Below are 81,634 nucleotides of genomic sequence, written 5' to 3' on the forward strand. Positions count from 1 at the left end.
CCGCGGCGGGCGCACATCTGCGGCGTTGTCGTCGGTTGCCGACTCCCCCAAGTTCTCGGCTTCGCTCGAACAGGGGGGACCCCCATCGCGTCGCCGCCCTCCTCCGCCTTGCAGCTGCACGCACCACACCCCGCTCACCGGCATCGGACAGGCACCGCTGCTTTCCTCCACCGTGATCGACCGGACAGGTCCTAGTCCCCCGTCCTCATCAGGGGCGGCTCAGCACAGGCTTGTCCGCCCCCTCACTCGGCCGACGGCCGCATCCGGAAGTCGTACCGCTCCGGCAACGGCTCGTCGGTCAGCCGAGCCCACAACTCACCGATCCCCTCTGCCCCCTCCCGGAGATCGGCCACCTCGAACCCCGCGTCGAAGACGGCCCGCGCGCCTTCCCGGTCCCCCTCCGCAAGGAGCAACTCCGCCTCGATCAGGCGGAATCGACCGTGTGAACGCGTAGCGGGCCGCAACCGCTCCCAGACCCCCCGCGCATCCGCCGTACGCCGCACCGCGAGCAGCGCACCGACGGCCTCCCGGCCGAGCGCGGCCGTAGCCGCGGTCCAGGCCTCACCGTCATCACGCCGCTCCTGACACAGATCGTCGAAGGCCTCGGCGTATCGATCGGCGGCCCGTTCCCGGTTGCCGGCCTGCTGATCCGCGACGGCCAGACAGCGCAGCAACGGCCAGAGCGACGGGGCGAGTTCCAGCGCGCGCTCCCAGCTGCGCACCGCCTGCGCCAGATCACCGGCGTGCCACTGGGCCACGCCGAGGTGGTACTCGGTGAGCGGCTGCGCAGGCGCCGTCTCCAGCATGTCCCGCCAGTGCGGGGCGACCAGGGTCTCACCAGGCGGCGCGGCACGCCGCGGCTCGGGAAAGGCACCGGACATCAGCAACTCCGCCCACGGCGCCTGCGCCTCACCGAGCGTGGACTCGTCGAACGGCGTACCCGGCACCTTGTAGGAGCCGCGCAGCACTTCGAGCGCACCCCAGCCGGAACCGACGGCCAGCACCTCGCCGGGTTCGGCGTCGGCGTGCGGCAGCCAGGCCTCGTACGCGGCGTCGACGTCACCGCGAGGCAGGACGGCGCGCAGCCGGTCCTCCACCTCGGCCCGGGCCGCGCCCCAGTCCGCCCCGTTCACCGCCGACGCGCTCGCCGCCAGCGGCCCGTACGCCTCCAGCCACGACACCTCGCTCTCCGCGTCGAGCCGCACATGCTCCAGTTGGGTGCGGGCGAGCCCGGCCTGGATCTCGCAGTAGCCGTCGGTGCCGGGCTCGGTGAGCCACTCCTGCCAACGCCGTCCTCCCGCACCGGCGCCCCAGACGAACAGCTTGCGACCGCGCAGCGCGTCGGTGGACGTCTGGACGAGCCCGTCGCCCGCGTCGTCGAGCGCGGCGATCCAGCGGCGCTGCCCGTCGGGCACCTCGTAGAAGTAGTCGGCGGGGAAGGTGCTGCTCAGCGGGTACGTTCGGTCGGCGCCGTCGTACTCGGGCACCGGTACGAGCCGCAGCCGACGCGCGTAGCCGAAGTACCAGGCCTCCTCCGCCGGAGCCAGCACCCGGCGCTCCTCGGGGACCGCGATGTTGGACCACCAGTACACGGGCGCGGGCTTCTCGTGGGGATTGCGGACACGGGCGCCGACGTACAGGAAGTCGGAGCCGTCCGGCAGCCACAGGTCGACCTGGAAGGGCAGGTCGCGCAGGCGTTCCCACTCCCACAGGCGCAGCATCTCGCCACCGTCGGGGGCGGGGACGCGGGCGGCGTGGACGGGCGAGCAGGACAGGGTCGTGTGCCCGGTCGCGCCGATGTTCCACTCGATGCCGCCGGAGAACCAGGCTCCGTTGAGAGCGAAGGAGGCAGGCTGCAACACCGGGTTGCGGTAGAGGAGTTCACGTGCGGACGGCTTGTGGAACAGTGAGACGACACGGCCCCCGAAGCCGGGGAGCACGATGGCCCGCAGGCGGTCGTTCTCGATCACGATCGTGTCGAGTCCGCGCGGTGTCCGCTGTCTGTCGTACCCGTCGCGGATGCGCTCCGGCAGGACGCTGTGCAGCGGCTCGTAGCCGATCTGCCGGGCCATGTCCCGCGGCAGGCCGTCCCGTTCCCGGTCGTCGATGCGGTGCGTCTCGTCGAGCGTGCGCAGCGGTGGCAACGGGTTGTTCGGGCCCAACTCCGCTACCGGCAGCGTCAGTACGTCACGTCGGATGGTCGTCACGACGACCATGGAACAGCGTCATCGAGAAGCTGGCCAGGGCCTGAGACCGTCAGGATCCGGTCAGGACTCCGCAAAGGGATACGTGCCGTCGGGACGGTCAGCGGGAGCGGGTCATCTCCGCGGTGATCGCCCACCGCTCGTGGTCCCGCCAGGCCCCGTCCATGTAGATGAAGTCCGGGGAGAACCCCTCCCGCCGGAAACCGCACCGTCGGGCGAGCGCGATGGAGGCGGCGTTCCCCGGCTGGACATTGATTTCGAGCCGGTGCAGACCCATCGTCCCGAAGGCGTACTGGACGACCAGCCCGAGCCCTTCGCCCATGAGCCCCTGCCCCGCGGCGTGCGCGAAGGCGCCGTACCCCAGCGCCCCGCACAGGAAGCCGCCCTCGACGATGTTGTTGATGTTGATGAAGCCCGCGATGGCTCCACCATCCCGTTCGCAGACCAGGAACCCGGCCTTCGTCGGGTCCTCGATGAGCCTGCGCGCGTACACGGCATAGGCATCCGGGCTGCCGGGCGGGAAGAGCCAGGGCTGGTGCAGCGCCTTGCTCTCCCGGGCCCGGGCGGTGAACTCGGCACCGTCCTCGTACGTGAAGCGCCGAATGCCCACGCGGGGGCCCACGGCGAGATACTCGGAGGCGTTCTCAGGCATCCCGACACAGTACGCGAACAGGCGTGGCCCGCTCGTGGCCATTACGCGAGCGCCGGCTCATCCAGGGTCAACGTCCCCGCGTCCGCGTCGAGTTCGGCCTCGACTCCGAACGGAATGGTGAGTGCCCCCTCACAGTGCCCGAACCCGAAGTTCTCGACGACGGGTACTCCGAGCCCGACCAGGCGGTCGGCGAACACCGTGCGGAGCTTCTCGTACGGGCCGCAGTCCACCCACGAACCGAGCGCGATCCCGGCGACCGCGTCGAGCCATCCGGCGCGCAGCAGCTGGGTGAGGATCCGGTCCAGCCGGTAGGCCTCCTCGCCGATGTCCTCGATCAGGAGCAACCCGCCGCGGGCGGAGGTACGCGCGTGCGGGGTGCCGAGGTCGGCGGCCAGCAGGCTCACACAGCCGCCGAGGGTGACTCCCCGCGCCCGGCCCGGGACCAGAGGGGTGCCCGACCCCGACGCGAGGACGCGGACCGTCTCCGGCTCGAAGAGCGTCGCCCGTAGCTGCTCCTGCGCCCGCGCGTTCTTGAGGAAGTCGAGGGCAGCCACCATCGGACCGTGCAGGGTCACCAGACCCGCCCGGTTCGCGAACGCCTCGTGCAGCGCCGTGATGTCGCTGAAGCCGAGGAACACCTTGGGCCCCGCGGCGCGTATGGCGTCCCAGTCGAGGAGGTCGACCATGCGCTGGGCGCCGTATCCGCCGCGGGCGCAGAGCACGGCGGCCACGTCCGGGTCGCACCACGCGGCCTGGAAGTCGGCGGCCCGGTCGGCGTCGGTGCCCGCGAGGTAGTTGAACTCGGGGTGCCGGTCCAGGACATGGGGGGCCACGACGGGCTCGAGGTCCCAGCCGCGCAGAATGTCGAGGCCCGCCTCCAGCCGCTCCTCGGGTACGGGACCGCTGGGCGCGACGACTGCGACGCGTGCCCCGGGGGCGAGACGGGCGGGACGGGTCAAGGGCTTCACTGAGCGGACTCCACAGGTGGTACGACGGGCTTCACAGGAGCGGACTCCACAGGTGGTACGACGGGCTTCACAGCGGCGGACTCCACAGTCGGCGAGGCGGGCTTCACTTGAGCAGCTCCAGGTTCGGAACACCGGGCGGGTTCACTCCGAAGACCTGTGCGTACAGCGCGAGTTCGGACTCCAGGACCCGCACCATCGTGTCGGCCCGCCGGAACCCATGCCCCTCGCCCTCGAAGGCGATGTAGGCATGCGGCACCCGCCGGCCGGCCGACCCCGCCAGCCTGGCCAGGAACCGTTCGCACTGCACCGGCGGACAGATGACGTCGTCGAGGCCCTGGAGCAGCAGAAAGGGCGCGGTGATGCGGTCGGCGTGCTCGGCGGGCGACCGCTCCGCGTACCGGCCCGGCACCTCGGCGAGCGGCCCGATGAGCGTCTCCAGGTACTGCGACTCGAAGTCGTGGGTCTCCCCCGAGCCCCAGCCGGCGAGGTCGAGGATCGGATAGAGGATGGTGCCGCAGGCGTAGACATCGGTGGCCGTCAGGGAAGCCGCCGCCGTCCAGCCGCCCGCGCTGCCCCCGCGAACGGCGAGCCGCCGCCGGTCGGCGGTGCCCTCCTTGGCCAGGGCGAGCGCGACGGCCGCGCAGTCCTCGACATCGACGACGCCCCACTGCTCGCGCAGCCGGTTGCGGTACTCCCGCCCGTACCCCGCCGACCCTCCGTAGTCGACCTCGGCGACGCCGATGCCGCGCGAGGTGAAGTAGGCGATCTCCAGGTCGAGGACGAGGGGCGCCCGTCCGGTGGGTCCGCCGTGCGCCCGGACGACGTACGGCGGCAGCTCGTCGCCGGGGGCGACATGGCCGGGGTGGTGCGGAGGGTAGATGTGCGCGTGGATCTCGCGTCCGGCGGGGCCGGTGAAGGTGCGGATCTGCGGTTCCGGGTAGTACGCGGGGTCGACCGGGTCGTCGTGGGCGGCGCCGATCACCCGGGCGTGCCCGGTGCGGGTGTCCAGTTCGACGACCTCGTACGCGCTGCGGGGGCTGGCCGCGACGCCGACGACCCGGCTGCCGTGGACGGCGAGCGTCGGGGCGAACTCGGTCCAGGGGCCGGCCGCGTCGACGACTTCGCCGGTCTCCGGGTCCAGTATCCCGAGCGCCGTGGCACCCCGCCCGTGCACGACGGCGACGAGCCCGTTCTCCAGCGGAGCGAACCAGCGCTGCCCGATCTTCCACAGCGGCCCGCCGAACTCCTCCTCGCGCGGACACAGGGCGCTCTCCTCGCCGAGCCGGTACAGATTCCACCAGCCGGTGCGGTCACTGGCGTACAGCAGGGTGCCGTCGGCGGCCCAGTCCGCCTGGGCGATCGACTCCTCGGGGCCACCCGCGACGGGCCGCGCCGCGTGCAGTGTGCCGTACTCGGTCACGTCCGCCAGGATCAGTTCCGTACCGTCCCACGGCATCCGCGGATGATCCCAGGCGAGCCAGGCCGCTTGGGAACCGTCCGGTGAAAGCCGGGGGCCGGTGACGAACCGGTGGCGTCCGTCGGTGAGTTCACGTACGGCGTCCTCGTCCTGCGCCGCCGAGCCGTCGAGCGGCACCGCCGCGACGACCCGTCGTACCTCGGTGGGTCCCTGCCCGGTGAACTCCTCGAGTACGCACCACACTTCACCCAGCTCGGGACGCAACTGCGGGTCCACCCAGCGCAGTCCGCCGCCCACGGGTGAGACCGGCGTCAACGGGCGTGGCTCGCCGCCGACTTCGTACCCGTACAGCCGCTGGTCGGCGAAGTTGACGAACACCACGAACGGCCCCTCGGGGCGCATCTGCCCGGCCCAGGCCCGGCCGCCGTACTCGATGACCCGGCTGCGGACGTTCCACGGCGCGGGCAGCACCGACTCCTCCGTGCCGTCGGTCCTGCGCCTGACCAGCGTGCGCCGGCCGCCCTCCGTCGGGCGGGGTTCGGTCCACCAGGCCTCCTCGCCGACGAAGCCCACGAATTCGGGGAACCCGTCGTGCGCGGCGGCAAGTGCCGCGTCGATGGGCGAGGGCCACGATCCGTACGCCACAGTCCGCATCCGGTCCCCCTAGGCCGTGCGCAGAAAGCGGTCGAGGACGCGGACACCGAAGTGCAGCGCCTCGACGGGTACGCGTTCGTCGACGCCGTGGAAGAGGGCCTGATAGTCGAAGCCCTCGGGCAGTTTCAGCGGCGCGAAGCCGTAGCCGGTGATGCCGAGGCGCGAGAACTGTTTGGCGTCCGTGCCGCCCGACATGCAGTACGGCACCACATGCCCCTCGGGGGCGAACTCCTCGACGGCTGCCCGCATGCGGGCGTACGTCACCGAGTCCAGCGGCGCCTGGAGGGCCACCTCGCGATGGTGGAACTCCCACTCCACGTCCGGTCCGGTGAGTTGATCGAGAGTATCGCGGAACTCGTCCTCGCCGCCCGGAAGACAGCGGCCGTCCACGTACGCCACGGCCTCCCCCGGGATCACGTTGACCTTGTAACCGGCGTTCAGCATGGTCGGGTTGGCGCTGTTGCGCACGGTCGCCTCGACGAGGGCGGCAGCGGGGCCGAGCTTCTCCAGGAGGCCGTCCACGTCGTCGAGGTCACTGTCGATGCCGTACAGGGCGGCGAGTTCGGTGAGGGCCGCGCGCACGGTCGGGGTGAGCCTGAGCGGCCACTCGTACGCCCCGATCCGCGCGATCGCGCCGGCGAGACGGACCACCGCGTTGGCGTGGTTCACCTTGGAGCCGTGCCCCGCCCGCCCGCGTGCGGTGAGCTTGAGCCAGCCCGTGCCGCGCTCCCCCGCCGCGATCGGGTACAGCTCCCGGCCGCCGCCGTCGTGGAAGGTGAACGCCCCGGACTCGCTGACGCCCTCGGTGCAGCCCTCGAAGAGCTCCGGATGATGGTCGGCGAGGAAGCCGGAGCCGTCCTCCGCACTCGCCTCCTCGTCCGCGGTGAAGGCGATCACGAGGTCGCGCCGGGGCCGTACGCCCGCGCGCGCCCAGGCGCGGACGACCGCGAGAATCATCGCGTCCATGTTCTTCATGTCGACCGCGCCACGCCCCCAGACGACCCCGTCGCGGATCTCCCCGGAGAACGGGTGCACACTCCAGTCCTCGGCCTGCGCGGGCACCACGTCGAGGTGACCGTGGACGAGCAGCGCATCGGCGGACGGGTCGGTGCCTTCGATGCGGGCGACGACGTTCGTACGGCCCCGGGTGCGCTCCAGCAGCATGGGGTCGAGCCCCGCCTCGGCGAGCCGCGCGGCGGCGTACTCGGCGGCCGGGCGCTCCTGGCAGTCCCCGCCGCCCCGGTTGGTGGTGTCGATGCGGATGAGCTCGGACGTGAATCTGACGACCTCGTCCAGTGCCTGCTGGTCAGCCATACTGCTCCTCCACCGCGGCCGAGACGATCGTGGTGACCGCCTTGAAGGTACGGATCCCCTCGTACATGGTGTCGCTGGTGTACGCCACTTTCCGCTCCCCGACACGCCGCACGCCCGGCACGACGGTGGCCGCCATCGACAGGTGCTCGGCATCGAACTCCAGTGCCACGGTGAACGGCCCGCCCTCGACCGGTGCGTGGCGCACCGCCAGGGGCGTCGCCTCCTTGGCTGCGGCGCGGATGTCGGCGGCGGTCCTCGCGGGCGTACGGCACACCGCCGCGTACCGCGACACATGGTCCTTCACGGCGACCTTCAGTGCCTCCGGCGCGTACCCGAGCGCGTCCTCACAGGCCAGGTCGTCGCCGGTGACCAGGATCACCGGTACCCCGTACTCGGCGACCACATGCGCGTTCAGCAGGCCCTCGCTCGCCCGTACGTCGTTCACCCACACGCCGGTGATGGAGTTGGCGAGGTAGGTGTGCGCGAGGACGCCCTCCATGCCGGCGCCCGTGTGATAGCCGACGAACGCGATCCCGTCCACATCGCCGTGCTGCACGCCTTCCACCAGGGACAGCGACTTGTGCCGCCCGGTCAGCATCTCCGCCCTGTCGTCCAACTGTTCGAGCAGCAGATTCCGCATGGACCAGTGCGCGTCGTTGATCAGTACATCGTCGGCGCCACCGTCGAAGAAGCCGAGCACGGCAGCGTTGACGTCCGAGGTGAACATCGAACGGCAACGCTCCCACTGCGGCGTACCCGGCAGCACGTCGGCCGGCCAGGTCACACCCGTGGCGCCCTCCATGTCAGCACTGATGAGGATCTTCATACTGCCCCACGCTACTCGGCACTCAATGCCCAGGCCAGGAGGCATGTGCCCGACAGAGGTACACACCAGTGCCTACGCCTCGGGGGAGATCGACGGCGACGACGAGGTGGCGGTCGGACAGGCCCCGGACGGAGAGTGGGACCCACTGACCTGGCCGGTCAACCTCCGGCACGTCCTTCAGCTGGCCCGGTCGGCCGCGGTGCTCGCCGGCGAGCGGGCCGCCCATCTACTGACGGCGCTGCGCGCGGTCTATCGCCGATCACCCCGACCACTTGTGCCGGGTCCGCTACAGCTACTTCACCCACAGGACCATGCAGCGTTTGAGGACATCACGCCCCATGGCCAGTTCCTTGTTGTCCCGCTTGAGCTGGGCGTTCTCCCGCCGCAAACGCTCCAGCTCATCACTGGCACCGGCCGATGCGGGCCGCCCAGCTCGAACGCCTCAAGCGGGAGAACACCGAACTCAAGAAACGCGTCGCCGCCCACGACCAGAAGCTGGCGGAGGCGGCCGAGTTCAAGACGCTGGCGATCTCCTGGCTGACTGCCCAGTACGACTGGGCCTCCGCCCCTATCAGCAGACGACGCTGCCTCTCGTCGAGGTGCGGCAAGATCGCCCCGAACTTGGCTGCCAACACGGCCCGTTGCGCTTCCAACCCGCTCGTTTCAGAATGAAGTGCTTGGCCAGACGACGGTGCACTGCGAAGGTGCGATCTCGACTCGGCGGTTGACAGCGGGGGGCAAGCCGTGACGCAGTGGCAGCTCTTGCAGGGGGATGAGGGCACCGCCCCCTCGGGCATCAGCATGGTGACTGCGCCTGCGGCGGAGACTAGAGCCATCCGCCGGCGATGAACTGGACCGGGTCTTCTGCGGGGTTCTCGCGCATGCCGTACACGGCCTGGGCTGTCGCCCACAGGACCGTGCGTCCCAACCGGTCGGGGTAGCGTTCGACCATCGCGTTGAAGTAGTCGACGGCGGTCTTCTGGGCGTCGAACAGCTCTTCGGCGACGTCGAGGTACTCGCGCGTCTCGGCGATGGTGCGTGCGGCTGCGTCGTCGAGGTCGGAGTTCTGGTGGCCGGCCACGATGGAGCGGGCGCCCAGCGACGCGACCCGGTCGATCGCTTGCCGCCAGGCGTCGAGGCCCGCGAGCGAGGTCTCGCTGAGGTAGAGGTGGGCGCCGTTGTAGATAACGTCGCCGGCGACGACCAGTCCGAGGTCGGGGACGTGCAGGACGCTGGAGGCGTCGGTGTCGGTGTACCCGGCCTCCACGATGACGAGGTCTTTGCCTTCGAGGGTGAACCGGTTGTCCGGCACTGTCACCGCGGTCACCGGGGACGCCGGAATGCCGGGGTAGACCTTGTCCCAGACGAACGGCCGCGCGGCGACGTTGGCGTGCATCTGGCCGATCGTTCCCTCGGTCGCCACGACACGTGCGCCGAACCTCTCCGCCAGCACGTTGGTGTTGAACCCGTGGTCGCCGTGGCCGTGGGTGATGAAGATGTCCGTCAGGTTCCGGTTCTTGCCGGCGACCCAGTCGCCCAGCGCGCGCCTGGTCGGTCGTGAAGCCGGGGTCGACGAGCACGGCGTCCTCGGCGCCGTAGATCAGGGTGCTGGCCAGCGGCGGGAACAGCCTCGCTTCTCCGTTCGGAAGCGCGCCGTTGTCCTGCTGCGGCGGGTCGTTGATGAACACGTCGTAGGCGAGTTCGGTCGAGCTCATGTGCTGCAGCAGGACCAGCGGGCGTCGGCCCCTGGGCCCGAGACGCCGGTATGCGTAGCTGATTCCGTTCGTTCCTGCGACCGTCGAGGTCTGGACCTCCAGGTACTTCACGCTGTCCTCCATTGCCGGTCCAATCTGTGCGATGAGTGGCAGGGCGGGAGGCGGCGGTGACAGGCCTTCGGGCTACGTACGCTGCCCGTTGCGGCGCAGGTATCTTTCTCAGTCACCCGAAATGCGCCGAGGGGGCACGCCTCGATTGGTCCGGAAGCAGGATGGATCAGCAACGGGGTGCTCCTCCCTCACCTATAGAGGTGAGGGAGGACAGGCTGGCGGACGGATCCGGGGTTGCGCTGTTCACGGCCCGCGCCACGGAGGATCGTCCCGGCTGCGGTGTTGAATCCTGGCGTGCCACCGCCGGTGAGTGGACCGTCCCATGATGGGACGGTCGAGACCCAGTCCTATGTTCAGGTCAGGGTCCGTAGCGGAGAGCCTGTGGCCCAGGCTGCGATGTCTTCGACTGCGTCCTGGTAGAACACCTCGTACAGGTCCCGGCTGACGTATCCGATGTGCGGGGTCACCACTGCGTTGTGAAGGGAGCGCAGAGGATGGTCGGCAGGCAGCGGTTCGCGATCGAAGACGTCCAGTGCCGCGCCCGCGATCCTCTTCTCGTTCAGCGCGTCCAGGAGGGCGGCTTCGTCGATCACGGGCCCGCGTGATGTGTTGACCAGGATCGCGGTGGGCTTCATCAGGCGCAGTTCACGTTCGCCGACGAGCCCGCGGGTGCGCTGGCTGAGCGCGACGTGGATGCTCAGCACGTCTGAGCGGGCGAACAACTCGTCGCGTGGAACGTAGGTCACGCCCTTGGTCTGAGCGTCTTCCGGCCGGAGATTCTGGCTCCAGGCGATGGTCTGCATGCCGAAGGCTTTGCCGATCTCTGCCACACGGGTGCCCAGCCGTCCCAGGCCCAGGACTCCCAAAGTGGCGTTGTGCAGGCTCGTTCCCAGGCCCACCTGCCAGCCGCCGCGACGTACCGACTCGACGTTCTGGGGGATCAGGCGGGCTGCTGAGAGGATCAGTCCCCATGTCAGTTCGGCCGTGGGGTGGGGGAAGTACCTCGTGCCGCTGACGGTGATGTTCAGTCGCCGGGCGGCATCGACATCGATCGCGGCGTTGCCGGGGCCCGTGGTGACGAGGAGGGCGAGTTTGGGCAGCCGGCCCAGTGTCGAACTCGGAAACGGCGTCCGCTCGCGCATCGCCACGATGACGTCGTGGTCGGCCAGCGCCGCGATGACTTCCGCCTCGTCGCTGAACGGCTCGTTGAAGACGTCTACTTGAGCGTGCAGGGAATCCCAGTCCGCCAGGCTCAGGGCGACGTTCTGATAGTCGTCGAGTACTGCGACCTTCATGTTCGGTCACCGGCTCTCATGATCGGCACGCTTTCATGGATACCAGGCGGAATCGTGCTGGCGGCCCGTTTGCGCCGTGGGCCCGCCAGTTTCCTCCCAGCGGCTTCCGTCTCAACCGCGGGGCAGGCCACTGGCAGGTTCACCTTTCCAGTTGCGGGTAGTCGGTGTAGCCGGAGGCGTCCGGGCCGTAGAAGAAGTCCGGCTTCGGTTCGTTGAGGGGCGCGCGGTTGGCGAACCGGGCGGGCAGGTCCGGGTTGGCGATGAACGCCTGTCCGTAGGCGACCAGGTCCACCAGGTCGTCGGCCAGAATCGCGTTTCCCCGGTGCTGGTCGAATCCGACGTTCGCGATGACAGTGCCCTGGTAGACCTTGCGGAAGTGCCGGAACATCTCGTCGCCGGCCAGGGCCTCCAGCGGTCCCCCGGCGGGGTCGGCCATCATCCCCATGAGCAGCAAGTGCGACAGGTCGTAGTCGTTGAGCTGCCCGAGAACGTACTCGTTGTCGGCCAGGGCCTCGCTTCCGGAGACGAATGCCCCCGTCTCCGCCCAGGCCGGTCCGGCCTTCACACCGACACGGCGCAGGTCGAGGTGCTCACCGATGGCCTCGATGATCTCGAAGAGGAAGCGGGCCCGGTTCTCGATCGAGCCGCCGTAGCGGTCCGTGCGCGCATTGGTGCGAGGGTTCAGGAACTGGCTGATCAGATAGTTGAATCCCGCCTGGAGCTGGACCCCGTCGAACCCGGCACGCACGGCGTTGCGGGCAGCCGTCGCGAAGTCGGCGACCGTCTGCCGGATGCCGTCCTCCGACATCGCCAAGGGCTCCACGGTGGGCTTACGGCCCGTCGATGTCGGCGCCAGCAGCCCCGGGTTGACCGCCGAGGGCGCGAGAGGCGGCCGGCCGTCGAAGAAGTCGGGGTGCGAGGCGGACCCGGTGTGCCAGAGCTGGGCGAAGATGACGCCTCCCTCGCGATGAACCGCGTCCGTCACCTGCTTCCAGTGAGCGACCTGCTCGTCGGTGAACAGCCCCGGAACGTCGTGCCAGCCGATCGCGTCACGGCTGATCCACACGCCCTCCGAGATGATCAGGCCGGCCGATGCGCGTTGAGCGTAGTACTGGGCGTGAAGGCCGCCGGGCAGCAGGTCGCGGTTGCGTGCGCGGGCCCGCGTCAACGGGGCCATGACCATGCGGTTCGCCAGCGGGAGGTCCCGCATCTGGTACGGCTGGAGCAGAGGCTGCGTCGAACTCGTCATGTGAGTCTCCTGAAGAAGGGCGAAGCCCAGCAGGCCCAGGGAAGGGTGCCGGGTCACTTCCGGGCGGCATGAGCCGCCCCTGACGCACAGATCCACTAATGCACAAATGTGCGCCTTAGGGTGAGCTTAGCAGTCATCCGCCTTAACGCAAACTTCCGTGCATCAAGCGGGGGCGAAGGGAGGGAGCGGGAGCTCAGCCGCTCCGGCCTCAGAGTCCATCGACGTACGCCTGCGCGTCGATCTCGGACTGGGTCCAGGGCAGGAAAATGACGCGGTAGATGATCGGGGCCACCACCCGGTCGATGACATCGTCACCACTGAAGGCGCCGCCGGACCGGGCAGCGAAGGCGGCCGCCTCCGCCCGCCGGTCGCGCAGGCAGTCCGACTCGCTCTCACCCGCCGCGGCGGCCCCGCCACGAAGGATGGCGGCGTTCACCGAGACGCTGTAGTGACTGATCAGCTCCCGCGCCCATGCGGCCAGGTCGATCCGGACGTCCCCGGTGTCGGGAAGGCCGCGCTCAGGGTCCAGCCGGTAGGTCGCCAAGTCGTTGATCATGCTCCTGGCGTCGCCTCATCGCCGGTAGATGCTGGAGTGATTCACTCCGGCGCGCTCCGCGACCATCGGGACGGTGATGGCGTCGCCGCCCCGTTCGGCGACCAGTTCCTCAACAGCTTTCCTGATGGACGCGAGCACGGTGGCACTGCGGCCGCCGGTGCGGCGCCGTGGGGTCGATTCTGCAGTCATAAACACCACAGTAATGCACAGGGTTTGGCAATAACCGTCTCCTGGGCCTAGGCTGCCCGTAACGCACAGATCCTGGCCTTAGGGGGCTTCGAGGTGTTCCGCGTCATCGAATCAACGCTGGGAACTGCAGTTCGCGTCCAACCATCTCGGCCACTTCGCGCTCGCCGTCGGCCTGCACGACGCGCTCGCGGCGGCCGGCAACGCGCGGATCGTGTCGCTGAGCTCCCGAGGCCACCACGCCTCGCCCGTGGAGTTCGACGACATCAACTTCACCTCCCGCGCCTACGACCCGTGGCTCGCCTACGGGCAGTCCAAGACCGCCAACGTTCTCTTCGCGGTCGGAGCGACGAACCGCTGGGCCACCGACGGGATCACCGCCAACGCCGTCCACCCCGGCGTGATCATGTCCACGAACCTGTCGCGTTACATGGATCCGGACCAGGCCGCACAGCTGCGCGCCGCCGAGGCGGCCGGGGAACTGGGCTCGATCCAGGGCGCGCCGTTCCGGTTCAAGACGATCGCCCAGGGCGCCGCGACGAGCGTGCTGGTCGCGACCTCTCCCCAGCTGGAGGGCATCGGCGGTCGCTACTTCGAGGACAACAACGAGGCGGAGAAGCTGACGCCCGCGGCCGTGGGATCCTCCCCCGGCGGCGTAGCCCCGTACGCGCTCGACCCGGACGCCGCCGAGCGCCTGTGGGAACTGTCGCTCGCCACAGTGCGCGCGTGACCACGGTCGTCAGACACCACACCACATCTCTGATTCGGCAGCCGCAGCCGTCGTGCTCATCAGCCGGGTGCGAAGAGCGCGACGGCTGAGGACCGGGGGGCCGCGGACTCCGGAGTCCGGCTGTAGAAACCGCGTCGGCTGCGCCGCGGAGGCGGGCGTGTCCATGTCCCCGCCCGGAGTCGCACGTCTCGGGAAGGAAAACCGTATGAGTGCTCTGCTCGATCTTGTTCTCGACGCCCACGGCGGCCTCCAACGATGGCAGGACGCACGGACCATCCACGCCGAAGGTTCCATCGGTGGGCTCCTGTGGAGCCTTCGGGGTCAGGAGGGAATCCTCGCCACGACCGACGCGACCATCGACGTACAGCAGCAGCGTCTGGTGTTCGACGGCTTCACCGGCCCCGGACTGCGAGGTCTGTTCACGCCCGATCGCGTGGCGATCGAACGGCAGGACGGCGAGATCGTCGCCGAGCGAAATGCTCCGCGCGATGCCTTCGCCGGCCATGGACCAGACACCCCGTGGGACCAGCTCCACGCGCTGTACTTCGCGGCCTACGCCCTGTGGAACTACCTCACTGCCCCCTACCTGCTGACACGTCCCGGTGTCGTGGTGGAGGAGCTGGAGCCCTGGCGGGAGGCCGACGAAGACTGGCGACGGCTGCGAGCCAGATTTCCCGAGGCCCTGGCCACGCATTCCACGGAACAGGTCTTCTACTACAACGCGGCCGGCCTGCTGCGCCGCCATGACTACGCGCCCGACGTGCTCGGCGGCACACCAGCCGCGCACTTCTGCGAACACCATGTGCGCGCATCGGGATTGGTCTTCCCGACTCACAGGTTCGTCGTGCCCGTTCAGGAAGACGGGCACGCTGCGTCCGAACCGATCCTCATCACCATCGATCTGACCGACATCTCCGTCACCTGACGACAGGCCGCCGGCATCCCGCGAGGAAGCACGAGGTCGCAAAGAGCCCCAGGCCAGCTGAGGAGCAGCGGCGGCGCTGGTGCGCGTCATGCGCGGTATCGCGGGGCGTCCGGGCTGTCACGCAGCCGCCTCACCCTGCTGAGCCGCGTCGGTCGCTCGTGGGCGCTGGTTCCGTGCCGCGCAGCGTGTTGGCCAGCTGGACGCGGGATTGGACGTCGAGCTTGGCGAACACGGCACGCAGGTGGGTGCCGACGGTGTTGACGGATACCCCGAGTTCGGCGGCGGAGCGGTTGGAGTGCCCGTCGGCGATCAGCAGTGCCACGCGCCGCTCGGCCTCCGTCAGGGCGGTCCAACCGGTGTCCGGGCGAGTGCGGGCCACTGCCCACTTCACCCGGCGGGCGCCGGCCTGGCGCATGATGCGCTCGACTTCTGCGCGGTAGACACGGGCGTCCATGCGGTGGTAGTCGTCCCAGGCCCGATCGAGCTGCTCCAGAGCCGCAGCAGGCGACGAAGTCGGCGTGTTCCTGCCACTGCTCGCACCACGGGGCGGCGGTGGTGACCTCCGCCCGTAGACCCGGACGATCCACTGACCGTGTGACGGACCGTGCGCCGCTTCGTGTTCGGCGCCTCCAGGTGTTCCAGCAGGCCGTGGTGGCGCCCCGTGCCGTCGACGCGGACAAGGATCTTCGACTGGGAAGAGTGCGGTATCTGATCCAGCGCGGAGGCAAGGACGCGGACGTGGTCGCCCGCGGGCGCCGACCCGCCGTGCCGGGCGTTCGCCTCGGCCAGGATGGGGACGACGCCGTGAGCGTGCCAGTCGTGCACCACAGCGAGGGGCACCTGGCCACCGAGGCGTTCCAGTTCGCCATGTAGGCGCACAGCCCAGCCATTCACGGCGGCGGCAACCTGGCCGTCGTACAGCACGGCGATCAACTGTCGGAGCCAGGACGGCAGGTCGGGGCTGGTCGCCGAGTCGTTGTCGGGGCGGGAGCCGGCCATGCCGACGTCCAGTTACGCAAGGAACTGGTCGAACGGCACAGCGGCGGCTGGGGGACTGCTCATACGTTTCTCCTGTCTCGGCCACATCGGGCACCTCACCGTAACGGGCGACCGCCGACGACGGAGGGAGGGGATATCTCCCTGCGCAGCGTCACATGTGTGCGGGTCATGCTGTTTCAGCCGTTGTTACGAGGGCGGGTCTTCTGCCGCCTGTGTGGCTGCCGTGTCGAGGTCCAGCCATGCTTCCTCGGTCAGATCGGTGGCGGCCCAGCGGGCAGCGGACACGACCTCCTCAGGGGTGCGGAAACCTGCGACCACGCAGGCCACGCAGGGGTCGCGCAGCGGAAACCGCAGGGCGGCGTGGGGGAGTTCGGTGCCGTGTCGACCGGACACCCCGGCAAGGAGCCGAGCACGACGCAGTGCCGATTCCGAGGCGGGGCCGTAGTCGAAGGTGGCGTCACTCGCGGGGTGAGGACGGCTGAGCAGACCGGAGTTGAACGGGGCGGCGGCCACCACCGCGACCCCACGTTCGGCGCACGCGTCCAGCAAGGGGCGAGCGGTGCGATCGAGAAGGGTCCACCGCCCGGCCACCATCACGGCGTCGACCTCCGCCTCTGCGACGATGCGCAGCAGCGGGGCGACCGCGTTCGTGCCGACACCGACGGCACCGATGACACCTTGGTCGCGCAGAGCCATCAACGTGGGCAGGGCATGGTCGAGGGCAGCGTCCAGGTGATCGTCGGGATCATGGACGTAGACGATGTCCACATGGTCCAGTCGCAGGCGATTCAGGCTGCCTTCCAGACTTCGCAGTACACCGTCCCGTGAGTAGTCGGAGCGGCGGACCAGCGTGTCGGGTACGGCGAAGCCTCCTGCCGTCAGGTCGGATCCGGTGGGTGCCGGGTGGGGTTCCAGCAGTCGGCCGACCTTGGTAGAGATGGTGAACTCCGTCCGTGGACGGTGAGCGAGGGCATCGCCGAGCCGCCGTTCGGACAGTCCGAGGCCGTAGTGCGGGGCGGTGTCGTAGTAGCGCACTCCCACGTCCCAGGCGACCTCGAGGGTGGCCTGTGCCTGGCAGTCGTCGATCGGGCTGTAGAGATTGCCGATAGGGGCGGCACCGAATCCCAGCGTGCTGACACGGACGCTCGTACGAACGAGTGTGCGGGCCTTCATGAGGGGATTCCATACCAGCGCGCGGCCGTTGTCCCGAAGACCGCTTCCCGTTCGTCGGCGCTGAGCTCCTCGGTGAGTGATTCGGCGACGGCCACAACCTCGTCGTACTCGGCGGCGAGCAGGCAGACCGGCCAGTCCGAACCGTACATGAGGCGGTCCGGTCCCATCGTCGCGAACAGTACGTCCGCGTAGGGGCGCAGAGCCGCGGCGGGGGCTCGGCCGGTCCGGGTGACCAGGCCGGACAGCTTCACCGTCACATTCGGGCACTCGGCCAGATCGGTCAGCAGCGCGGTCCAGGAGACGAGGCCGTCCGGACTCACGACAGGATTGCCGGCGTGATCCAGCACGAACCGGACGTCGGGCAACTCGCGCGCGGCCCGCACCGCGGAGGGCAATTGGTCGGGGCGGACGAGAAGGTCGTAGACGAGGCCCGCCGCCGCGACCGAGGTGATGCCGCGGCGGACCTCGGGGCGCGCCGGCCACTGCGGGTCGGTCTCGTCCTGGATGCCGTGCCGGATACCGACGAGCGCGGATCCTCCGGGTTGCTCCCGCAGTTCCGCGAGGCGGTCGGCGATGCCGGGTTCGGTCAGGTCGGTCCAGCCCACGACCGCCCGCACATGCGGGTCCGTACACGTCAGAGCCAGCAGTTCCGGTGTCTCCTCCGGCACGGCGATGGTCTGTACGACGACGGTGGCGTCGATCGCGTTCCGCTCGAGCGCCGGCCTCAGTTCAGCGGCGGTGAAGGTCCGGCGCAGCGCAGGCACGTCGCTGGTCCACGGCTGATCGCGAACTGACAGATCCCACAGGTGGTGATGAGCATCGATACGCACGGTTCGGTCCTTGAGCGTCGAGAAGGACTGGCGAGGGAACGGCGCACGCACCCGCTGCGAGGAGCGCGGCGTGGGAGCGCCCTCCTCGCAGCGGCCGGCGCGTGAGGTGCGGCCCGCGGACGGCTCCGGCGTACGTGAGCTCTCAGTCAAGGTGGAAGATCTCCTCCGCGGGGGCCCACCACTGTTCCTCGGCCGCGGTGTCCAGGGGCCGCTGGCACGGGTCCGTCAGCGCCCACCACTCGCGCGAGATCGGGTCGGCGGCGATCGCCGCGGTGTCAGCGGCGTAGTTGGTGCCCGTGTACTCGAGGTAGCTGAACAGCAGGCCGTCCCGCAGGAAAATGGAGTAGTTACCGATGTTGGCACGCCTGAGGGCTGCCAGGACGTCCGGCCACACGGCGGAGTGGAGTGCGCGGTACTCCGCCTCCTTCTCCGGACGCAGCCGAATCACGGTAGCGAAGCGCTGTACTTTCATCAGCCCTCCTTCCGCAGCCGCAGCCCGTCCATACCGCCGTCCACGGCCAGGGCGGTGCCCGTGGTGGATGCGGCGCCGGGCGAAGCCAGATAGGCGACCGCTGCGGCGACCTCGTCAGCACTGACCAGACGGCCGTGCGGCTGCCGGGCGGCCAGCGCCGCGTGCTCCGCCGCCGGGTCATCCGCCCGGTCGAGGAGCCGGTTGACCCACGGTGTGTCGGCGGTGCCGGGACTGACGGCGTTGACCCGGATTCTCTCGGGCAGCAGGTCGGCGGCCATCGCCCGGGTCAGGGAGAGCACCGCGCCCTTGCTGGCCGAGTACAGCGCCCGCTGCGGCAGGCCGGCTGCCGCAGCGATCGAGCTGATGTTGACGATCGCCGCGTGGGCCGATGCGCGCAGTGACGGCAGTGCGGCCCGGGTGACACGCACAAGCCCGAGGACGTTGATGTCCAGAACCCGGTGCCACTCGTCGTCGGTGTTGTCCTCGATACCGCCCTGCGCACCGATCCCGGCATTGTTGACCAGGACGTCCAGCCCACCGAGGGCTGAGACGGCTTGCTCCACGGCTGTCACGACCGAGGGATCGTCGCCGATGTCGGCCCGGACGTGGACGGCGAAGCCCTCAGGCTGCGCTTCGGACCGATCGAGCACGGCGACGCGCGCTCCCTGCGCGGCGAGCAGCCGGGCGCTGGCCAGGCCGATGCCCGAGGCACCGCCGGTGACCAGGGCACTGAGTCCGTCGAACGTACCCATGTCAGGCCTGCCCGGATGTCTGGCGCTGGTGGCCGCCGCCGATTCCCACTTCCACGATGTCTCCTTCGTGCAGGTAGCGTTCACCGGTCAGCCAAGTACCGGATCAGTCGTGCACCCCGAACATCCGGTCAGAGGTGCCCTTGTCCCACTGGGCGTCGCGTGCAGGGGCCGCCCGGCATCGCGTACCGCATGAGGAAGGATCTGCTTCATCTGGCAGGCAGGACCTTAAGGATGGGATCCATTCCGCGCAACACCCTGACGGGCATGCGCAGTTTCTTCGGTTCTGACGCGGGCTTCGCAGGGCTTCGCAGGGCTTCTGCCTGAGATCTGTCTGATCTCTTCCCAACGCGCAGCGGCAGTGCCATATTGGCCGCCACCAATGAATCAGATTAATCCGTGGTGCAAGAGGGGGTTCGTCTTGGGCGACTCAACACAGGTTCCTGGCAAGGCAGATGATGCGACGTCACGTCCCTACCGTCCGGGGTATGAACTGGTTGCGGAACAACTGCTGAACTACATCGCCCAGGAGAACCTGCGGCCCGGCGACCGCCTCCCCACCGAACAGGGCCTGGCCCAGATCCTGGGAGCATCCCGCAACGTCACCCGGGAGGCCGTGAAGGTCTTGGCCGCCATCGGCCGGCTCAATGTGCGGCGAGGCGCCGGTATCTTCGTCGCCGCCTCGGTCGGCGGGCTACTGGACGACGAACTCTCGCACTTCCGGCCCACCAGCATGGAAGACGTCCGCATGCTCCTGGACTACCGCAAGGTGATCGAGTCGGAGACAGCACGCCGTGCCGCCTCCCTCGCCACCCCGATCGAGGTCCGGGCCATACGGGAGAGCGCGGAGAGCTCCCTGGCAGCGGCCACGATGAACGACGTGGACACCTTCGCCAAGGCTGATGCGGCCTTCCACGACTCGGTGGGCGCCGCCTCGCACAACGTGTTCCTGAGGTCGAGTGTCGCCGGTGTGAGGCGCTTGGCATCCCAGTCCGACGTGCTGCTCTTCCACGGTGACGTGCCCGGATCGCTGGAAGTCGCCGCACGTCAGCATGTGGCCATAGCGGAGGCGGTCGCCGCGGGGGCGGCCGATCTCGCCGAGCGGCTGATGGTGGAACACATCGCCACCACGCAGAGCCAGTTCGAGAAGAAGATTCGCGACCGGCTGTTCAGTCCCGGCGCTCACGCGGCCGCTGAGGGACTTCCGGGGCCTTCGAGGAGCGGCAGCACCGGGGCTCCACAGCCGTCCGCGGAGGCAGCAGCCTCGTAAACCGGCCGACCCCGCATGTGCCGCAGCACAGCGGCCGAGCCGCCCAACGCCCTAGGAGTTCCGGTGGACGACCGGGACTCCCAGGTATCACCCCCCTCAGACGATTGGATACGTGTGTCTCATCCGTCTGCGCGCAGGCGCGTCTTCGCGCCGCTGCGAAGAAGTTTCACGGCCGCCGTCTCGGTGGCCGCAGTGGCAGCCCTGCTGACTGCCGTGCCGGCCCAGGCGGCTCCCCCGTCGCCGGACCTCTATGTCTATGTCTCTCCAACCGGCCGGGACGTGGGCTCAGGTAGCGCCGCACACCCTTTCAGGACGCTCGAGCACGCGCGGGACCACGTGCGCGACGTCAGGCAGAACGCCAAAGGCGACATCCATATCCAGCTCATGTCCGGTACCTACCGGCTCAGCCATACGTTCGCCCTGACCGCCCGGGACTCCGGCCGCGACGGACACAAGATCGTCTACGAGGCCGCTCCCGGCGCACACCCGGTGATCAGCGGAGGCGAGCGGATCACCGGCTGGGTTCCGGCCGACGGAGCAGGACGGGTCTACAAAGCCAAGGTCGGCGACATCGACACCCGCCAGCTCTATGTGGACGGCGAATTGGAGACCCGGGCGCGCAGCACCAAGAACCCCTCCGGCTTCAGCAAGACGTCCACCGGCTACACCTTCACCGACCCCGGCCTCAACACCTACAAGCGTCCCTCGGACCTGGAGGTCGTCAGCTCCTGGGGCTGGAAGCTGATGCGCTGCCCCGTGCAGTCGATCGCCGACAACAAGATGACGATGCAGCAGCCCTGCTGGAACAACGCCCATCTCCAGCAGGGCCAGGAGATCCAGAACCCGACCTGGCTGGAGAACGCCCGCGAACTGCTGGACACGCCCGGTGAGTGGTACCTGGACAAGGGCGAGGGCGAGATCTACTACATGCCCAAAGCCGACCAGAACCTGTCCACCGCGACCGTCACCGTGCCGCTCGTGCAGGACCTGGTGGACATCAACGGCACCAGGACCGCACCGGTCAGCAACGTGTCCTTCCGAGGCATCACCTTCTCCTACTCCACCTGGCTCGCGCCCAGCTCCTCCGAGGGCCTCATCGAGGGCCAGGCCGGCTTCCGGATGGTCGGCAACGACCCCGACTTCGACGCGACCCGCCTGAAGTGGCAGAAGACGCCCGGCGCCGTCAATGTCAGCTACGGCCACGACATCGGCTTCGAGGGCAACACCTTCACCCATCTCGGTGCGGTCGGGCTCAACCTGAACACCGGTACCCAGGGCTCCGACATCACGGGCAACGTCTTCCGCCAGATCGCCGCCACCGGCATCCAGATCGGCGGGGTCGCGGTGATCGACGCTCACCCCGACGACTCCCGGGACATCACCAAGGACACCAGGGTCGACAACAACGTGGTCACCAAGGTCGCCGACCAGTACAACGGCTCCATCGGCATCCTGGCCGGCTACACCGACCACACCGTGATCACCCACAACAAGGTCTACGACCTGCCCTACACCGGCATCTCCGTCGGCTGGGGCTGGGGCCTCACCGACAAGGGCGGCAACAGCAACTACCCGGGGAATCTGGGCGTACCGGTCTGGGACACCCCCACGACCAGCCGCGACACCAAGGTCACGAACAACGAGATCTACGACATCATGAAGTCGCAGGCCGACGGCGGTGCCATCTACACACTCAGCACCAACCCCGGCGGCGTGGTGTCCGGCAACTACATCCACGGCATACCGTCGCCCGCCTACGGCGCGATCTACCACGACGAAGGCAGCCGGTACTGGACGAACACCGGCAACGCCCTGTGCGACGTCGCATACCAGTGGCTGTTCCTCAACCACGGCATGGACATCGATGCCACAGGCAACTTCACCACCCAGCCTGCCTACTCCGCCCAGGCCAACAGCACGGGCAGCAACATCAGCGGCAACACCACCGTGGGTTCCTGCGACCAACTGCCGGCTTCCGTGGTCAACAACGCAGGCCTCCAGCCGAGTTACCGCCACCTCGACCCGGGCCCCGACGTCTTGGACCACCAGGCGCCCAGCAGGCCCGGCACTCCGACCGCAGTTACCGATTTCCCGACGGTGGCAGACCTCACCTGGGCTGCATCCACCGACGACACCGCGGTCACCGGCTACTCCGTCTACCGCGACGGCAAGCTGATCAGCGCCACCGGCAAGACCTCGGTGCGCCTTCCGGGCCTGACCGCCGGGAAGACGTACGCCTTCCAGATCACCGCCCGTGACGCCGCCGGCAACGAGTCCGAGCCCAGCCAGGCGCTGAAGGTCACCATGCCTTCCGGCTCCGACCTCGCACTGAAGAAGCCGGTCACCGCCTCTTCGCACTCAGAGGACAACACCCCCCAAAAGGCGGTGGACGGAGACCTGTCCACGCGCTGGGCTCAGGGCCTGGGCCTGCCCGATCCGTCCTGGATCCAGGTCGATCTCGGTGCGTCGTACGACGTGAAGGGCGCGATCACGACCTTCGAGAAGGCCAGCGGGTACAAGTACCGCATCGAGGTGTCACCCGACGAGGTCCACTGGAAGACACTTGTGGACCACACCGCCGCGAACACCACGGCGGCGACCGACTACGCCCACACGGACGATCCGGTCGCGGGCCGTTTCGTGCGACTGACCGTCACCGGATCCAGCTGGAACGGCGGCAGCATCTATGACTTCCAGGTCTACGGCACTCCCAGGACCGTCACGGACCATACGGCCCCTACGGCACCCGGACAGCCCACGGTCAAGCCGCTGCTGCCCAGCCTGGTGGATGTCAGCTGGTCCGCGGCCACCGATGACACCGGCGTGACCAGCTACGTCGTCTACCAGGACGGCAAGCGGATCGGTGTCACCGACGCCACGACACTGCGGGTTTCCGGCCTGACCGCCGACACGGAGTACTCCTTCACCGTCGTGGCACGCGACGAGGCGCTGAACGCCTCCGACCCCGGCAAAGCGGCTGTCGTCACCACGCCGGCCGACCACGACCTGGCCCTGAACAAGCCGGTCACCGCCTCGTCGTCGTACTCCAACGACTACGCGCCTGAGAAAGCGGTGGACGGGGATCTCTCCACCCGCTGGGCGCAGGGCGCGGGCCTGCCCGACCCGTCCTGGATCCAGGTCGACCTGGGCAAGGACACCGGTGTCTCCAGCGTGGTGACCACCTTCGAGAAGTCAAGCGGCTACAAGTACCGCCTGGAGTACTCCACCGACGGCACGACCTGGTCCGTGTTCAAGGACCACACCTCCGACCCCACCTCGTCGTCGGCCGTCTACTCCTTCGCCGACAAGCCCGTCACGGCACGCTTCCTGCGCCTGACCGTCACCGATTCCAGCGGGAACGGCGGCAGCATCTACGGGCTCCAGGCCTACGGCGGCTTCTGAGCACTCTCCTTCCGAGCACGCTGCTTCCGAGCCGACACCTTTCCTACAGAAAACGAAAGCCAGGATGAAGATCACCCATGTCGAAGTACACCGGATCGATGTTCCGGCAGCCAGTCCGCCCTTCCGCTGGCGCGACGGGCTGAGCGGAAGCGCTCCGGTGGGCGACGGCGCGGTCCTGCACATCGGGACGGACGAGGGAGCCGAGGGAGTGGCGGTATTCGCTCGTCCTGGTGCCTACTCCACCCTGCAGGACCTGGTGGACCGGGTCTTTCGTGCGGAGCTGGTCGGAGCCGACCCGTTCCAGCGGGAATGGTTGTGGCACCGGGTGTGGGAGCTGGACCGTATCCACGAACTCCCGCTTCCCACCCTGGGCCTCATCGACATCGCCTTGTGGGACCTGGCCGGCCGCTACCACGGCCAGCCGGTCTGGCGCCTGCTCGGCGGCTTCCGGGAAGCCATCCCCGCCTACGCCTCCACCTCGACGTTCTCCAGCATCGCGGAGTTCCTCGACGTGGCGGACCAGTGCCTGGCCCTGGGGTATCGCGGTATCAAACTGCACGCCTGGGGCGACGCCCGCCGTGACGCGGAACTGTGCCTGGCCCTGCGCGAGCACGTCGGTCCGAGCGTCCCTCTCATGTACGACGGGTCGGCGGGCTTCGACCTGCCCGACGCGATCCGGCTGGGGCGGGCGCTCTCCGAGGCCGACTACCTCTGGTACGAGGAGCCGATCCGCGAGTTCAGCATCTCGGCCTATCAGAGGCTCGCCGAGACCGTGGACGTACCGCTTCTGGTGGCCGAGACCTCCGACGGTGCGCACATGAACGCGGCGGACTTCATCCGGGCCGGTGCCGCCACCTTCGGTGTCCGGGCCGGCACCACCCTCCGGGGCGGTATCACCGGCGCCATGCGCACCGCGCATCTCGCCGACGCCTACCGTCTGCGGGCCGAGGTGCACGGTTCGGACATTCCCAACCACCACCTGTGCATGGCCATCTCCAACACCACCTACTACGAGTCCCTGGTGACCTCGGTGAACGTTGTCCGTGAGCGCCACGTGGACGACCAGGGCCTGGTGCACGCCCCCGCGGGGCCTGGCATAGCCCTTCCCCTCGATTTCGGCTACGGCAACGAGCTCCTGCCGTTCGTCGAGCAGCCGCGCTGACCGGCGCAAGAACAGAAAGGCAAGGCAAGACAATGGCGTCTTCCAGATCTCCGAGAACCAGCCGACGTCACTCGCTGCTCCGCACGGCGGCAGTCACGCTGTCCCTGGCCACCACGGCCGTCCTGGCAGGCTGCGCCAGCGCCGACACCACCACCCGTTCCTCCTCCGGGCAGTCGGCGTTCAAGCCGGTCGCGCAGAAGGAGGGTTCGCGGATAACGGTGTGGGCCGACTCGACCAGGCTGCCGTCGGTGCAGGCGTACCAGAAGTCGCACCCCGACGTGAAGATGAAGATCGTCACGTACGACGGCGGAGCCGACGGCTCGACGTATCTGCAGTCAAAGGTGCAGCTGTTCGACCGGACCGGCAGCGGCTGGCCGGACGTGGTGTTCGGCACGCCGACCGACGTGACCTGGGCGTCGGAGGCCACCAAGCCCGGCGCGCAGCCGTTCGCCGCACCCCTGGACGAGAAGCTCGTACCGCAGAGCACCCTGGACGGGTTCGCCAAGGGTTCGCTGACGCCCTGTCAATTCAACGGCCACACCTACTGCATGCGCAATGACATCGCCCAGGTCCTCCTGTGGTACAACAAGCCCCTTATGGACAAGTGGGGATACAAGGTTCCCACCACGTGGCAGGAGTACGAAGCCCTCGGCAAGCAGGTCGCCAAGGACCATCCGGGCTATCTGGTCGGCTCGGTCGGCGACACCAACTCCCACGAGTCGTACTTCTGGTCGGGCCAGTGCCCCGCGTTCAGCCTGGTGAAGCCCGACACCCTGCGCACCGACCTGGGTGACCCGAAGTGCACCCGGATGGCGAAACTGCTGGACAACCTGATCAGCGCCAAGGCCATCGCCACGCAGGGCTTCTTCAGCCAGGGATTCGCCAAGAACAGCGGCAGCAAGGTCCTGATGGCCTACGGCCCTTCCTGGTACGGCCAGTACCTGTTCAAGGCCGGCTTCAAGACTCCGGCCAAGCAGATCGCCGCGGCACCCCCTCTTGCCTGGGAGGGAGAGAGCACGACTGCCACGGGCAACGTCGGCGGCGGCGTGTGGATGGTGTCCTCGCACAGCGCCAACCTCAAGGCGTCCACGGACCTGGTCACCTGGCTGACCACCTCCGACGAGAACCAGGCCACTGCGCCCACCTATCCGGCCTACACCCAGGCCGCGAAGGCCTGGCTGGCCAACCCGGCCAACAGGAACTACTTCGCCAATGATGTGAGCGAGCCGTTCGAGCAGGCCGCGAACGAGGTGTGGACCGGCTGGTCGAACACCAAGTTCTCGGACTCCACCGCCTGGTCCAGCGTCGTCCTCCCGGCTCTGACCTCCGGAAAGAGCCTGACCGAGACGCTGCCGGCCTGGCAGCAGGAGATCGCAGGCGAGGCCAGGACCCAGGGCTACAAGGTGGTCGATCAGTGACCTTGCTGGAGACCGAGCGCGTCGCCGTCTCCCCCTTGCGCCGCGGCACCACGCCGCGGCGCAAGGGCCGCGGTCGCGCGGGCTACTTCTTCGTCGCCGGCTACGCGCTGCTGCTGCTCGCGTTCGGCGTCTTCCCCACCGGGTACTCGTTCTATCTCGCGCTCACCAATGACCGGGGCCAGTTCACCGGGTTCAACCAGTTCGTGAAGGTCATCAAGGACTACCGCTTCGCCCCGGCCTTCACCCACATGCTGATCTATCTGGTCATGTGGCTGGTGGCCCTCGTCGTCCTGGTCGTGCTGACCGCTGTGGTTCTGCGCAGCCGCGTGCGTCCGGGCACATCGGCGCTCTTCCGCTTCCTGTACTACATCCCCGGCGCCCTCGCCGGAGTGGCGAGCGTTCTGGTCTGGCTGTTCATGCTGGACCCCGACGTCAGCCCGTTGTCCTGGCTGCTCACCGGCATGGGGTTGAAGACGTTCGCCGCCGTCCTGGCGCCCGGCAACCTGCCGCTGATCCTCATGTTGATCGCCTTCTGGACCGGCGCCGGAGGCTGGATGGTCGTGATGTACGGGGCTTTGAACAACATCCCCGACGAGGTGCTGGAAGCAGCCCGCATGGACGGCGCGGGCCCGTGGCGCACCGCCTGGCACATCCAGATCCCGATGATCCGGCAGTGGATCGTCTATATGACGATCATGGCTTTCGCGACGGGCACCCAGTTGTTCGTGGAGCCCCAGCTTCTCCAGACCGCCAGCCTCGGCAGGGTGAGTCCCACCTGGTCGCCGAACCAGCTCGCCTACGTCTACGCCTTTCAGCAGGGCGACTTCAACGGCGCCGCTGCCATCTCCGTCGTCCTCCTTGCCGTGGGCCTCCTCGCTGCCGGGCTGCTGGTCGCTCGCTCGAACCTGTTCAAGTTGGATGAGAAATGACACAGACCGCTCTCTTCCTGACGGCCGTAAGGCGGCGTATCCGTCCTTCCAGGACCCTCCCCTTCCTGGTCGTAGGACTCCTCCTGGCCTTGCTGCTGGTGTTCTTCGTACTGCCGGTGATCTGGCTGCTGCTGGCACCGTCGAAGACCGCCGGCGAAGTGGTGCGGGACAACCCGCTCTCCTTCGGTTCGTTCCCTCAGATCGGCACGGCCTGGCGGCACCTGTTCGCCTTCCAGGACGGCGCCATGATGAGGTGGCTGCGTAACTCGGCCGTCTACTCGGGCGGTTCGCTCGTCCTGACGCTGGCCGTCAGCGTTCCGGCCGGCTACGCGCTGGCGCTGACGAAGTTCCGGGGACGCAAGACGCTCCTCGTGATCACCCTGGTCACCATGATCATGCCGCAGGCCACCCTGGTGCTGCCGATCTTCCTGGAACTCAACCGCTTCCACCTGATCGGCACCATCTGGTCGGTGATACTCCCGTTCTCCTTCTATCCGTTCGGCGTGTACCTGGTGTACATCTACTTCGGGAGCAGCCTCCCCAGGGACCTGCTGTCCGCCGCACGGATCGACGGCTGCACGGAGTGGCAGCTCTTCTCACGCATCGCGCTCCCGCTCGCCAAGCCGGTGGTCGGACTGGTCGCGTTCTTCAGCTTCGTGGGCAACTGGAACAATTTCTTCCTGCCGTATCTCGTCCTGCCGAACAGCGAGCAGTTCCCCGTCCAGGTGGGCCTGAACCAACTGCTGACCTCGACGCCGTCCTTCAACCCCGTCGCCGGCGCCGGACTGAACGTCACCATCCCCGAACTCGCCCTGGCCGTCATCATCGCCATCCTGCCTGTGCTGGTGGTCTTCGTCTTCTCGCAGCGCACTCTGGTGTCCGGGATGCTCGCCGGAGCGAGCAAGGAATGAGCGCCTCCGCGCCGCCCTCTTCGCCACCTGTGTCCATGACGCCGTCCACCCGCCCACCGCGATCGCCCACGGTCACCGCAGAGGGTCATCGGCCGCCCGCCCCCGTCACGACCGCGCTGCCTTTCCGCCTCACCGACACCCTGTCCGCAAAGGAGACCGTGTGTACCGGCTCGATCCGCGCTACGCCCCCGCCCCGCAGGCCGTCCTCCACACGGGATGGCAGGCAGTGGCCTCCCAACTTCCCGACGGCCCCGCGGTGGTGGCCATCGAGGGGTCCCCGTCCGTCGACTGGTCCCTCCTCGGTGATCGCCTCGAACACGAGCTGACCGGGCGCGGTACCCCCGTCACTCTGCTCGACATGCGGAGCCACTACGCCCGGCCGGCGCACGTCAGGAGCCGTACCGAACGGCCGGCAGACGCCGACGACCCCTACTTCTGCAGGCTCGCCGACAATCCCCTCGACGACCTCTTCGAGATCCTCCCGGTATCCGCACCGCCGAAGGAAGGGCTGCTCCTCGTCTACGGGCCTGGCGCCGCCCTCGTGGATCACGACCTGCTCTGGTACGCCGATGTGCCCAAGCGATACACGGAGGCCGCCGTCGGCGCGGGTGAGCTGGGCGTCAACCTCGGCCTGCCGGGCGAGAAGCCCGACTTCAGACGGCTGTTCTACATCGACTGGCCGATGATCGACCAGCACCGCGACTCGCTCGCACGCCGCCTCGATGCCTGGCTCGACATGCAGAGCCCCGACCACCCGGCGTGGATCGACGGAGCAGGCCTGCGCGCCACGTACGCCGCTCTGGCCCGCAAGCCCGTCCGCCCCCGCCCGTACTTCAACTCCTGCCCCTGGGGAGGCCATTGGGCACAGCGCGAGCTCGGCTTCAACCCCGACGCCCGCAACACCGCGCTCGGCTACGAACTGATCGCGCCCGAGGCCGGCATCCTCATCGGCACCGGACCGCAGGCTCAGGCCGAGGTGCCGTTCCAACTCATGTGCGTGCTGGAACCGGACAACGTGCTGGGGGCACAGGTGCACGCCCGCTTCGGCACGTCTTTCCCGATCCGCTTCGACTACCTGGACACCGTCGGCGGCGGCAGCCTCTCCGTGCACTGCCACCCGAAGGAGTCATATATGAGGGAGCGTTTCGGCTGGGCCTACACCCAGCACGAGACGTACTACCTGACCCTCGGCAGCACCGACACCAAGGTGTTCCTCGGCCTGCGCGAGGACGCCGACGTCGACGTCTTCCGCAAGGAGGTGGAGAGGGCCGTCACCGACGGAGTGCCCATGGACCCCGAGGACCACGTCCTGGCCTTCCCCGCCGAGCAGGGCCAGCTGTTCATGATCCCGGCGGGCACCCCGCACGCCAGCGGCGCGGGCAACCTCGTGCTGGAGATCAGCGCCACCCCCTATCTGTACAGCCTGAGGTTCTACGACTGGCTGCGGCCCGGTGCCGACGGCAACCCACGCCCTCTGCCCTACGAGCACGGGTTCGCCAACCTCGAGACCGGACGACGCGGTGACGCCGTCGCCCGTGACCTGGTTCAAGAGCCGCGCACCCTGCGCGAGGGCACCGGTTGGCGGGAGGAGGTCATCGGCGGGCTGGCCGAGATGTTCTATGAGGTCAGGAGGTTCGTGCTCGACGCCGAGGCCGAGGCTGCCGACGACACGCAGGGACGGTTCCACATACTGAACGTGGTGGAAGGGGAAGGCGTCACGGTGCACACTACGGCCGGAGACCGGCACGAACTCGCCTACGCGGAGACGCTCACCGTGCCGGCCGCGGTCGGCCGCTACACCCTGCGAGCGGCCGGTGGCGGCCCGGTGCGTGTCGTGAAGGCGCTGGTCCGTTGATTCCTGTCCTGGAGATCGGTGGCACCCATGTCACCGCGGCGCTCGTCGACCTGCGCGACGGGCGTGTCACCAGCCGTACGCGCAAGCCGCTCGACGCGGACGGCGATGCCGAAGACATCCTCGGCGTCGTACGACACTGCGCCGACGGGCTGTCGGTGCCTCCTGGTGCGCGGTGGGGCGTGGCGGTGCCCGGGCCGTTCGACTACGCAAGAGGGGTTGCCCTCTTCAAGGGCGTGGGCAAGTTCGACGCCCTGTACGGGATGGACGTGCGAGCAGCACTCCTCGACGGACTGCGGCAGCGTCCCAGCGACGTCGTGTTCCTCAACGACGCCCACGCCTTCCTGACCGGCGAGTGGTCCGCGGGTACCGTCCGCGGGCACCGCCGCGCCGTGGGCATCACGCTCGGCACCGGTGTCGGCTCGGCGTTTCTCGCCGACGGCCGCATCTGCGACAACGGTCCCGGCGTACCACTCGAGGGGCGGATGGACCTCACCGAGATCGATGGCCGGCCGCTGGAGGACACCGTCTCACGCCGGGCGATCCTCGCCCGCTACGGCGACCCCGCCGCCGATGTACACGACATCGCCGGACGAGCCAGAGCGGGAGAGGAGCGGGCCCAGTGGGTGCTGGACGACGTCTTCACCGGACTGGGCGTCGTGCTGGGCCCGCGCCTGGTGGACTTCGGCGCGACCGCCCTGGTCGTCGGAGGCTCCATAGCCCGCTCCTGGGACCTCGTCGCTCCCGCTCTGTCCACCGGTCTCGTGACCGGAGGCTGGACGCCGGACGACCCGCGTGCCGACGCGGATTCACCGCCTCCCGGAGCCCCGGAGTGCCCCGCAGGAGACGCGCCCCCTGGTCCGGGTCACGCCCAGGCGGCCGGCGCACGGCGTACTCGTGCGATGAAGTCTGCCAGCCCCGCGGGGGACGCCGCACTGGTGGGCGCGGCCCGCGTGGCGGTGGCGTGAGACCGACGAAGGGGAGGCACAAGCCTTGGACGCCTGGTCCTCGGCCTGGCCGTGCTTGAAGCGGGACCGTCATGCCGGAACGGCATGCAGTTCGGCACCCCACTCGGCCGCGCGGAGGGTGTTGACCATCAGCATGGCGATGGTCATCGGGCCCACACCACCGGGCACGGGCGTGATGCGGCCCGCGATGCCGTCGAGTTCGGCGGCGCGGACGTCGCCGGTCAGTCCCGTGGGGGTGCGGTGGATTCCGACGTCGATGACGGTGGCACCGGGCTTGACGTGTTCAGGGCCGATGAGACCGCGTACGCCGGTGGCGACCACGACGATGTCGGCGGGGCGGGTGACGGCGGCGAGGTCGGCGGTGAATTCGTGCGCGACCGTCACGGTGGCCCCTCGCTGCAGCAGCAGCTGTGCCAGGGGGCGGCCGACGAGTTCCCCCCAGCCGACGACGGCGACGCCCGCGCCCTTGAGCTCGACGCCCTCGGCGTCGAGGAGTTCGATGACGCCGCTCGGCGTGCAGGGCCGCAGCCCGCGCTCGCCGCGGGCCAGCCGACCGGCACTGGCGGTGGTCAGACCATCGACGTCCTTGGGGACAGGAATGCGGTCGATCAAAGGCGCGGCGTCCAGCTGCGCAGGCAGAGGTAGTTGGAGCAGGATGCCGGAGACCTCCGGATCGACCGCCAACTCGTCGATCGCGTCGGCGACTTCGCCCTGGGTGGCGTGCTGGGGCAGGTGGCGGTGGAAGTCGCGCATACCGGCCTCGCGGATGGCACGTCGTTTGGCGGCGACGTAGACGGCACTGGCCGGGTCGCCGCCGACCAGAATGGTCGCGAGGCCGGGCACCCGTCCGCTGCCCGCTGCTTCGGCCACCCGCTCGGCGACCCGGGCTCGGATACTTCGGGCGATCTTCGCGCCGTTGATCGTGACTGTCATGATGGCCAACCGCTTTCTACTGGTGAACGATTCGCCCGCTGCCCCGACGGCCCGTGCGATCCGGCGCGCGACAAGACCACCTGCCCCGGTGCCGGGCGGTTTCCCTGTCGAGAGGTCGAGATGCCGAGATGCCGAGATGCCGAGATCTCGCAACTGGCCGGACCGGCCCGGGACCTGCGTCAGGTCCCGGGCGACCAGGTCCCTGGGCCGGACAGGTCCTACGCGAAGACGATGGTGTGGTTGCCGTTGCGGATGACGCGGTCCTCGGCATGCCACAGCACCGCGCGGGAGAGCACCGCGCGTTCCACGTCGGCGCCGCGGCGGGTCAGGTCGGCGGCGGTGTCTGCGTGGGTGACGCGGACGACGTCCTGCTCGATGATCGGGCCCTCGTCGAGGTCCTCGGTGACGTAGTGGGCGGTGGCTCCGACCAGTTTCACGCCCCGTTCCTTGGCCTTGGCGTACGGGCCGGCGCCGATGAACGCGGGGAGGAAGGAGTGGTGGATGTTGATGATCGGTACGCCGACCTGCTCGACGAAGCCGGCGGAAAGGATCTGCATGTAGCGCGCGAGGACGACGAAGTCGACGTTGTCCTTGAGCAGCCGCAGATGCTCCGCCTCCGCGGCCGACTTGTCCGGCCCCATGGAGGGGACGTGGAAGAAGGGGATGCCGAAGCCGCGCACTTCCTCCGCGGTGTCCGGGTGATTGGAGATCACCATGGCGACGCTGACCGGGAGCTGACCCCGGCGGTGGCGCCAGAGCAGGTCGAGAAGGCAGTGGTCGGACTTGGATGCGAAGATCGCGACGCGCTTCGGCACCGATATGTCGCGCAGGGTGTAGCCGAGCCCGTACTTCTTCACCAGCTCCTCGTCGAGATCGGCGCGGAGCGCGGGCAGGGCGGCCTGGAGGCCGTCCATGCCGAAGACGGTGCGCTGGAAGAAGGCGCCGCCCTGCGGGTTGTCGGAGTACTGGTCGAGGGAGACGATGTTGGCGCCGTGCCCGCTGAGGACGGAGGTCACGGCCGCGACGATGCCGGTGGCGTCGGCGCCCTGGACGATCAGTGCGGCCTGGTGGTCCATCCCCCTTGTCGTCTTGGAGGCAAGAGCCGGAACTTCCCGGGTGAGGGTCATGCGAGGCTTTCCTTCCTGAACCGGGCGACCCACTCGGAGGTGGCCCTGAGCCCGCCGAACGTATAGAAATGGATCTTGACCTCGCCGTGGCGAGCCGGGTCGTACCCCTCGGCCAGGGCACGCAGGAACCGGTCGGGGCCCGCGGTGCCCATGAGGTTGGTCAGCGACAGTCCGTACTTCTTGGCGATGGAGGCGCTGGTGCCCACGCCGAACCGGGCGGCGTACGACATCAGCCGCCGCACGCCGGCCGGCCCGGGGACGCCGATACGGATCGGGAGCGTGATGCCGTGGCCGCGGACCTGCTCGATCCAGGCGAGGACGGGGTCGACGTCGAAGCCGAACTGGGTGATGACACTTCCGTCCAGGCCCTGGGCGGCGAGCGCGGCGCTCTTGGCCCGCAGCGCCGACCACAGCACGTCCCCGGCGATGACCGGATGGCCCTCCGGGTAGCCGCTGATGCCGACGTGCCGGACGTCGCGCTCCGCCAGCAGTCCGGACTCGATCAGGGCCAGGGAGTCCGCGTACGGGCCCTCCGGGCTGGTCGGATCACCTCCGACGGTGAACACGTTGTCGCAGGTCCCGTCGGTCTGGAGGCCGGCGAGGAACTCCTCGAAGTCGGCCTGGGATCCGAGGCGGCGGGCGGAGATGTGCGGCACCGGCACGAAACCCAGACGCTTCACCGCACGCGCGGCGTCCAGGCGTATCCCCAGGTCCTCGTTACCGAGGAACGTGACGTTGATCCGGGTGCCCTGGGGAATCGTGTCGCGGGCTTCTTCCAGCTTGGGAACGTCCTTGCCGGTCATTTCCAGGGAGAAGTCCTCCAGCAGCGGCGTGCTGACCGCCGCCGAGGCTGTGCTGAGGGGGTTCATCGTGCTCCTTGTCGAAACGGAAGCGGGGCGGCCGGTGCCGTCTCCGCCGTCATGAGGCCGTCGGCCCGTCGAGGGAGGCGTGCGACGCCCGGCCGGTACCGGTCGGAGGCACACCACGGGCCTGCGACCGGCGGGAAGGATGCGGTGACCGGCCGCTCGCGCGGGCCCGTCCGCGTCAGGCGTTACGGCGGTACTGGGTGCGGGCGTGCCGGTCGAACGGGCTCGGCCGCACGGTGGCGCGGATGCGCGGGAACCCGAGGTCGGCCTCGGGGCCGGTACCGGAGCCGGGGTGATCGCCCCAGACCACCGCCACCTCGGTGCCGGGCTCGGCGTGCGCGGCGTCGATCAGGCTCTGCGCCAGGACCGTGCCCACGGGGTCGATCGACGCGGTCTGCATCGTGACACCGACCAAACCGTGCGCGTCCTCGACGCGGTGGCGGGCATAGCTGAGCACCAAGCCGGGGTCCTCCCCGTCGCCGAGCACCCGGCGCACGTCGTCGGCGTCGAAGACCAGGGTCACCTTCTTGCGGAGCTCCTCGTCCCTCGCCTTCAGCAGGGCGTCCCGGCCGTGGAAGTCGTGGCCGAAGTGGATCATCTTCCCGTAGCCCAGTTCGTACGGGGAGACATAGTGGTCCTCGATGTTCTCCGAGAAGAAGCTGCCGCTGAGCGGGCGCTGGCCCTCGATGCCGAACAGGGGAAGGTACCTGCGGTACTCCAGCAGGTCGGGGTCGGTGTAGATGCCGGGCACCGGCGAGGGGATCCAGCCGCTCTCCACGCTCGGTGTCGCGTACGCCAGGGCGCCGACCTGCACCAGGCCGAGCGGCTCACCGGCCTTCAGGAACGCCTCGTGCACGTACCCGGCGTGCTCCCAGGGACCGATGAACTCGAAGCCGGCCTGCCCTGCCATGCCGTGCCGCAGGGCCTTCAGGGCGCGGCCGCCCAGGGTGACCGGAGTGGAGTGGAAGAACTTCGTCTGCGGTATCGGACCGCCGAAGACCTTCTCCACCAGCTCGTTGGCCTGCGGTCCCTGGATCTGGTAGCGGAAGAGCTTCGGGTCACCTCCACCGGGCCGGAAGGCGGAGGACGGGTCGGTCACGAAGGCGACGTCGTAGCCGCCTTTCTCCGCGTGGTACTGCACCCAGTGCTGGCACGCGGGTACACCGCTGAGCAGGTACGCGTTCTCGGACTCCCGGGAAAGGATGCCGTCGGTGACGATGTGGCCGTGGCGGGTCACCGGGACGTACTGCTTGGCCTGCCCGATCGCGAACTTCTCGAAGTTGTTGGCGCCGTAGTCCGCCAGCAGGCGGGTGGCGTCGGGGCCCTCGATCCACATGTCGTACATGTGGTGCGACAGGTTCAGGAGGGCGACACCCTCGTGCCACGCCGCCTGCTCCTCGCGCCAGCCGACGTACTCGCGCTCGACCACCTCCGGTGTCCACGGTTCCGCGGCCGGCTTCCACAGCAGGTCGATGGGCGAGCCGGCCTTGTCGATGCCGTCCTGAAGGCTAGGGGGTGTCATGCGACTCCTCTCGGGGTCGTCCGTCCTGAGCGCACTAAATCGATCTAGTACAGAGCGGCCGACTTGCTCACGCCACTCTCGATCCGGCTCTGGATGGACGTAGGGCTAAAACGATCTAGCAGAAACTAGCAGCGGGATTCCCACAAGGGCGAGCCTCGTGCGGCACTTGTTTCACGTGCGCCCGGCGACGGGTTCCGCGACGGGCATCGCCGCGATACGGCCGCTGTCGGCCCAGGCCGCGGCCATGCACACCGCATGGAGGCTGGCGCGGACGTCGTGCACCCGCACGCAGAACGCGCCGGCGGCCGCCGCGAGAGCCGACACGGCAGCCGTGGCCGCATCCCGACCGTGGGGCGGGGGCTCCGTGCCCGCGCGGGTGCTCAGGGCGGCGCCGATGAAGCGCTTCCTGGACGCGCCCACCAGCACAGGGAAGCCGGTGGCCCGCAAGGCGGGGAGGTGTGTCAGGAGTTCCCAGTCATGGGCGGCCCGCTTGGCGAAACCGAGCCCGGGATCGAGGACGATGCGCGCGGGGTCGATTCCGGCCGCGGTCAGTTCCTCCACCCGCTCCAGGAGCTCGAAGGTGACCTCACCGACGACGTTCCCGTAGGTCGCACGGCGCTCCATCTCCCGGCTGGGCGCACGCCAGTGCATGGCGACGTAGGGAACCCCGGCCGCGGCGACGGTGGCCGCCATGGCGGGGTCGGCCAGACCGCCGCTGACGTCATTGACCAGGCACGCCCCCGCCTCGACCGCGGCCCGCGCGACCCTCTCGTGCATGGTGTCGACGCTGACGGACACCTCGGCACGGGCGAGCTCCCGGACCACGGGAACGACCCGGGCCAGCTCCTCCTCCACCGGGACGGGCACGGCCCCCGGCCGCGTGGACTCCCCTCCGACATCGACCAGGTCGGCGCCCTGCTCCGCCATCCGCAGCCCCCGCCGGACGGCCCGCCGGGTGTCCGCGTACAGGCCGCCGTCGGAGAACGAGTCGGGGGTCACGTTGAGAATGCCCATCACCAGGCATCGGCCTGGCTGCGGCAGTCCGTCGGGCGGTCCGGGTGACGGCCGCACGGCAGCGGTTCTTTCCCTGTGGATCATCGGTCGAGCGACCTCCTCCGCCGCGGATCGTCCCGCCTGCGAGCCGGAAAGCTAAATCGATATGGCAGACACGTTACAGCGAAAAGCTAAATCGTTCTAGCTCCAGGCTGACTTTCCGGTGACTCGCGAGTAGGTGCTGGTGGGAGCGGCGGTCGTGTCCATTCGCGCACTGCGGCGCCAGATGCCCCTCTGGCGTCGTACGGGGGTCCCGGCACATTCCACGGACGCGCCACGGCCCGTGTATCCGCCCTGGGCAGCCTCCCTAGAATGGGTGGCGCCGTCCTGCAGGAGGTTCGGCGCACACAATCGCATCGGAGCAGGCGTGATGGGCACTTCCGGAAGAGTCACGCTGAACGACGTGGCGGCGGCCAGCGGAGTGTCCCGCGCCACCGTGAGTTTCGTCCTCAACAACGACCCCCACCAGACGATCTCGGCCGCCACCCGCGACCGAGTGAAGCAGGCCGCACGCGATCTCGGCTATGTACCGCACGGAGTGGCCCGGGCGCTTCGCGAGGGAACCTCCCGCGTCGTGGTGCTGAACATCGACTCGGGGATGGAAGGCAAGTACTCCCGCAGCTACATCCGTGGACTCGACGCGGAACTGGCCGCGCACGAGTACGTCCTGCTCGTCCGCCACGACCACCACAGTCCGCAGTCCACCCAACAGGTCCTCGACGCCATCGCTCCCCGCGCCGTCATCCGCTTCGGTGTTTCGTATCTGACCGGTCACGAACTCGACGATCTGGGAGGAGGGTGGCGCGACGGTCTCGCCGCCCACGCCGCTCTGCAAATCCGCCACCTCGTGGAGCACGGCCACACCCATGTCGCCCTGGCGTTGCCGGACACCGAGGCACCACTCGCCGCGGCCCGCCTCCGCTTCACCGCACACGCCGCCGAGAACCTGGACATCCCCGTGCCGGCCACGTTCGTCGCCCCGCGGGACCGTCCGGCCTGCGCCGACGCCGTCAAGGTGTTCCTCACCGGCGCACCCGAGGTGACCGCGATCGCCGGCTTCAACGACGACGTCGCTCTGCGCGTCCTGACCGCCCTGCGCGACCTGGGCCGTGGCGTCCCTGACGAGGTCGCCGTCATCGGATTCGACGACAACGGGTACGGCGAATACGTCACCCCCTCACTGACCACGGTCAACGTCGACGCCGAAGCCCACGGACGCCTCAGCGCCCGCCTCGCGCTGGGCCTCGACACCAGCGGTCTGCGTCCCCCGCCCGCGCGGATCGTCGTTCGCCAGTCGGTCTGACAGGCGGTCCCGCTCGCGGTACGGGCAGTACTCGCGGTACGGGCAGTACTGAGGAGCGTCTCCAGAACTCTCAGCACGGGCGACTGCCGCCACCCGAGTCGCCCTCGAAGTGTGAAGGCCTGAGACCCGGCGGCGGCCGATATCGTTTCAAGTGTTGTAGGAAATCCTGTCGCACATATTGCTGACAGTGTCCCGCGCGGTTACGTTTTCGGACACGCGAGCACGGCTCATCGTGCTCGTGACACACGCCCCGTCGCAGCATGAGCAGCCGCCACAACCACATACGCACGTGCCCGCACACCGTTCCGCCGCGCCGACCGGTGCGTATCCCCTTCACTGGTTTTCTTCAGCCGCCCCCACCACCGGTCTCCCGGCGTGATCCTCTCCTCGGAGGCGCGCGTGATCAGACCTGCCATGAAACAGCGCTTGGCCGCATGGACGGCGGCCCTCGTCGTACCCGCCATGGCCCTCGTGGCCTCGACCGTCGCCACTGATTCCGCCGACAACGCGAACAACGCGGCGGACCGGGGCGGCTCGACCCCGGTCGTCCGGACCGACAGCGGTCTCGTCCGGGGCGTCACGACCGCCCGGGCCGAGCAGTTCCTCGGCCTTCCCTACGCGGCACCGCCCCTGCGCGAGCTGCGGTTCGCGCCTCCTGCCGCGCCTGCTCCCTGGACCGGCGTACGCCAGGCGGACCGGCAGTCGCCCGCCTGTATCCAGTTCGAACCCACGGGCATCCGGGAGGAGCAGACCGTCAGCGAGGACTGCCTCTACCTGGACGTATACCGTCCGTCCCAGGTCTCCAAGAACACCAAGCTGCCCGTCATGGTGTGGTTCCACGGCGGCGGCCACACCCAGGGCACCGGTGTCATCTACGGCGGCAGCACCATGGCCGCGAAGACCGGCACCGTCGTCATCTCGGTCAACTACCGCCTGGGCGCGCTCGGTTTCCTCGCCCACCCGGCCCTCAGCGCGGTCAACCCGGGCGGGTCCGGCACCTACGGGCGCATGGACCAACTGGTGTCGCTGAAGTGGGTCCGCGACAACATCGCGCGCTTCGGCGGCGATCCGGGGAACGTGACCGTCTACGGCCAGTCCGCGGGCGGCAGCGCCGTCTGCGACCTGATGGCCATGCCCGCCGCGCGCGGTCTGTTCGACAAGGCGATCGTGCAAAGCTCGGTCTGCACGAGCACCCGGACGACACTGGCGGCCGGTGAGCAGAGCGGTGTCAAGTTCGCTCAGTCCGTGGGCTGTACGGACGCAGGCAACGTGGTGAACTGCCTGCGCAAGGCGTGGCCCGGGACGCTCGTCGCCAACCAGGCCAACTACCTCGGCTCCTCCAAGGTGGGCGGCGCGCTCCTCCCGAAGTCCTTCACGACCGCCTTCGACGACGGCACTTGGAACGCCGTACCACTGCTCACCGGCAACACCCGATCCGAGAACCGCCTCACCTCGACCGCGCTCGCCGGGATCACCGCCCAGGGCTACGAGGACCTGGTCCGCGAGACATACGGCGAACGGGCCGACCGCGTCCTGGAGTTGTACCCCCTGGGCAGCTTCAAGAGCCCCTACGACGCCATCACCCAGGTCCAGACCGACGCGCAACGCGCCTGCCCCAACGCCCAGACGGCCCAGACCGTGGCGGCCAAGGCCCACACCCCGGTCTACCGCTATGAGTTCAACGACCCGACCTCACCGACGCTGTACGGGTTCCGCATCCCCGGCGAGGACATGTCCAACGGGCACAGCGCCGAACTCGCCTACCTCTTCGACTTCACCCTCGGCGAGAAGCCCCTCACCGCGCAGCAGAAGCGGCTCTCGGACCAGATGATGCGCTACTGGGGCGCCTTCGCCCACAGCGGCGACCCGAACGTCAAGGGCGCCCCTTCATGGCCGCTCCACGACGCCACCGCTCAGAGGGTGATGCAGCTGCGCACCGCCGGAGCGAGCCAGGCGATCACCACCTACACGGCGGACCACCACTGCGACTTCTGGCTCGGCTGACGCCGGCCCGGAAACCCCCCCGTACGTCCCATCCCCTCACCCTCAACAGGAAGCAGGGATCGATGAGCCGCGGAAGAATCCACGGAAAAGGCGGAAGAATCGGCACGGCCCTGGCCATCGCAGGCCTGCTCGGTCTGGGCCTCATGACCCCACTGTCGTCGACCGGCGCGTCGGCGCAAGGCAGCGAACGCCCCACCTCGACCGTGGTGCAGACCACGGACGGCAAGGTCAAGGGCAGCAGCCAGACCGGGTACGACGAGTGGCTCGGCATCCCGTACGCCGCCTCGCCCACCGGCGCTCAACGCTGGACCGCCCCGCAGCCGGCCGCCGACTGGAAGGGCGTACGCGACGCCACCGGGTTCAGCGACCGCTGCGCCCAGCCCTCCGGCTGGGACCCGGGCTACGAGAAGCCGACCACCACCGAGGACTGTCTCTCCCTCAACGTCTATGTGCCGGAGGGCACGAAGGGGCGCCTCCCGGTCCTCGTCTGGATCCACGGCGGCGGCTACTTCGGTGGCGCCGGGCAGGACACCGACCCGCGCAAGTTCGTGGAGCAGACGGGCTCGGTCGTCGTCACCGTCAACTACCGGCTCGGCCCGCTCGGCTTCCTCAACCTGCCCGAGCTGCGCAAGGAGAGCGCGAACGGCGCCGGAAACTACGGGCTGCTGGACCAGCAGGCGGCCCTGCGCTGGGTGCAGTCCAACATCACCCACTTCGGCGGCAACCCGAAGAACGTCACCATCGCCGGCCAGTCCGCCGGCGCGAGCTCCGTCTGCGCCCAGCTCGCCTCGCCCACCGCCAAGGGCCTGTTCGCCCGCGCGGGCATCATGAGCGGCAGTTGCGGCATGCAGTCCGCGGCGGCCGGTGAGACGCAGAGCCAGGCCTTCGTCAAGGAGATCGGCTGCTCCACCGCCTCCGACGTGCTCGCCTGCCTGCGCGCCAAGTCCGCCGCGGCGATCGTCGCCGCCCAGCAGAAGGCAGCCGTACGGCCCTCCCTCGGCGGCACCGCCTTCCCGACCGACCCGGGAGTCGCCGTACAGACCGGGAAGTTCAACCGCGTCCCGGTCATGCTCGGCCAGACCAACAGCGAACGCGGCCTGTCCACGTTCCAGAACTACGACTACCTCGGCAAGCCGATGACCGCCGCCCAGTACGAGACGGAGGTCCGCGCGGCCTACGGCGCGAACGCCGACAAGGTCCTCGCCGCATACCCGCTCAGCGCCTACAAGACGCCCGGCGAGGCCTGGACCGCCGCCCAGAACGGCTCCACCTCGTACACCCGCCAGCAGCTGATGGGCACCCTGGCGCGCTGGACGCCCGCCTACGCCTACGAGTTCGCCGAGAGCGACACACCGCACTTCACCTCCATCTTCCGGATCCAGCAGCAGAGCGAGACCGCGCGGAACTTCCCGTTCGGCGGCGCCATTCATGTCGACGACCTCGGCTACCTCTGGGAATACCTCGGTCAGACCATGCCGTACGACGACGACCAGCTGGAACTGTCCGAGCAGATGATCCGCTACTGGGGCCGCTTCGCCGCGAACGGCGACCCGAACGGCGCCCGCACCCCGGCCTGGCCGAAGTACAGCACCAGGACCGGGGCCCTGATGTCGCTCTCCGCCTGCGACACCTCCCCGGCGAGCGGCGCCTCCCCGGCCGCCTGCTCCAAGGTCTCCACCCAGTTCGACGAGGAGCACCACCTCGACTTCTGGCAGAGCCTCTCGTCCTGACGGCCCGCGCACGCCGGCGCTCCCGTGCTCCTGGCAGCCGGGAGCGCCGGACAAAGGCGCGAACACCGAGACGCCCCTCACCCCCTGACGCCGTCACCGGCTTGGGTGGTGCCCGCGGGCGCCACCCAAGCCGCCTGCGTCAAGCCGTGCGTCCCACCACCTGCCACTTCGACGGCAGCTCCAGCCGTGTCCCGGCCGATGTGTACTCCGTGGTGACCAGCGGGAGTTCACCGCTCGCGAGCACGGTCAGACCCGCCGCGCCCAGGTACACCGGCACCGCGGCGTCCGCCACCTCGCCCGGGACGATCCCGTGCTCCAGGACCGGCCGGAGTTTGGGCGGTGGTCCCTCGGGGCTCTGCGCGAGGCCCATCAGAACGGGGCGCGCGTCTTCGGACAGCTCGACCAGGAAGGCGCGGCCGCGCTCCCCGACGAGAGTCGCGATGCCGTCGACGAGGGCCTGCCGGTCGTCGGCCTCGCACTGGTGGAGCACACCCCGCATGTACACGTTGGCGTCACCGATTTCCCCGTGCAGCGCCTCGACCTCGCTCTTCTCCGCGAAGTCGAGCGCCCGGTAGCCGGCCGTGCCCTCCGGATCCGCCCGACGGGCGTGTTCCAGCGCGGCCGACGAGATGTCGGCGCCGATGACCCGGGTGAACCGCTCGGCAAGGAACCGTGTCTGAGTGCCGTTGCCGCAGCCCAGGTCCACCAGGGGAAGCTCGAAGTCCACGAGGCGCGGTTCGAAGAGGGCGAGATGGACGCCGGCGGTCAGCACGGGCTCCGCATCCCAGAACACCGCCCCCTTCTCGTCGGAGGCCTCGCGCCAGAAGCCCTCCCAGGCCTCCCTGTAACGACTCGTCACGCTCATGCACAACTCCCCAGGATGTGACGCCGACCCGTCGGAGGCGACGGCCGAGATCGGTCTATCGCGCCCCGGTCACCGTCACAAGCGCCTGGCGCATTCCTTCACGGCTCATTCGACATGGGTACGCCGGTGGGCGCCCCGTGCGCACCTCACTCCCCGGCGGATCGACGGCGCCGCGGCGGGAGCGTCAGCTCGAACCAGACGGTTTTCCCCGCGCTCGTACGGCTCGTGCCCCACTCCCGGGCCAGCGTGCTGACCACGCGCAGACCGCGTCCGTACTCGTCGTCCGGGCCTGCGCTGAGCAGCGTGGGCAGCGTGTGGTCGTCGTCGGCCACCTCGCACAGCAAGGTGTCGCCGCGCACGAGCCGCAGCTCGACCTGACGGCTGTGCGCATGCCGTACGGCGTTCGTCACCAGCTCGGCGGCCATCAGCTCGGCGGGGTCGGCGAGCTTGCCGAGGCCCCATTCGTGGAGCTGTTCGCGGACCACGGCACGGGCCCGGCCGACCTCGATCGGGTCGAGCGCGAGCCGCCACTCGGCGACGTCCTCGGGCTCGATGCCGTTGAGCCGCGCCATCAGCAGGGCCACGTCGTCCTTGCGGCCGCCGCGGGTGTTGAGGGCGCGGATGATGGTGTCGCAGGCGTCGTCCATGGACGCGGCCGGGTGGGCGGCGGACTCGCAGAGTGTGGCGAGGCCGACGCCGATGTCCTCGCCGCGCACCTCGACCAGGCCGTCGGTGCACATCACCAGCCGGTCGCCGGGGGCCACGCGCACGCGTATCGCCTCGAAGGGCACTCCGCCGACCCCGATGGGCGCGCCGGTCGGCAGGTCGAGCAGTTCGCTGTGGCCGTCCTCGGCGCGGACCAGGACGGGCGGGATGTGGCCGGCGTTGGCGATGTGCAGCTCGCCGACGATGGGGTCGTAGACCGCGTACAGGCAGGTCGCGAGGTAGTGCTCGCCGAGTCGCTGGGCCAGGTCGTCGAGGTTGCGCAGCAGTTGGGCGGGCGGCAGGTCGAGCGCGGCCATGGTCTGGACGGCGGTGCGTAACTGGCCCATCATCGCTGCCGAGTTGAGGCCGTGGCCCATGACGTCGCCGACGACGAAGGCGGTTCGGGAGCCGGGCAGTTTCACCGAGTCGAACCAGTCGCCACCGACGCGGCCGAGGAGTGTGCCGGGCAGATAGCGGGTCGCGATGTCGCAGCCGGCCATGCGGGGCGCGATGTGCGGCAGCATGCTGTCCTGGAGGGTCTCGGCGACGCTCTCCTGGTAGGTGTACATGCGCGCGTTGTCGAGCACGAGGCCCGCGCGGGCGGCGAGTTCGGCGCCGGTGACCCGGTCCATGTCGTTGAACTCGACGCGCTTCGGGTGGCGCAGCAGGATCATGAAGCCGAGGACCACATTGCGGGCCTTGAGGGGTACGACCAGCATGGAGCGGTGGGTGATGAGCGGCCGGATGTCGCGCTTCTCGAACTGCGCGGCGATCATGTGCCCCATCTGCTCGCTGATGCGCGGCACGAGGACGGGCTCGCCGGTGGTCATGCACTGGAAGAACGGCGTGTGCGCGGGGAACGGCATGGCCTCGCCGACCGGCACGACGTCGTCCCAGCGGCCGGGCTCGTCCGTGTGCTCGATGGCGACGCGATGCCACATGGTGGTCGTGTCGGGCACACCGTCGGGGAAGCCCTCGCCGGCGACGACCTGTTCGCGCAGATAGGTGCCCGCGACATCGGTGAAGCGCGGCACCACGGCCCGGCTGACCTCGATGATCGTCTGCGACAGGTCGAGGGAGGTGCCGATGCGCCCGCTGACCTCGTTGAGGAACTCCAGGTGTTCGCGCACGGCGACGTACTCGAGGTCCTCGCCCTCGTCCACCACGTCCTGGAAGTCCCGCGGCAGCGGCTCGCCGGACGCGGCCGCCCGGGCCGCCAGCTCGCGGCGCGCCTTGCGCTCGCCCCGTCGGGGCACACCCCAGTCGGGGGTGACCGGCACCCGGTCGTTCTGGCTGAACTCCAGGACGGGATAGCCCAGTTCGAGGACCTGCGCGACGATGCGGGCGCCCTCGCCCACGCTCATACTGGGCAGGATCTCGGGCAGTCTGCGGGCCAGTTCCTCGGCGCCGGGGAAGTCGGTGTGCAGCGCGAAGGCGGGCGCGATGCGCTCGACGGCCACCTCGTCGTCCTCGTGGCGCAGTGCGCCCGCGTCGGCGGCGAGCACCAGCAGCCGCTCCTGGCCGGGGCCGATCAGCGGGTACGCCCACCACAGTACGTCGACGCGGTTCCGGTCCCGGTCGGGCACGGTGAGCCGGGCGCGCCCGGCGGCCGGGTAGGAGAGCCGCCCGTCGAGGGAGGACTCCAGGTCGGGGCCGAGTCCGTCGTACGCCGCGTACGCCCCGTAGGGCGCCGACTCGTCTTCCTCGGGGAGTGCGCCGGAGACGGGGAGCAGGTCGACGGCGGGGCGGCCCACCGCGTCCTCCTTGGGGGCGCCGAACAGGCGCCGGGCTCCGGTGCTCCAGTGCGACACGAGGCCGTCATGGCCCACGACCACCACGGCCAGCGGGATGCGACCGGCGTCGGCGTGCTCCGCCGCGCCGTTCCCAGCTCCGCGGCTGAGAGGTGCGCCCACTTCGGTGCCACGGTCCATGGCCCAGGCCCTTTCTCCCCACGGCTCCGCAAGATCTATGCCGCCTCCACTACCGTACGGCGGCGGCCTGTCGCCATGTGTGGCAATACGGTAATTGACCTCTCCAGGGGGCGGCTCCGGCGCACCCGGCTCTTTCCGTGGACGGGATCAGTCCTCGTGACCGAGTTGCAGATCCCGCTCCGTACGGCCACCACCGGCCACTTGCAGCACGGTGGCCACCGGCGGATAGCCGGCCGCGATGACGGTGTACTCGCCGGAGGACAGGTCGATGAACCGGAACGTTCCGTCGGCGCCGGTGGTGAGCGTGTCCACCACGTTGCCGGCCGCGTCCAGGAGCGTCACGCGGGCGTCCTCGACGGGCCGTCCGCCACCGGCCCGGACGGTGCCGCGCAGCACGGCGCCACCCGCGAGTTCGACGTCCTGGCGGGTCTCGCGGGCGGCCTGCACGCTGACGGGCAGCGCGGCCGGACGGAACGCGGGCGCGCTGGCGGCGAGGGTGTACTCGCCCGCCACCAGCTCCGTGATGGCATAGCCCCCTTCGCGGCCGCTGCGGGTGGTGGCCACCACCTCCCCGTGCACGTTGGTGAGCGTGACGCTGGCGTCACGCACGGGGGTGCCGTCCGCGGTCAGCACGCTCCCGGCGAGGCGTCCCGCACCGCCGAGGACGACGTCCAGCTCCACGGGACGCTCGCCGACCGTCACCGAGACGGCCTGCGGCTGGTGGCCACCGGCCGCGGCGATGAGGACGTACGAGCCCGAGCCGGGCGTGGACAGCGCGTACCGCCCGTCCTCGCCGCTGGCGCCCCGCCCGATCTGCTGTCCGGCCACGTCGATGAGGGTGAGCGCGGCGCGCGGCACGACGGTCCCGTCGGAGTGTTGGACGGTGCCACAGACGGGGATCCCGGCGGCGTACGACACGCGGGCCTGGGGGATCTGCGTGAGGTGTGCGGACTCGGCTTCGGCGGTGGGGGCGTTGTGGGACACCAGAGGTTTCTCCTTGAGGAAGAAGGCGATGAACAGGCCCAGGACGAGCACCGGCACGAGGTAGAGGAAGATTCTCGGCATGGCGTCCGCGTAGGCCCCGATGTAGTCGTCGCGCAGGGCGGCCGGGAGCGCGTGGACGAGCTGCGGGGTGAGGGCCTCGGGGTCCGGAAGACCGGTGCCCGCCTGCGCCGGCAGGCGATCGGCGAGCTCCTCCGAGAGCCGGTGGGCGAACAGGGTGCCGAAGATCGCGGCGCCGACGCTGCCGCCGATCTGCCGGAAGTAGTTGTTGGCGCTGGTCGCGGCGCCGAGGTCGGCCGGGCGTACCGAGTTCTGCACGGCGAGGATCAGGACCGGCATCACCATGCCGATACCGGTGCCGAGGACGGCCATCCAGATGCTGTAGTGCAGCCGGGGCGTGTCGACTTCGAGACGGGAGAGCAGCCACATGCCGACGGCCGAGAGGGCGCTGCCGAGGACCGGGTAGACCTTGTAGCGGCCGGTGCGAGTGATGAGCTGCCCGCAGACGACCGAGGCTCCGACGATGCCGCCCATCATCGGGAGCATCAGCAGTCCGGACTCGGTGGCGCTGGCACCGTCGACCATCTGGAGGAAGGTCGGCAGATAGCTGGCGGCGCCGAAGAGGGCGATTCCGATCACCAGGCCCACCAGGCCGGTGATGTTGAAGACGCCGTCCCTGAACAGCCGCAAGGGGATGAGGGGTTCGACGGCGAAGTGTTCCACGACGAAGAAGAGGACGGTCGCGGCGAGCGCGCCCGCGCCGAGTCCCAGGATCACCCGCGAGTCCCACGCGTACTCGGTGCCGCCCCAACTGGTCAGCAGGACCAGGCAGGTCGAGGCGGCGGCGAGCAGCAGCACACCGAGCACGTCGACGCGGCCCCTGGCGGGGGGCTTGGGCAGCTTCAGTACGACGGTGACGACGGCCAGGGTGAGCAGACCGAAGGGCACGTTGATGTAGAAGCACCACCTCCAGGAGAGGTGGTCGGTGAAGTAGCCGCCCAGGAGGGGGCCCGCGACCGAGGCGAGGCCGAACGCGGCGCCGATCAGGCCCATGAAGCGGCCGCGTTCGCGCGGCGGCACGATGTCCGCGATGATCGCCTGCACACCGATCATGAGGCCGCCCGCGCCGACGCCCTGGAGCGCGCGGAAGGCGATCAGCTGGTCCATCGTGCGCGAGCGGCCGGCGAGCACCGAGCCGATCACGAAGACGACGATCGCGAACTGGAAGACGCCCTTGCGGCCGAAGAGGTCGCCGAGCTTGCCGTAGACCGGGAGCCCGATGGTGGACGTGAGCAAATAGGCGGTGATCGCCCAGGACATCTTGTCCAGGCCGTGGAGCTCACCGACGATCTTCGGGAGCGCGGTGGCCACGATCATCTGCTCCAGGGCGGCGAGCAGCAGCGCGAGCATGAGCCCGAAGAAGACCAACCGCACCTGTCGCGGGCTCAGTCGGGCGGACTCGGCCGCCGCCGGAGCGGAGTACTGCGGGGGCGCGGCAGCCGGTTCGTCCTGCACCAGAGTGATCCCGCCCACTACCGCTCCCCTCGTCGCGCTCACTTCGTCGCGCCCGCTGCACAATTCCCGCTTATCGCGACAACTGCGAGCAAGCGCGACGAGTTACGGCGTAACGCCGCGCCGCGAGGAGATCCACTCGAAACGGTGAGGGTGACAACACGCCCTGGAGAGTTGCCTCTTGGGCCAGGAGTTCGACCAGGGCCTGTCCGGCGGAACAGGTCGCAGGAAAGCAACGGAGCCTGATCAGCGCCGGTGAGCGGGGCCTGGTGCGTCCAACTGCAAGGCGGAGGAGGGCGTCGACGCGATGGGGGTCCCCCCGCTCGAGCGAAGCCGAGAGCTTGGGGGCGGGCGTACCAGGCCCCCCGTCTGCGGCATGATCCGCCGGACAGGCCCCAAGGCGCCCGTTGGGCTACTTCTGCGTCTCGGTGGCGAGCTTGTCGAGCACCAGGTCGTAGATCCGGCCAAGGCCCTTGGGCGCGAAGGTCTTCTCGAAGAACCCGCCGATGCCGCCCGCGCCGTTCCAGACGCTGCTGACGACGACGCGCGACTTGCCCTCGCCGGCCGGGGTGACCCGCCAGGTGGTGACCATGGAGGAGTTGCGGTCCTTCTCGACGAGCTCGCCGTCGGTGGGCTCGCTCACCTCGAGCAGGCAGTCCCGGACGCGCTTGCTGGTGGCCTGGAGCTTCCAGTGGACGAGGGTGCCCTCGCCGTCGCCGCCCTCGCGCACCTCGTACTCGCTGAAGTGCTCGGGCAGCAGCTTCGCGCGCGTGCCGCTGTAGTCGGCCAGGGCGTCGAACACCGCCTCCGCGTCCGCCGCGATGACCCGCTCCGTCGTCGCCTCGACCTGCGCCATGGCACTTCCTCCAGCACTTGATTTCTCGGGGTTCACGGAAAGCCAACCACCACGCGGCCCGCCGCCCAAATCGGGGTCCCGAAGGGGCGCGAAATACAGGGTCGCACGATCAAGGGAACATGTGTTCTATTCTATGGTCCGTGCTACCGAGGAGACGTCATGCGCTGGGAGAACCTCACAGTGGACCCCGCCGGGGCCCGCGCCCGGGACGCCGCGCTGTTCGGCGCGGACGCGGTGACCACCCGTACCTTCGACACCCCGGAGTTCCGTGGCATCACGTTCCACGAGATCCGGGCCCGCTCGATCGTGAACCGGGTGCCGGGGGCTTCACGCATGCCCTTCGAGTGGACCGTGAACCCCTATCGGGGCTGCACGCACGCGTGCGTGTACTGCTTCGCACGCAAGACGCACAGCTATCTGGACCTCGACACGGGAATCGACTTCGACTCCCAGATCGTGGTGAAGGTCAACGCCCCGGACCTGTTGCGCCGACAGCTCGGCTCGCGCCGCTGGCACGGCGAGCACATCGCGATGGGCACCAACGTCGACTGTTATCAGCGGGCCGAGGGCCGCTACCGGTTGATGCCCGGCATCATCGCGGCCCTGCGCGACCACGCGAACCCCTTCTCGATCCTGACGAAGGGCACGCTGATCCTGCGCGACCTCGACCTCCTCGAGCAGGCCTCCCAGGTCACCGACGTCGGGATCTCCGTCTCCGTGGGCTTCACCGACCTCGAGCTGTGGCGCACCGTCGAGCCGGGCACACCGGCCCCGGAACGCCGCCTGGACGTCGTACGCACCCTGACGGACCACGGCATCGACTGCGGGGTCCTGATGGCCCCCGTGATCCCCTTCCTGGGTGATCACCCGTCGCAACTGCGCGCCACCGTCAGCGCGATCGCGGCCTCGGGGGCCACCTCCGTGACCCCGCTGGTGCTGCATCTGCGGCCCGGCGCCCGCGAGTGGTTCATGGCCTGGCTGGAGCGCCACCACCCGTATCTCGTGCGCCGTTACGAGCGGTTGTACGCGGAGGGCGCGTACGCCCCGAAGTGGTACCAGCGCCGGATCACCCGTCAGGTCCACGAGCTGGCTCAGGAGTACGGCATCGGCCCCACGCGCGCGGGGATGCCCCGCAGGATCACCGCCCCCGAGCCCGCCGCGCCGGAGCCGACCGCTGCCGAGCCGACCCAGCTCACGCTGCTCTGACGGCATCCGAGCGCATCCCACGACCCAATCGGGTCAAGTCTTTCCACAACGAGTTATTCCGGGCCTCCATTCCGGGACGATGCCGCGAAGGCCGTGGCCTGCACGGCTCAGAATCCTCCGTCCTGGGAGGCCTTATGACGAAACGCGCAGCTGCTCTGTGCGGGGCTGCCGCCGTGGTGGCCGGGATGATCACGTCGATCCCCGCCGACGCGAGCGCCGGCTCCGCGACCGCACCGCGCACCACCCAGACCGCGAAGCTCAGCTGGAAGAAGTGCGGCACCAGCAACTACCCGACGCTCCAATGCGCGTCCCTGAAGGTGCCACTCGACCACTCCGACCCGCTCAGCGAGCGCATCACACTCGCCCTGTCGCGCGTCCCGCACACCGCGGAGACGTACCAGGGGCCGCTGTTGGTGAACCCGGGCGGTCCCGGCGGCAGCGGGCTCAAGATGGCCGGATTCGTCGCGTCCTCGCTGCCGAAGAAGGTCGCGGCGCAGTACGACGTCATCGGCTTCGACCCGCGCGGTGTCGGCGCGAGCAAGCCCGCCCTGGACTGCAAGCCCAAGCACTTCGGCCCGGTGCGCGTGGACTCCGTGCCCAGCACACCGGCCATGGAGAAGGCCAACCTCGACCGCGCCGAGTCCTTCGCCAAGGCCTGCGGCAAGAAGTACGCGAACCTGTTGCCGTACATCGACACGGTGAGCGCGGTCCACGACCTCGACTCGATCCGAAGCGCTCTCGGCGCCCAGAAGATCAACTACTTCGGGTACTCGTACGGCACCTACCTGGGCGCCGTGTACGGAAAGCTCTACCCGGAGCGGGTACGGCGCCTGGTGCTCGACTCCGTCGTCGACCCCGACGGTGTGTGGTACGACGACAACCTCGGCCAGAACTACGCCTTCAACGACCGCCACCTGGCCTTCATGGCGTGGGTCGCCCAGCACGACGCGACCTACAAGCTCGGCAAGGACCCGGCCGAGGTCGAGGCCAAGTGGTACGCGATGCGGACGGCGCTGGCCAAGAAACCCGCACAGAAGAAGGTGGGCGCCTCCGAGCTGGAGGACACCTTCCTCCCGGGCGGCTACTACAACGGCTACTGGCCCACCCTCGCCGAGGCGTTCGCGGCCTATGCGAACAACAAGAAGGAGGAGCCGCTCGTCGAGGCCTACGGCACCTTCGGCGCCATCGACGCCGCGGGCGACAACGGCTACAGCGTCTACGCCGCGGTGCAGTGTCGTGACGCGTCCTGGCCGCGCGACTGGAACCAGTGGCGCAAGGACACCTGGGCGGTGCACGACAAGGCGCCGTTCATGGCCTGGAGCAACGCCTGGTACAACGCGCCGTGCGCGTTCTGGCCGACGGATTCGGTGCGGCCGGTGGACGTCTCCAACGACGCCCTGCCGCCCAGCCTGCTCTTCCAGGCCACGAACGACGCGGCCACTCCCTACGAGGGTGGCGTGACGGTTCACCGCGAACTGCGCGGCTCCAGCCTGGTGGTCGAGCAGGGCGGCGGGAACCACGGCATCACATTGAGCGGAAACACCTGCCTGGACAAGCATCTGGAGGCGTATCTGGCCGACGGCAAGGTGCCGCGCGGCGGTGGTGAGGTCGACGCGGTATGCAAGAAGCTGCCCGACCCCAAGCCGCTGAGCACGAGGGCGGCGTCCCCCACGTCGCAAGGTTCGACGCTGCACGAGCTGCTCGGCTTCCACGGCTGAGCACGTCCACGGCGGCCCGTCGGGGGCGTTGTCGGACCCATGGTCCACCATGGACGCATGAGTGAGCCGACCCGCGTTCCCCTCCCCGACGGGCCCGACCGCGTTCACCCAGGCGCTGTCATGGACGACCGCACCCGCATCCGTGAAATGACCCTCGCCGACTGCGACCGCGTGGCCGAGATCCGCATCCGCGGCTGGCAGACCGCGTACCAGGGGCTGATACCCCAGCCCTACCTCGACGCGCTCAGCGTGGAGCAGGACGCGGCCCGGCGGCGCATGCTGTTCACGCCCCGTGGCGCGGTCGTGAACCTGGTCGCGGAGCGGGCCGGCGAAGTGGTCGGCTGGGCCTGTCACGGCCCGTACCGCGACGGCGAAGTCCACACCGAGGACGCCGAGTTGTACGCCATCTACGTCCATCCCGACCGGGTGGGGGACGGGGTGGGGCGCGCGCTGCTGCGGGAGTCGGTCGGCCGCTGCGGCGACGCCGGGCACGAGCGGATGCTGCTGTGGGTGCTCAGGGAGAACGCGGGGGCACGGCGGTTCTACGAGCAGGCCGGGTTCGGCCCCGACGGCGCGGAGGAGCCGTTCGCCGTGGACGGTGTCGCGGTGCCCGAGGTGCGGTACGTCCGCGCGCTCACCAACTCCGGGACGCGCCGGTAGCAGGGGAACATCTTTCCGGTTCCGACCGCTCCCTTCCGGACACCACGGACTACGCTCGAAGCACCCCGCCGCGCCCCGCCCGGAGCAGGTCCGGCCGTCTGCAGTGCGACGAGGCGGTGAGCCCGGTCGACGAGGCGCTGCGGGAGGCGACCCGTCGGCCGCCCGCCGCGGTCCTGACGGGCACAACTTCAGCCCCGGCCGGGGACAACCGGTCCGTTCGGCGTTCGAGGACGAGGCCGTCCAGGCCGAAGCGGGGGCTTGAGGCGGGGCCCCAGGGATTCGTCTGCCGGGTGAGAGACGGCATCGAGGCGCCCGGTTGCCGAAGGCGGCTCACCCGGCGGGCCCACCCCCGCTCACCGGGACGGCGACGTCACTCCTTGGGCAGCCGCGCCAGCGCCCGCACCGCCGCCTCGGCGAGCGCCGGATGCGCGAGCGCCTCGTTCAGGACGGGTCTCGCCCGCATGTCAGCCATCGCGCCCAGCCCCTCCACACAGGCGAGCGCGACTCTGCGGTACGGATCCTGCGGGCGCAGCCTGCGTCGCAGCGTGGTGATCAGCGCGGGTACGGCTTCGGGAGCGCGCAGCTCGACCAGGAGCCGTACCGGATGGAGCGCGTAGGCGACGCGCAGTTCGTTGGTGGCGAGCGCGGCCGCCGCGCGGGCCGTGCGCGGATCGCCGAGCCGGGCGAGTGCGTACGCGGCGGATGCGCAGCGCTGCGGGTCACGGTGGTTCAGGAGCAGGACGAGCGCTTCGAAAGCCCGTACATCCCCGGCGACTCCGAGCCGAAAGGCGACCAACTCCCTTGCCCACAGCGGCTGTCCGGGCTCGGTCAGCGCGGCCGCCGCCACGTCGAGGTCCTCGGTCGCCAGGAGGCGGTCGTACGTCGCCGAGGCTCCCGCCTCGTTTCGTAGACGCTCCGTGAGTGATCGCAACTCCTCGTCCATGACACCGAGCCTAGAGGCGCCTCCCGGAGCACGGGGACCTACATCACAAACTCGGGGGCTGGCGCGCTCGTTACTCGCGGGTTAAGCTCAGACGAGCGAGTTACCCACTCGTGTCTTACTCGCGGTGGCCTGGTGACGCAGCCACCGAGAGAGCAGTCGGTTCGGTACCTCAGTACGACGTGGCTCCGGGACAGGGCCGGTCGGCTTCACCCTTCACCGGGCGTGTGCGCTCGTCAGCCCGGCAAACACCCGCACCTTCCGCACTTCGTGCGCTCATCTCGGCGTACCCGCGTGCGCTCCTCAGTCGTCACCCTCATTTCTGGAGTCCCTCGATGGCCACTCCCCTGTCCGACACCCGTCTGTCCCCGCTCAAGACCATTGCCGTCGTCGGCCTCGGCACGATGGGCACCGGCATCGCCGAGGTCCTCGCCCGGGCCGGCCTCGAAGTCGTCGGCATCGACATCAGCGAGGCCGCGGCCACCCGGGCCGTCACGGCGATGGAAGCCTGCACCGCCCGCGCCGTGCAGCGCGGGCGCCTCACCGAGCAGGAGCGCGACGACGTCCTCTCCCGCTTCCGCACCTCCACCGACCTGGCTGCCGCGGCCGACGCCGACCTGGTCATCGAGGTGACCCCGGAGTCGTACGACATCAAGCAGCAGGTCTTCCGGGCGCTCGACGGCATTGTCCGCCCGGACACCATCCTCGCCACCGGCACCAACGCCCTCTCCGTCACGCGCCTGGCCGCCGACTCGGCCCGCCCCGAGCGTGTCCTGGGCCTGCACTTCTTCAACCCGGCGCCCGCGATGAAGCTGGTCGAGGTGGTCTCCTCGGTGCTGACCGCGCCCACGGCCGTCTCGGCGGTCACCAACCTCGCGCTCGACCTCGGCAAGGAGCCCGTCGCGGTCGGCGACCGCCCCGGCTTCGTCGCCGACGGGCTGCTGTTCGGCTACCTCAACCAGGCCGCAGCCATGTACGAGGCCAAGTACGCCTCCCGCGAGGACATCGACGCCGCGATGAAGCTCGGCTGCGGACTGCCCATGGGCCCGCTCGCCCTGCTCGACCTGATCGGCATCGACACGGCGCGTACGGTCCTGGAGGCCATGTACACCGAGTCCCGCGACCGGCTGCACGCGCCCGCACCCATCCTCAAGCAGCTCAGCGAGGCGGGCCTGACCGGCCGCAAGTCGGGGCGCGGCTTCTACTCGTACGAGGCTCCCGGCAGCGCGACCGTCGTGCGGGACGCGCTGACGCCGCTGACCGGCGGCCCCGAAACGCCTGGCCGCACAGTGCGCTCCGTCGGTGTCGCCGGCTCCGGAACCATGGCGTCCGGCATCGCCGAGGTCTTCGCGAAGGCCGGGTACGAGGTCGTCCTGGCCGCCCGCAGCGAGGAAAAGGCGCAGGCCGCCAAGGCCCGGATCGGCAAGTCGCTCGCACGCTCGGTCGACAAGGGCCGGATGACCGCGGAGGCCGCCGCAAGCACCCTGGACCTGATCACCCCGGCGGGCTCGTACGACGCCTTCTCCGAGGTCGATCTCGCCCTGGAGGCGGTCGCCGAGGACCTGGAGGTCAAGCAGCAGCTGTTCGCGGTGCTCGACAAGGTGTGCAAGCCCGGCGCGATCCTCGCCACCACCACCTCCTCGCTGCCCGTCGTCGCCTGCGCCCGCGCCACCTCGCGCCCGCAGGACGTGATCGGCATGCACTTCTTCAACCCGGCCCCGGCGATGAAGCTCGTCGAGGTCGTGCGGACCGTCCTGACCGCGGACGACGTGCACGGCACGGTCCGCGAGGTCTGCGCGAAGATCCGCAAGCACCCGGTGGACTGCGGTGACCGTGCCGGTTTCATCGTGAACGCGCTGCTCTTCCCGTACCTGAACAACGCGATCAAGATGGTGCAGGAGCACTACGCGACGCTCGACGACATCGACGCCGCGATGAAGCTGGGCGGCGGGTACCCGATGGGGCCCTTCGAACTCCTTGACGTGGTCGGCCTGGACGTCTCGCTGGCCATCGAGAAGGTGCTGCACCGCGAGTTCCGCGACCCCGGTCTCGCCCCGGCGCCGCTCCTGGAGCACTTGGTGGCCGCGGGCTGCCTCGGCCGCAAGACGGGCCGCGGCTTCCGCGAATATGCCCGCCGCTGAGCGTCCCGGCGACTGGTTCGGTGACAGCGCCGACTGGGGCGGACTGCTCGACCCGGCCGGATACCCCCCGCCCCTGGAGGGCGGGGGGTTCCCCGGCCATGCGCGTTCTCCTGCGCACATGCAGTACGTTCGGGTCATGTCCCAGCCCGCCAAGTCCTCACGTACACCAGCTACGCCCGACGCGCCGGAAAGTGCCGCAGGCAGTCGCGCCGCCGCCCAACGGCTCAAGATGCGCCGTGAATTGGCGGCCGCGGCCATGGAGCTGTTCGCGACCAAGGGGTACGAGGCGACCACCGTCGACGAGATCGCGGCCCGGGCCGGGGTGGCTCGCCGCACGTTCTTCCGCCACTTCCGTTCGAAGGAAGAGGCGATCTTCCCCGACCATGACGACACCTTGATCCGCGCCGAGGCCGTCCTCAACGCGGCACCGGCGCACGAGCACCCGCTCGACACGGTGTGCCGCGGCATCAAGGAAGTCATGAAGATGTACGCGGCGCAGCCGGAAATCTCCGTCTCGCGCTACAAGCTGACCCGCGAGGTGCCGACGCTGCGCGAGGCCGAGATCGCCTCCGTGGCCCGTTACGAGCGGCTGTTCACCCGTTATCTCCTGGGCCACTTCGACGAGCACGCGCACGACGACGACGCGAACGACGATCCGCTGCTCGCGGAGGTCGCGGCGTCCGCCGTGGTCACCGCGCACAACCATGTCCTACGGCGCTGGTTGCGGGCCGGGGGGCAGGGTGACGTCGAGTCCCAGCTCGACCACGCCTTCTCGATCGTCCGGAAGACCTTCGGGACCGGGATCGGGGCCGGGCGGGAGGCGGCGCCTCGGACGGCGCCGGCTTCCTCGTTCACGGAGGGGGAGGTCCTGGTGACCCTGGCCCGGGTCGATGCCCCGCTGGACCAGGTCATGCGAACCATCGAACAGGCGCTCAGGGAACGGTCGTAGCGCCGTCCGTCACAGAACCGCGGCTCCGCCGCGTGTCCCCCATCGCCGGACGGCCTGAAATGTCCCGCCCGTCCGAGGAGTGAACCACCTTCGACCGTGCGCCGACCCGTGCGACGGCCCGGAGCCCAGCTGAACCTCACCCTCGGACGCACGAGCCCCGGCCGCCCCGCCGCCGACGCAAAACGGCTCTGCGCGCCGATGATGAGGCGGGGCTCTTTGCGCCGACGGAGGGGCCGCGAAGAGCCCTTCATGTCGCCGACAGGAGCCGGAGGCTCTGCGCGCCGACATCGGGGCGTGGGGGCTCTTCGCGCCGCGGCAGGAGCGGGCCCGGCGTGCCTCGCAGACGTCCTCCGACCGCCCCGTCGCCCCCCCGGGCCCTCGTAGTGCCCCCCTCAGCCCTCCCCGTGCCCCCTCCGGCGACCCATCCCGTGGCCCTTTCGGCTCTCCCTCCAGGCCCCTCCAGCCGCTCTCCGGCCCCCGCCATCCCTCCTCTGAGCAGGCCATTTTGATCGATCAAACGGTTGTTTGATCGATCATCGCTCACGTGTTACGTAAAGATTTCACCTGAGCGCAGCTTTTGGCACTCCGTGCCTTGTCAGGTGACACGGCGTGCCATACGTTGATGTTGTCCGGGCGGCCGGCGTGCAGAGACCTTTCGTACGTCGGCTGTCCCCGCAAGCCACTGGCGAGCGCGCCCGGACGCCTGCGTCACAGGCAACCTCCTGCGCCACAAAGCGCTGCCACAGCACCACACCTTCGCCGAACCGACGGCACACCCCTCATCCCCACAGCAGCAGCACCGACGTAACCCTCAGCGTTCCCCTCAGGACGCTTATCGCCGGAGGCACCACCGTGAAGGAAATCCTGGACGCGATTCAGTCGCGGACCGCCACGTCCGCCGACTTCGCCGCTCTGCCGCTCCCCGAGTCGTACCGCGCGATCACCGTGCGCAAGGACGAGACGGAGATGTTCGCCGGTCTCGCCACCCGCGACAAGGACCCCCGCAAGTCGATCCACCTGGACGACGTGCCGGTGCCGGAGCTCGGACCGGGCGAGGCCCTGGTGGCCGTCATGGCCTCCTCCGTCAACTACAACTCGGTGTGGACCTCGATCTTCGAGCCGCTGCCGACCTTCGGCTTCCTGGAGCGCTACGGCAAGCTCAGCGAGCTCACCAAGCGGCACGACCTGCCGTACCACATCATCGGCTCCGACCTGGCGGGCGTCGTCCTGCGCACCGGCCCCGGCGTGAACGCCTGGAAGCCCGGTGACGAGGTCGTCGCGCACTGCCTGTCCGTCGAGCTGGAGTCGTCCGACGGCCACAACGACACGATGCTCGACCCCGAGCAGCGCATCTGGGGCTTCGAGACCAACTTCGGCGGGCTCGCGGAGATCGCGCTCGTCAAGTCCAACCAGCTGATGCCGAAGCCCGGCCACCTGTCGTGGGAGGAGGCCGCCGCCCCGGGCCTGGTGAACTCCACCGCGTACCGCCAACTGGTCTCGCGCAACGGCGCCGGCATGAAGCAGGGCGACAACGTGCTGATCTGGGGCGCGAGCGGCGGTCTCGGCTCGTACGCCACGCAGTTCGCGCTCGCCGGTGGCGCCAACCCCATCTGTGTCGTCAGCAGCGACCAGAAGGCGGACATCTGCCGAAAGATGGGCGCCGAGGCGATCATCGACCGCAACGCCGAGGGCTACCAGTTCTGGAAGGACGAGCACCACCAGGACCCGAAGGAGTGGAAGCGCTTCGGGAAGCGGATCCGTGAGCTGACCGGGGGCGAGGATGTGGACATCGTCTTCGAGCACCCGGGGCGCGAGACCTTCGGCGCCTCCGTGTACGTCACCCGAAAGGGCGGCACGATCGTCACCTGCGCCTCGACCTCGGGCTACAACCACGAGTACGACAACCGCTACCTGTGGATGTCGCTGAAGCGCATCATCGGCTCGCACTTCGCGAACTACCGCGAGGCCTGGGAGGCCAACCGGCTCGTCGCCAAGGGCAAGATCCACCCGACGCTCTCCAAGGTGTACTCCCTGGAGGAGACCGGGCAGGCCGCGTACGACGTGCACCGCAACCTCCATCAGGGCAAGGTCGGAGTCCTGGCGCTCGCCCCCCGTGAGGGCCTGGGCGTGCGCGACGAGGAGAAGCGCGCGCAGCACATCGACGCCATCAACCGCTTCCGGAACGTCTGAGGTCCCCCAGATGACAGAGCGCCAGAAAGACCGGCCGTGGTTGATGCGCACGTACGCCGGTCACTCCACCGCCGAGGCGTCCAACGAGCTGTACCGGCGCAACCTGGCCAAGGGCCAGACCGGTCTGTCGGTCGCGTTCGACCTGCCGACGCAGACCGGCTACGACCCCGACCACATCCTCGCCCGCGGCGAGGTCGGCCGGGTCGGGGTTCCGGTCTCGCACCTCGGTGACATGCGCCGGCTGTTCCAGGACATCCCCCTGGAGCAGATGAACACCTCGATGACCATCAACGCCACCGCCATGTGGCTGCTGGCGCTCTATCAGGTCGTCGCCGAGGAGCAGGGTGCGGACATCACCCAGCTCCAGGGGACGACGCAGAACGACATCGTGAAGGAGTACCTGTCGCGGGGGACGCATGTCTTCCCGCCGGGACCGTCGCTGCGCCTGACGACGGACATGATCACCTACACGGTCTCCCACATGCCCAAGTGGAACCCGATCAACATCTGCTCGTACCACCTCCAGGAGGCGGGGGCGACCCCGGTCCAGGAGATCGCGTACGCCATGTCCACGGCCATCGCGGTGCTGGACGCCGTCCGTGACTCCGGGCAGGTGCCGGCCGAGAAGTTCGGCGACGTCGTCGCCCGTATCTCCTTCTTCGTGAACGCGGGCGTCCGCTTCATCGAGGAGATGTGCAAGATGCGGGCGTTCGGCCGTATCTGGGACGAGATCACGCGCGAGCGGTACGGCATCCAGGACCCCAAGCAGCGGCGCTTCCGGTACGGCGTCCAGGTCAACTCCCTCGGTCTGACCGAGGCACAGCCGGAGAACAACGTCCAGCGGATCGTCCTGGAGATGCTGGCCGTGACGCTCTCGAAGGACGCACGCGCGCGTGCCGTGCAACTGCCCGCCTGGAACGAGGCGCTGGGCCTGCCCCGCCCCTGGGACCAGCAGTGGTCGCTGCGCATCCAGCAGGTGCTGGCGCACGAGAGCGATCTGCTGGAGTACGAGGACATCTTCGAGGGCTCGCACGTCATCGAGGCCAAGGTCTCGGCTCTCGTCGAGGAGTCGCTGGCCGAGATCGACCGGATCGAGGAGATGGGCGGGGCGATGGCCGCCGTCGAGTCGGGCTATCTGAAGTCGCAGCTCGTCTCCTCGCACGCCGAGCGCCGGGCCCGGATCGAGGGCGGCACCGAGAAGATCGTCGGCGTCAACATCTTCGAGTCGACCGAGCCGAACCCGCTCACCGCCGACCTGGACGCGGCGATCCAGACGGTCGACCCGGCGGTCGAGGCCCGTGTCGTCGCCGCGCTCCAGCACTGGCGCGACACGCGTTACCAGCCGCCGTTCAACCACCCGCGCCCGTGCAAGGCGCTGAAGCGGCTGATGGAGGCGGCCAAGGGCACCGGCAACCTCATGGAGGCCACCCTGGAGTGCGCCCGCGCCGGAGTCACGACCGGCGAGTGGTCCGGGGCCCTGCGCGAGGTGTTCGGCGAGTTCCGGGCCCCGACCGGTGTCTCGTCCGCGCCCGTCGCGGTCACCGCCGAGGAGGGCACCGCGCTGGCGCTGGTACGCCGCAAGGTCGAGGAGACCGCCCGCGACCTCGGCGTCGGCAAACTCCGTTTCCTGGTGGGCAAGCCGGGTCTGGACGGCCACTCCAACGGCGCCGAGCAGATCGCCGTGCGGGCCCGCGACGCCGGGTTCGAGGTGGTCTACCAGGGCATCCGGCTCACGCCCGAGCAGATCGTGGACGCCGCCGTCGCCGAGGATGTGCACGGCGTCGGGCTGTCCATCCTGTCCGGCTCGCACGCGCAGTTGGTGCCGGACGTGCTGGAACGGCTGCGCGAGGCCGGCGCCGCCGACATCCCGGTGATCGCGGGCGGCATCATCCCGAACGCCGACGCCGAACAGCTGCGGGCCGCGGGAGTGGCCGCGGTCTTCACCCCGAAGGACTTCGACATCACCGGAATCATCGGTCGTATCGTCGACGAGATCCGGAAAGCGAACAAGCTCGACCCCCTGGAGGTCCCCGCATGACCACGCCCGTCAACCGCCTTCGTCCGCGGCGTTCCTGCCTGGCCGTACCCGGCTCGAATCCCCGCTTCCTGGAGAAGGCCCAGGGCCTCCCCGCGGACCAGGTCTTCCTCGACCTGGAGGACGCCTGCGCCCCGCTGGCCAAGCCCGACGCACGGCACACCATCGTGAAGTTCCTCAACGAGGGCGACTGGACCGGCAAGACGCGGGTCGTGCGCGTCAACGACTGGACGACGCACTGGACGTACCGGGATGTCGTCACCGTCGTCGAGGGGGCGGGCCAGAACCTCGACTGCATCATGCTGCCGAAGGTCCAGGACGCCCAGCAGATCGTCGCCCTCGACCTGCTGCTGACCCAGATCGAGAAGACGATGGGCTTCGAGGTCGGCAAGATCGGCATCGAGGCGCAGATCGAGAACGCGAAGGGGCTGGTGAACGTCGACGAGATCGCCGCTGCCTCACCGCGTGTAGAGACCATCATCTTCGGCCCGGCCGACTTCATGGCATCGATCAACATGAAGTCGCTGGTGGTCGGCGAGCAGCCCCCGGGCTACCCGGCGGACGCGTACCACTACATCCTCATGCGCATCCTGATGGCCGCCCGTACGCACGACCTCCAGGCGATCGACGGCCCCTACCTCCAGATCCGCAACCAGGAGGGCTACCGCGAGGTCGCACAGCGCGCCGCCGCCCTCGGTTTCGACGGCAAGTGGGTGCTGCACCCGGACCAGGTCGCCGCGGCCAACGAGATCTTCTCGCCCTCCCAGGAGGACTTCGACCACGCCGAGCTGATCCTGGACGCGTACGAGTACTGCACGTCCGAGGCGGGCGGCAAGAAGGGCTCCGCGATGCTCGGCGACGAGATGATCGACGAGGCCAGCCGCAAGATGGCCCTCGTCATCTCGGGCAAGGGCCGGGCCGCCGGCATGCAGCGCACCAGCAAGTTCGAAGCCCCGGAGGCCTGAGCAGCATGCAGTTCGGACGCACGTACGAGGAGTTCGAGGTCGGCGCGGTCTACAAGCACTGGCCCGGAAAAACGGTCACGGAGTACGACGACCACCTCTTCTGTCTCCTGACGATGAACCACCACCCGCTCCACATGGACGCCAACTACGCCGAGAACACGACGGACTTCGGCAAGAACGTCGTGGTCGGGAACTACATCTACTCGCTCCTGCTCGGCATGTCGGTCCCGGACGTATCGGGCAAGGCGATCGCCAACCTGGAGATCGAGTCGCTGAAGCACGTGGCGCCGACCTTCCACGGCGACACGATCTACGGCGAGACGACGGTCCTCGACAAGACGCCCTCGAAGTCGAAGAACGACCGTGGAATCGTCTACGTGGAGACCAAGGGGTACAAGCAGGACGGCACGCTGGTCTGTGTCTTCCGCCGCAAGGTGATGGTCCCCACCGAGACGTACATCAAGGAGCGCGGCGGCGAGCAGCCCGGCCGCCCCCAGCTCAAGGAGCAGGAGAAGTAGCCATGGCGCGACTCGCCCAGACCGCCGGTCTCACCGACGTCCAGCAGGAGATCCTCTCCACTGTCCGCGACTTCGTGGACAAGGAGATCATCCCGGTCGCCACCGAGCTGGAGCACCGCGACGAATACCCGCAGCAGATCGTCGACGGCCTCAAGGAGTTGGGCCTCTTCGGCCTGATGATTCCCGAGGAGTACGGCGGCCTGGGCGAGTCCCTCCTGACGTACGCGCTGTGTGTGGAGGAGATCGCCCGCGGCTGGATGTCCGTCTCCGGGATCATCAACACGCACTTCATCGTGGCGTACATGCTCAAGCAGCACGGCACGCAGGAGCAGAAGGACCACTTCCTGCCCCGGATGGCGCTGGGCGAGGTGCGGGGCGCGTTCTCGATGTCGGAGCCGGGCCTCGGCTCGGATGTGTCCGCGATCACGTCGAAGGCGGTCAAGGACGGCGACGAGTACGTCCTGAACGGCCAGAAGATGTGGCTGACGAACGGCGGTACGTCGACCCTGGTGGCCGTGCTCGTGCGGAGTGACGAAGGACACTCCCCTGAGGAGGCAGCCGCCAAGCCCCACAAGTCGATGACGACCTTCCTGGTCGAGAAGGAGCCCGGCTTCGGCGAGGTCCGTCCCGGCCTCACCATCCCCGGGAAGATCGACAAGATGGGCTACAAGGGTGTCGACACCACCGAGCTCATCATGGACGGACTGCGCGTTCCGGCCAATCGGGTACTCGGCGGCACCACCGGCCGAGGGTTTTACCAAATGATGGACGGAGTGGAGGTCGGCCGTGTGAACGTGGCGGCCCGTGGCTGCGGTGTCGCTCAGCGCGCCTTTGAGCTGGGCGTCTCCTATGCCCAGCAGCGTCACACCTTCGGCAAGCCGATCGCCCAGCACCAGGCCATCCAGTTCAAGCTCGCGGAGATGGCTACCAAGGTCGAAGCCGCCCATGCCATGATGGTGAACGCTGCACGCAAAAAGGACTCCGGGGAACGAAACGACCTCGAGGCAGGGATGGCGAAGTACCTCGCCTCCGAATACTGCAAGGAAGTGGTCGAGGACGCTTTTCGGATCCACGGCGGCTACGGCTTCTCCAAGGAGTACGAGATCGAGCGCCTCTACCGCGAGGCACCGATGCTGCTGATCGGTGAAGGGACCGCCGAAATCCAGAAAATGATCATCGGGCGCCGACTGCTCGAAGAGTACCGACTCCAGGGTTAGATGTTCCGGTTCGGGGTGTTTTCTCCGAGAAGAAGATCACACCCCGTAGGCTCTCTTCGGCCGCCGACTCGGCTTCCTGGCTTGCCCAGTTGTGGCCCCCGACCGGTACCATCCCGGGAAAGCCGCCGTCCCCCGTTACAGCGCGGCATCATCCGCTACGAAGGTCATCCATGCCCCACAGCCAAACCTCTGCACCTCGCGGCCGGGTCCGCCTCGCGCGCGGAGCATCGCCGTGGCTTCTCCCGACCGTTGCCACCGCAGCACTCAGCCTGGCCCGCGCGCGCCGCTCCGGCGCCGCCAAGGCCGTGGCCGTACCCGCCACCGCGCTCGCGGCGGGCATGCTGTGGTTCTTCCGCGACCCCGAGCGCGAGATCGCCCAGGGCCGGGTCATCTCGCCCGCCGACGGTGTGGTGCAGAGCATCATGCCGTGGAAGGACGGACGCACCCGCGTCGCGATCTTCATGAGCCCGCTCAACGTCCACGTCAACCGTGCGCCGCTCTCCGGCACGGTGGCGTCGGTCGAGCACATCCCCGGTGGGTTCGTTCCGGCGTTCAACAAGGAGAGCGAGAACAACGAACGCGTCGTCTGGCACTTCGACACCGAGCTCGGTGACATCGAGATGATCCAGATCGCCGGCGCCGTCGCTCGCCGTATCGTGCCGTACATCCCCCAGGGCACCAAGGTCGAGCAGGGCGACCGGATCGGCCTGATCCGCTTCGGCTCGCGCGTCGACATCTACCTCCCCGAGGGTGTCGACGTCGATGTGGAGGTCGGTCAGAAGACCGTGGCTGGGGTGACTCGAATTGACCGTGATTGATCCCGAGACGCAGACCGGCACCGGCTGGGTGCCGGAGGCCGACGAGGTGGACGACGAGGAGGAGATGCCTCTCTCGCTCCGCCTCTCAATAGCGGACACCCTCACGCTCGGCAACGCCACGTGCGGCTTCATGGCGGTGTACTTCACCACCACCGGCATCCTGATCCCGCATCTCACGGGCAGCCAGGAGTCCGGCATGGCCCGCCACAGCGCGGCCACGGCCGTCATCCTCATGCTGTGCGCGGCGGTCTTCGACCTCTTCGACGGCCTGGTGGCGCGGAAGCTCCGCTCCTCCCCCATGGGCGCGGAGCTGGACAACCTCTCCGACCTGATCAGTTTCGGTCTGGCTCCGGCGTACTTCGTCCTCGTCTACGGCATGGTCGCGGACGACGCGCATCAGCGGGTGGCGGCGGTGGGAGCCATCGTGGTCCTGCTGGCGGTCGTGCTTCGCCTTGCGCGCTTCTCCTGCGTCACGGTGAAGGACGGCACGTTCCAGGGCATGCCCTCACCCTTCGGGGCGCTCACGGTGGTCTCCATCGTCCTCCTCGAGCTGCCGTTCGTCGCCACGCTGATGGCGATCCTCGGCACCGCGTGGCTCATGGTGAGCCGGGTCGAGTATCCGAAACCGCGGGGCCGTCTCGCGGTGGCGATGCTCTCCTGGATCGTCCTCAGCATGGGGCTGCTGGCGGCCTGGGCGTTCGACGCGCCGGGGGGCCAGCTGCTCCTCCAGACGGGCTGTGCGCTGCAGCTCGTGCTCGGTGCGGTGATTCCCCTCTTCGCCACGGCTCGGAGGGTGAACAACTTCCGCGACAACCGGCGTGAGGCGCGGGCGGCGCAGTTGCCGTAGCGGTTTGTTCGGCAGTACGTGGTGGGGCCCTGAACCGGGTGGTTCGGGGCCCTGCGGCGTTTCCGGGCCGGGTTGTGTTTTCGCCCCCGCCGCCCCTACCCGTCCCATCCCTGGGGGCTCCGCCCCCAGACCCCCGTTCGGCCTGGACGGCCTCGTCCTCAAACGCCGGACGGGCTGGGTATGTCAGCCCGTCCGGCGTTTGAGGACGAGCCCTTCGGGCGAAGGCCGGGGTCTGGGGGCGGAGCCCCCAGGGGACGGGACCGGGTAGGGGCGGCGGGGGCGAAGAACCACCCGTCTCAGCCCAGGAAGTCCCGTCCGATGTTCTCCGCCACCCTCTCCAGAATCGGCCCCGCATCGGAGATGCACCGCGCGATGTCGGGCTCGACCTCCGTGAGCGGGTACGCCCGCCGAATACCGGCCCTGCCGAGCGCCTCCGGGTGCAGACCCAGACGGCCGCACACCGCGACCACCTCCTTACCGGCCGCGCGGGCGGCCGCCGCGACACCGGCGGGAGCCTTCCCGTGCAGGGTCTGCTCGTCGAGAGACCCCTCACCAGTGATCACGAGCGTCGCACGATCGAGGGCGGGCGCGAAGCCCAGCACATCGAGCATGACCTCGATACCGGGTCGGAAACGGGCGCCCAGGACCAGCGCCCCGTACCCGATCCCGCCCGCGGCCCCCGCCCCCGCCGCCTGGGCGTACTCCGCGGCCCTGGCCCCGATCGCACTCTCCAGGACCGAGGCGTAGTGGGCGAGCGCCGCGTCCAGGATCTCCACGTCGTCGGGGCTCGCCCCCTTCTGCGGGCCGTACACGGCGGGCGCGCCTTTCGGCCCGGTGAGCGGATTGTCGACATCGCTCGCGAGGACGAAGTCGACCGAGGCGAGCCGTGTGTCCAGGCCCGACAGGTCGGCGGTCGCCAGCTCGCCGAGCGCGGCGCCGCCGGGAGCCACCGGCTCCCCCTCCGCGTCCAGGAACCGCGCCCCGAGCGCGGACAGCATTCCCGCCCCGCCGTCCGTCGTCGCGCTGCCGCCCACTCCGAACACGATCGTCCGAACCCCGGCGTCCAGCGCGGCCCGGAGCAGCTCCCCGGATCCGTAGGTGGACGAGGTGAGCGGCGCGAAGACCCCGGCGGGCAGCCGTTGCAGTCCGCTCGCCTCCGCCATCTCCACGACCGCCGTGTCGCCGCGCAGCGCGAACGCCGCCGTGACCTCGTCACCGAGCGGCCCGGCGACTCGTACCTCCCGGCGCTCGAACCCGGCCGCGACCGCCGCGTCCACGGTGCCGTCGCCGCCGTCGGCCACGGGCAGCGCCTCCACCTGGACGCCGGGCGCGACCCGGCGCAGCCCGGCCGTCACGCGCTCCGCGACCTGTACGGCGGTCAGCGAACCCTTGAACTTGTCCGCGGCGATCAACACCCGCTCAGTGCTCGCAAGCGTCGTCTTCACAGCAGCGTCCGCCACCTTGTTTTCCCCTTGCTTTCTGGCCTTGCACACGTCAAGGCAGTCGCGCCGCTGCGACCTTAACCGGAGGACGCCCCTGACGTCATGCCCCCGCCCGGCCCGCGGAACACCGCGCGTGCGCGCCCGAAATTGGGTAAACCGGAGCCATGACCCCTATGGGCACCGAACTCGCGGACCGCATCCTCGGGGGCTGGCTGGGCCGGATCGCGGGCAACATGCTCGGCAAACCGGTCGAGCAGGGCGACCACTGGACGCGGGAACGCATCGACCGCTATCTGCGGCAGGCCGCCGCCCTGCCCCTCACCGACTACCTCCCCGAGCCCGCCGCCGCCGGCGGCAACGGCGACGGTGGCGAGTTCACGCTGCGGCCCGAGTGGCGCCAGTGCGTACGCGGCCGTATCCACGGCAGCTGCCGCGACGACGACGTGGACTACGCGATCCTCGGTCTCGACCTCCTGGAGACGCACGGCTTCGGCTTCAGCACCGAGCAGGTCGGGGACCTGTGGCTGCTGCGGCTGCCCTATCTGCAGACGTTCACGGCTGAACGGGCCGCGTACCGCAACCTCGCCAATGGGCTGAAACCGCCGCTGACAGCGACGTACGACAATCCGTACCAGGAGTGGATCGGCGCTCTGATCCGCGCCGATGTCCACGGCTGGACCAGCCCGGGCGCGCCGCGCCGCGCGGCCTCCCTGGCCCGCCGGGACGCCGTCCTGTCGCACACGGGCAACGGCGTGTACGGCGCGATGTGGGCGGCGGCACTGATCTCGGCGGCCTTCACCGCGCCCAACGTGCGGCACGCACTAGACACGGCGCTCACGGTGATCCCCGCGAGCTGCCGCCTCGCGCGCACCGTACGCCGGGTGCTCACGCTGCACGAGACCCGGATGACCTGGGAGGACACGCTCACGACGGTCTCCGAGGAGACCGCGGGGCTCGGCTGGATCCACACGATCCCGAACGCCGCGGTCCTCACCGCGGGGCTCCTGTACGGCGACGGTGACTTCACCCGCACCATCACGCTGACCGTCCGGGGCGGCCTGGACACCGACTCGAACGGCGCGACCGCCGGCTCGGTGGCGGGAGTCCTGTGCGGGGCGGCGGCCATTCCCGCGCAGTGGAAGGACCCGTTGGAGGACACCGTACGGAGTGCGGTGTTCGGCTTCGACAGGGTGCGGATCAGTGAGCTGGCCGCGCGGACGGTCCAGCTCGTGCAGGCCGAGACCCCTGACCCACCGGAGCCGCCTGCAACACCCTGAACACGTCGGCGTGACGCCCATCGCCCGCGGCATCAGCCGGTCGCGCAGCGGACTGGACCGGCTCACCGGCTCAGCCCGATCTGTCATCTGTCATGTCGCCGTGCCGGGCAGCGTGTCCGAGGAGCGGCTGTGCAGGGTTGCCAACAGTGGATCGGTTTGCCTGGTTCGCCTGGGTGTTGCTGTGATCCTTGCGGTCTGCTCGGGCTGTTTTCGATTGCTGCGTGACCTCTGCGGGTGGGGTGCGTTGTGCATGTGAGTCCGATGATCGGACAACAGGTCGAAGCAGGGCGGGGAGGTGGTGGACGGTGCGGCGGACGATCCAGCTGGGCGAGGGGGAGACGGAGCGCATCGCGTGTGCCTCCGCGTCCGCGTTCAGGGGCCTGGACACGGTGACCGGCGAGGTGCTGGGCGCCGGAGTGCTGGCGGGACGGGTGGGCTGGCTGACGTCCCTGGTCGAGGCGCTGTGTACCGAGGTGACGTCCGCGCACTGGAACCGGCCCGACCTTGCGCAACTCGCCTCCGGGAGGGACCGGTCGGGGGCCCGGCTGCCGTCGAACGCGTGGATGGCCGTGCGCACGCTGGGCTGGGGTGCGGTGGTTCCGGAGGGGCTGTATGTGCCGGACCGGGTACGGCGGGTGGCTGAGGAGCAGGCCGGGCGGGCGCTGCGGTCGGCCTGGTGGCGTAGCGAGATCACCGACGCGGTCCTGGCCACCTGGCCTGTCGGCCCGGATGCCGATCCCCTGCGGCGCACCGAGACCGGGTGGGCGGCGTTGCGGGCGGCGTGTCCGGACGGGCAGGCGGTGGCGGCCTCGGTGCTGCGCGCCCGGACCCGGCAGGTGGTCGCCTTCCAGGCGACGTACGGGCATCTGCCTGTGGATGTGTGCGCGCTGGAGGGGCGCCGGGTGGTGGGCGGCAGGTGGTGCTGGCCGCCGCGGACAAGCAGCTGTGCACCCTGAGGCGCTGCGAGGACGCCCCCGCCCACTACGGCCTGCTGAGTGTGCGGTTGCCGGTGCGCCCCGATCCACGCACCCGCGCGGACTGGCATCCGACCGTGATCCGCTTCCGGCTGCCCCCGACCATCCCTCTGGCCGCCGCCCTGCATGTCCCCACCCTGCGGCTGCGCGGCGGGCGACTGCGCCTGGACGTTGCGTTCACCACCGCCGCCCCCAAGACCCGTCGCGACGGGCACGTACGTGCGGTGGCCTTCGACTACGGGCTCAATACCCTGCTCACCGGCGGCGCCGAGCCCACCGTGGCCACCGACGGGCGGCCGGTGTTCTTCCGCCCGGACGGGATCCTGGCCAAGGCCGACCGGCTGCGTATCCTCGGCGAGCACCTGTGGACCAAGGCCGCCCATCTGCAGTCCCTCGTCGACGGCCGGGCCATGGCCGGGCAGTGGCCCGAGCCGCTCACCGCGGTGAAGCCGGCGGTCCTTGAGGCCGAGCACGCGGCGGTCAGCAGGCGGCGGACGAAACTGAACGAGCAGCTGGCCAAGGCCGCCGCCCGCTTCATGGTCGAGACCGCCCGCGCCGCCGGGGCCACGGTGATCTACCTGGAGGATCTGCGGGACATGGAGGCGCGCGGCAAGGGCCGTACCCTCAACACCCGCCTGTCCTCCTCCGTACGCGGGCAGATCGTCACCCATACCCGCCACCAAGCGGCTGCCTACGGGATCGCGGTGGTCATCGTCCCGGCCCGGGGCACCTCGAAATACTGCCCCCGCTGCCTGAGCACCTTCCGCCACCACGCCGCCCCCGATAACCCCAAGCCCGGCTGGAAGTGGGCCACGTGCTCCGATGCGGACTGCGGGTACAGCGCGGACCGGGACGTGGCCGCCTGGCAGCGCATCGGTGCCCGCGGCCTGACCCACCAGCACACAACTGTCCTGGACCAGCGAGCGGCACGTACGTGATCCGCCGCACGGTCCAGGAGCTGGACCAGCCGGTCCGGCATATCCCCCACCCCGGCACCATCCCTTCGTCCGGTCTGCCGCAGCCTCGTGCGGTGGGCGATCGGACGAAGGCGGGGCCGACGAGGAACCGCCCTGTGCCCAGGCAGCGACGCAGGGTCCCCGCCCCACCCGGAAGTCCCACAGCACGTACCACTGTTGCGGGTCCGGGTGGAAAGCGTCCGGCGGGGCGGCAGCCCCAGCCACCAAGGCGTCACCCCCAGTGGCGCGGACGGCGGCAGGCACCGCACACGATGAGCACCCCCACCCGGCACCAGCCGTACGGGGCCAGACTCGGCGCAGGCTTCCACCTGCACACCCACGCCACCCCCGCCCCACGGGCGGGACGGCCACCGGGACACCCGAGATCTCTTTTCCCGGACCGGAGCCGGGCCGAAAACCCAGCCCCACCCAGGAAAACCTAAACTCATCTGCGACGCTCGCTACGCTTCAGCGGTGACCACTCAAGACTTCGCCACGTACATCGCGGGCCTGCCTCGCGTCCTCGTCGGTGCCGCCGCCCTGTTCCGTGACGCCGATGGCCGCGTCCTGCTGGTCGAGCCGAACTACCGTGAGGGCTGGGCCCTTCCGGGCGGCACCGTCGAGTCGGACGACGGGGAGACCCCGCGCCAGGGCGCCCGCCGGGAGACCGCCGAGGAGATCGGCCTCGACATCGAACCGGGCCGGCTCCTCGCGGTCGACTGGGTGCACGGGACGGCGCGGCCCCCGCTGGTGGCCTATCTGTACGACGGCGGGGTCCTCGGCGAGCAGGAGCTGAAGGCGATCCGGTTGCAGGAGGAGGAGCTGCTGTCGTGGCGGCTGGTGCCGCGGGAGGAGTTGGCGGAGCACTTGCCGGGTGCGCTGGGCCGCCGGGTGCTCACCGCGCTCGATGTGCTGGCCGAGGGCGCGGGGACGGCGGAGCTGGAGAACGGGCAGCGGGTGGGCTGAGGAGTGCCTCATCGCCGCATGGGAAGTGTCGCTTCGCGCCTGGAGAGTGTCCCTTCGCGCGGACGGCACGCCGCGGCCGGGGCTATCGTGGCGGGATGTCCGCCCCTGAACTGATCCGTATCGTCTCCCGCGACTCGCCCATGGCGCTCGCCCAGGTGGAGCGCGTCCGCGCCGAACTGGTCGCGCTGCACCCGGGGACGCGAACCGAGGTCGTACCCGTGAAGACGACCGGCGACAAGTGGATGGGCGACCTCGCCCAGGTCGAGGGCAAGGGTGCGTTCACCAAGGAGGTCGACGCGGCGCTGCTGGCCGGGGAGGCGGACCTGGCGGTGCACTGCGTCAAGGACGTGCCCGCCGACCGGCCGCTCCCGGCGGGCACGGTGTTCGCGGCGTTCCTCAAGCGGGACGACATCCGCGACGCCCTCGTCCACCCCGACGGGCTCACCCTCGACCAGCTGCCGCCCGGGGCCCGGATCGGGACTTCGTCCGTGCGGCGCGTCGCCCAACTGGCCGCCTCCCACCCCCATCTGCGGTGCGTCCCGTTCCGCGGCAACGCCAACCGACGGCTGGAGAAACTCGCCGCCGGCGAGGCGGACGCGCTGCTGCTGGCCGCCTCCGGACTGGAGCGCATCGGCCGCCGGGACGCGATCACCGAAGTCCTCGACCCCGAGACCATGATGCCGCCGATCGGTGCGGGCATTCTCGCCCTCCAGTGTCGTGCCGGTGACACCGCCCTCATCGACACCGTCAGTGCCCTCGGCGACCCCGGCACCCACCGTGAGGCGAGCGCCGAGCGCATGTTCCTGCACGTTCTCCAAGGCCACTGCAACAGCCCGATCGCCGGATTCGCGAAGGCCGACCGCAACGGCGACCTGTCCCTGCGCGCATGCGTGTTCACCCCGGACGGCAAAACCCGCCTCAACGCCCAGGAGTGGGCCGGCCACCTCACCCCGGACACCCTCGGCATGTCCGTCGCCATCGCCCTCCTGCGCCAGGGCGCCCGCGAACTGATCGACACCATCGCGCACTGAGGCGGGCCTCGATGGGTTCCGAAGGCGCAGGCCATCGTACGGCTGTCGTGCTTGTCTGCCCTGTCTCCCCCCGAGAACCGAGGAACCCATACCCCATGAAGCGAACCGCCCTGGCTTCCTCCGCGCTCTGCGTCGCCGTTCTCACCGGCCTGACCGGCTGTGCAGGGGGCGACTCGGGCACCGGCGCGGCGGGCGATCCCAAGGCCACCGATTCCCCGGTGAAGGAACTCAGCCCGACCGAGCGCCTCGCGAAACTGATGGTCACAGCGGCCGACCTCGGCGACGGGTTCTCCGTGAAGGAATTCTCCTTGGAGAAGGACGAGTTCGCCTTCGCCGAGTCCACGGACGAGATCGCCCTCGACAAGGTTGCCTGCCACCCGCTGGCATCCGTGCTGAACCAACTGCCCCTCGGCAGGCCGAAGGCCTTCCTCACCCACGTCGTCTCGCCAGAGGAGTCCGCCGGCGGAGTCACCTACATCACGCTCGCCACGTACGACGAGGGCATGGCGACGGCCGCCATGGACACCCTCCTCGCCCGTGCGGTGGACTCCTGCAGCCTCGGCTTCACCGCCAAGGCGAACGGCAACAGCGACACATACGACTCGGTCACGCCCGAAGAAGCCGGCACGGCGGGCGACGAATCTCTCGCTTACAAGGCCGCGATAACGTACAACGGCGTTACTCACACGGTTCGCAGCACCGTCGTACGCAGCGACGACGTCCTCGCCGTCTACTACGCGGAGGACAGCACGGCCCTGGCCGACGCCAAGTCCAGCGACGCGAAAATCCCGGCGGCCGTACTCACCGCACAGAATGCGAAGCTCGGGTAAACGGCATCCGCCGACGCGGTCCGGCCGATGTCGTGTGCGGATTCGTCGACTTCCCTACCTTCGGGTGACATTGATCGGCACAATGCCTCTGTGCCGCACTATGACTACATGGAGTTCGCCCTCGACGACGGGGCCCACGTCCGGCTCGAACTCGCTGCCGCGGGGGAGCAGTCGGTGGGGCCGGCCGCGGATGCCGATCTACCGGGCGGAATTTCCGGGGTGGTGCCCGTCGGGCGCGGCGCGCGGGTCGCGTCGCTGGCGACGGACGGACTGCGCAGCGTACTGAGCCCACTGGGGCCCGTACTGCAGCAGGTGCACGACTCGATCCGCGGGATACCCGATCCGCCGGACGAGATCTCCGTCGACTTCGGCATCCAGATCGGGCAGGACCTGAAGCTCGGCATCGTGGGCGCGGGCGGCCAGGCCAGCATGACGATTTCGGCGACCTGGCAGCTTCCCCGCCGGGCCGAGCCGTGACCTGGTTCGGTCCGGCGGACGATCCGGCGGACAAGGACGCTCGGGGTGCGCTGGTGCGTGTCCTGTCCGCGGATCGCGGGCGCACCGCGGGCGCGGGTGTCTATCTCTTCGGCCGCAGGCTGCTGACCTGCGCCCATGTCATCAACGCGGCGCTCGGCCTGCGCAGCCTCAGCCCGCACAACCCGGGGAAGATCACGCTCGACGTGTCCTTCCCGGTGCTGTCCGCCGTGGACGTACTTCCGGCCCGGCTGGTCGCCTGGATACCGCCCCGGTCGCCGCAGTACGGCCCGGTCGCCGACGGCTCCCTGGAGTGGGACGGCGATCTGGCCGTCCTGGAACTGGACGAGGATCCGCCGCCGCCCGTGAGCCCGGTGCGCTGGCTGGAGATGGCGCGCGGCCAGCAGGTGCGGGCCTGGTACGGGGGCGGGCAGCCGTTCTCGTACGCCGACGCGCGGGTGGGGGCGTACGACGGCCGGATCTGTTATCTCGACGGGCAGTTGTCGGGCGCCGCGGTCGACGAGGGCTACAGCGGCGGACCCCTGTGGTCGGTGGCGGATGGGGCGGCGGTGGGTCTGGTCATGGGGCGGATCACCGCTCCGGACGGAGCGCTCTCGGCTCAGCACACGGTGCGGCGCAGTTGGGGGCTCGGCTGGCAGTCGGTGCTTCGAGAGCTGGCCCAGGTGGGGGCGGCGCCCGATGGGGCCGCTCGGGCGAACGGCTCGCGGGAGCGGTCCGCGGCCACCCTCGCCGAGGCCGAGTCGGTGCGCGACATGATGGTCGGCCCGCTGCACAGCCTGCTCGGCGACCCAAGGGCGCGCGCCGACCACGCGACCGTACTCGCCGCCCAGCTCGCCCTGCGGGCTCCGGCCGACGGATCCGCGCCGACCGTGGAGGAGCTGGCCCATCTGCTCGGCGGCACGGAGCGGGCGCTGCCCACGCTCGCCGAGTCGCTCGCGCCCAAGGTGGCGGACGACCCGCGCGGCCGGGCCGAACTCGACCGGCTGCTGGCCCTGGGTCGGCTCACGGAGGCCGCCCGTCTGCTGTCGGTGGCCGAACACCGGGCACTGGTGAGCAAGTTGGAACACCTCACCGAGCACGATCCGGGCCTGCTGTCGAGAGCGGCCACCGCCGCGCTGCCCTACGTCGACCTGCCGCGCTCGCTGCAGGCGGCCCGCCTCGCACCCGCCGCCGTGCCCGCGGTCGTACGCGAACTGGAGAACTGGCACGGGGACGGGTCACCCGTCCCCGACGAGACGCCCCGTCTGCCGGCCCTGCTGCGCGTCGTGGAGTACGTGGCGGCCGAGACGAGCGGCGACCTGGCCCGCCAGGCGCTGCGGGAGTGGAGCGTCCGGGTCGCCACTCGTCTCGGCATCCACGCGTCGGCGTTGCGGGAGCGGCGCGGGGACGCGGACCGCTGGTCCCGGCGGACCGCGCCGGCCGGCGTCCGGGTGCTGGTGGAGCTGGACCGGTACGCCAAGGACCCGGTCGGCCACTACCGCTGCTCGGTGTGGCGGCTGCGCCCCGACGGCACGCCCGCGCGTGCCGCGACGGAGTCCGACCGGCCGCGTACCGGACGCGAGATCGCCCGGCTGATCCGGGAGGTGGCGGGCGGCGCCGAGGGCGCCGGGGACGGTGTCGCGCTGGTCGCCGTGTCGGTGCCGCCGGACGCCCTGGAGCTCGCGCTGGACGAATGGGACGGGGCGGGTGCCGACGAGTACATCTCCGCGCCGCTCGGCGAGGACTTCCACCTCGTGCTGCGCTGCCCGAAGATCCGGCGACGCTCACGCACCGGACCCGCCGATCTCAAGCGGCGCTGGAACACCCGTCACCAGAGCGACACCCTCCTCGCCGACCACAGGATCGGGGGCAGAGCCGGACTCATCGGGCTGCTCAAGACAACCCATCGGGACACCGCCCGCGTCCTTGTGCAGGGAAGCACCGAGCACCGCGGCGAGCTACTGCCGGTGTGCCTGGTGATGGGGGTGCCGGTCGTGCTGTGGGACCGGGCGGCCTCCGGTCCGGACGACGGCCACCCGCTCGACGACCTGGCCCCGCACGGTCCCGTGGACGGACTCCCGGAGCGCGTACGGCACTTCAGGGTCCGCGCCTACGCGGACCAGGCGGTGCCCGCGCGCCCCGCCCTGGTGTGGGAGGACCTCGGGCTGCCGCTGCCGGACGAACTCCAGCTCGCCGACCCCTCGGAAGGAACGGAGCGGACAGCATGACTCATGAGGATCACCGGACTCATCAGGCGGATGGGTGGCGGCTGTTCCGCGGTGACCGCACAGCCCGGCAGGTGGAGTTCCCCGACGCGCCGCCCTGGCGGCAGTTCGGCGACGGGACCGGCAGCAGCCGGGCGCGGCACCGCCCGTACCTGATCGGGCGCACGGAGGCCGACGTCGTCAGCGCCGCCCTCCATCTGCGCCGTCCGCTGCTGGTCACCGGGCACCCCGGCACCGGCAAGTCCTCACTGGCGCACGCCATCGCGCACGAACTGTGCCTCGGCCCCGTCCTGCAGTGGCCCGTCAACAGCCGTTCCGTCCTCAAGGACGCCCTGTACGGGTACGACGCGATCGGCCGCCTGCGCGAGACCCATCTGCGTCAGGAGCGCGGGGAGACCGAGCCCGACATCGGCACCTATGTCAGGCTCGGCCCGCTGGGTACCGCGCTGGTGCCGCGCGACCGGCCGCGGATGCTGCTCGTGGACGAGCTGGACAAGGGCGATGTCGACCTGCCGAACGATCTGCTGACCGTTTTCGAGGAGGGCGAGTTCGAGATACCGGAGCTGTCCCGGCTGCCGGAGACACAGTCCGAGGTGCCGGTGCTGACCCATGGCTCGGGCGGCGAGCGGGTCACGGTGACGCGGGGTGTGGTGCGGTGCCGGGAGTTCCCCGTGGTGGTGATCACCAGCAACGGCGAACGGGACTTCCCGCCGGCCTTCATGCGTCGCTGCGTACGGCTCGATCTGCCGGACCCGGACGAGGCCCGGCTGCGGGACATCGTCGCCGCGCATCTCGGCGAGGACGCGCTGTCCGACGTGGACGACCTGCTGCACGCCTTCATCAACCGCCGGGCGCCCGGCGAACTCGCCACGGACCAGCTGCTCAACGCCGTGTTCCTGCGCAAGGGCGGGGTCGATCTGGACGCGGAAGGGCTGCTGGACGCCGTACTGCACCGCCTGGGCGGGATGGTGTGACGTGTCGGGCGACGGCGAGGACAGCGGGGGCACCGGCGCGCCGGGCGAGCCGTCGGTTCTCCCTCCGCTGAGCGGGCTCGGTCGGCTCGCCGGGCACGAGCTGTCCATCCATGAGCTGCTCGACACCCTGTGGCTGGCGACGCGGCTTCCGCCGGGTCCCGACGCACCGCTCGCGAGCGCGCTGGCCGCGGATGCCGCGCTCCCGCCGGGCGCGGGCGCCACGGACACCACGCGTCCGGCGGACGGCTCGGCCCCGACGGAGCGCAACTTCCCCACGCCCGCCGCACCGCCCCAGCCGCCGCCCCCCGCCCAGCTGCTGGGCGCGCTGCACGCGGCGGCGGCCGCGCGGAGCGCGCCCGAGTTCGCCGACCTCGCCGCACCGGGCCTGCGCGACGCACCCGGCGAGGGCGCGCTGCCCGTACGGGTGCCGGAGGAGAAGGCACTCGGGTCGGACGAGCTGCGCCTCAGCCGTTCCCTCCGCCTGTTGAAGCAGCCCCAGCCCGGCCCGCTGAAGCGGGAGTTCGACGAGGAGGCCACGGCGGCCGCGATGGCCGAGACGGGACTGCCCGACGTGGTGACCCGCCCGGCCCGGCAACGCTGGCTCGATCTGACGCTGCTCATCGACGACGGCATCTCCATGCTGCTGTGGCGGCGGCTGGCGATGGAGCTGCGAGCCCTGCTCGAACGCCTGGGCGCCTTCCGCGACATCCGGGTGCACGGACTGGACACCAGATCGGCGGGCGCCCCGCTGCTGCGCTCCCGCCCCTTCGACCCGCATGCCCCACTGCTCTCCCCCGCGTCGGTCGCCGACCCCTCGGGCGGCACTCTGGTGCTGGTGATCAGCGACGGCGTCGGCGCCTGTTGGCGGGACGGGCGGCTGCACGCGGCGCTGGAACGCTGGGCACACCAGGGACCGACAGCGATCATGCACGCGCTGCCCTCCCACATGTGGGACGGGTCGGGCATCCGCTCGGAGCCCTGGCTGGTGACGACCCGGCGGCGCGGCGCGGCCAATGACACCTGGGAGGTGGCCGACCCGCTGCTGCCGCCCGGGCTCGGCGACGAGTTCCCCGGCGTCCCGGTCCCCGTACTCGAACCGTATCCGCCGGCCGTCGCCACGTGGGCGCGGCTGGTGGCCTCGCCGGGCGGCAGCGCGGAACTGCCGCTGCTGGCACCGCTGCAGGCGAAGGCGCCCCGGCACGGTGCCGACACCCGGGGTGGCGGCGCGGGAGACGCCGTGCTCAGATTCCGGGACGCCGCGTCGCCGCAGGCCTACCGGCTGGCCGCCCATCTCGCCGCCGTGTCCCCGCTCACGGTGCCCGTGATGCGGCTGGTCCAGGCCGCCGTGCCGCGGGCCGACACCGCCCATCTGGCCGAAGTGTTCCTGGGCGGCCTGATGCGCCAGGTGGAGCCGGTCGACGAGCGGCTGCCGGCCCAGCACCGCAGATTCGGCTTCGCCGGCGACGCCCAGGAGATCCTGCTCGACACCGCGTCCCCGATCGATCTGCTGCGCACCACCCGGGCCGTCACCGAGCGACTGCGCACCCTGGTGGGCCGCTCGCCCGACTTCCCCGCCTGGCTGGCCCACCCGTCCGGTACGGGTGAACTGCTGCCCGGAACCCGGCCGTTCGCCTGGCTGGAGGACCGGCTCCTCACCCATCTCGGCGCCAAACCGATGGCCCCCGCACCACCGCGGCCCACCGAGTACGAGCCGGTGCGGCTGCCGTCGGGCCTGGAGGACGCCCCCTCGTGGCTGCCGCGGCAGTTTCGGGACCCCCGCACCCTGGGCCCGTACCGGCTGCTGCAGCGCGACGGCACGGGCGGCCAACCCACCGCGTACATCGGGGAGGACGAGTCCGGGCAGCGGGTGCTGCTGCGGGTGTTCGACTCCCCCGTGGCACGGGAGCTGCTCGACGTCGAACGGCAGGCGCTGCGCCGCATGGACGGGGTGTACGCGCCCGCCATGGTCCGCAGCGACCTGGAAGGCCCCACGCCGTGGCTCGCCCTGCGCCTGGACACACTCGTCAGTGGTCTGCCGGCGCCCCCGCTGCGGGCCGTGCTCGACGCGGCCGGGGCGCTGCCCGGCACCCCGCTGTTCACGTGGCTGGGCTGGAATCTGGCTCGGGCGCTGAGCCGCTGCCACGCCAAGGGCATCGTGCACGGGGCGCTGACCCCGGGCACCGTGCTGGTCACCGAGTCGACGCTGCGCCTCATCGGCTGGATGTCCGCGCGCATCGACGGTGCGTGGACCGCGTCGACGCCGTTCATGTCGGCCCACTCCCCCTATCGGGCGCCCGAGGTGACGTTCTGGGGTGAGTCCCGGATCACGGCGGGCGACGTGTACGCCCTCGGCTCGATCCTGCTGCAGGCCGCGACGGGCCGGGCGTGGCGCGGGTACGAGAACGCGGCGCTGCGCAGGAGCCCGGAGCTCGCGGAACTCGACGAGACGATCGCCGAGCTGCTGCTGCGCTGTGTCGAGCCCGAGCCCGAGGAGCGGCCGACCGCCCGTGAGGTGGCGGAGGCGTTCGGAGCGCTGCTGCCGGGCGGCGCGGAGTGGGATGACGTCGAGGACGAATCCGAGGGCTCCGGCACGCCCGAAGTGGAGGCCGCCGACGACGAGGAGCGCGACCGCGAGCAGTGGATGCGCACGATCCGGGCTCCCCTGAGCCAGCCCATGCGGATCGCGCTCGTGGGCGTCAAGGACGGGGTCGGCTGCACCACTACGACGATGGTGCTGGGGGCCGTACTCGCCGACCAGCGGCAGGAGCGGGTACTCGCCATCGACGCCGACCGGCACACCGGAAGCCAGGTCCGCATCGGCGGCCGGGTGTTCCGCAACACGCTGGCCAGCCTGTCCGACCTGGCCGAGTCGCTGCACGAGGTGCGGCACTTCGAGGATCTGCAGCTGTTCCTGTCGCCGCACCGCTCAGGGCTCCAGGTGCTGGCCAACGACTCCGTCTCCCGCGCCTCGGGAGTCGGCCAGTTCACCGACCACGACTTCCGCCGGGTGACGCACACCACCCAGGCGTACTTCGAACTCACGCTGGTCGACTCGGACAAGTTCATGCCCTGGGTGCTCAGGGAGGCCGACCGCGTGGTCATCGTCTCGCGGGCGGATCCGGCCGGGCTGACGCAGGCGCAGCAGGCGATGGACCGGCTGGTGGCCCTCGACCTGCCGGACCTGGTCCGCGAGGCCGTCGTCGTCCTCAACCACAGCCGCCCCGCGGCCGGCTGGACCCTCGATTCCGGCAGCATCCGAGGACTGAGCTCACGCTGCCGCGGTGTCGTCAACGTGCCCCGCGACGGTCACCTGACCATGGGCAGCACAGTCGAACTGTCCTGGCTCACGCCCGACGCGTACAAGGCGTATCTACGGCTCGCCGCCCTGCTGTTGGGCCCGCGCTCGATGTTCCCCTGACCTCCACGAACACCGTCGCAGGTTCCGGTGCACATGTCTACTTGTCGATCTGGAGTACCGCCATCATCCCCGCGTCCTCATGGTTGAGGATGTGGCAGTGCAGGATCGTCTTGCCCGGATAGTCGAGGAACCGGATACGGATGACCATGTTTCCGCGTGGAGGGACGTCGACGGTGTCCTGCAAACCGTAGTTGACCTGCGGCTTGCCGTTGATGCTCATCACCTGGAAGTCGTTGGTGTGGATGTGGAACGAGTGGACCTCGTCGCTGTCGTTCTTGATCGTCCACTCTTCGACGGTGTTGAGCTCGGCCCGGAAGTCGATCCGACTGTGGTCGAACTGCTTGTGGTTGATGTAGAAGTGCGTGCCCGCCTTGTTCTCCGTGAAGGTGACCGTCTTGCGTCCCGCGACGGCCTCCTTCGCGAGGTCGTCCACCGGGGCGAAGGCTGTGGGCAGGGCCGCGGGTCGCATCGGTTCGCCGTCGGACTGGACCGTGGCCAGTGTCGCCCGGGGGAACTGGTTTCCGGCCTTGCCGGTGTTGTACGGCAGGGTCCGCAGTTCCGACACGCCGGCCTTCGGGCCCTGTACGAGCACGTCGTAGCGGGCACCGGCCGGGATGACCAAGGAGTCGACGGAGTAGACCTTGTTCACCGGGTAGCCGTCCCGGGCGACGATGTGGAACTTGGTGCCCGGCAGCGTCACTTTGTAGAAGATGTTGGCCCCGATGTTCGCGAGGCGCCACAGCTGGGTCTCGCCGGGCCTGATCCGGATCCGCGGGTTGAGCTGCCCGTTGACGGTGCGTGTCGTGGGTGCACCGATCTTGAGATTCGTGGTCTTGATCTGGTCGCCCACGAGTTGGAAATCCTTGAGCGCGACGACGTGTTCTGTGATCCCGCGGAGCGGCGCGGGCAGATACTCGTCGAGGCCGTCGACCAGATCAGGCCGGCCATGCCGCCGGCGGTCTGGGCGGCGGAGAACGTGTGCGGGTGCGGGTGATACCAGTACGTTCCCGGCTCCAGGCTCTTGGGGAAGGCGTACTCGTAGGTGAACGTCTTCCCTGGCTCGATCTTGAGGAAGATGTTGTCCGAATTGCCGACGGGTGAGACGTGCATGCCATGGACGTGCAGATTCGTCTGATGGTCGAGCTTGTTGGTGAAGGAGATCTCCATCCGGTCCCCCGGCCGCAGACGCAGTGTGGGCGGCATGTACATCCCGTTGTACGTCAGGGCCCACAGATCGCGGCCGGCCAGGCGCACCTTCTTGCGTTCGACGACGATCCTGGTCCTGAGCAGTCCGTTGCTGCTCACGAGCTGCGGGGGGCGCGCAGATCTTCCGTTGCCCGCGCGGTGAGGGCCGGCGACGGGGACACGGTCTACAGGGGAACCGTCGACACTTCCCGATGGCCATGTGCGCTCGTCTCGGCCTGCGTGGTACACCCCGCCGCCAGTGCGAGCGCGGCCAGTGTGGATCCGATGACGTTCCGGGTGCGACGGGCGTGTGCGGACAAGCTGACCCCCCATGCACTGCACATGCGGAAGACGAGCGGCCGTGAGCTGCCATCACGCATCGGGAAAACAGGCGAAATCGGCCACGACCCGAAGGAACGGGGCGGGCATCACCTTGATGAGCGAGCGACCTCTTGATCCACGTCATCCTGTCCCGCTTCTGATATCCGCTCGCTCCGAGCAGGCAAGCGTCCTACTCTCGGCCCATGAACAGGCCACTCGTCGCCATCCTTAGTGGAGCAGGGATCTCCACCGATTCTGGGATTCCTGATTATCGCGGCCCGAACGGGCTGTGGCGGCGGGATCCGGAGGCCGAGAAGCTCGTCACGTACGAGTACTACATGGGTGATCCGGAGATCCGGCAGCGCTCATGGCAGATGCGGCGGAAGAACCGGACGCTGCGGGCAGAGCCGAACGCGGCGCACCGGGCGGTGACCGAGCTGGAGCGGTCCGGGGTACCGGTGCGGGTGATCACGCAGAACGTGGACGGGCTGCACCAGCTCGCCGGGATGCCGGCCCGCAAGGTGCTCGAACTGCACGGCACTGCGCGGACCGTGGTGTGCACGAAGTGTCATGCGAAAGCGCCGATGGAGGACGCCCTCGCCCGGGTCGAGGCCGGTGAGGACGATCCGCCGTGCCTGGAGTGCGGCGGGATCCTCAAGTCGGCGACGGTGATGTTCGGGCAGCGGCTCGATCCCGTGGTGCTCGGTGAAGCGGTGGCGATCACCAAGGCGTGCCAGGTGTTCATCGCGGTCGGCAGCAGCCTCCAGGTGCAGCCCGCCGCCGGGCTCGCGGGTGTCGCCGCCGACCACGGGGCCCGGCTGGTCATCGTCAACGCCGAGCCGACGCCGTACGACGACCGGGCGGACGAGGTCGTACGGGAGCCCATCGGGACGGCGCTGCCCGCGCTGCTGCGCCGGCTGAGCGCCGAGAGCGCTTAGAACTCCTATCGGAATGACTTCAGGCGCCGCCAGCAGATGAGTGCGCATCCGAGGGTGAGGAAGGCTTCGTGGA

General features: G+C 69.7%; 65 protein-coding genes and 3 pseudogenes. 39 read left to right on the forward strand and 29 right to left on the reverse strand.

Features of this window, described 5'->3' with window-relative positions; all coding sequences use genetic code 11:
* Positions 1-242: 242 nt before the first annotated feature.
* The 6 genes from ACX28W_RS31540 to ACX28W_RS31565 form a co-directional block, all read right to left on the reverse strand.
* Entirely contained in the window at positions 243-2,216 is a 1,974-nt protein-coding gene (locus ACX28W_RS31540; protein WP_459003260.1) for a DUF5107 domain-containing protein, read from the reverse strand.
* 88 nt (positions 2,217-2,304) lie between these two features.
* On the reverse strand, positions 2,305-2,856 hold the full coding sequence (locus ACX28W_RS31545) for a GNAT family N-acetyltransferase (RefSeq protein ID WP_459003261.1): 552 nt from the start codon (positions 2,854-2,856) through the stop codon (positions 2,305-2,307).
* A 41-nt stretch (positions 2,857-2,897) separates the two neighbouring features.
* Positions 2,898-3,824: a S66 peptidase family protein gene (locus ACX28W_RS31550; protein WP_459003263.1), complete on the reverse strand. Its 927-nt coding sequence runs from the start codon at positions 3,822-3,824 to the stop codon at positions 2,898-2,900.
* Positions 3,825-3,927: 103 nt separating this feature from the next.
* Positions 3,928-5,895 carry a prolyl oligopeptidase family serine peptidase gene (locus ACX28W_RS31555; RefSeq protein WP_459003265.1) on the reverse strand — a complete coding sequence of 656 codons (1,968 nt, stop codon included), beginning with the start codon at positions 5,893-5,895 and terminating at the stop codon, positions 3,928-3,930.
* Between the two features lie 9 nt (positions 5,896-5,904).
* Positions 5,905-7,209, reverse strand: coding sequence for a M20/M25/M40 family metallo-hydrolase (locus ACX28W_RS31560; protein WP_459003267.1), 1,305 nt, complete (start codon positions 7,207-7,209; stop codon positions 5,905-5,907).
* Positions 7,202-8,035, reverse strand: coding sequence for a M55 family metallopeptidase (locus tag ACX28W_RS31565; protein WP_459003268.1), 834 nt, complete (start codon positions 8,033-8,035; stop codon positions 7,202-7,204). Before ACX28W_RS31565 ends, ACX28W_RS31560 begins: the two co-directional genes overlap by 8 nt.
* 43 nt (positions 8,036-8,078) lie before the next feature.
* On the opposite strand from ACX28W_RS31565, the pseudogene ACX28W_RS31570 reads away from it, so the two are divergent.
* Positions 8,079-8,276: pseudogene (locus ACX28W_RS31570) on the forward strand (TfuA-like protein); the annotation flags it as partial.
* A 176-nt stretch (positions 8,277-8,452) separates the two neighbouring features.
* Entirely contained in the window at positions 8,453-8,707 is a 255-nt protein-coding gene (locus ACX28W_RS31575) for a hypothetical protein (RefSeq protein WP_459003354.1), read from the forward strand.
* A 154-nt stretch (positions 8,708-8,861) separates the two neighbouring features.
* Here ACX28W_RS31575 and ACX28W_RS31580 read toward each other — a convergent pair whose 3' ends face one another.
* The 5 genes from ACX28W_RS31580 to ACX28W_RS31600 form a co-directional block, all read right to left on the reverse strand.
* The gene (locus ACX28W_RS31580; RefSeq protein WP_459003346.1) at positions 8,862-9,575 is read right to left on the reverse strand and encodes an MBL fold metallo-hydrolase; all 714 of its coding nucleotides are present in this window, start codon (positions 9,573-9,575) and stop codon (positions 8,862-8,864) included.
* A 639-nt stretch (positions 9,576-10,214) separates the two neighbouring features.
* Positions 10,215-11,156, reverse strand: a complete 942-nt coding sequence (locus ACX28W_RS31585) for a D-2-hydroxyacid dehydrogenase family protein (protein ID WP_459003270.1) — start codon at positions 11,154-11,156, stop codon at positions 10,215-10,217.
* Positions 11,157-11,295: 139 nt separating this feature from the next.
* Positions 11,296-12,405 carry an alkene reductase gene (locus ACX28W_RS31590; RefSeq protein ID WP_459003271.1) on the reverse strand — a complete coding sequence of 370 codons (1,110 nt, stop codon included), beginning with the start codon at positions 12,403-12,405 and terminating at the stop codon, positions 11,296-11,298.
* Between the two features lie 208 nt (positions 12,406-12,613).
* Positions 12,614-12,961 carry a TetR/AcrR family transcriptional regulator gene (locus ACX28W_RS31595; RefSeq protein WP_459003273.1) on the reverse strand — a complete coding sequence of 116 codons (348 nt, stop codon included), beginning with the start codon at positions 12,959-12,961 and terminating at the stop codon, positions 12,614-12,616.
* A gap of 15 nt (positions 12,962-12,976) precedes the next feature.
* Complete coding sequence (locus tag ACX28W_RS31600; RefSeq protein WP_459003275.1) at positions 12,977-13,150, reverse strand: TetR family transcriptional regulator; 174 nt, start codon at positions 13,148-13,150, stop codon at positions 12,977-12,979.
* 112 nt (positions 13,151-13,262) lie between these two features.
* Between ACX28W_RS31600 and ACX28W_RS31605 the strand changes: the two are divergent.
* Together ACX28W_RS31605 and ACX28W_RS31610 are read left to right on the forward strand one after the other, a co-directional pair.
* A pseudogene (locus tag ACX28W_RS31605) lies at positions 13,263-13,877 on the forward strand (SDR family NAD(P)-dependent oxidoreductase); the annotation flags it as partial.
* Positions 13,878-14,082: 205 nt separating this feature from the next.
* Complete coding sequence (locus ACX28W_RS31610; protein ID WP_459003277.1) at positions 14,083-14,802, forward strand: hypothetical protein; 720 nt, start codon at positions 14,083-14,085, stop codon at positions 14,800-14,802.
* Between the two features lie 130 nt (positions 14,803-14,932).
* Here the strand turns inward: ACX28W_RS31610 and ACX28W_RS31615 are convergent, their stop codons facing one another.
* The gene (locus ACX28W_RS31615; RefSeq protein ID WP_459003278.1) at positions 14,933-15,256 is read right to left on the reverse strand and encodes a response regulator transcription factor; all 324 of its coding nucleotides are present in this window, start codon (positions 15,254-15,256) and stop codon (positions 14,933-14,935) included.
* 140 nt (positions 15,257-15,396) lie between these two features.
* Here ACX28W_RS31615 and ACX28W_RS31620 point away from each other — a divergent pair, with 140 nt between their 5' ends.
* Positions 15,397-15,675, forward strand: coding sequence for a hypothetical protein (locus ACX28W_RS31620; RefSeq protein WP_459003280.1), 279 nt, complete (start codon positions 15,397-15,399; stop codon positions 15,673-15,675).
* A gap of 312 nt (positions 15,676-15,987) precedes the next feature.
* Here the strand turns inward: ACX28W_RS31620 and ACX28W_RS31625 are convergent, their stop codons facing one another.
* From ACX28W_RS31625 to ACX28W_RS31640, 4 genes are all read right to left on the reverse strand, one after another.
* A complete protein-coding gene (locus ACX28W_RS31625) occupies positions 15,988-16,974 on the reverse strand; it encodes an aldo/keto reductase (RefSeq protein ID WP_459003281.1) in 987 nt (328 codons plus the stop codon).
* Complete coding sequence (locus ACX28W_RS31630; RefSeq protein ID WP_459003348.1) at positions 16,971-17,804, reverse strand: amidohydrolase family protein; 834 nt, start codon at positions 17,802-17,804, stop codon at positions 16,971-16,973. Before ACX28W_RS31630 ends, ACX28W_RS31625 begins: the two co-directional genes overlap by 4 nt.
* Positions 17,805-17,946: 142 nt before the next feature.
* A complete protein-coding gene (locus ACX28W_RS31635) occupies positions 17,947-18,276 on the reverse strand; it encodes an L-rhamnose mutarotase (RefSeq protein ID WP_459003283.1) in 330 nt (109 codons plus the stop codon).
* Positions 18,276-19,028, reverse strand: a complete 753-nt coding sequence (locus ACX28W_RS31640; protein ID WP_459003284.1) for an SDR family NAD(P)-dependent oxidoreductase — start codon at positions 19,026-19,028, stop codon at positions 18,276-18,278. The genes ACX28W_RS31635 and ACX28W_RS31640 overlap by 1 nt, the downstream gene beginning before the upstream one ends.
* A 418-nt stretch (positions 19,029-19,446) precedes the next feature.
* Between ACX28W_RS31640 and ACX28W_RS31645 the strand changes: the two genes are divergently transcribed.
* The 8 genes from ACX28W_RS31645 (at position 19,447) to ACX28W_RS31680 (ending at position 30,937) form a co-directional block, all read left to right on the forward strand.
* On the forward strand, positions 19,447-20,295 hold the full coding sequence (locus tag ACX28W_RS31645; RefSeq protein ID WP_459003286.1) for a FadR/GntR family transcriptional regulator: 849 nt from the start codon (positions 19,447-19,449) through the stop codon (positions 20,293-20,295).
* 15 nt (positions 20,296-20,310) lie between these two features.
* Entirely contained in the window at positions 20,311-23,697 is a 3,387-nt protein-coding gene (locus ACX28W_RS31650) for a discoidin domain-containing protein (protein WP_459003288.1), read from the forward strand.
* Positions 23,698-23,761: 64 nt separating this feature from the next.
* Positions 23,762-24,859: an enolase C-terminal domain-like protein gene (locus tag ACX28W_RS31655; protein ID WP_459003290.1), complete on the forward strand. Its 1,098-nt coding sequence runs from the start codon at positions 23,762-23,764 to the stop codon at positions 24,857-24,859.
* Between the two features lie 32 nt (positions 24,860-24,891).
* The gene (locus ACX28W_RS31660; RefSeq protein ID WP_459003292.1) at positions 24,892-26,277 is read left to right on the forward strand and encodes an ABC transporter substrate-binding protein; all 1,386 of its coding nucleotides are present in this window, start codon (positions 24,892-24,894) and stop codon (positions 26,275-26,277) included.
* A complete protein-coding gene (locus ACX28W_RS31665; protein ID WP_459003293.1) occupies positions 26,274-27,206 on the forward strand; it encodes a carbohydrate ABC transporter permease in 933 nt (310 codons plus the stop codon). Before ACX28W_RS31660 ends, ACX28W_RS31665 begins: the two co-directional genes overlap by 4 nt.
* Positions 27,203-28,117: a carbohydrate ABC transporter permease gene (locus ACX28W_RS31670; protein ID WP_459003295.1), complete on the forward strand. Its 915-nt coding sequence runs from the start codon at positions 27,203-27,205 to the stop codon at positions 28,115-28,117. Before ACX28W_RS31665 ends, ACX28W_RS31670 begins: the two co-directional genes overlap by 4 nt.
* Positions 28,118-28,277: 160 nt before the next feature.
* The gene (locus tag ACX28W_RS31675) at positions 28,278-29,972 is read left to right on the forward strand and encodes a class I mannose-6-phosphate isomerase (RefSeq protein ID WP_459003297.1); all 1,695 of its coding nucleotides are present in this window, start codon (positions 28,278-28,280) and stop codon (positions 29,970-29,972) included.
* Positions 29,969-30,937, forward strand: coding sequence for an ROK family protein (locus tag ACX28W_RS31680; RefSeq protein WP_459003298.1), 969 nt, complete (start codon positions 29,969-29,971; stop codon positions 30,935-30,937). Before ACX28W_RS31675 ends, ACX28W_RS31680 begins: the two co-directional genes overlap by 4 nt.
* A 69-nt stretch (positions 30,938-31,006) precedes the next feature.
* On the opposite strand, the gene ACX28W_RS31685 is transcribed toward ACX28W_RS31680, so the two are convergent.
* The 5 genes from ACX28W_RS31685 to folP form a co-directional block, all read right to left on the reverse strand.
* Positions 31,007-31,870, reverse strand: a complete 864-nt coding sequence (locus ACX28W_RS31685; protein ID WP_459003300.1) for a bifunctional 5,10-methylenetetrahydrofolate dehydrogenase/5,10-methenyltetrahydrofolate cyclohydrolase — start codon at positions 31,868-31,870, stop codon at positions 31,007-31,009.
* 218 nt (positions 31,871-32,088) lie between these two features.
* A complete protein-coding gene (gene purU / locus ACX28W_RS31690) occupies positions 32,089-32,997 on the reverse strand; it encodes a formyltetrahydrofolate deformylase (protein WP_459003301.1) in 909 nt (302 codons plus the stop codon).
* A complete protein-coding gene (locus ACX28W_RS31695) occupies positions 32,994-33,866 on the reverse strand; it encodes a methylenetetrahydrofolate reductase (RefSeq protein WP_459003302.1) in 873 nt (290 codons plus the stop codon). The genes purU and ACX28W_RS31695 overlap by 4 nt, the downstream gene beginning before the upstream one ends.
* A 175-nt stretch (positions 33,867-34,041) precedes the next feature.
* The gene (locus ACX28W_RS31700) at positions 34,042-35,385 is read right to left on the reverse strand and encodes an aminomethyl transferase family protein (protein WP_459003304.1); all 1,344 of its coding nucleotides are present in this window, start codon (positions 35,383-35,385) and stop codon (positions 34,042-34,044) included.
* Positions 35,386-35,556: 171 nt separating this feature from the next.
* Positions 35,557-36,399 (reverse strand): dihydropteroate synthase, encoded by an 843-nt coding sequence (folP, locus tag ACX28W_RS31705; protein WP_459003305.1) that lies wholly within the window; start codon positions 36,397-36,399, stop codon positions 35,557-35,559.
* Positions 36,400-36,808: 409 nt separating this feature from the next.
* Between folP and ACX28W_RS31710 the strand changes: the two genes are divergently transcribed.
* The 3 genes from ACX28W_RS31710 (at position 36,809) to ACX28W_RS31720 (ending at position 41,475) form a co-directional block, all read left to right on the forward strand.
* On the forward strand, positions 36,809-37,741 hold the full coding sequence (locus ACX28W_RS31710) for a LacI family DNA-binding transcriptional regulator (protein WP_459003306.1): 933 nt from the start codon (positions 36,809-36,811) through the stop codon (positions 37,739-37,741).
* 414 nt (positions 37,742-38,155) lie between these two features.
* Positions 38,156-39,745 carry a carboxylesterase/lipase family protein gene (locus tag ACX28W_RS31715; protein WP_459003308.1) on the forward strand — a complete coding sequence of 530 codons (1,590 nt, stop codon included), beginning with the start codon at positions 38,156-38,158 and terminating at the stop codon, positions 39,743-39,745.
* Positions 39,746-39,807: 62 nt separating this feature from the next.
* Positions 39,808-41,475 carry a carboxylesterase/lipase family protein gene (locus ACX28W_RS31720; RefSeq protein ID WP_459003309.1) on the forward strand — a complete coding sequence of 556 codons (1,668 nt, stop codon included), beginning with the start codon at positions 39,808-39,810 and terminating at the stop codon, positions 41,473-41,475.
* 139 nt (positions 41,476-41,614) lie between these two features.
* On the opposite strand, the gene ACX28W_RS31725 is transcribed toward ACX28W_RS31720, so the two are convergent.
* The 4 genes from ACX28W_RS31725 to ACX28W_RS31740 form a co-directional block, all read right to left on the reverse strand.
* On the reverse strand, positions 41,615-42,340 hold the full coding sequence (locus tag ACX28W_RS31725; RefSeq protein ID WP_459003311.1) for a class I SAM-dependent methyltransferase: 726 nt from the start codon (positions 42,338-42,340) through the stop codon (positions 41,615-41,617).
* Between the two features lie 146 nt (positions 42,341-42,486).
* A complete protein-coding gene (locus ACX28W_RS31730) occupies positions 42,487-44,976 on the reverse strand; it encodes a SpoIIE family protein phosphatase (RefSeq protein WP_459003312.1) in 2,490 nt (829 codons plus the stop codon).
* A 147-nt stretch (positions 44,977-45,123) separates the two neighbouring features.
* Positions 45,124-47,511, reverse strand: a complete 2,388-nt coding sequence (locus tag ACX28W_RS31735) for an MFS transporter (protein ID WP_459003314.1) — start codon at positions 47,509-47,511, stop codon at positions 45,124-45,126.
* A 391-nt stretch (positions 47,512-47,902) separates the two neighbouring features.
* Complete coding sequence (locus ACX28W_RS31740; protein ID WP_459003316.1) at positions 47,903-48,346, reverse strand: SRPBCC family protein; 444 nt, start codon at positions 48,344-48,346, stop codon at positions 47,903-47,905.
* Between the two features lie 159 nt (positions 48,347-48,505).
* Here ACX28W_RS31740 and ACX28W_RS31745 point away from each other — a divergent pair, with 159 nt between their 5' ends.
* The 3 genes from ACX28W_RS31745 (at position 48,506) to ACX28W_RS31755 (ending at position 51,930) form a co-directional block, all read left to right on the forward strand.
* Positions 48,506-49,552, forward strand: a complete 1,047-nt coding sequence (locus tag ACX28W_RS31745) for an Rv2578c family radical SAM protein (RefSeq protein ID WP_459003318.1) — start codon at positions 48,506-48,508, stop codon at positions 49,550-49,552.
* Positions 49,553-49,686: 134 nt separating this feature from the next.
* On the forward strand, positions 49,687-51,270 hold the full coding sequence (locus ACX28W_RS31750) for an alpha/beta hydrolase (RefSeq protein ID WP_459003319.1): 1,584 nt from the start codon (positions 49,687-49,689) through the stop codon (positions 51,268-51,270).
* 120 nt (positions 51,271-51,390) lie between these two features.
* Positions 51,391-51,930 (forward strand): GNAT family N-acetyltransferase, encoded by a 540-nt coding sequence (locus ACX28W_RS31755; protein ID WP_459003350.1) that lies wholly within the window; start codon positions 51,391-51,393, stop codon positions 51,928-51,930.
* Between the two features lie 370 nt (positions 51,931-52,300).
* On the opposite strand, the gene ACX28W_RS31760 is transcribed toward ACX28W_RS31755, so the two are convergent.
* Positions 52,301-52,873 (reverse strand): adenylosuccinate lyase, encoded by a 573-nt coding sequence (locus ACX28W_RS31760; RefSeq protein ID WP_459003320.1) that lies wholly within the window; start codon positions 52,871-52,873, stop codon positions 52,301-52,303.
* Between the two features lie 332 nt (positions 52,874-53,205).
* On the opposite strand from ACX28W_RS31760, the gene ACX28W_RS31765 reads away from it, so the two are divergent.
* From ACX28W_RS31765 to pssA, 9 genes are all read left to right on the forward strand, one after another.
* Positions 53,206-55,011: a 3-hydroxyacyl-CoA dehydrogenase family protein gene (locus tag ACX28W_RS31765; RefSeq protein WP_459003322.1), complete on the forward strand. Its 1,806-nt coding sequence runs from the start codon at positions 53,206-53,208 to the stop codon at positions 55,009-55,011.
* Positions 55,012-55,147: 136 nt separating this feature from the next.
* Positions 55,148-55,960 (forward strand): TetR family transcriptional regulator, encoded by an 813-nt coding sequence (locus ACX28W_RS31770; protein WP_459003323.1) that lies wholly within the window; start codon positions 55,148-55,150, stop codon positions 55,958-55,960.
* An 852-nt stretch (positions 55,961-56,812) separates the two neighbouring features.
* The gene (gene ccrA / locus ACX28W_RS31775) at positions 56,813-58,150 is read left to right on the forward strand and encodes a crotonyl-CoA carboxylase/reductase (RefSeq protein ID WP_459003325.1); all 1,338 of its coding nucleotides are present in this window, start codon (positions 56,813-56,815) and stop codon (positions 58,148-58,150) included.
* 10 nt (positions 58,151-58,160) lie between these two features.
* Positions 58,161-60,188, forward strand: a complete 2,028-nt coding sequence (locus ACX28W_RS31780; RefSeq protein ID WP_459003326.1) for a protein meaA — start codon at positions 58,161-58,163, stop codon at positions 60,186-60,188.
* Positions 60,185-61,150, forward strand: coding sequence for an HpcH/HpaI aldolase/citrate lyase family protein (locus ACX28W_RS31785; protein ID WP_362074411.1), 966 nt, complete (start codon positions 60,185-60,187; stop codon positions 61,148-61,150). The genes ACX28W_RS31780 and ACX28W_RS31785 overlap by 4 nt, the downstream gene beginning before the upstream one ends.
* Before the next feature lie 5 nt (positions 61,151-61,155).
* Positions 61,156-61,668 (forward strand): MaoC family dehydratase, encoded by a 513-nt coding sequence (locus ACX28W_RS31790; RefSeq protein WP_019071295.1) that lies wholly within the window; start codon positions 61,156-61,158, stop codon positions 61,666-61,668.
* 2 nt (positions 61,669-61,670) lie between these two features.
* Positions 61,671-62,885 carry an acyl-CoA dehydrogenase family protein gene (locus ACX28W_RS31795; protein WP_362074415.1) on the forward strand — a complete coding sequence of 405 codons (1,215 nt, stop codon included), beginning with the start codon at positions 61,671-61,673 and terminating at the stop codon, positions 62,883-62,885.
* A gap of 170 nt (positions 62,886-63,055) precedes the next feature.
* The gene (locus tag ACX28W_RS31800) at positions 63,056-63,703 is read left to right on the forward strand and encodes a phosphatidylserine decarboxylase (RefSeq protein ID WP_388865250.1); all 648 of its coding nucleotides are present in this window, start codon (positions 63,056-63,058) and stop codon (positions 63,701-63,703) included.
* Between the two features lie 28 nt (positions 63,704-63,731).
* Entirely contained in the window at positions 63,732-64,550 is an 819-nt protein-coding gene (gene pssA / locus ACX28W_RS31805; protein WP_362074564.1) for a CDP-diacylglycerol--serine O-phosphatidyltransferase, read from the forward strand.
* Positions 64,551-64,846: 296 nt separating this feature from the next.
* On the opposite strand, the gene ACX28W_RS31810 is transcribed toward pssA, so the two are convergent.
* Complete coding sequence (locus ACX28W_RS31810; RefSeq protein ID WP_459003352.1) at positions 64,847-65,965, reverse strand: glycerate kinase; 1,119 nt, start codon at positions 65,963-65,965, stop codon at positions 64,847-64,849.
* Positions 65,966-66,156: 191 nt separating this feature from the next.
* Here ACX28W_RS31810 and ACX28W_RS31815 point away from each other — a divergent pair, with 191 nt between their 5' ends.
* The 10 genes from ACX28W_RS31815 (at position 66,157) to ACX28W_RS31860 (ending at position 79,117) form a co-directional block, all read left to right on the forward strand.
* Positions 66,157-67,269 (forward strand): ADP-ribosylglycohydrolase family protein, encoded by a 1,113-nt coding sequence (locus ACX28W_RS31815; protein ID WP_459003328.1) that lies wholly within the window; start codon positions 66,157-66,159, stop codon positions 67,267-67,269.
* 305 nt (positions 67,270-67,574) lie between these two features.
* Positions 67,575-68,225 (forward strand): hypothetical protein, encoded by a 651-nt coding sequence (locus ACX28W_RS31820; protein WP_459003329.1) that lies wholly within the window; start codon positions 67,575-67,577, stop codon positions 68,223-68,225.
* The gene (locus ACX28W_RS31825; RefSeq protein ID WP_459003331.1) at positions 68,186-69,181 is read left to right on the forward strand and encodes a zinc ribbon domain-containing protein; all 996 of its coding nucleotides are present in this window, start codon (positions 68,186-68,188) and stop codon (positions 69,179-69,181) included. The genes ACX28W_RS31820 and ACX28W_RS31825 overlap by 40 nt, the downstream gene beginning before the upstream one ends.
* Before the next feature lie 492 nt (positions 69,182-69,673).
* The gene (locus ACX28W_RS31830) at positions 69,674-70,165 is read left to right on the forward strand and encodes an NUDIX domain-containing protein (protein WP_459003332.1); all 492 of its coding nucleotides are present in this window, start codon (positions 69,674-69,676) and stop codon (positions 70,163-70,165) included.
* A 95-nt stretch (positions 70,166-70,260) separates the two neighbouring features.
* On the forward strand, positions 70,261-71,196 hold the full coding sequence (gene hemC / locus ACX28W_RS31835) for a hydroxymethylbilane synthase (protein ID WP_459003334.1): 936 nt from the start codon (positions 70,261-70,263) through the stop codon (positions 71,194-71,196).
* A gap of 95 nt (positions 71,197-71,291) precedes the next feature.
* The gene (locus tag ACX28W_RS31840) at positions 71,292-72,026 is read left to right on the forward strand and encodes a hypothetical protein (RefSeq protein WP_459003335.1); all 735 of its coding nucleotides are present in this window, start codon (positions 71,292-71,294) and stop codon (positions 72,024-72,026) included.
* Positions 72,027-72,116: 90 nt separating this feature from the next.
* Positions 72,117-72,503: a CU044_2847 family protein gene (locus ACX28W_RS31845; protein ID WP_459003337.1), complete on the forward strand. Its 387-nt coding sequence runs from the start codon at positions 72,117-72,119 to the stop codon at positions 72,501-72,503.
* Positions 72,500-74,728 carry a VMAP-C domain-containing protein gene (locus tag ACX28W_RS31850; protein ID WP_459003339.1) on the forward strand — a complete coding sequence of 743 codons (2,229 nt, stop codon included), beginning with the start codon at positions 72,500-72,502 and terminating at the stop codon, positions 74,726-74,728. The genes ACX28W_RS31845 and ACX28W_RS31850 overlap by 4 nt, the downstream gene beginning before the upstream one ends.
* Positions 74,725-75,699, forward strand: a complete 975-nt coding sequence (locus ACX28W_RS31855; protein ID WP_459003340.1) for an AAA family ATPase — start codon at positions 74,725-74,727, stop codon at positions 75,697-75,699. Before ACX28W_RS31850 ends, ACX28W_RS31855 begins: the two co-directional genes overlap by 4 nt.
* A gap of 1 nt (position 75,700) precedes the next feature.
* Positions 75,701-79,117, forward strand: a complete 3,417-nt coding sequence (locus ACX28W_RS31860; protein ID WP_459003342.1) for an SAV_2336 N-terminal domain-related protein — start codon at positions 75,701-75,703, stop codon at positions 79,115-79,117.
* Positions 79,118-79,154: 37 nt separating this feature from the next.
* On the opposite strand, the gene ACX28W_RS31865 is transcribed toward ACX28W_RS31860, so the two are convergent.
* Both ACX28W_RS31865 and ACX28W_RS31870 read right to left on the reverse strand, forming a co-directional pair.
* Positions 79,155-79,967 carry a multicopper oxidase family protein gene (locus ACX28W_RS31865; RefSeq protein ID WP_459003343.1) on the reverse strand — a complete coding sequence of 271 codons (813 nt, stop codon included), beginning with the start codon at positions 79,965-79,967 and terminating at the stop codon, positions 79,155-79,157.
* 143 nt (positions 79,968-80,110) lie between these two features.
* A pseudogene (locus tag ACX28W_RS31870) lies at positions 80,111-80,635 on the reverse strand (multicopper oxidase domain-containing protein); the annotation flags it as partial.
* A gap of 191 nt (positions 80,636-80,826) precedes the next feature.
* Between ACX28W_RS31870 and ACX28W_RS31875 the strand changes: the two are divergent.
* Positions 80,827-81,561, forward strand: coding sequence for an SIR2 family NAD-dependent protein deacylase (locus tag ACX28W_RS31875; protein WP_459003344.1), 735 nt, complete (start codon positions 80,827-80,829; stop codon positions 81,559-81,561).
* Positions 81,562-81,634: the final 73 nt, after the last annotated feature.

It is taken from the genome of Streptomyces sp. SD15 (assembly GCF_054462255.1).

Excerpts from the sequence above, each read along its gene's own strand:
- ACX28W_RS31565 (WP_459003268.1), bottom strand. The coding sequence starts at position 8,035 with ATGAAGATCCTCATCAGTGCTGACATGGAGGGCGCCACGGGTGTGACC.
- ACX28W_RS31655 (WP_459003290.1), top strand. The coding sequence starts at position 23,762 with ATGAAGATCACCCATGTCGAAGTACACCGGATCGATGTTCCGGCAGCC.
- ACX28W_RS31745 (WP_459003318.1), top strand. The coding sequence starts at position 48,506 with ATGCGCTGGGAGAACCTCACAGTGGACCCCGCCGGGGCCCGCGCCCGG.
- ACX28W_RS31695 (WP_459003302.1), bottom strand. The coding sequence starts at position 33,866 with ATGAACCCCCTCAGCACAGCCTCGGCGGCGGTCAGCACGCCGCTGCTG.
- ACX28W_RS31640 (WP_459003284.1), bottom strand. The coding sequence starts at position 19,028 with ATGGGTACGTTCGACGGACTCAGTGCCCTGGTCACCGGCGGTGCCTCG.
- ACX28W_RS31555 (WP_459003265.1), bottom strand. The coding sequence starts at position 5,895 with ATGCGGACTGTGGCGTACGGATCGTGGCCCTCGCCCATCGACGCGGCA.
- ACX28W_RS31715 (WP_459003308.1), top strand. The coding sequence starts at position 38,156 with ATGAAACAGCGCTTGGCCGCATGGACGGCGGCCCTCGTCGTACCCGCC.
- ACX28W_RS31635 (WP_459003283.1), bottom strand. The coding sequence starts at position 18,276 with ATGAAAGTACAGCGCTTCGCTACCGTGATTCGGCTGCGTCCGGAGAAG.
- purU (WP_459003301.1), bottom strand. The coding sequence starts at position 32,997 with ATGACCCTCACCCGGGAAGTTCCGGCTCTTGCCTCCAAGACGACAAGG.
- ACX28W_RS31610 (WP_459003277.1), top strand. The coding sequence starts at position 14,083 with ATGAGTGCTCTGCTCGATCTTGTTCTCGACGCCCACGGCGGCCTCCAA.
- hemC (WP_459003334.1), top strand. The coding sequence starts at position 70,261 with ATGTCCGCCCCTGAACTGATCCGTATCGTCTCCCGCGACTCGCCCATG.
- ACX28W_RS31615 (WP_459003278.1), bottom strand. The coding sequence starts at position 15,256 with ATGGACGCCCGTGTCTACCGCGCAGAAGTCGAGCGCATCATGCGCCAG.
- ACX28W_RS31790 (WP_019071295.1), top strand. The coding sequence starts at position 61,156 with ATGCAGTTCGGACGCACGTACGAGGAGTTCGAGGTCGGCGCGGTCTAC.
- ACX28W_RS31765 (WP_459003322.1), top strand. The coding sequence starts at position 53,206 with ATGGCCACTCCCCTGTCCGACACCCGTCTGTCCCCGCTCAAGACCATT.
- ACX28W_RS31685 (WP_459003300.1), bottom strand. The coding sequence starts at position 31,870 with ATGACAGTCACGATCAACGGCGCGAAGATCGCCCGAAGTATCCGAGCC.
- ACX28W_RS31750 (WP_459003319.1), top strand. The coding sequence starts at position 49,687 with ATGACGAAACGCGCAGCTGCTCTGTGCGGGGCTGCCGCCGTGGTGGCC.
- ACX28W_RS31545 (WP_459003261.1), bottom strand. The coding sequence starts at position 2,856 with ATGCCTGAGAACGCCTCCGAGTATCTCGCCGTGGGCCCCCGCGTGGGC.
- ACX28W_RS31855 (WP_459003340.1), top strand. The coding sequence starts at position 74,725 with ATGACTCATGAGGATCACCGGACTCATCAGGCGGATGGGTGGCGGCTG.
- ACX28W_RS31760 (WP_459003320.1), bottom strand. The coding sequence starts at position 52,873 with ATGGACGAGGAGTTGCGATCACTCACGGAGCGTCTACGAAACGAGGCG.
- ACX28W_RS31595 (WP_459003273.1), bottom strand. The coding sequence starts at position 12,961 with ATGATCAACGACTTGGCGACCTACCGGCTGGACCCTGAGCGCGGCCTT.
- folP (WP_459003305.1), bottom strand. The coding sequence starts at position 36,399 with ATGGGCATTCTCAACGTGACCCCCGACTCGTTCTCCGACGGCGGCCTG.
- ACX28W_RS31560 (WP_459003267.1), bottom strand. The coding sequence starts at position 7,209 with ATGGCTGACCAGCAGGCACTGGACGAGGTCGTCAGATTCACGTCCGAG.
- ACX28W_RS31785 (WP_362074411.1), top strand. The coding sequence starts at position 60,185 with ATGACCACGCCCGTCAACCGCCTTCGTCCGCGGCGTTCCTGCCTGGCC.
- ACX28W_RS31700 (WP_459003304.1), bottom strand. The coding sequence starts at position 35,385 with ATGACACCCCCTAGCCTTCAGGACGGCATCGACAAGGCCGGCTCGCCC.
- ACX28W_RS31575 (WP_459003354.1), top strand. The coding sequence starts at position 8,453 with ATGCGGGCCGCCCAGCTCGAACGCCTCAAGCGGGAGAACACCGAACTC.
- ACX28W_RS31720 (WP_459003309.1), top strand. The coding sequence starts at position 39,808 with ATGAGCCGCGGAAGAATCCACGGAAAAGGCGGAAGAATCGGCACGGCC.
- ACX28W_RS31670 (WP_459003295.1), top strand. The coding sequence starts at position 27,203 with ATGACACAGACCGCTCTCTTCCTGACGGCCGTAAGGCGGCGTATCCGT.
- ACX28W_RS31660 (WP_459003292.1), top strand. The coding sequence starts at position 24,892 with ATGGCGTCTTCCAGATCTCCGAGAACCAGCCGACGTCACTCGCTGCTC.
- ACX28W_RS31815 (WP_459003328.1), top strand. The coding sequence starts at position 66,157 with ATGACCCCTATGGGCACCGAACTCGCGGACCGCATCCTCGGGGGCTGG.
- ACX28W_RS31730 (WP_459003312.1), bottom strand. The coding sequence starts at position 44,976 with ATGGACCGTGGCACCGAAGTGGGCGCACCTCTCAGCCGCGGAGCTGGG.
- ACX28W_RS31650 (WP_459003288.1), top strand. The coding sequence starts at position 20,311 with ATGTGCCGCAGCACAGCGGCCGAGCCGCCCAACGCCCTAGGAGTTCCG.
- ACX28W_RS31780 (WP_459003326.1), top strand. The coding sequence starts at position 58,161 with ATGACAGAGCGCCAGAAAGACCGGCCGTGGTTGATGCGCACGTACGCC.
- ACX28W_RS31710 (WP_459003306.1), top strand. The coding sequence starts at position 36,809 with ATGGGCACTTCCGGAAGAGTCACGCTGAACGACGTGGCGGCGGCCAGC.
- ACX28W_RS31795 (WP_362074415.1), top strand. The coding sequence starts at position 61,671 with ATGGCGCGACTCGCCCAGACCGCCGGTCTCACCGACGTCCAGCAGGAG.
- ACX28W_RS31590 (WP_459003271.1), bottom strand. The coding sequence starts at position 12,405 with ATGACGAGTTCGACGCAGCCTCTGCTCCAGCCGTACCAGATGCGGGAC.
- ACX28W_RS31540 (WP_459003260.1), bottom strand. The coding sequence starts at position 2,216 with ATGGTCGTCGTGACGACCATCCGACGTGACGTACTGACGCTGCCGGTA.
- ACX28W_RS31725 (WP_459003311.1), bottom strand. The coding sequence starts at position 42,340 with ATGAGCGTGACGAGTCGTTACAGGGAGGCCTGGGAGGGCTTCTGGCGC.
- ACX28W_RS31600 (WP_459003275.1), bottom strand. The coding sequence starts at position 13,150 with ATGACTGCAGAATCGACCCCACGGCGCCGCACCGGCGGCCGCAGTGCC.
- ACX28W_RS31875 (WP_459003344.1), top strand. The coding sequence starts at position 80,827 with ATGAACAGGCCACTCGTCGCCATCCTTAGTGGAGCAGGGATCTCCACC.
- ACX28W_RS31840 (WP_459003335.1), top strand. The coding sequence starts at position 71,292 with ATGAAGCGAACCGCCCTGGCTTCCTCCGCGCTCTGCGTCGCCGTTCTC.
- ACX28W_RS31740 (WP_459003316.1), bottom strand. The coding sequence starts at position 48,346 with ATGGCGCAGGTCGAGGCGACGACGGAGCGGGTCATCGCGGCGGACGCG.
- ACX28W_RS31770 (WP_459003323.1), top strand. The coding sequence starts at position 55,148 with ATGTCCCAGCCCGCCAAGTCCTCACGTACACCAGCTACGCCCGACGCG.
- ACX28W_RS31625 (WP_459003281.1), bottom strand. The coding sequence starts at position 16,974 with ATGAAGGCCCGCACACTCGTTCGTACGAGCGTCCGTGTCAGCACGCTG.
- ACX28W_RS31585 (WP_459003270.1), bottom strand. The coding sequence starts at position 11,156 with ATGAAGGTCGCAGTACTCGACGACTATCAGAACGTCGCCCTGAGCCTG.
- ACX28W_RS31800 (WP_388865250.1), top strand. The coding sequence starts at position 63,056 with ATGCCCCACAGCCAAACCTCTGCACCTCGCGGCCGGGTCCGCCTCGCG.
- ACX28W_RS31755 (WP_459003350.1), top strand. The coding sequence starts at position 51,391 with ATGGACGACCGCACCCGCATCCGTGAAATGACCCTCGCCGACTGCGAC.